General features: G+C 61.8%; 105 protein-coding genes, 2 tRNA genes, 2 pseudogenes and 1 riboswitch (2 of these 110 cut by a window edge). Of the genes and pseudogenes, 40 read left to right on the top strand and 69 right to left on the bottom strand.

What is annotated here, in order from left to right:
- From gatB to C3Y92_RS06540, 3 genes are all read left to right on the top strand, one after another.
- Positions 1-1214 carry the 3' portion of an Asp-tRNA(Asn)/Glu-tRNA(Gln) amidotransferase subunit GatB gene (gatB, locus tag C3Y92_RS06550; RefSeq protein ID WP_129350870.1) on the top strand. 217 nt of this gene lie to the left of the window's left edge, so 1214 of the gene's 1431 nt are visible here — the last part of the coding sequence; its start codon lies off the left edge, out of view; its stop codon occupies positions 1212-1214.
- 285 nt (positions 1215-1499) lie between these two features.
- Positions 1500-2543: an S-methyl-5-thioribose-1-phosphate isomerase gene (gene mtnA / locus C3Y92_RS06545; protein ID WP_129350867.1), complete on the top strand. Its 1044-nt coding sequence runs from the start codon at positions 1500-1502 to the stop codon at positions 2541-2543.
- Between the two features lie 30 nt (positions 2544-2573).
- Positions 2574-3365 (top strand): sulfide-dependent adenosine diphosphate thiazole synthase, encoded by a 792-nt coding sequence (locus tag C3Y92_RS06540; protein WP_129350864.1) that lies wholly within the window; start codon positions 2574-2576, stop codon positions 3363-3365.
- A gap of 188 nt (positions 3366-3553) precedes the next feature.
- Here C3Y92_RS06540 and C3Y92_RS06535 read toward each other — a convergent pair whose 3' ends face one another.
- A complete protein-coding gene (locus C3Y92_RS06535) occupies positions 3554-5314 on the bottom strand; it encodes an ARMT1-like domain-containing protein (RefSeq protein WP_129350861.1) in 1761 nt (586 codons plus the stop codon).
- Positions 5311-6174: an NAD(+)/NADH kinase gene (locus tag C3Y92_RS06530; RefSeq protein WP_129350859.1), complete on the bottom strand. Its 864-nt coding sequence runs from the start codon at positions 6172-6174 to the stop codon at positions 5311-5313. Before C3Y92_RS06530 ends, C3Y92_RS06535 begins: the two co-directional genes overlap by 4 nt.
- Before the next feature lie 184 nt (positions 6175-6358).
- Here C3Y92_RS06530 and C3Y92_RS06525 point away from each other — a divergent pair, with 184 nt between their 5' ends.
- Both C3Y92_RS06525 and flgM read left to right on the top strand, forming a co-directional pair.
- Positions 6359-6775 carry a DVU0524 family FlgM-associated protein gene (locus C3Y92_RS06525; protein WP_129350856.1) on the top strand — a complete coding sequence of 139 codons (417 nt, stop codon included), beginning with the start codon at positions 6359-6361 and terminating at the stop codon, positions 6773-6775.
- A 58-nt stretch (positions 6776-6833) separates the two neighbouring features.
- Complete coding sequence (gene flgM / locus C3Y92_RS06520; protein WP_129350852.1) at positions 6834-7157, top strand: flagellar biosynthesis anti-sigma factor FlgM; 324 nt, start codon at positions 6834-6836, stop codon at positions 7155-7157.
- Positions 7158-7268: 111 nt separating this feature from the next.
- On the opposite strand, the gene fliW is transcribed toward flgM, so the two are convergent.
- The 11 genes from fliW to flgF form a co-directional block, all read right to left on the bottom strand.
- Entirely contained in the window at positions 7269-7727 is a 459-nt protein-coding gene (fliW, locus tag C3Y92_RS06515) for a flagellar assembly protein FliW (RefSeq protein ID WP_015861792.1), read from the bottom strand.
- Positions 7703-7942: a carbon storage regulator CsrA gene (csrA, locus tag C3Y92_RS06510; RefSeq protein ID WP_006918472.1), complete on the bottom strand. Its 240-nt coding sequence runs from the start codon at positions 7940-7942 to the stop codon at positions 7703-7705. The genes fliW and csrA overlap by 25 nt, the downstream gene beginning before the upstream one ends.
- 115 nt (positions 7943-8057) lie before the next feature.
- On the bottom strand, positions 8058-9590 hold the full coding sequence (gene flgL, locus C3Y92_RS06505; RefSeq protein WP_129350849.1) for a flagellar hook-associated protein FlgL: 1533 nt from the start codon (positions 9588-9590) through the stop codon (positions 8058-8060).
- A gap of 17 nt (positions 9591-9607) precedes the next feature.
- Positions 9608-11698 (bottom strand): flagellar hook-associated protein FlgK, encoded by a 2091-nt coding sequence (gene flgK / locus C3Y92_RS06500; RefSeq protein WP_129350846.1) that lies wholly within the window; start codon positions 11696-11698, stop codon positions 9608-9610.
- Complete coding sequence (flgN, locus tag C3Y92_RS06495) at positions 11698-12174, bottom strand: flagellar export chaperone FlgN (protein ID WP_129350843.1); 477 nt, start codon at positions 12172-12174, stop codon at positions 11698-11700. The genes flgK and flgN overlap by 1 nt, the downstream gene beginning before the upstream one ends.
- A 35-nt stretch (positions 12175-12209) precedes the next feature.
- Entirely contained in the window at positions 12210-13247 is a 1038-nt protein-coding gene (locus C3Y92_RS06490; protein ID WP_129350840.1) for a peptidoglycan DD-metalloendopeptidase family protein, read from the bottom strand.
- 431 nt (positions 13248-13678) lie between these two features.
- The gene (locus C3Y92_RS06485; RefSeq protein WP_235669691.1) at positions 13679-14767 is read right to left on the bottom strand and encodes a flagellar basal body P-ring protein FlgI; all 1089 of its coding nucleotides are present in this window, start codon (positions 14765-14767) and stop codon (positions 13679-13681) included.
- Positions 14768-14953: 186 nt separating this feature from the next.
- The gene (locus C3Y92_RS06480; protein WP_015861798.1) at positions 14954-15679 is read right to left on the bottom strand and encodes a flagellar basal body L-ring protein FlgH; all 726 of its coding nucleotides are present in this window, start codon (positions 15677-15679) and stop codon (positions 14954-14956) included.
- A gap of 51 nt (positions 15680-15730) precedes the next feature.
- Complete coding sequence (gene flgA, locus C3Y92_RS06475) at positions 15731-16705, bottom strand: flagellar basal body P-ring formation chaperone FlgA (protein ID WP_129350837.1); 975 nt, start codon at positions 16703-16705, stop codon at positions 15731-15733.
- Positions 16706-16811: 106 nt separating this feature from the next.
- Positions 16812-17594: a flagellar basal-body rod protein FlgG gene (gene flgG, locus C3Y92_RS06470; protein ID WP_129350834.1), complete on the bottom strand. Its 783-nt coding sequence runs from the start codon at positions 17592-17594 to the stop codon at positions 16812-16814.
- 26 nt (positions 17595-17620) lie between these two features.
- Complete coding sequence (gene flgF / locus C3Y92_RS06465; protein WP_129350832.1) at positions 17621-18406, bottom strand: flagellar basal-body rod protein FlgF; 786 nt, start codon at positions 18404-18406, stop codon at positions 17621-17623.
- Between the two features lie 154 nt (positions 18407-18560).
- Here flgF and C3Y92_RS06460 point away from each other — a divergent pair.
- From C3Y92_RS06460 to C3Y92_RS06400, 13 genes are all read left to right on the top strand, one after another.
- Positions 18561-18636: transfer RNA gene (locus C3Y92_RS06460), tRNA-Gly, on the top strand.
- Positions 18637-18719: 83 nt separating this feature from the next.
- The gene (locus C3Y92_RS06455; RefSeq protein WP_129350830.1) at positions 18720-19289 is read left to right on the top strand and encodes a ribosome maturation factor RimP; all 570 of its coding nucleotides are present in this window, start codon (positions 18720-18722) and stop codon (positions 19287-19289) included.
- Complete coding sequence (nusA, locus tag C3Y92_RS06450; RefSeq protein WP_129350827.1) at positions 19286-20701, top strand: transcription termination factor NusA; 1416 nt, start codon at positions 19286-19288, stop codon at positions 20699-20701. Before C3Y92_RS06455 ends, nusA begins: the two co-directional genes overlap by 4 nt.
- Entirely contained in the window at positions 20698-20946 is a 249-nt protein-coding gene (locus C3Y92_RS06445) for a YlxR family protein (protein ID WP_129350824.1), read from the top strand. The genes nusA and C3Y92_RS06445 overlap by 4 nt, the downstream gene beginning before the upstream one ends.
- Positions 20943-23849, top strand: coding sequence for a translation initiation factor IF-2 (infB, locus tag C3Y92_RS06440; protein WP_129350821.1), 2907 nt, complete (start codon positions 20943-20945; stop codon positions 23847-23849). Before C3Y92_RS06445 ends, infB begins: the two co-directional genes overlap by 4 nt.
- A gap of 120 nt (positions 23850-23969) precedes the next feature.
- Positions 23970-24257, top strand: a complete 288-nt coding sequence (locus C3Y92_RS06435; protein WP_129350818.1) for a DUF503 domain-containing protein — start codon at positions 23970-23972, stop codon at positions 24255-24257.
- Positions 24258-24274: 17 nt separating this feature from the next.
- Positions 24275-24610: a 30S ribosome-binding factor RbfA gene (rbfA, locus tag C3Y92_RS06430; RefSeq protein WP_129350815.1), complete on the top strand. Its 336-nt coding sequence runs from the start codon at positions 24275-24277 to the stop codon at positions 24608-24610.
- Complete coding sequence (locus C3Y92_RS06425; RefSeq protein WP_129350812.1) at positions 24591-25562, top strand: DHH family phosphoesterase; 972 nt, start codon at positions 24591-24593, stop codon at positions 25560-25562. The genes rbfA and C3Y92_RS06425 overlap by 20 nt, the downstream gene beginning before the upstream one ends.
- Positions 25555-26523, top strand: a complete 969-nt coding sequence (truB, locus tag C3Y92_RS06420; protein WP_129350809.1) for a tRNA pseudouridine(55) synthase TruB — start codon at positions 25555-25557, stop codon at positions 26521-26523. Before C3Y92_RS06425 ends, truB begins: the two co-directional genes overlap by 8 nt.
- Before the next feature lie 16 nt (positions 26524-26539).
- A complete protein-coding gene (rpsO, locus tag C3Y92_RS06415) occupies positions 26540-26809 on the top strand; it encodes a 30S ribosomal protein S15 (protein WP_015861807.1) in 270 nt (89 codons plus the stop codon).
- A 158-nt stretch (positions 26810-26967) separates the two neighbouring features.
- A complete protein-coding gene (gene pnp, locus C3Y92_RS06410; protein WP_129350806.1) occupies positions 26968-29217 on the top strand; it encodes a polyribonucleotide nucleotidyltransferase in 2250 nt (749 codons plus the stop codon).
- 111 nt (positions 29218-29328) lie between these two features.
- Positions 29329-29649, top strand: coding sequence for a nucleotidyltransferase family protein (locus C3Y92_RS06405; protein ID WP_207214031.1), 321 nt, complete (start codon positions 29329-29331; stop codon positions 29647-29649).
- On the top strand, positions 29636-29971 hold the full coding sequence (locus C3Y92_RS06400) for a HepT-like ribonuclease domain-containing protein (protein ID WP_129350803.1): 336 nt from the start codon (positions 29636-29638) through the stop codon (positions 29969-29971). Before C3Y92_RS06405 ends, C3Y92_RS06400 begins: the two co-directional genes overlap by 14 nt.
- A 201-nt stretch (positions 29972-30172) precedes the next feature.
- Here C3Y92_RS06400 and C3Y92_RS06395 read toward each other — a convergent pair whose 3' ends face one another.
- The 6 genes from C3Y92_RS06395 to C3Y92_RS06370 all read right to left on the bottom strand — a co-directional run bounded on the left by C3Y92_RS06395 (position 30173) and on the right by C3Y92_RS06370 (position 37260).
- The gene (locus tag C3Y92_RS06395) at positions 30173-30919 is read right to left on the bottom strand and encodes a hypothetical protein (protein ID WP_129350801.1); all 747 of its coding nucleotides are present in this window, start codon (positions 30917-30919) and stop codon (positions 30173-30175) included.
- Positions 30920-30983: 64 nt separating this feature from the next.
- Positions 30984-31625 (bottom strand): hypothetical protein, encoded by a 642-nt coding sequence (locus C3Y92_RS06390; protein ID WP_129350798.1) that lies wholly within the window; start codon positions 31623-31625, stop codon positions 30984-30986.
- A 32-nt stretch (positions 31626-31657) separates the two neighbouring features.
- Positions 31658-32497 carry an AmmeMemoRadiSam system protein B gene (gene amrB / locus C3Y92_RS06385; protein ID WP_129350795.1) on the bottom strand — a complete coding sequence of 280 codons (840 nt, stop codon included), beginning with the start codon at positions 32495-32497 and terminating at the stop codon, positions 31658-31660.
- A gap of 87 nt (positions 32498-32584) precedes the next feature.
- Positions 32585-35491, bottom strand: a complete 2907-nt coding sequence (locus C3Y92_RS06380) for a tetratricopeptide repeat protein (protein WP_235669632.1) — start codon at positions 35489-35491, stop codon at positions 32585-32587.
- Positions 35492-35657: 166 nt separating this feature from the next.
- Positions 35658-36671 (bottom strand): sigma-54 interaction domain-containing protein, encoded by a 1014-nt coding sequence (locus C3Y92_RS06375; protein ID WP_129350788.1) that lies wholly within the window; start codon positions 36669-36671, stop codon positions 35658-35660.
- A 202-nt stretch (positions 36672-36873) separates the two neighbouring features.
- The gene (locus C3Y92_RS06370; RefSeq protein ID WP_129350785.1) at positions 36874-37260 is read right to left on the bottom strand and encodes a flagellar basal body rod protein FlgC; all 387 of its coding nucleotides are present in this window, start codon (positions 37258-37260) and stop codon (positions 36874-36876) included.
- Positions 37261-37489: 229 nt separating this feature from the next.
- Between C3Y92_RS06370 and C3Y92_RS06365 the strand changes: the two genes are divergently transcribed.
- Positions 37490-38077, top strand: coding sequence for a hypothetical protein (locus tag C3Y92_RS06365; RefSeq protein WP_235669631.1), 588 nt, complete (start codon positions 37490-37492; stop codon positions 38075-38077).
- Positions 38078-38101: 24 nt separating this feature from the next.
- On the opposite strand, the gene C3Y92_RS06360 is transcribed toward C3Y92_RS06365, so the two are convergent.
- From C3Y92_RS06360 to C3Y92_RS06345, 4 genes are all read right to left on the bottom strand, one after another.
- A complete protein-coding gene (locus C3Y92_RS06360) occupies positions 38102-40084 on the bottom strand; it encodes a PAS domain-containing sensor histidine kinase (RefSeq protein WP_235669630.1) in 1983 nt (660 codons plus the stop codon).
- A 78-nt stretch (positions 40085-40162) separates the two neighbouring features.
- Entirely contained in the window at positions 40163-40939 is a 777-nt protein-coding gene (folE2, locus tag C3Y92_RS06355) for a GTP cyclohydrolase FolE2 (RefSeq protein ID WP_129355806.1), read from the bottom strand.
- Positions 40940-41204: 265 nt separating this feature from the next.
- Positions 41205-41624: a nickel-responsive transcriptional regulator NikR gene (nikR, locus tag C3Y92_RS06350; RefSeq protein WP_015861818.1), complete on the bottom strand. Its 420-nt coding sequence runs from the start codon at positions 41622-41624 to the stop codon at positions 41205-41207.
- Positions 41625-41716: 92 nt separating this feature from the next.
- Entirely contained in the window at positions 41717-42412 is a 696-nt protein-coding gene (locus C3Y92_RS06345; RefSeq protein ID WP_129350781.1) for a class I SAM-dependent methyltransferase, read from the bottom strand.
- A 228-nt stretch (positions 42413-42640) separates the two neighbouring features.
- Between C3Y92_RS06345 and gcvH the strand changes: the two genes are divergently transcribed.
- The 7 genes from gcvH (at position 42641) to C3Y92_RS06310 (ending at position 49551) form a co-directional block, all read left to right on the top strand.
- Entirely contained in the window at positions 42641-43015 is a 375-nt protein-coding gene (gene gcvH / locus C3Y92_RS06340; RefSeq protein ID WP_129350778.1) for a glycine cleavage system protein GcvH, read from the top strand.
- A gap of 14 nt (positions 43016-43029) precedes the next feature.
- The gene (gene gcvPA, locus C3Y92_RS06335; RefSeq protein WP_129350775.1) at positions 43030-44361 is read left to right on the top strand and encodes an aminomethyl-transferring glycine dehydrogenase subunit GcvPA; all 1332 of its coding nucleotides are present in this window, start codon (positions 43030-43032) and stop codon (positions 44359-44361) included.
- Entirely contained in the window at positions 44358-45806 is a 1449-nt protein-coding gene (gene gcvPB, locus C3Y92_RS06330; protein WP_129350772.1) for an aminomethyl-transferring glycine dehydrogenase subunit GcvPB, read from the top strand. Before gcvPA ends, gcvPB begins: the two co-directional genes overlap by 4 nt.
- Positions 45796-47163 (top strand): dihydrolipoyl dehydrogenase family protein, encoded by a 1368-nt coding sequence (locus C3Y92_RS06325; protein WP_129350769.1) that lies wholly within the window; start codon positions 45796-45798, stop codon positions 47161-47163. Before gcvPB ends, C3Y92_RS06325 begins: the two co-directional genes overlap by 11 nt.
- A 131-nt stretch (positions 47164-47294) precedes the next feature.
- Positions 47295-48191 carry an L-2-amino-thiazoline-4-carboxylic acid hydrolase gene (locus C3Y92_RS06320; RefSeq protein ID WP_129350766.1) on the top strand — a complete coding sequence of 299 codons (897 nt, stop codon included), beginning with the start codon at positions 47295-47297 and terminating at the stop codon, positions 48189-48191.
- A gap of 143 nt (positions 48192-48334) precedes the next feature.
- Positions 48335-48937, top strand: coding sequence for a Maf family protein (locus C3Y92_RS06315; RefSeq protein ID WP_129350763.1), 603 nt, complete (start codon positions 48335-48337; stop codon positions 48935-48937).
- Between the two features lie 26 nt (positions 48938-48963).
- Entirely contained in the window at positions 48964-49551 is a 588-nt protein-coding gene (locus C3Y92_RS06310; protein ID WP_129350760.1) for a DJ-1/PfpI family protein, read from the top strand.
- A 95-nt stretch (positions 49552-49646) separates the two neighbouring features.
- Here C3Y92_RS06310 and C3Y92_RS06305 read toward each other — a convergent pair whose 3' ends face one another.
- The 7 genes from C3Y92_RS06305 to C3Y92_RS06275 all read right to left on the bottom strand — a co-directional run bounded on the left by C3Y92_RS06305 (position 49647) and on the right by C3Y92_RS06275 (position 56652).
- On the bottom strand, positions 49647-50906 hold the full coding sequence (locus C3Y92_RS06305) for a serine hydroxymethyltransferase (protein WP_129350757.1): 1260 nt from the start codon (positions 50904-50906) through the stop codon (positions 49647-49649).
- Between the two features lie 34 nt (positions 50907-50940).
- Positions 50941-51023, bottom strand: a riboswitch (ZMP/ZTP riboswitch).
- 53 nt (positions 51024-51076) lie between these two features.
- Complete coding sequence (gene cyoE / locus C3Y92_RS06300; protein ID WP_129350754.1) at positions 51077-51982, bottom strand: heme o synthase; 906 nt, start codon at positions 51980-51982, stop codon at positions 51077-51079.
- 11 nt (positions 51983-51993) lie between these two features.
- The gene (gene cyoD, locus C3Y92_RS06295; RefSeq protein ID WP_129350751.1) at positions 51994-52317 is read right to left on the bottom strand and encodes a cytochrome o ubiquinol oxidase subunit IV; all 324 of its coding nucleotides are present in this window, start codon (positions 52315-52317) and stop codon (positions 51994-51996) included.
- Positions 52314-52955, bottom strand: coding sequence for a cytochrome o ubiquinol oxidase subunit III (gene cyoC / locus C3Y92_RS06290; RefSeq protein ID WP_129350748.1), 642 nt, complete (start codon positions 52953-52955; stop codon positions 52314-52316). Before cyoC ends, cyoD begins: the two co-directional genes overlap by 4 nt.
- A 40-nt stretch (positions 52956-52995) precedes the next feature.
- Positions 52996-54981 (bottom strand): cytochrome o ubiquinol oxidase subunit I, encoded by a 1986-nt coding sequence (gene cyoB / locus C3Y92_RS06285; RefSeq protein WP_129350744.1) that lies wholly within the window; start codon positions 54979-54981, stop codon positions 52996-52998.
- 18 nt (positions 54982-54999) lie between these two features.
- Entirely contained in the window at positions 55000-55959 is a 960-nt protein-coding gene (gene cyoA / locus C3Y92_RS06280) for a ubiquinol oxidase subunit II (protein WP_129350741.1), read from the bottom strand.
- A 63-nt stretch (positions 55960-56022) separates the two neighbouring features.
- Complete coding sequence (locus tag C3Y92_RS06275; RefSeq protein WP_129350738.1) at positions 56023-56652, bottom strand: hypothetical protein; 630 nt, start codon at positions 56650-56652, stop codon at positions 56023-56025.
- Between the two features lie 262 nt (positions 56653-56914).
- Between C3Y92_RS06275 and C3Y92_RS06270 the strand changes: the two genes are divergently transcribed.
- Complete coding sequence (locus C3Y92_RS06270) at positions 56915-57919, top strand: zinc-binding alcohol dehydrogenase family protein (RefSeq protein WP_129350735.1); 1005 nt, start codon at positions 56915-56917, stop codon at positions 57917-57919.
- A 201-nt stretch (positions 57920-58120) separates the two neighbouring features.
- Here the strand turns inward: C3Y92_RS06270 and C3Y92_RS06265 are convergent, their stop codons facing one another.
- Complete coding sequence (locus tag C3Y92_RS06265) at positions 58121-59233, bottom strand: glycosyltransferase family 2 protein (RefSeq protein WP_129350731.1); 1113 nt, start codon at positions 59231-59233, stop codon at positions 58121-58123.
- A gap of 220 nt (positions 59234-59453) precedes the next feature.
- On the opposite strand from C3Y92_RS06265, the gene C3Y92_RS06260 reads away from it, so the two are divergent.
- Positions 59454-60836, top strand: coding sequence for a LysM peptidoglycan-binding domain-containing protein (locus C3Y92_RS06260; RefSeq protein ID WP_129350729.1), 1383 nt, complete (start codon positions 59454-59456; stop codon positions 60834-60836).
- Between the two features lie 72 nt (positions 60837-60908).
- On the opposite strand, the gene C3Y92_RS06255 is transcribed toward C3Y92_RS06260, so the two are convergent.
- The 7 genes from C3Y92_RS06255 to C3Y92_RS06225 all read right to left on the bottom strand — a co-directional run bounded on the left by C3Y92_RS06255 (position 60909) and on the right by C3Y92_RS06225 (position 66146).
- On the bottom strand, positions 60909-61805 hold the full coding sequence (locus tag C3Y92_RS06255; protein WP_129350726.1) for a DMT family transporter: 897 nt from the start codon (positions 61803-61805) through the stop codon (positions 60909-60911).
- Positions 61806-62227: 422 nt separating this feature from the next.
- The gene (locus tag C3Y92_RS06250) at positions 62228-63352 is read right to left on the bottom strand and encodes a Jag family protein (protein ID WP_129350723.1); all 1125 of its coding nucleotides are present in this window, start codon (positions 63350-63352) and stop codon (positions 62228-62230) included.
- 60 nt (positions 63353-63412) lie between these two features.
- Positions 63413-65011, bottom strand: coding sequence for a membrane protein insertase YidC (gene yidC / locus C3Y92_RS06245; protein ID WP_129350720.1), 1599 nt, complete (start codon positions 65009-65011; stop codon positions 63413-63415).
- Between the two features lie 35 nt (positions 65012-65046).
- The gene (gene yidD, locus C3Y92_RS06240; protein ID WP_129350717.1) at positions 65047-65301 is read right to left on the bottom strand and encodes a membrane protein insertion efficiency factor YidD; all 255 of its coding nucleotides are present in this window, start codon (positions 65299-65301) and stop codon (positions 65047-65049) included.
- Entirely contained in the window at positions 65286-65681 is a 396-nt protein-coding gene (gene rnpA, locus C3Y92_RS06235) for a ribonuclease P protein component (protein ID WP_129355804.1), read from the bottom strand. Before rnpA ends, yidD begins: the two co-directional genes overlap by 16 nt.
- Entirely contained in the window at positions 65681-65818 is a 138-nt protein-coding gene (gene rpmH, locus C3Y92_RS06230) for a 50S ribosomal protein L34 (protein WP_006918232.1), read from the bottom strand. The genes rnpA and rpmH overlap by 1 nt, the downstream gene beginning before the upstream one ends.
- 58 nt (positions 65819-65876) lie before the next feature.
- Positions 65877-66146 carry a hypothetical protein gene (locus C3Y92_RS06225; RefSeq protein WP_129350714.1) on the bottom strand — a complete coding sequence of 90 codons (270 nt, stop codon included), beginning with the start codon at positions 66144-66146 and terminating at the stop codon, positions 65877-65879.
- Positions 66147-66265: 119 nt separating this feature from the next.
- Between C3Y92_RS06225 and C3Y92_RS06220 the strand changes: the two genes are divergently transcribed.
- The 3 genes from C3Y92_RS06220 to C3Y92_RS06210 all read left to right on the top strand — a co-directional run bounded on the left by C3Y92_RS06220 (position 66266) and on the right by C3Y92_RS06210 (position 67172).
- Positions 66266-66342: transfer RNA gene (locus C3Y92_RS06220), tRNA-Met, on the top strand.
- A gap of 241 nt (positions 66343-66583) precedes the next feature.
- On the top strand, positions 66584-66871 hold the full coding sequence (locus C3Y92_RS06215; protein ID WP_129350711.1) for a type II toxin-antitoxin system RelE family toxin: 288 nt from the start codon (positions 66584-66586) through the stop codon (positions 66869-66871).
- On the top strand, positions 66840-67172 hold the full coding sequence (locus tag C3Y92_RS06210; RefSeq protein ID WP_129350708.1) for a helix-turn-helix domain-containing protein: 333 nt from the start codon (positions 66840-66842) through the stop codon (positions 67170-67172). Before C3Y92_RS06215 ends, C3Y92_RS06210 begins: the two co-directional genes overlap by 32 nt.
- Positions 67173-67268: 96 nt before the next feature.
- Here the strand turns inward: C3Y92_RS06210 and C3Y92_RS21265 are convergent, their stop codons facing one another.
- On the bottom strand, positions 67269-67580 hold the full coding sequence (locus C3Y92_RS21265) for a hypothetical protein (RefSeq protein WP_207214030.1): 312 nt from the start codon (positions 67578-67580) through the stop codon (positions 67269-67271).
- Between the two features lie 110 nt (positions 67581-67690).
- Here C3Y92_RS21265 and C3Y92_RS21260 point away from each other — a divergent pair, with 110 nt between their 5' ends.
- Together C3Y92_RS21260 and C3Y92_RS06200 are read left to right on the top strand one after the other, a co-directional pair.
- A complete protein-coding gene (locus tag C3Y92_RS21260) occupies positions 67691-67960 on the top strand; it encodes a hypothetical protein (protein ID WP_207214050.1) in 270 nt (89 codons plus the stop codon).
- Positions 67957-68421: a lysozyme gene (locus C3Y92_RS06200; RefSeq protein WP_092193044.1), complete on the top strand. Its 465-nt coding sequence runs from the start codon at positions 67957-67959 to the stop codon at positions 68419-68421. The genes C3Y92_RS21260 and C3Y92_RS06200 overlap by 4 nt, the downstream gene beginning before the upstream one ends.
- An 18-nt stretch (positions 68422-68439) precedes the next feature.
- On the opposite strand, the gene C3Y92_RS06195 is transcribed toward C3Y92_RS06200, so the two are convergent.
- The 15 genes from C3Y92_RS06195 to C3Y92_RS06125 form a co-directional block, all read right to left on the bottom strand.
- On the bottom strand, positions 68440-69591 hold the full coding sequence (locus C3Y92_RS06195; RefSeq protein WP_129350705.1) for a S1C family serine protease: 1152 nt from the start codon (positions 69589-69591) through the stop codon (positions 68440-68442).
- A 23-nt stretch (positions 69592-69614) separates the two neighbouring features.
- Positions 69615-70580, bottom strand: coding sequence for a zinc metalloprotease HtpX (locus C3Y92_RS06190; RefSeq protein WP_129350703.1), 966 nt, complete (start codon positions 70578-70580; stop codon positions 69615-69617).
- Positions 70558-71055 carry a heat resistance protein PsiE-GI gene (gene psiE-GI / locus C3Y92_RS06185; RefSeq protein ID WP_012761374.1) on the bottom strand — a complete coding sequence of 166 codons (498 nt, stop codon included), beginning with the start codon at positions 71053-71055 and terminating at the stop codon, positions 70558-70560. Before psiE-GI ends, C3Y92_RS06190 begins: the two co-directional genes overlap by 23 nt.
- On the bottom strand, positions 71052-72767 hold the full coding sequence (gene kefB-GI, locus C3Y92_RS06180; protein WP_124082454.1) for a heat resistance system K+/H+ antiporter KefB-GI: 1716 nt from the start codon (positions 72765-72767) through the stop codon (positions 71052-71054). The genes psiE-GI and kefB-GI overlap by 4 nt, the downstream gene beginning before the upstream one ends.
- A 3-nt stretch (positions 72768-72770) precedes the next feature.
- A complete protein-coding gene (trx-GI, locus tag C3Y92_RS06175; protein ID WP_000787151.1) occupies positions 72771-73211 on the bottom strand; it encodes a heat resistance system thioredoxin Trx-GI in 441 nt (146 codons plus the stop codon).
- Complete coding sequence (locus tag C3Y92_RS06170) at positions 73201-74346, bottom strand: hypothetical protein (protein ID WP_029611654.1); 1146 nt, start codon at positions 74344-74346, stop codon at positions 73201-73203. The genes trx-GI and C3Y92_RS06170 overlap by 11 nt, the downstream gene beginning before the upstream one ends.
- Positions 74347-74444: 98 nt before the next feature.
- Positions 74445-75056 carry an HdeD family acid-resistance protein gene (locus C3Y92_RS06165; protein ID WP_000993372.1) on the bottom strand — a complete coding sequence of 204 codons (612 nt, stop codon included), beginning with the start codon at positions 75054-75056 and terminating at the stop codon, positions 74445-74447.
- Positions 75057-75141: 85 nt separating this feature from the next.
- Positions 75142-76029: a YfdX family protein gene (locus C3Y92_RS06160; protein WP_129350701.1), complete on the bottom strand. Its 888-nt coding sequence runs from the start codon at positions 76027-76029 to the stop codon at positions 75142-75144.
- Positions 76030-76131: 102 nt separating this feature from the next.
- Positions 76132-77046 (bottom strand): heat resistance protein YfdX1, encoded by a 915-nt coding sequence (gene yfdX1 / locus C3Y92_RS06155; RefSeq protein ID WP_129350698.1) that lies wholly within the window; start codon positions 77044-77046, stop codon positions 76132-76134.
- A 22-nt stretch (positions 77047-77068) separates the two neighbouring features.
- Entirely contained in the window at positions 77069-77527 is a 459-nt protein-coding gene (gene hsp20-GI / locus C3Y92_RS06150) for a small heat shock protein sHSP20-GI (protein WP_032174845.1), read from the bottom strand.
- A gap of 78 nt (positions 77528-77605) precedes the next feature.
- Complete coding sequence (gene ftsH / locus C3Y92_RS06145) at positions 77606-79435, bottom strand: ATP-dependent zinc metalloprotease FtsH (protein ID WP_129350694.1); 1830 nt, start codon at positions 79433-79435, stop codon at positions 77606-77608.
- 27 nt (positions 79436-79462) lie between these two features.
- Positions 79463-80893 carry a cardiolipin synthase gene (gene cls, locus C3Y92_RS06140; protein WP_129350690.1) on the bottom strand — a complete coding sequence of 477 codons (1431 nt, stop codon included), beginning with the start codon at positions 80891-80893 and terminating at the stop codon, positions 79463-79465.
- Between the two features lie 17 nt (positions 80894-80910).
- The gene (clpK, locus tag C3Y92_RS06135; protein ID WP_129350687.1) at positions 80911-83760 is read right to left on the bottom strand and encodes a heat shock survival AAA family ATPase ClpK; all 2850 of its coding nucleotides are present in this window, start codon (positions 83758-83760) and stop codon (positions 80911-80913) included.
- A 93-nt stretch (positions 83761-83853) separates the two neighbouring features.
- Positions 83854-84423 carry an Hsp20/alpha crystallin family protein gene (locus C3Y92_RS06130; protein WP_129323687.1) on the bottom strand — a complete coding sequence of 190 codons (570 nt, stop codon included), beginning with the start codon at positions 84421-84423 and terminating at the stop codon, positions 83854-83856.
- 35 nt (positions 84424-84458) lie between these two features.
- Positions 84459-84740, bottom strand: a complete 282-nt coding sequence (locus C3Y92_RS06125) for a helix-turn-helix domain-containing protein (protein WP_012761384.1) — start codon at positions 84738-84740, stop codon at positions 84459-84461.
- Positions 84741-84898: 158 nt separating this feature from the next.
- On the opposite strand from C3Y92_RS06125, the gene C3Y92_RS06120 reads away from it, so the two are divergent.
- From C3Y92_RS06120 to C3Y92_RS06105, 4 genes and pseudogenes are all read left to right on the top strand, one after another.
- Positions 84899-85105 carry a hypothetical protein gene (locus C3Y92_RS06120; RefSeq protein ID WP_041276954.1) on the top strand — a complete coding sequence of 69 codons (207 nt, stop codon included), beginning with the start codon at positions 84899-84901 and terminating at the stop codon, positions 85103-85105.
- Between the two features lie 36 nt (positions 85106-85141).
- A complete protein-coding gene (locus C3Y92_RS06115; protein WP_011369120.1) occupies positions 85142-85576 on the top strand; it encodes a hypothetical protein in 435 nt (144 codons plus the stop codon).
- Positions 85577-85631: 55 nt separating this feature from the next.
- Positions 85632-85865 carry a DUF2188 domain-containing protein gene (locus C3Y92_RS06110; protein ID WP_129350685.1) on the top strand — a complete coding sequence of 78 codons (234 nt, stop codon included), beginning with the start codon at positions 85632-85634 and terminating at the stop codon, positions 85863-85865.
- 765 nt (positions 85866-86630) lie between these two features.
- Positions 86631-87800, top strand: a pseudogene (locus C3Y92_RS06105) (Fic family protein).
- 517 nt (positions 87801-88317) lie between these two features.
- On the opposite strand, the pseudogene C3Y92_RS06100 reads toward C3Y92_RS06105, so the two are convergent.
- The 14 genes and pseudogenes from C3Y92_RS06100 to C3Y92_RS06035 form a co-directional block, all read right to left on the bottom strand.
- Positions 88318-88887 (bottom strand): annotated as a pseudogene (locus tag C3Y92_RS06100) (transposase); the annotation flags it as partial.
- A gap of 305 nt (positions 88888-89192) precedes the next feature.
- Positions 89193-89948: a hypothetical protein gene (locus tag C3Y92_RS06095; RefSeq protein WP_129350682.1), complete on the bottom strand. Its 756-nt coding sequence runs from the start codon at positions 89946-89948 to the stop codon at positions 89193-89195.
- A complete protein-coding gene (gene pglZ, locus C3Y92_RS06090; RefSeq protein ID WP_129350679.1) occupies positions 89948-91942 on the bottom strand; it encodes a BREX-3 system phosphatase PglZ in 1995 nt (664 codons plus the stop codon). The genes C3Y92_RS06095 and pglZ overlap by 1 nt, the downstream gene beginning before the upstream one ends.
- Positions 91939-94833 carry a DEAD/DEAH box helicase gene (locus C3Y92_RS06085; protein ID WP_129350676.1) on the bottom strand — a complete coding sequence of 965 codons (2895 nt, stop codon included), beginning with the start codon at positions 94831-94833 and terminating at the stop codon, positions 91939-91941. The genes pglZ and C3Y92_RS06085 overlap by 4 nt, the downstream gene beginning before the upstream one ends.
- Positions 94830-95903 carry a hypothetical protein gene (locus tag C3Y92_RS06080; protein WP_129350673.1) on the bottom strand — a complete coding sequence of 358 codons (1074 nt, stop codon included), beginning with the start codon at positions 95901-95903 and terminating at the stop codon, positions 94830-94832. The genes C3Y92_RS06085 and C3Y92_RS06080 overlap by 4 nt, the downstream gene beginning before the upstream one ends.
- A gap of 4 nt (positions 95904-95907) precedes the next feature.
- Positions 95908-97824 carry an AAA family ATPase gene (locus C3Y92_RS06075; protein ID WP_129350670.1) on the bottom strand — a complete coding sequence of 639 codons (1917 nt, stop codon included), beginning with the start codon at positions 97822-97824 and terminating at the stop codon, positions 95908-95910.
- A gap of 3 nt (positions 97825-97827) precedes the next feature.
- Positions 97828-100644, bottom strand: coding sequence for a DNA methyltransferase (locus tag C3Y92_RS06070; RefSeq protein WP_207214029.1), 2817 nt, complete (start codon positions 100642-100644; stop codon positions 97828-97830).
- Positions 100645-100734: 90 nt separating this feature from the next.
- A complete protein-coding gene (locus C3Y92_RS06065; protein WP_129350664.1) occupies positions 100735-104466 on the bottom strand; it encodes a DUF6079 family protein in 3732 nt (1243 codons plus the stop codon).
- Positions 104463-104978 (bottom strand): BREX-3 system P-loop-containing protein BrxF, encoded by a 516-nt coding sequence (gene brxF, locus C3Y92_RS06060; RefSeq protein WP_129350661.1) that lies wholly within the window; start codon positions 104976-104978, stop codon positions 104463-104465. Before brxF ends, C3Y92_RS06065 begins: the two co-directional genes overlap by 4 nt.
- Before the next feature lie 16 nt (positions 104979-104994).
- Positions 104995-105192, bottom strand: coding sequence for a helix-turn-helix domain-containing protein (locus C3Y92_RS06055; RefSeq protein ID WP_129350658.1), 198 nt, complete (start codon positions 105190-105192; stop codon positions 104995-104997).
- Positions 105193-105686: 494 nt separating this feature from the next.
- Positions 105687-106064, bottom strand: coding sequence for a hypothetical protein (locus C3Y92_RS06050; protein WP_129350654.1), 378 nt, complete (start codon positions 106062-106064; stop codon positions 105687-105689).
- On the bottom strand, positions 106048-108021 hold the full coding sequence (locus C3Y92_RS06045; RefSeq protein WP_129350650.1) for a relaxase/mobilization nuclease domain-containing protein: 1974 nt from the start codon (positions 108019-108021) through the stop codon (positions 106048-106050). The genes C3Y92_RS06050 and C3Y92_RS06045 overlap by 17 nt, the downstream gene beginning before the upstream one ends.
- Positions 108002-108298, bottom strand: coding sequence for a plasmid mobilization protein (locus C3Y92_RS06040; RefSeq protein ID WP_129350647.1), 297 nt, complete (start codon positions 108296-108298; stop codon positions 108002-108004). The genes C3Y92_RS06045 and C3Y92_RS06040 overlap by 20 nt, the downstream gene beginning before the upstream one ends.
- Positions 108299-108311: 13 nt before the next feature.
- Positions 108312-108887 (bottom strand): hypothetical protein, encoded by a 576-nt coding sequence (locus C3Y92_RS06035; RefSeq protein ID WP_129350644.1) that lies wholly within the window; start codon positions 108885-108887, stop codon positions 108312-108314.
- 435 nt (positions 108888-109322) lie between these two features.
- On the opposite strand from C3Y92_RS06035, the gene C3Y92_RS06030 reads away from it, so the two are divergent.
- Together C3Y92_RS06030 and C3Y92_RS06020 are read left to right on the top strand one after the other, a co-directional pair.
- Positions 109323-109649 (top strand): hypothetical protein, encoded by a 327-nt coding sequence (locus C3Y92_RS06030; protein WP_129350641.1) that lies wholly within the window; start codon positions 109323-109325, stop codon positions 109647-109649.
- Positions 109650-109876: 227 nt separating this feature from the next.
- Positions 109877-110089, top strand: coding sequence for a hypothetical protein (locus tag C3Y92_RS06020; RefSeq protein ID WP_129350633.1), 213 nt, complete (start codon positions 109877-109879; stop codon positions 110087-110089).
- A 47-nt stretch (positions 110090-110136) separates the two neighbouring features.
- Here the strand turns inward: C3Y92_RS06020 and C3Y92_RS06015 are convergent, their stop codons facing one another.
- Complete coding sequence (locus tag C3Y92_RS06015; protein WP_129350630.1) at positions 110137-110703, bottom strand: restriction endonuclease subunit S; 567 nt, start codon at positions 110701-110703, stop codon at positions 110137-110139.
- 144 nt (positions 110704-110847) lie between these two features.
- Between C3Y92_RS06015 and C3Y92_RS06010 the strand changes: the two genes are divergently transcribed.
- Positions 110848-112145: the 5' portion of a type IV secretory system conjugative DNA transfer family protein gene (locus C3Y92_RS06010; RefSeq protein WP_129350626.1), read on the top strand. 595 nt of this gene lie beyond the right edge of the window; the window shows 1298 of its 1893 coding nt (coding positions 1-1298); it begins with the start codon at positions 110848-110850; its stop codon lies beyond the right edge, outside the window.

The following is a 112145-nucleotide window of genomic DNA, read 5'->3' as shown; positions in this document are numbered from 1 at the left end:
CGGTCTCGGTCTTTGCCCGCAAGAACTATTTCTATCCCGATCTGCCCAAGGGCTACCAGACCTCCCAGTTCGAGCAGCCCATCTGCGAGCACGGCCATGTGGACATCAGCGTGGACGGCGCGGCCAAACGCGTCGGCATCACCCGCATCCACATGGAAGAGGACGCCGGCAAGAACATCCACTCCGCCGCCGACAACTTGAGCTACGTGGACCTCAACCGGGCCTGCGTGCCGCTTATCGAGATCGTCTCCGAACCGGACATGCGCGGCCCCGAGGAAGTCGTGGCCTACTTAAAGGCCCTGCGCGCCATCCTGGTCTACCTCGACGTCTGCGACGGCAACATGGAGGAAGGCTCCTTTCGTTGCGACGCCAACGTGAGCCTGCGCCCCGTGGGCCAAGCCGAGTTCGGCACCCGGGCGGAACTCAAAAACCTCAACAGCTTCCGCCACGTCCAGAAAGCCATCGAATACGAAGTGGAACGCCAGGCCGACATCCTCGACGACGGCGGGAAGGTCATCCAGGAAACCCGCCTCTACGACGCCGCCAAAAACAGCACCGCCTCCATGCGCGGCAAGGAAGAGGCCCACGACTACCGCTATTTCCCGGACCCCGACCTCGTGCCCGTGCGCATTGAGGCCGCCACCCTGGAAACATGGCGCGCCGAGCTGCCTGAGCTGCCCGAAGCCCGCCGCGCCCGCTTTGTCGCCGACTTCGGCCTGTCCGACTACGACGCCGAAGTGCTCACGGCCGAACGCGACATGGCCGAATACTTCGAAGCCGCCGTGGCCGCCGGGGCCGACCCCAAAAAGGCCGCCAACTGGATGCAAAGCGAACTGTTGCGCGAACTCAACCAGGCCGGCCTGACCGCCCGGGAAGCCAAGCTCACCGCCGACAAACTGGCCGCCCTCATCAAGCTCATCGACTCCGGCGAAATCTCCGGCAAGATCGCCAAGCAGATCTTCCCCGACCTCTTTGCCCAGGGCCTTGACCCGGCCGATTACGTGCGTCAAAAGGGCCTGTCGCAGATTTCCGATTCCAGCGCTCTGGAATCTGCCGTGGAGGCCGTGCTGGCCGCCAACCCGGCCGAGGTGGAAGCCTTCCGGGGCGGCAAGACCAAGCTCATGGGCTTTTTCGTGGGGCAGATCATGAAGGCGACCAAGGGCCAGGCCAACCCGGGGCTCGTCAACGAACTGCTGCAAAAAAAGCTCGGCTAGGGCCGCGCGCCGAAGACGAAAGAAATCCCGGCCGCGATGAACGCGGCCTGCTGCTTTTTTTGCTCGGACGCGGCGCAGCCTCATGACGTGGCGAACCGCCCGGAGCGTTGCGCGGAAGGGTTTTGCGCGTGGCTTGCGGCGACGCCTTTTGGGCGGCCGCCCGGGCCAGGGTGAAACGCAACACGCCAAATTTGCGACTGATGCCGCCCTGGCCGCCAGGGCCTGCCCGACCGCCGGACGGCGGCGCGGGGCGCGTTTTGGACACTCTCTATCCCGGAAGCCGCCATGACCGACCATATCGCCTTTTCCGCCGACAAACAGGCCCTGCTCCTCCTTGACCAGCGTTTCCTGCCCGACCGCGAGGAATGCTTTGTGGTGCGCAACACCGCCGACACCGTCTACGCCCTGCAAACCATGGTGGTTCGCGGCGCGCCGGCCATCGGCGTCACCGCCGCCTACGGCTGCTGGTTGGCCGGGCGCGAGGCGGCCGAGGCCGGAGCCGCCTGGAAGGACCGCCTGCGGGAGCTGCTTGTCGAGCTGGAACAGGCCCGGCCCACCGCCGTCAACCTGCGCTGGGCCGTGGAACGGATGCGGGAGAAATGGGCCGCCCTGGGCGACGTCTCCCTGGACACGCTGCTCTCGGCCTGGCTCGGCCTGGCCCAGGACATGCACAGCGAAGACATCAAGATCAACAAGGCCATGGGCAGAAACGGGGCCGAGCTTATCGCCGACGGCGACACCGTGCTCACCCACTGCAACGCCGGCGCCCTGGCCACGGCCGGCTACGGCACGGCCCTGGGCGTCATCCGGGCCGCCTTCGAGCAGGGCAAACGCATCCAGGTCATCGCCGACGAGACCCGGCCGTTTTTGCAGGGCGCGCGCCTGACCGCCTATGAGCTGGCCAAGGAAGGCATCCCGGTGACCGTCGCCTGCGACAACGCCGTGGGGCATCTCATGAAGCGCGGCATGGTGCAAAAGGTCGTGGTCGGCGCGGACCGCATCGCCGCCAACGGCGACGCCGCCAACAAGATCGGCACCTACACCGTGGCCCTGGCCGCCAAGGCCCATGGCGTGCCCTTCTACGTGGCCGCCCCGGCTTCCACCTTCGATCTGCGCATCGCCACCGGCGACGAGATCCCCATCGAGGACCGCACCCCGCGCGAAGTCACCCACGTGGGCGAATACCGCATCACCCCGGAAAACGTCCCGGTCTACAACTATGCCTTCGACGTCACCCCGGCCGAACTCATCACCGGCATCATCACCGAGCGCGGCGTGCTGACCGCGCCCTATGTCGAGTCCATTCGCGCCGTCATCGGCGGGAAGTAGCATCAACCCGAAGCGACAAGGACCCAACACATGTCTCTCGACGAACGCGTTATCACCCAGGCCATCCTGGAGACCTATTTCGAGAAGTTCAAATCGAGCCTTGATCTTGACGTCGCCATCGTCGGCGGCGGCCCCTCGGGCATGACCGCCGCCCGGCTTTTGGCCAAAGACGGCTTCAACGTCGCCCTTTTTGAACGCAAGCTATCCCTTGGCGGCGGCATGTGGGGCGGCGGCATGACGTTTAACATGATCGTCGTCCAGGAAGAGAGCGTGCACCTGCTCACCGACGTGGGCGTGCCCGTCAAACGCTACAAGGACAACTACTTCACCGCCGACGCCGTGGCCGCCACCACCACCCTGGCCTCGGCCGCCTGCCTGGCCGGCGCCAAGATCTTCAACTGCATGAGCGTCGAGGACGTCATGCTGCGCGAGGAAAACGGCGTCAAACGCGTCACCGGCATCGTCATCAACTCCTCGCCCGTGGAGATCGCCGGCCTGCACGTCGATCCCGTGGTGCTGGGTTCCAAATACCTCGTCGAGGCCACTGGCCACGCCGTGGAAGTGCTGCAAACCCTGGTGCGCAAAAACGACGTGCGCCTCAACACGCCCTCGGGCGGCATCGAGGGCGAACAGTCCATGTGGGCCGATACGGCCGAGATCAACACCGTCAAGAACACCCGCGAGATTTTCCCGGGCCTGTACGTGGCCGGCATGGCCGCCAACGCCAGCTACGGCTCCTACCGCATGGGGCCGATCTTCGGCGGCATGCTGCTGTCGGGCGAAAAAGTCGCCGCCGACATCGCGGCCAAGCTCAAAGGCTAGCAGACCAGGGCAGGCGAAAACCGCTCCAGCTCCCGAAACGGGAAAACGCTCCCTCCACCAAAAAGGGCCGCGGCATTGCGCCGCGGCCCTTTTTCCTGAAGTCACGCCTGGCCTTTCCCTTTGCAGGGGTCCGGGGGGATCATCCCCCCGGCCGCCGGGGGCCTCTTTTTTGGCTCTTCCGCTCTCCCCTACCCGCAATCGATGCCCGCGTCGCAGAACCGCCCCACGCCGTATTCGCGGCGGCGGAAGAACTTTTCCGGGTCCGGGCCGATGATCTGCATTTCCCGGTGGCGCTGCTGCATGGACAGGGCGATGCGCATTTCCTTGGTGCAGCCGGTGGAGAAGGTGGCGTCCTTGCCGGCCCAGACCGGCGGCGCCTTGCGGCCGATGAGCTCAAAGCTCTTTTCGATGTCGAAGTGGGTCTGGAACCGCCACACGTCAATAAGGCCGCTGCGCTGCACCTTTTCCCACATGAACATCAAATCGTCGGCGTCCATGCCCTCCTCGAAATGCTCGGCCGGATTGATGATATAGACCCCGGGCGACTTGCGGCGCAGGTAGGCCACAAAGGCCGTGACCAGCTCGATGGCCACCTTGGTCTGGCCCGGCACCGAGCCGATGATAGCGCTGTAGAACATCACCGACCGTCCGGCCGTCTTGGCCTGGCGCATGCCGAGGATGATCTCCTCGGCCTTGGCCGTGATCTCGGCCTCGGTAAAGGACACCGCTCCGGGGGCGCGGGGCTTGAAGTCGAAACGCAGCCCGTCGCCGGGCAGACGGTAGAAGGCGGCCACGTCCCGGGTGAACTGGTGGCTGGTGAGGATGAGCCGGCGGTGGTTGCGCTCGCCCTTGGCCACCACGAGATCGGCCTCTTTCCAGGCCCGGGCGAAGGTCACGGACACGCGGTAGAGATTGAGCCGCTCGCGGGTGCCGTCGGAGATGACGGTGAGCGGGTTTTCACGGATGACCTGCAGCAGATCGTTTTTGGTGATGCGCTGGTCGGTGAGGAAATGGGCGTCGGCCAGGGCCGTGTCCAGGATGGGGTCGCCGTCGGTGTCCCAGATGGTCGGGGCCTCGAAGTAGAACCCCTCCTTGAAGGCCAGCATGACCCGGTGGCCCATGCGCAACAGCGTGCGCACGGCCAGCAGGTCGAACATGACCCCGCCGGCGGTATCGACGAGATAGAGGATCTTGAGCCTGGCCCCGCGCCGGGGGTCGAGCATGGTCTCCAGCCGGGAAAACTCCGGCGGGAAGCTCTCCATGACCGCGTCCAGGGCTTCCGGGCCGGGGCAGGCCCCGTCGCCCTCCCAGACCTCGGGCATGACGGACATGGCGAACAGCCGCTTGAGCTCCAGCAGATCTAGGACATGGCGCAGCTCGGGGATGGAGCCGCAGCCGGGCAGATCGGTCGGGCAGGCGTGGAGCATGCCGCGAAAGGTTTCGCTTTGGATGAAGGCGAAAGCCCGGCGGTTAGCGGCCCGGCGGCGTTCCCGGTAGGGGTCGTCCAGGCCCGACTGGGTGAGAAAAATGGTGTTGAGGCGCTTGCCCAGGCGCGAGGGAATCAGCGTGGGCTTGACCAGGGCCTGACGGTACTTGAGCTGGCACAGGGTGCGAATTTTGCGCCGGGTGTAGTCGTCAGGGACAAACGCGTCGATGAGCCCGTCGATGCGGGCCAGGCGGGCGTCATACTCGGCCACCACCTGCGGATCGGCCTGTTCGGTGAGCAGGTGCCCGAACATGGCGTCGGTGCAGGGCACATAGATCTGGTCCGGGGCCAGGGCCACCATGAAGCGCAGTTGCTCGGGGGAGGCGTTTTTTTCCGGGTCGATGGAGTGTTCGAGGTTGTTCTCGGTCATGAAATGCAAAAGCCAGGCGTCGAGAATGGGATCGACGCCGTAGCGCGGGGCCTGGCCGGGGACGGGCAGAACGGAGGGCACTTCCTGGATCATGGGCGGTTAATAAATCCCTTGAGCCGCAGGCGCTCGAAATAGCTCTCCCCCGGGCGCTTGGCCAGACGCAGGCAGCGGTCGGCCTTGGTGACGAGCACCACGTCGTGGTCGTCCAGGGCAAAGAGTTCCTGACCGTCGCAGGTCAGGTACATGTTGGTTTCCGGGGCCGACAGGGCCAGGCGCACCGGCGCGTCGGCCGGCACGACCACGGGTTTGAAGTCGCTTAAAAACGGGCAGATGGGCACCACGCACAGGACGTCCAGGCCCGGGTAGATGAGCGGCCCGCCGGCCGAGACGCAGTAGGCGGTGGAGCCGGTGGGCGTGGAGATGACCACGCCGTCGGCCCGCAGCGTGCAGACGTCGGTGTCGCCAAGGGTCACGTCAAAGGCGGCCAGCCGGGCCATGGCTCCCCGGCTGATCACGGCGTCGTTGACCGAGATGGTGGAAAAGACCGTCTCGCCCCGACGGATGACGGCCACCTCGATCATGAGGCGGCGGGTCTCGACAAAACCGTTTTGCAGGATGTCGCCGAGCACGTCTTCCCAGTCGGCCAGGCCGGCCGAGGTCATGAACCCCACCCGGCCGAGGTTGATGCCCAGTAGCGGCACGCCATCGACCACGCGCTTGCGGGCAGCCGAGAGCATGGTGCCGTCGCCGCCAAGGACCAGGGCCAGATCCGGCGGCGTGGCCACCACGACCCCGGCCGGCAGGACCGCGTGGGCGGCGTCGGGCAGGTTTTCCCGCACGAGACACACGACGTCCCGGGCGGCAAGCCATTGGGCCACGGTCCAGGCCATGGCCCGGGCCTGGTCGTGGTCGGCTTTGTAGATGACGAGAACGGTGCGTATGGGGCGCGACATGGCGTGTGTCCGGTTGTTGTTGCCCCGGTCAGGCCGGGGGAAGCGTGTTATAAGGCAAAGGGGCAAGCGATACAAGGAAGGCGGCCCGGGGTTTCCGGGCGATTGGGCGTGGATTTTTTTTGCCGACACCTCTAAAGGTTAGGGCGAAGCGTCCGATAAGACCCCTGAGAAGGAGCCATTCGCCGTGACCGCCATCCCTTATCAGGTCAGCGCCATGTTGCGCACCTACGGAAGGCAGGTGACCACGGCCCGGCGGCTGGCCCGGTTCCGCCGGTCGCTGCAGCCTGTCGATGACGAGCAATCCCAGATTTCCCGGGAAGCCAAGCGCCGGGAACTGGTGGGGCGGGTGGCGGCCGAGATCGTGGAGAACTGCATCGTGGCCGGCAGCGACACGCCGGTGGTCGAGGAGCTCAAGGCCGAACTGGAAGAGGAACTCGGTTTCCCCGTGGTGTTCGCCTATCCGCCGGAAGAACAGGAAATGCAGATTTTTCGCAAGGACCCGGGACGAGAAGCCGTGCCCCTCGTCGGCGAGGCCAAGGCGGCCGCCATGCGGCGGCTGTGGGAATTGGCCCTGGAAAAAGTTGACGCAACCATGCTCTAATCATCGGTCCCCCCGCAGCCGATAAGTACAGTGCGGAGAACGCGGGAGGGGGGTCGCCATGGACATCAAGAACATCTTCGGAATCAATCAGCCCTACGGGCAAAATCGTGTCGGGCGCAGCGACTCCGGCGAATCTTCAAGTGTGTCGAGGGGCAAGACGGACAACTCCGGCGGCGCGTCCGGTTCGTCGGCCGACCGGGTGACGCTTTCCGACGGCGGCAGGCTCGTGTCCGTGGCCACGCGCACGGCACAGGAAGCCCCGGAATCGCGGGCCGACAAGGTCGCGTCCCTCAAGGCCCAGGTGGAGGCCGGCACCTACCAGCCGGACTCCAAGAAAATCGCCGAGAAGCTGCTGACCATGGAGTCGGAACTGTTCGGCTAGGCGCGCGCCAAAAAACGCGCCGCGAAGCCCCTAGGGCCACGCGGCGACGCGAACAACGGACAAGTATTTCCTGACGCCTTTTCGGACCGCCTCGCCGGGTCCGGGAAGGCGTCAGCTCTTTTTGGGAGTGGCCATGCCCGGCGTATAATGGGCCGGATAGCGCGAGTCGGTCTGGGGAATTTGCAGGCCGACGCGGGCTTCGTTGTTGACCACGATGGGGCCGCTGAGATTTAAGGTGGTACGCTCGGGCATCCCCTGGGGGATGGTCACGGTGACCAGGACGGTGGCCTGCTCCCGGGAGTCGATGCCTAAAAGCCGCCGGTCCGCCTCGCCGATGACCACTTCGTATTCGGTCATAAACGAGTAGGGATCGGCCACGAGCAGCCCCAGCGACGGGTTGTCGAGGCTTTGCAGCACCAAAAACGGGGAGTCCTCGCGCACCTGGATGAGGGTGAATTCCCGCTGATCCCCGAAGCCGATGAGGCCCCTGGGGAATTGCAGCACCCGTTCTTCCGGCAACGTCAAGCGCCCAAGGCGCGTTTCCACTATTCGTTCGTTTTTTTTGGCCATAACTTCGCCGCCGCCAGGACATCGGAATCCATGGCGCAAAGCGCCTGCCGATTCTGTTCAAGCACCCGCAGATAAACCTCTTCGCGATACACCTGCATGTCGTCGGGCACTTCCAGCCCGATCTTGATCTGCTTGCCCTGGACCCCCAGGACGGTGATCTTGATATGGTCTCCGAGGTGCAGGCTTTCGCCCGGCCTCCGGGTCAAGATGAGCATGAACGCCCACGCCCCCACTTGTGTTTCTGGACGCGAAAAATGCCGTCTTCGCGCCCGGTTATCGACCCTTCTAGCCGTGTGGGCCGGCCTTTGTCAACGCCTGGAGCCACGGCCGCTAAATATAGCTGACCAGGGACAGGTTCATCACCGTGCTCGAGGACTTGAGCACGGCCTGATAGGCCAGCTCCTGCTGGGCCAGCTTGGTGATGAGCTCGGTCAAGTCGGCGTCCTCGGTTTTGCTCAGCGTGTCGTCCGCGTTCTCGGCCAGGGTATCGACCATGACGCCGGCCGCCGTCACCCGATTTTCCCGCGCGCCCACCGAGGCGGCCACGGTGAGCACCTGCTCCTGGGACGCCGTCAGCTGATCCAGGGCTTCCTGGCAACCCTGCTGATTGTTGGTTTCGAGGTAGCCCACGAGCTTGCCCACGGTCTCGAACAGGTTGGCGTCCACCGACCCTTCGAAGGTCACGGCCTGGCCGTTGTAGACCCCGCCGAAGATGTCCTTGCCCACGCCGTTGACCGTGACCGAGTCCGTGGGGGAAATGGCCACGTTGATGTCGGCGGTGCTGGGCTGGATGAAGAACTGGCTGCCGGAAACCACGGTGGCGGCGCTGTCGAGGGTCAGCGAACCGCCGGGCACGGGCAGGCTCACCGTCGTGCCGCTGGGCGTGCCCGAGGTGTTGCCCGACACCCAGGAGCGGCCGCCGTCGGTGCTGTAGGAATAGGCAAAGGGCGCGCTGAAATCGCAGTCCTCGTCCAGACGCACGGCGACGTTGCCGGAAAACACCCCGGCCACCGAGGCCGTGACCGTGGCCACGGAACCGGTCGCGTTGACGACGGTCACGCCGTCGTTGGTGTTGCCGTTGTAGACCGCCGTGGGCCGGATCCACATCCAGGTGCCGTCCGCGTCCTCGTGGTCGGCGCAGGCCGTGACGCTGTCCAGGGCGTCATTGCCCAGGGTCATGGTCACGCCGCCGAGGTTGAGTTCCTGGGGATCGTCGGTGGTGGCGGTATTGTAGGAGCCGGCGGTCCAGGTGGTCCCGCCATCGGCGGAGTAGGAAAACGCCGGCTGGTGTCCGGCGGTGTCGGTGCCCATGAACTGCACCAGCAGTGTGGAATTGCTGGAACCGGTGAGGGTGAAGCCGCCGTTGGAGGCGACCACGGCGTCGAAAGCCGCGTCATTGGAATTCATCCACAGGGACTGCGAAAAGGCCTCGGCATTGGTTTTTTGGCCGGCAAACAACGACTGCCCGCTGTATTCGGTGTTGGCCAGGGAGATGAGCTGCTGGAAATACTGGCGCACGGCCGAGGCGATCTCTCCCCGGTTCTCCTCGGTGACCGAGCCTGTGGCCCCCTGCTCGGCATAGCCCTTGATGGAGGTGATGAGCGTGCTGACCGAGGTCAGCGCGCTGTCGGACTGGGTCAGCCAGCCTTCGGCGCTGGTGATGTTGCGCTTGTATTGGGTGAGCTGGCTGATGTCGCAGCGCGTCTGGAGCACCAAGGCCGCGCCGTTGGGATCGTCGGAGGGCGCGTTGATGCGCTTTTGGGTGGACGACTGGAGATTGGTCTCCATGAGCTTGCTCAAGGCGGCGTTGTTTTGCCGGACGATGGAGCCGTAGATGCTTTGCTGGGCGACGCGCATGACCATGGTGAACCTCCGGGAGCCTAGTTCTTGAGCCCCAGGACTGTCTCGAACATCGAATTGGCGGTGCTGACGAGCTTGGCCGCGGCCTGGTAGGAATGCTGGAACTTGATCATGTTGGTCAGTTCCTCATCAAGATTGACGCCGGAAGTCGAGAGCTGCTGCTCGTTGAGCTCGGCGGCCAGGGCCGCTTGGTAGGTGGCCTGGTACGAGGCGGCGGCGGTGTCCGAACCGACCTTGGAAACCAGGGAGGCGTAATAGTCGGTAAGCGTCTGGTTCACCGTGGTCTTGCCCGCGACATAAAAAGCGATTTTTGTGTTTTCCAGTTCGGTCATGGCCTTGGCCGTGAGGTTGTCGCCCACGGCCACCAGCCCGTCCGCCCCCACGTGGCCGGCGTTGATCCGGTTGAGGTCGGTGCCGACGACATCGTTGACGGCCACGTCCGAAGCCTGTGAGCCGGTGAGAAACGTGTTGACGCCAAGGGCGGCCAAAACACCCGAAGAATCGTCGCCGAATTGGAAAGTCGCCCCGCCTGTTCCCACGATGGACAGCCGACTGTTGACCACCGAAGCGGTGACGGCGCCGCCAAAGGCGCCGTTGATCGCGGTGATGACGTCGTCAAGGGAGTCGCCGGGGGTGAAGCTGATGGCGGCGCTGGCCGTGAGCGCGCCGTTCGCGTCGTAGACGTACATCATGGACGCGCCGGACTGGAGGCGGTTGCCGTAGTCAAGACCGGAAGTCGGCGAATCCAGGGCAAAAGTCGAATCGACCACGGCGTTTGTTCCTAGGACCGAACTGAAATTCTTCAGGCCCGCGCCCTGGGAATGGATGCGGTTGACCTCCCAGACCATGCTCTTGGCAAAGGCGTCGAGGGTGTCCTGAAACTCGCCAAGCTCCTCGTCGCGGAACAGGAACGCGCCGGCCAGCGCCCCCCCGGTGAGACGCCGGGTGTTGTCCGTGCCGTCGGCGTACTGCTGGGGGGTGATGTTCTCGGCCGTGCCGGCCGTGGTGTACCAGTACAGGGCCTTTTTCGGGACCAGGGTAAAGGTGTCGCCGACATTGAGGTTGTCGGCGGCCGGCGTGGTCGGATCGTCAACGTTGGCGAACCAGATGTCGAGGTCGCCGACCCGGACCTTGGAACCTGCGGCCTCGGCCTGATAGACCGCCGTCGTGCCGTCGTCGTTGGTCAGCCAGGTGCGGCCGCCGTCCAGGGACACCTGAAAGGCCGCGCCGCCGCCCACGGCGCCGCCCGACACCACCTTGAGGGTGTATTCGTCGTTGTCGGCGCCGTCGTAGTAGGCTTGGACGTCGCTGACGGGAGGGCCAAGGGACGTGGGCGAAAGCTGGCGCACGGTCTGGCCCTGCTCGAACTTGAAATCAAAGGCCACCACCCCGTCCACCACGGTCTGGCCGGCCGTGGTGTAGACCGTGATGTTGCCCTTGCCATTGTCAACGACGCTGATGTCGACAAGGCCCGCCATCTCGCGCAGCTTGACGTCACGCAGGTCGTAGAGATTATTGGGATTGCTCTTGCCGTCGATCTGGGTCTGGTTGATCTGGTTGTTGAGGTCGGCGATGTCCTTGGCCAGTTCGTTGAGCTGATCGACGCCGGCGGCGATGCTCTGGTTGGCCTGGTCTTCGAGTTGCCGCATGGAATCGGCCTGGGAGCGCAGGGTGCTGAGCAGGGTCTCGGTGTCGTCCACCAGGGTCTGGCGCACGGCGGCGCTTTCCGGACTGGTGGTCAGGTCGCCCCAGTCGTCGAAAAATTTGTTCAGCGAGGTGTTGAGCCCGTCGGTGTTGGACTCGTTGACGAGGTTCTGCACGCTTTGCAGGCCGTTGTAGAGGGTCTGGTAGCGGTCCCGGGCCGACACCTTGGTCAGGTATTGGGCCTCGACGAACTTGTCATGGGCGCGCACCACTTCCTGGGCCACCACGCCGGTGCCGACCTGGCCGGTGAACGTGTTGACGTACTGGCCGTCTTTGAGCACCACCGACTGGCGGCTGTAGCCCTCGGTGTCAACATTGGAAATGTTGTTGCCGGTGACCTGCAAGGCCGCCTGGTTGGCGCGAAGGGCCCCTGCCCCCATGGAAAGCAGGGAAGTGATGCCGGACATCAGAGCCTCCCGCTGATCATGCCCGGAGGCGGCGTGGCCGAGGCCATGCGGCCCCTGGCCCCGTAGACGCCCTTTTTCGGGGTCATGAGCTTTTGCAGGTTGTCCAGGCTCGACTTGGTCACGTCATACAGCCCAAGAGCCATGGCATAGTTGCGCGAGGCCTGCTTGGCCGAGCGCTGCTCGGTCTTTTCGATGGCCTCATAAAGGCCCTGGGCCGCCTCCCGGGTCTGGGGGTCGAGCTGTCCGGCCAGATCGGCCAGCCGCTTGGCCTGGGGGTCCAGGGCGGCGTACAGGGCGTGGAGGCTGTGGCGCTCCGCCGTGATCTGGCGCAGCAACTCCTGGATGGAAAATTCCACCGAGGCTACCGCCGCTGGCTGGCGCGTGGAAAGATGGGAAAATTCTTCCGCCAGAAGGCTTTCCAGGAGAGTGACGGCCCCAAGCTGCCGGCGCAGGTTCGAAAGTATCAGACCCTTCATGGCGTTCCTCGATTTTTGCTCGTAATTCCATTATATTACAGAGGACCCTGCAGGACTCCCGAAGCGGCCAGCAGGCCATGCGGGTCCACCGTTTCGCTGCCCCGGCGCAGTTCGAAGTGCAAATGCGGCCCGGTGGAGCGTCCGGTGCTTCCTACCTCTGCAATTTTTCCGCCAGCCTGGACGCTGTCGCCCGGCCGCACGGCGTAACCGCGCAAATGGCCGTACACGCTCTTCCAGCCGCCGGGATGCTCCACCTCCACCACGTTGCCGTAGCCGCCCTTGGTTCCGGCATAGGTGACCACCCCGTCCCAGCAGGCGGCCACCGGATCGCCCTCGGCCGCAGCGATGTCCATGCCGGCGTGCCAGGCCTTGCCGCCCTTGAAGGGATCGGTGCGCCAGCCGTAATCGGAGGTGATGTCGCCCCTGGTCGGCGCGGCCATGGGCCGGGCCGCCTGGGCCTCGGCCAGCCCGTCATCGTTTTGACGGCTGCCCTCTGCCGGATCATGGGCCGGACTGAGCGCCGGCCTGGCCGACTGGCCATGGGCCGCCGCCCCGGGCCGGGCCAGGGCCGCCGCCACGGCCGGCGAAAGCTGCTGCGCCTGGATCGGCCGGCCGCCGCGCGGCAGGGTCGCGTCCGTGACGGTCAGATTGGACGAAGCCACGCCCAGGCCATGGGTTCCGGTCGGCCGGTTGGCCGGCAACACGTCGCCGATGCCCGCCTTCTCGCCGCCGCCCAGCACCTTGCCCTTGAGCTGGCGGTACATCATGTCGGCCAGCCCAATGCCGCCGGCCTCGGCCATCTTGTCGCACATGGCCTTGTCGAACATGGAATAATACTGGTCCTCGTACTGGCCGCGCAAAAGCCCGTCCTTGGGGACCGTGGCCCGCATCTGGGAAAAGAGCTTGGAGATGAACACCGATTCGAAGCCCTGGCAGGCCTCGCGCAGCTTGGCTTCCTTGTCCTTGCCGCCGGAAAGCGTCTGGCGCAGGGCGTCGATCTCGAGCTTCTGCGCGACGTCGCTGTGCAAAGAGGCGGTGGCGGCCACATCGGCCATGCCCTCGGGAACGCTCATGGCAATCATCCTCGCTGGTCCGGCGTCGGTTTTTTGGCCAATCGGCCCCGACACCCCAGGTAAGGCAAATTGCGGGCCAGTTTGGCTGGGAGAGGGAGAGAAGAGCCTCCGGCGGCTGGGGGCCTGAGGCCCCCAGACCCCCCACATGGAGAAGTGTTTAAGGGGTTTCGGCGAGGATAGGCCCATACGGAGGCGAACGGCCCTTGACGGAAACCACCGATACTACGACGGGCAGGAGAGACGCTGCCTCTGCCTTGCCCTCCCCGCTGAGGGCCTGAGGCTCCCGGCCCTTGTATGGGTGAAGGGCCCGCCTCCCTCCCCTGCCCCGCCGGTTGCGCAACAAAACGCCCCGGCGGTCCGTGACGGACGCCGGGGCGGCGATGCCTTTTCTGGCGAACGGCGCGGCGCGCGCCGGCCCGGCAGCGGCCGGACTAGTTGACTTCGAGGTCGGCCGAGAGCGCCCCCGAGGCTTCCAAGGTGCGCAGGACGCTGATGAGGTCGCGCGGCGTGGCCCCCAGGGCGTTTAACCCCTCGACCAGCTCTTGCAGGGTCGCGCCTTCGATCATCTTGAGCTTCCTGTTCTCCTCGTTGACCGCGATGTTGGTCTCGGGCGTGACCACGGTGCGGCCGTCGGAGAAGGGCAACGGCTGGGACACGTCGGCCGATTCCTGTATCTGGATCTGGAGGTTGCCGTGGGTGACGGCCACCGGCGAAATCTGGACGTTTTGGCCCAGCACCACCGTGCCGGTCTTTTCGTCCACCACCACCCTGGCCCGGTGGTCCGGGGTGACGTCGAGATTTTCGATGGAGGCCATGAGCATGGCCAGGTTGCCCTGGTTCTCGGGCGGCACGGCCAGCCGTATGGTGCCGGCGTCAATGGCCGTGGCCATGGCCTGGCCCAGGGATTCGTTGACCCGTTTGGCCAATCGCGTGGCCGTGGAAAAATCGGGACTGCGCAGGGACAGCGTCAGATCGGGCTGGTCGTTGAAGGCAAAGGGCACGCTGCGTTCGATGTTGCCGCCGCCGGGCACGATGCCCACGGTGGTGATGTTTTTGGACACCGACGCCCCGGCCCCCTGGGCCGACACGCCGCCGACAAGGACTGAACCCTGGGCGATGGCGTAGATGTTGCCGTCAATGCCCTTTAAGGGCGTCACCAGCAGCACGCCGCCAAGTAAGCTCGTGGAGTCGCCAATAGACGACACCGTGACGTCGAGCCGGCTGCCGGCCTTGGACGACACCGGCATCTGGGCCGTGACCATGACCGCGGCCACGTTTTTGGGCTTGAGCGTCGCCTTGTCCACCCGCACGCCCATCTTGTCGAGCATGTTGTAGATGGACTGGACCGTGAAATCCGAGCCGCGCTGGTCGCCGGTGCCGGAAAGCCCGACCACCAGGCCGTAGCCCACCAGCTGGTTCTTGCGCATGCCCGACACCGTGGCAATGTCCTTGATGCGGGCGCTGTGGGCCGTGTGGACCACGCCGAGCACCAGGGCGGCCAGGATGAGCACGGCCACCATGGCCGGCAGGCTGTCCGGCATTGCCGCCGTCATGACGGCCAGGGCCGGACGCCGTGTCTTCGCCCTCCGGGCGTTTGCATTGGGTTGCATGTCCATACGCTCCCCTTGGTAATCCTTCTTGTCGTGTCCGTGCGGCCTGAGTCAGGCGGCAGGGACGGCCGAAGCAGTGTTTTGTGTCGCGCCGGGTTAGAACGGCCAGACGTTGTCCAGGATGCGGGTAAGCCAGCCGCTCTTCTGGCGGTCGGCCAGGTCGCCCTCGCCGTAGTATTCGATCTGGCAGTCGGCCAGCATGGTCGACAGCACGGTGTTGTTGGGGCCGATGTCGATGGGCCGCACCAACCCCTTGATGACGATGATCTGGTTTTCGTCGTTGACCCGCGTCTGACGCGCCCCTTCGACCTGCATCACCCCGCCGGGCAGGATGTTGACGATGCGCGCGCCGATGGAGGCGGTGACGGCCGATTCGCGCTTGGTCTCGCCCTTGCTCTGGAACTTCTGGGCCGTGTTGGTCTTGACGATGGGATCGCTGCCGATAAGCCCGTTCATGCCGAAGTTGGGACCGCCGAGCTGGCCGGACAGGTTGCCGGCCACGTTTTTGTTGCTGAAATAGTTTTGCACCCCGAGTTCGTTGCTGGCCGTGCGGTCGTTTTTGGTCTCGGCCTTGAGGTCGGACTTGGAGGTGTCCACGATGTTGACGGTGAGGATGTCGCCGATGCGCCGGGCCCGGGTGTCGTCGAAAAGGAAGGTGGGCTGGCTTTGGCTGTAGATGGAGCCGGGGTTGTCGGCCGGCGGCGGGGCCTTGGCCACGGGCGGCGTCATCTGGGGAGCCGGGGCGGCCTGCTTGGTGGCCGGCGCGCAGCCGACGACGGCGGCGGCGATAAGGGCCAGGGGGATAAGCGGTGTGCGTCTCATGGCGCGTGTTCCTTTGCGTTTCGCGGTCCGTGCGAAGGGACTCTAAGCTTCCTACTGCACCACCACCGTCGTCTTGTCCTTGACGAGGCCAGTGATTTCCTTGGCAAACTTGTTATTCTTGACGGTGATCTTGCCGCCGGGCGCGCCGTCGGTCATGGCCTCGGCCAGCATGGTCAGGCGCACGGCCCGGCCCTGGTAGATGAGCTTGACCTGATCGCCCCGGACGATAAGCGGCATGGGTTCCATGTCGTCGGCCATGAGGACCTGTCCCGTGCCCACGCCCTTTCTGGCCCGCCACTGCCCGTCGCCCGGCTCGAACACCCGGCCCTTGATCCCGGCCAGGTTGCGGCGTTCGTAGACGTAGGCGATCTGTTCCATGGCGGCGCCGTCCTTGGGCAGAATGTTCTTGATGGCCACCGGCACCCGGCCGAAATGTTCGACCACGGCCTCTGCCGGGGCTTGTTGCAAGATTCTTGCCCCGGGTCCGGTCACCACGTAGCGAAAGGTCGTGCGGCCGGGCTGGACTTCGGCGACTTCAATGCCGACGCTGGCATTGTCGTCGGCGAAAAGATGGTCCGGAGCGGAAACCGACAAGAGCTTGGCCTCGGCCCCAAGGGCCTCGATCTTGGGCGTCAAGGTTTCGACGGCCATGGCCCGCAGCTCCTGGCCGGAAACCACCCTGCCCCCGCGCCGCATGGTCAACTGGTTTGGCAGGGCGTATTCCACCGGCGCGTCGCGCAGATAATAGCGCAGCCCTTCCATGACCTTGGCCGAGGGAATGACGGCCACGCGGCCCACGGCCTCAGGGGCGTACCACAGGGGCGTGGCCCCGAGCACGGCCCAGGCGTCGGCCGGAAATTCGCCGGAAGGTTCGGCGATTTCGGACAACAGCACCCGCTCGCCGGCGGCCGTGGCCGCCTCGCGCACGGTGATCCGCCACAGTCCGGCCCCGGCCGGCAGGGCGGCCAGGAGCCAGGCGGCGGCCAGGACGGCGACGGTGAGAATGGTGATGGCGCGGCGTTTCATGGCGACCTCCTTGGCTGTCGGGCTCTCCCCGCGCCGCCGCCCGCCGGTTGCGGGCGGCGGCGGCGGGACGAGCCCCAAATGACGAAACCGGACGACGGACGCCCGTTTAACGCTTGAGGTTGACAGCGGCCTGCAACATGCCGTCGGCCGTGGTGATGGACTTGGAGTTGGCCTCGTAGGCCCGCTGGCCGACGATAAGCCCGACCATTTCGTCCACGAGCTCCACGTTGGACATTTCCAGGAACCCCTGAGCCAGGGTGCCGGCGTTCTGGTTGCCGGGGGTGACCTCGTTGGCCGCGCCCGAGGCCTGGCTGGTGGAATAGAGATTGCGGCCTTCGGCGGTCAGGCCGGCATTGTTGATAAACGTGTAGAGCGGGATGTCAGTGGCGGCCAGCTCGGCGCTGTTGGCGTCCAGGCAGGACAGGTGGCCGTTTTCGGTGATGGTGATGGTCTTGGTTTCGGTGGGCACGGAAAAGGCCGGCTGGAGCGGATAGCCGTTGGCCGTGACGATGGTGCCGTCCTGGTTGAGCTTGAAGGAACCGGCCCGGGTGTAGAGCTCGCGGCCGTTGACGTCGACCTTGAAAAAGCCCTCGCCTTGAATGGCGATGTCGAGCTGGTTGCCGGTGTTTTGCATGTCGCCTTGGGTGAAGAACTTGTGCACCGTCGTCGGCTTGACGCCAAGGCCGACCTGCAGGCCCGTCGGCAGGCGGTTGCCGCCCACGGTCTCGGTGCCGGCCACCTGCAAGGTCTGGTACATGAGGTCCTCGAACTCGGCCCGGCTCTTTTTAAAGCCCACGGTGTTCACGTTGGCCAGGTTGTTGGACATGGTGTCGATTTGCATCTGCATGGCCACCATGCCGGTGGAGGCCGTCCACAGTGATCGCATCATAGCAGTATCCCTCCGGATCCTTGGCCTTACATCTTGTCGGTGCCGACGCGGATGGCCTTGGTGTCAAGTTCGTTGGCGCTGGTCATGACCTTCTGATAGGCTTCAAAGGTGCGCTGGGTTTCGATCATGGAGACCATCTCCTCCACCACCTCGACGTTGGGCTTTTCAAGAAAGCCCTGAGCCACTTCGGTGGTTCCGGCCCGCATGACCCCTTCCTGGATGGTGGCTCCGGTCTGGGGCATGTAGAGGTTTGCCCCATATTTCATCAGGGCGTCGGAATTTTGCACGGTGACCACGTCCACCTGGCCGACCTGGGCCCCATCGACATAAACCGCGCCGTCGCCGCCCACGGAAATGCGGCCCTCTGGCAGTTGGATGGGGCCGCCGCCGCCCAGGACGGGCATATCCTGGTCGTTGACGAGCATCCCTTCGGCCGAGCGGTGAAACGCCCCGTTTCGGGTGTAGTAGGCATTGCCCTGGCCGGCCGAGACCTTGAAAAAGCCCGGTCCCTGGATGGCCAGGTCCAGCGGGTTGCCGGTGGCCGTCAGCGCCCCCTGGGCGAAGTCGATCTGCTGCATGGCCAGGCGGGGCTTGGCAATGAGGTCGGCCCGGGGCAAGAGCTGCTTCTGGCGGATGTCGCCCCGGGGGTCCATATGGTAGTCGTGGGCGTAGCGGTAAAAGGTGTCCTCAAAGGAGACCCGGTCGCGCTTGTAGCCCGTGGTGTTGACGTTCGCCAAATTATTGGCGGAAATATTGAGACGCGTTTCCGTTGAGAGTGCGCCGAAAACCGCGCTGTACATGCTCATTTCCATGGAAGCGGCCCTCCTCGGCCCAGCGCATGCAACATGCGGGCCAGCCTCGACCGCCCCGGCCGGGCGAAACCCGGCCGGGGCGGTCGTCTTTTTTCGCGGGCCGGCCTCGCACAGCTTGACAAACCTCGGCGAAGTGGTATTTCCTCCCATTCGAGCGGGCGTAGCTCAGCTGGTAGAGTACAAGCTTCCCAAGCTTGGTGTCGCGAGTTCGATCCTCGTCGCCCGCTCCAAACCTGAGTCTCCCAACCGAATGGTTGACGTGACGAGGTGGGCCTGACGATCGGTCCACTTTTTTTTTGCTGACAAGGAAATCATGCTTCAGAAAAACGCCGTGGCCGATGCCGTCCGGGATCTTATCGCCCCTTACGTCGCCACCCTGGGCCTTGCGGTCTGGGGGGTGGAGCTGGCTTCGGCCGGCCATCGCCAGCTTGTGCGCCTCTATCTCGACCTGGCCGCCGACACGCCGCGCACGCCCGAACGCCTGGGCGTGACCATCGACGAATGCGCCAGGGTCAGCCGCCATCTCGGCGCCCTTCTTGAGGTCGATGAAATTTTCCACAACCCCTATGTGCTGGAAGTCTCCTCGCCGGGGTTGTCGCGCCGGTTTTTCGAAGCCGGCCAACTGCCCGCCTACGTCGGCCGGGAGATCGAGGCCAAGCTGGCCGCGCCCCGCGAGGGACGCAAGCGTTTCAAAGGCATCCTGTCCGGCGTCTCGGACCAGACCGTGTCCATGACCGTGGACCCCGGGGCCAAGGAATTTTCGATTTCGTTTGATTTTGCCGAGGCGGACAAAATCCGCCTCATCCACGCTTTTGACGCCACACCCGAAGGAGAGGCCGACGGCGACGGCGGGCCGTACGGCAACTCGGAGGCAACCTCATGACCGAACTGAAAAAAGCCATCGATCAGATCAGCAAGGATCGCGGCATCGACCGCGACCTGCTGGTGGACACCCTGGAAGAAGCCGTCCGTTCGTCGGTGATCCGCAAGTACGGCGAGAACCTCGACGTGGAGGTCAGCTACAACGACGAGCAGGGGGAGATCGAGGTCTACCAGTTCAAGGTCGTGGTGGAAGACGACGACGTGGCCGACCCGGCCGCCGAGATCTGCCTGTCCGACGCCAAGGCCATCGACCCCAACGTGGCCCTGGAAGACGAGATGGGCTTCAAGCTCGCCGTCGAGGACCTCGGCCGCATCGCCGCCCAGTCCGCCAAGCAGGTGATCATCCAGCGCATGCGCGACGCCGAGCAGGAGATCATCTACGAGGAATACAAGGACCGTAAGGGCGAAATCATTTCCGGCATCATCCAGCGCCGCGACCGGGCCGGTTGGATCATCAACCTCGGCCGCACCGAGGCGCTTTTGCCCAAGGAAGAGCAGATCCCCCGCGAGCGCTACAAGCGCGGCGACCGGGTCCAGGCCTTTATCATCGAAGTCCTGCCTTCCGGGCGCGGACCCCAGATCATCGTGTCGCGCACCCACGGCGACTACATGAAAGCCCTTTTCGCCCGCGAAGTGCCGGAAGTTTCCGACGGCACGGTCAAGATCGTGGCCGTGGCGCGCGATCCCGGCTCCCGGGCCAAGGTGGCCGTCATCTCCAAGGACCGCGACGTCGATCCGGTCGGCGCCTGCGTCGGCATCCGCGGCTCGCGCATCCAGAACATCGTGCAGGAACTGCGCGGCGAACGCATCGACATCGTGGTCTGGAACCCCGAGATCGCCACCTACGCCGCCAACGCCCTGTCGCCCTCACGGGTCACCCGCATTTCCGTGGATGAGGACGAAAAATCCCTGGAAGTGGTGGTCACCGACGACCAGCTCAACCTGGCCATCGGCCGCAAGGGACAAAACGTCAAGCTGGCCGCCAAGCTGCTTGGCTGGAAGATCGACATCGTCACCGAATCCCGGTTCCGCGAGGCCAACGCCTCCAAGAAGTTCCTGGAGCAGCTGGCCAGCGTGGCCGAGATCCACGTGGACAACATCATCGCCGCCGGATTTGTCTCCATGGAGCAGCTGGCCGAGGCCGACGACGAGGCCATCGACGCCATCGCCGGCATGACGCCGTCCAAGCGCGACGATCTGCGCGCCGCCCTCAAACTGATGGGCGCCTTTGACAAGCCCGCGCCGGTTGACGACGAGGATGCCCCGATCGATGAGGACGCCCCGTCCGAGGGCGAGGCTCCGGCCGACGGGGAGACGCCGGTTGACGACGCGGCCCCGTCCGAAGGCGAAGCCCCGGCCGGCGACGACGCCGCGACCGGCACGGAAGAAACCAACGCGGACGAGGCCAAATGACGCGCGGCAAGTCCCAGGCCCGGCCGCCGTGGCCGGTGCGGATGTGCGTGATCTGCCGGGAGCGCTTCCCGAAAAGCGAGCTGGTCAGACACGTCGCGGCGGCCGAGGGCGAAGCGGGCCTTGCGCCCGATCCCCGGGCCGTCCTGCCCGGACGCGGGCACTATCTCTGCGCCAACCCCGCATGCGCCGAGAAATTTTTGAAATACTCCGGTCGGCCCAGGCGACGGAGGGGGGGGTCAAGGTGAACAAGATTAAAATGAAGGACATTGCCAAGGAGCTTGCCCTGTCCAGCAAGGACATGCTGCATCTCCTGCGCGAACTCGGTATCCAGGTCAAAAGCCAGATGGCCACGCTGACCGACGAGGAAGCCGCCCAATTGCGCGCCCGTGTGCGCCAGGGCAGCTCCGGCCGCACCCAGGTCATCGACACCGAGGTTTCGCCCGGCGTCATCGTCCGCCGCCGCAAGGCCGCCCCCACCCCCCCGGCCGACGCCGCGCCAGCCCCCCGGGATCTCGAACCCGAATCGCCGGCGACCGCCGTCGATCCCGTGGTTGCGACAGCCCCGGCCGAGCCGGAACACGAGGAGCCCGTCGAGGTGCAGTACCAGCCCCAGGCCGAAGATTTCGAGGCCTTTGCCGAACCAGTCGACGAGGAGCCCACTCCCCCCGCGCCGGCTCCCCGCACGGGCGGCGCGCGCATCGTGCGCCCGGCCCCCACGGCCCGCATCATTGAGCGGCCCGAACCCGAAAAGGCCGAGGAGCCCGCTGCCCCCGCCGTGGCCGCCGAACCCGTGGCCGAAGCCCCGGCCCCGGTTCAGACGCCGGCCGCGCCCGTGGTCGAGGATACGTCCCTGACTCCCGAGGCGACCGTCCAGGCGCCGCCAGCGGCTCCCGAGGCCGGCCCGGCGGCCGCCGACGCGGGCCAGCCGGCCAAGCAGCCGCCCCGCCGTCCCGAGCCGGCCTCCACCGCGCCCAAGGTGCGCATCATTTCCATGCCCGATCCCAAGCGGCCGCCGGCCCCCGAACGCCGGCCGGCCTCTTCCGATGGCCCCCGTCCCGGTGGTCCCGGCCGTCCTGGCGGCCCCGGCCGTCCCGGCGCTCCGGGCGGCTTTGCCCCGGGCGCGCCGCGTCCGGCCGGCCGGCCCGTGCCCGGCATGCCGCCGGCAGCCGGCGATGACGCGTCCAAGAAGCGCAAGAAAGATCGCCGCGTGGTGGAATTTACCGGTCCGGGCGCCGACGGCGACCGCCGCAAGGCCGCCGGTCCCGGCGGCAAGAAGAAAGTCTCCGAGGTCCAGGATCGCACCGGCGGTCGCGGCTCGAAGTTCAAGCGCAAAAAGACCCGCGACGACTTCCTGTCCTCCAAGTCCGACGCCGGGGCCCAGCCCATGAAGGCCGCCAAGCGCAAGATCCGCATGGAAGAAACCATCCGGGTCTCGGATCTGGCCCGCCAGATGGGAGCCAAGGCCCAGGATCTCATCAAGGTCCTGCTCGGCCTTGGAGCGCTGGTGACCATCAACCAGTCCCTGGACATCGAAACCGCCACCCTGGCCGCGGCCGAGTTCGGGTTCGAAGTTGAACGTTCGGGCTTTTCCGAGGACGACTACATCATCAACGCTGAAGCCGATAAGCCCGAGGACATGCGTCCGCGTCCGCCCGTGGTCACCATCATGGGCCACGTCGACCACGGCAAAACCTCGCTGCTCGACGCCATCCGGGCCTCCAACGTCGTGTCCGGCGAGGCCGGCGGCATCACCCAGCACATCGGCGCCTATCACGTGACCACCAGCCGGGGCGACATCGTCTTCCTCGACACCCCGGGCCACGAAGCCTTCACCGCCATGCGCGCCCGCGGCGCCCAGGTCACTGATATCGTGGTCCTGGTCGTGGCCGCCGACGACGGCGTCATGGACCAGACCCGCGAGGCGGTCAACCACTCCCGGGCCGCCGGCGTGCCCATTGTCGTGGCCGTCAACAAGATCGACAAGCCCGACGCCAACCCCGACCGGGTCAAGCGCGAACTGGGCGATCTGGGCCTTGTGCCCGAAGAATGGGGCGGCGACACCATCTTCGCCAACGTTTCGGCCAAGCAGAAGCTCGGTCTCGACGAACTGCTGGAAATGATTCTCCTGCAGGCCGAAGTGCTGCAGCTCCACGCCAATCCGGGCAAGCGCGCCCGGGGGCATATCGTCGAAGCCCGCCTGGACAAGGGCCGGGGCCCCGTGGCCACGGTGCTCATCCAGGAAGGCACCCTGCACCAGGGCGACGCCTTTGTCTGCGGCGTGTTCTCCGGCCGGGTGCGAGCCTGTTTCGACGACCAGGGCCGCAAGATCAAGGAAGCCGGACCGGCCATGCCCATCGAGGTCCAGGGCTTTGAGGGCGTGCCCGAGGCCGGCGACGAATTCGTCGGCGTCGAGGACGAAAAGGTCGCCCGCCGCATCGCCGAGACCCGGGCCACCAAGCAGCGCGAACGCGAACTGGGCAAGGCCTCCAAGGTCACCCTGGAAACCTTCCTGGCCAGCCGCCCCGAAGCCGAAGCCCAGACGCTTAATCTGGTGCTCAAGGCCGACGTGCAGGGCTCCCTGGAAGCCATTGCCGACGCGCTTAAAAAGCTCTCCACCGACAAGGTCAAGGTCAACATCATCCACGCCGGGGCCGGGGCCATCACCGAATCCGACGTGCTCTTGGCCTCCGCCTCCTCAGCCATCATCATCGGGTTCAACGTGCGCCCGACCATCAAGGTCAAGGAAATGGCCGAGCGCGAGAGCGTGGACGTGCGCTTCTACGACATCATCTACAAGGTCGTCAGCGAAATCAAAGACGCCATGTCCGGCATGCTCGCCCCGGTGATCCGCGAACAGTACCTCGGCCAGGCCGAGGTGCGCGACACCTTCAGCGTGCCCCGGGTCGGCACCGTGGCCGGCTGCGGCGTCATGGACGGCAAGCTCACCCGCAACGCCGGCGTGCGCCTGGTGCGCGACGGCGTGGTGGTCTACACCGGCAAGCTCGCTTCGCTGCGCCGCTTCAAGGACGACGTCAAGGAAGTCACCAAAGGCTACGAATGTGGCGTCGGTCTGGAAAACTTCAACGACATCAAGGTCGGCGACGTCATCGAGGCCTTCGAGTCCGTGGAAGAAAAGGCCACCCTGTAACGACGTTACACGGCGGGCTTGCCCTGCCGACGGGCGTTCCGGCCGCCGCCTCGGCGGCGGTCGGAACGCCCCTATGACAACCGATTTTCCAACCGCTCCCCGGCTTGCGGGGAAGGATTCATGGTCGTAGGCGTCCTCACCCTCCAGTTCGCCCTCCACGGCAACGATTCCCTCAAGGGCAAGCGCCGCGTGGCCCAAAGCCTCAAGCAGAAGCTGCGCAACAAATTCAACGTGGCCGTCGCCGAAGTGGCCATGCAGGAATCCTGGGACACGCTGGTCCTGGCCGCCGTGGCCGTGTCCGGCGAAGCCACCCACGTCCGGGGCCTCCTGCAAAAGGCCGTCAACATGGTCGAAGCCGCCGCCCTGGCCGAACTGGTCTACGACGACATCGAAATCCTCACGCTCTAGCCCCCAGAAAGACTCCTATGAAACGCACCGCCTCGCGCCGCTCGCACCGGCTTGCCGATCAGATCGCCCGGGAAATGGCCACCGCCCTTCTGGAAGACGTCCGCGATCCCCGCCTGGAACTCGTGACCATAACCGGCGTGACCTTAAACGCCGACCTGTCCGTGGCCCAGGTCTTCTACACGCTCAGCGGCGACGACGCCCGTCTGGCCGGCGCGGCCAAGGCCCTGGACCAGGGGCGCGGCTTCCTGCGCACGCTGCTTGGCCAGCGCCTGCACATGAAATTCGTGCCCGAACTGCGTTTTTCCCGCGATACCTACCTGGAGGACATGGTCTATGCCCGACCCCAGGAGTGAGATCGTCCGCCGCATCCGGGCCGGCAGGTCCTTCCTGGTGGCCGCCCATGCCTCGCCTGACGGCGACGCCCTGGGGTCCACCGCCGCCATGGGCTTCATTCTTGAGGCCCTGGGCAAGACCTTCTGGCTCATTAACGATTCCCCGGCCCCGCCCCAGTACGGCTGGCTGGAGCTGCCCGCGCCGCTGCTCGACCGGCCGCCCCATGGCGACTACGATCTGGCCATCGTGCTCGACTGCGGCGACGCGCCGCGCCTGGGTGGCCTGGAAGGCCACCTCGACCCGGCCCGCACGGCCGTTATCGACCATCACCTGGGCAATCCCGGCTTCGGGGTCGTCAACTGGATCGACCCGGGCAGCGGAGCCACCGGCGAGATGGTCGCGCTTTTGGCCAAGGATCTCGGCGTGCCCCTTGTCGGCCCCATGGCCCAGGCGCTCTACACGGCCATGGCCACGGACACCGGCTTTTTCAGCTTCAGCGGCACCACCGCCGTATGCCTGGAGCTGGTGGCCGAGATGATCCGGGGGGGCCTTGACGTCGGCGAGGTCGGGGCGCGCATCAAGAACCAGTGGAGCATGAACCGCATCCGCTTGTGGAGCGAGGTGCTCGGCAGCCTGTCCCTGCACGGCCATGGACAGGTGGGCGCAATCAGGGTATCGCAGGAGATGTTCTCCCGCACGGGGACCGGCCCCGAGGATTGCGAGGGGCTGATCAACAACGCCCTGCGCATCAAGGGCGTGCAGGCGGCGGTGCTCGTGCGCGAGCTGCCCGAGGGCGGCGTCAAATTTTCCCTGCGCTCGGTGGGACCGGTCAACATTCAGCAGGTCGCGGCCGCTTTTGGCGGCGGCGGTCACAAGAACGCCTCGGGCGGCAAGCTGGAGACAGGCCTTGACGAGGCCGAGGCCACGCTTATCGGGGCCCTGAGCAAGGTCGTGGAGCCGGCGCGTGGCTGATAAGCAGTACCCGCTGCCCCAGCTTCACGGCGTGCTGGTGCTGGACAAGCCCTCCGGCCCCACCTCCACCCGGTGCCTGACGGCGATTAAGCGCCTGGGCCAGAAAAAGATCGGCCATGCCGGCACCCTGGACCCGTTGGCGGCCGGCGTGCTGGTGGTCCTTCTCGGCGAGGCCACCAAGATCGCCCCTTACGTCATGGAGGGCGAGAAGACCTATCTGGGCGCGCTTCGCCTGGGCGTTACGACGGACACCTACGACAGCGAAGGGACCGTGACGAGTCAAGCGCCCTGGGATCATGTTTCCGCCTCGGCCCTGGCCGAGGCCATCGCTTCCTGGACGGAACTGACCAGCCAGGAAGTGCCGCCCTACTCGGCAGCCAAACACCAGGGACGGCCCCTGTACGAACTGGCCCGCAAGGGTCTGGCCGCCCCGGTGAAAGTCAAGGATATTTCCGTTTTCGACGCGCGGGCCGAATCGGTCGACCTGCCGTCGGCAACCTTCCGGGTACGGGTATCCGCCGGCGTCTACATACGCTCCCTGGTCCACAGCCTGGGGATGCGACTGGGATGCGGCGCGATCATGACAGCCCTGACCCGGGAGGAGAGCCGCCCCTTCGCCTTGACGCAGGCGCACAGCCTCGACGCTGTCCTGGCCGACCCGCAGTCGCTGCCCGAGCGGATCATTCCCCTCGACAAAGCCCTGCCCCATTGGCCCACGACAACGCTTGGCCCTGCCGCGGCGGATGACGTCCGCCGGGGCATCCGTGTCCCGGTCACGGGGGATTTCGCCCCCGGGACCCACGCCCTGCTCGTAGACGAAACGCGCCTGCCCCTGGCTCTGGCCAGGGCCGAGGCGATGGGCGGCCGGCTCAGGTGGGCCATCGTGCGCGGTCTTTTCGGAGACCCGCAACCGGCCCGGCGCGGCGGCAATGACGCCCCCGCCACCAACAACACCCCCTAACCAGGAGGATATCGCTGTGGTCATGACTGCCGAAGACAAGGCGCAGGTTATTGGCGAACACAAAAAGCACGACGGCGACACCGGCTCTCCCGAGGTCCAGGTCGCCCTGCTGACGTCCCGCATCGTCTACCTGACGGGTCACTTCAAGAGCCACCCCAAGGACTTCCACTCCCGCACGGGCCTTTTGAAGCTGGTCGGCCAGCGCCGCAAGCTTCTCAACTACTTGAAGAAAACAGACGTCCAGCGCTATCGCGACCTTATCGCGAAGCTCGGACTGCGCAAGTAGTCGGCAACAACGGGGCCCGGTTCGCCGGGCCCCGCCTTCCCGCGCATGCATTATGCGCGCCCGCTCCCGGGACTCCAGCCCGTCCCGGCTGCCGCCGCGCCTGCTGCATGGCGGGAGGGCAACCGCTTCCGTCCTTCCCACCATCCAACGAGGTCCTCATGACAATGACGTTTTCCCCCATCCGGCTTGAAGCCGCCATCGGCGACAAGACCGTGACCATCGAAACCGGCCGCCTGGCCAACCAGGCCGACGGCGCCGTCTGGATCCAGTCCGGCGGCACGGTGGTGCTCGTCACCGCCTGCACCCAGGCCCTGGCCGAGGAAAAAGGCTTTTTCCCCCTGGTCGTCGACTACCAGGAAATGGCCTACGCCGCCGGCCGCATCCCGGGCTCCTACTTCCGCCGCGAAATCGGCCGCCCCTCCGAGCGCGAGGTGCTGGTGTGCCGGCTCATCGACCGCCCCTGCCGGCCGCTTTTCCCGAAGGGCTTCCGTGACGAAGTCCAGATCATCGCCACGGTGCTGTCCGCCGACGGCGAGGTCGAACCCGACGTTCTGGCCCTGACCGGCGCGTCCGCCGCTTTGCACCTCTCCAAGATCCCCTTCCAGGGTCCCATCGCCGGCGGCCGGGTGGGCTACATCGACGGCCAGTTTGTCCTCAACCCCACCGTGGCCCAGATCGCGGCCGGCACGGACCTGAACCTGGTCTTCGCCGCCTCCCGTGACGCCGTGGTCATGGTCGAAGGCGCGGGACGCTTCGTCTCCGAAGACCTCCTGGCCGACGCCCTGGAATTCGGCCACAAGGCCGTGATGCCGCTGCTCGACCTTCAGGAGCAGCTGCGCGAAAAGGCCGGCAAGGCCAAGATCGCCTTCACCCCGCCGGCCCCCCTGGTCGAGCTGGAAGCCGTGGTGCGCGAAGCCGGCGAAGCCAAGCTCAAGGAAGCTTTCACCATCAAGGAAAAGATGGCCCGCCGCGACGCCCGCCGCGCCGTCAAGGCCGCCGTCCTCGAAGCCGTGGTCGCCGCCTTCCCGGACACCCCCATCTACAAGATGAAGGCCGGCGAAGTCCTTGAGGCCATGGAAAAGAAACTGCTGCGCGCCCTGATCAAGGACACCGGCATCCGCCTCGACGGCCGCAACGTCACCACGGTGCGCCCCATCGGCATCGAAGTGGGCGTGCTGCCGCGCACCCATGGCTCGGCCCTGTTTGCCCGTGGCGAGACCAAGGCCCTGTGCGTGGCCACCCTGGGTTCCACCGGCGACGAGCAGAAGATCGAGACGCTTAACGGCGAGACGTACAAGCGTTTCATGCTCCACTACAACTTCCCGCCTTACTGCGTGGGCGAAGTCAAAATGCTGCGCGGCCCGTCGCGTCGGGACATCGGCCACGGCGCCCTGGCCGAGCGGTCCATCCTGCCCGTGCTGCCCGGCCCCGAAGACTTCCCCTTCACCATGCGCGTGGTCTCCCAGGTCCTGGAGTCCAACGGCTCCTCGTCCATGGCCTCGGTGGCCGGCGCGTCGTTGGCGCTCATGGACGCCGGCGTGCCCATCAAGGCCCCGGTGGCCGGCATCGCCATGGGACTCATCAAGGAAGGCGACGACTTCCTGGTCCTGACCGACATCCTCGGCGACGAGGACGCCATGGGCGACATGGACTTCAAGGTGGCCGGCACCGCCGACGGCGTCACCGGCATCCAGATGGACATCAAGATCACCGGCATCCCCCAGGACGTCATGCGCCAGGCGCTCTATCAGGCCAAGGAAGCCCGCGTCCACATCCTGGGCCGCATGGCCGCCGTGTTGGCCGAGCCGCGCCCCGAACTGTCGGCCCTGGCCCCGCAGCTGGCCGTGGTGCACATCAACCCGGAAAAGATCCGCGAAGTGATCGGACCTGGCGGCAAGAACATCAAGGCCATGACCGCCGAGACCGGCGCATCCATCGACATCGAGGACACGGGCAAGATCTCCATCTTCGCCCCGACCTTGGAGTCCCTGGAAAAGGCCAAGGCCCGGGTGCTCTACTATGACCAGCACGCCGACGTCGGCGCCAACTACAAGGGCCGGGTCATCAAGATCATCGAGTGCGGCGTCATCGTCGAGATCCTGCCGGGCCTCGAAGGCCTGGTCCACGTGTCCCAGCTCGACGTGGAGCGGGTGGCCAGCCCGGCCGACGTGGTCAAGATGGGCCAGGAGCTTGAGGTCAAGGTGCTTGACGTCGAACCCACTGGCCGCGTGCGCCTGTCGCGCAAGGCCGTCATGAACGAAGAGCGCGGCATCCCCTACGATCCGGCCGACTACGCCAAGACCGCCGGCCCGCGCCGTGACGGCGGCGACCGGCGCGGCCCGCGTCGCGATGATCGCGGCCCGCGTCGCGACGACCGCGGCGGACGCGAACGCGGCCCCCGCGACTAGTCGCGCTTTCCCTGCCACTGCCAAGGGGAGCCTCCGTATGGGGGCTCCCCTTTTTTTGCGGCCTGGGAGAACAGGCGGCGATGATTTACGCCCAGGGCGGGATGCGTTACCATGACGGCCAGCGAGGACCCCATGGCGCTTCCCCTTGCCCTGCCCGAGGCCGCCCTGGCCGAGTGTTGCCGCCGCTGGCGCATCCGCCGGCTGTCGGTCTTCGGCTCGGCCCTTCGCGACGATTTCGGTCCGGATAGCGACCTCGACGTTCTGGTGGAATTCGAGTCCGGACGTACGCCCGGACTGGCCTTTTTCGCCCTGGAGCGCGAACTTTCGACCCTGCTCGGCCGGCGGGTCGATCTCAACACTCCGGCCTGCCTGCCCCCGGAATTTCGCAACGCCGTCCTGGCCGAAGCCGCTGTCCGCTATGTCGCGGCATGACCCTTCCGTTGCCCTGGGCCACATGGCCCGCCATGCCCGGGAGGCCGTGGCCCTGGCCGGTTCGCGCACGCGCCGGGATCTTGATGCCGACCGGGTTTTCGAACTGGCCCTGACCCGTCTGCTTGAAATCATCGGCGAGGCCGCCTCCCGCGTGCCCCTCGACGTCCGGGACCGCTATCCGGCCGTGCCCTGGCGCGACGTCATCGACTGCCGCAACCGGCTCATTCACGGCTACGATACCCTGGACCTGGACATCATCTGGGCCATTGTCGCCAACGACCTGCCGCAGCTGCTCGAAGCCCTGCCGCCGTCCGGGGATTGATCTTTGCCTCCGGCGGCCGGGGGCCTGAGGCCCCCGGCCCCCCCAACGGGGGAAAAGGGTTACGGGGGGATCGGCGAGGATTGACGTTTTGACGGACGGGGCGACAGCCGGCCAGTGGGCAGTGACGCGGGCGCGGCGTAAAAAAAGCCCGGCCCGGAATCGCTTCCGGGCCGGGCTTGGCGTTGCAGCGGGAGGGAAAAACTACCAGACCGGGTTGTTGATGGGCACGATAAACGTCTGGGCGTGCTGGTCGTAGCGCAGCACCACCCGCAGGGAATGGATGCCGAGGTTGGCCGGAAAGTAGAGGTAGCCGGGCATCAGTCCGCCGGGGGCGATGGGCGCGGCCCGCCAGGCGTAGGTGGCGATGTCCTGATAGACCGTGGCCCGGTACTGCTCCATGCTCGGCTGCTGGGTAAGCGCCGCGCCGCCCACCGCGCCGATGCCCGCGCCAATAAGCGCGCCCGGGCCGGCTCCCCAGCCGTAGTTGAAGCCCGAGCCGATAAGCGCGCCCAGGCCCGCGCCCACGGCCGCGCCGGTAAGTCCCCCCACCACCGCCGCCTCGGCGCTTTTCTTGTAGGCCGTGGAGGCAAAGACCACCTCGGCCGCCTGGGCCACCGGATACGGCGGATATTCCACGCCGCCCGGGCCGATGCCCCGGCATTCCTCGGCATAGACGATGGGGCTGGCCCCGGATTTGTTGCGCACCAGCAGCAGCGCCGGGGTCAGGCCTGCCTCGTAGTAGTTGATGCCCTTGCCGCCCCAGGCGTAGCGCACCGCGCCGATGTCCCACTGGGGCGTGCGCACGGCGCTGGGCAACATGGCCGGATCAACCACGCCGTTTATTTGCGGATTGGGCGGCGTGTAGGTGGCGCAGGCGAAAAGGGACAGGGACAGGGCCAGCGCGAGAAACACTCGCAGCAGACCGGCAAATCGAACGGTTGCGTTCATAGATCCTCTTCCATGGCGTTTAATGGCCTGGGGCGCCGCCGGCCGCCCCGCCTGGACGACCCTCTTACTGGCAGAACCTGATGGAGTCCATAATCCGGCGCAGGGTCTGGCGCGCCGCTTCAAAATCGTTGTTCTCGCTGTGGGCCATGAAGTTCATGTAGTAGTTGTCGCCGTCGTAGGCCTGCCAGATGATTCGCTGGTAGTCGTTTTTCTGCGGCGCTTCAACGATTTCCCAGCCGATCACGCCGCATTTCTTCTTGGCGTCGCCGTCGTCGCGGCGCTTGGCTTCCAAGTATTTCTTGATGCCCACCATCTCCTTGGCCTGCTTGAGCGAAGCGTCCACCGAAGCCTTGCGCGGAAAACTCGGCGTCATCTGCTCCAGATGGAACTGAAACCCCCAACTCGTGCCCGGCTTCATGAAAAGGGCTGATTCGCTGGCCGGATCGCCGCTTTCAAGTTTCCAGCCGGCCGGGATAGTGAAGGAAAACCCTCTGGCCGCATTTTTATAGGTGGTGTCGGCGGCCAAGGTTCCGGCACCGCCAGGCGCAGCCTTGGCCGCATTGCCGGACGGCCCCGCAGGTTCCGCTGGTTTATTGCCCCCGGACACGGCGTCAAGCCCCTGCTGCAACAAACCAAACTGGGCCAGGGCCGAACCGGGCAGACAGGCGACGCAGGCGAACAGACAAAAGGCGGCCAATCGTTTCATGGACTTTCTCCTTACGCTGTTGTCGGTTGCGCTCAATTCTCCACGATCACCCCGGCGTAGCCCACCACCTGGTCGAAATCGCCGCTGACCTCCCCGGAGGTGGCGTAGGCGGCCAGCCGGGCCGAGGTGGCCCCAAGGGCCCGGGCGATCAGAAGGCCCAGTGTCATGGGCAGCACGCCGCACATGCTGATGTCCTCGCGCCGCACCACGTCCAATAGCCCTTGCGGGTCCAGGGCCAGAACCCGGGCCAGGGCCAGGCAGTCGCGCTTTTTGGCCGCCGCTTCGGGCAGGTAGTGGCTCATGTCGGAACTGACGATGATGGAGACCGGCCTAGACCAGGCGGCCAACACCTCGGCCATGGCCTGGGCCGTTTCGGCCAGGACGCCCGGACGCGACTCGGCCACGGCCACCGGCACGACGCGGCAGCCCGGCCGCACGGCTGTCAGAAACGGCAGCAGCACTTCCAGGGAATGTTCACCCAGATGGGCCGCCCGGTCCGGCGAAAGCCCGGGCGCGGCGGCGAGCAGGGCCTCGGCCAGGGCGGCCTCCACGGGCACGTCCCAGCCGGGGATACGCCAAGCCCCGTCCGGCCACACGGCCAGTCGCGCCCCCCGGCCGGTGTGGTTGGGGCCAAGCAGCAGCAGGGTGTCGGCGAGGTTGGCCGCGCCCAGGGTCTTGCCGGCCACCGGGCCGCTGTAGACGGCCCCGGCGTGGGGAGCCATGACCAGCAGGGTCGGCTTGTCCGAAGGTGCGCCGGACTCGGCCAGATAGGCGGCCGTCTCCCGGGCCAGGGCGGCGGGATCGGCCGGATAGAACCGCCCGGCCACCACGGGCTGGCGAATGGATGCGGCGGAAGTTGCGGATGCGGGCATGACCGGCTCCTTGCCGCCGGCAGCAACACGGAACAGCGGCATCCTCTCTCTAGCTCCAGGCGCAGCGAATGACAAGGGCGCGGGCGGCTATTGGGGACGAGTCAGGGCGTCGAGGCGGTTTTGCAGGCCGCTGGCGGCCAGATCCGAGGCGGCCATGCGGCCGTAGAGGGATTCGGGCGCGGCGTCGCGCATGGCCGTCAACGTGGCCCGCCAGCCCTCGACGTCGCCCATGGCCCGCTGGATGGCGGCGATGCGCATCCGGTTGCCGGCGTAGTCGTCGTCGCCTTCCTTGCACAGCTTGGCGTAGGCCTCGGCCAGCTTGAGGGCCTTGGAAAAGTCGCCAAGGGCCCGGGCGGCTTCGATCTGGATGTTGACGGCGGCCTTGCGCTTGTCCGGGTCGCGGCCGGTTTCCTTGAACATGAAATCGGCCTCGCCGGCATAAAGCTGGGCCTTTTCCCACTCCTTCTTGGCCATGGCCTCCTTGGCCACGAAATACAGGGCATAGCAGCGCTTTTCAGCTTCCAGATCGCGGTCGCCGGCCATCTTGGTCCACAGGGGCAAGGCCCGGGAGGCTTCGCCGAGATTTTCCAGGGCCTCGGCCACCAGATATTCCAGGCCCCGGCGCTGGCTGGGGGAAAACCGCCAGCCCTGGACCTTGCGGGCCAGCTCCACGATCTCGCGCCAGTTGCGGTCGTTTTGGTAGACCGACATGGCCATGGTCAGCGCCCAGTTGCCGTTGTCGGTCTCCTTGGGGCCGATGTAGGGCGAGGCTTCCTTGATGGCGTTTGCCGTATCGCCGGTGCGCAGGTAGGCCAGGGCCAGCCCCAGGCGGGTGGTATCCGACAGCAGCCCCCGGTTGGTGTTGATCAGCCGGTATTCCTTGTAGGCCGCCACCAGCCGGTCGTAGTCCTTATGGGCCAGCATGTCGGCAGCCATGCGCTCGAAAGCGGTGATGGCCGTCTCCTCGGCCTTGGGGGCCAGCTCGCTTTGGGGATAGCGCTCCAGATAGGCGGCGGATTCCTTGAGGCTGCCGGGATAGTTCTGCTGGTGCAGCAGCCACATGGCCAGCTTGAGTTGGGCCAGGGGCGCCAGCGGGCTTTGGGGATGGTCGCGGATGATGCTGCGGTAGATTTCCTCGGGGCTGCCGTACTGCGGCTTGTCGAAAAGCGGGAACATCTCGGAGATGGTGGGCTGGTCGTGAACGCCCTGCTCGGCCAGGCGCATCTTGGCCACAAGCCCCCCTTCGCTGTCCGGGTAGTCCTTGATGGCCAGATTGTAGAAATCCACGGCTCCGGGCTTGTTTCCCAAGCGGGCGTAGATGTCGCCGAGCTTGGCCAGGACCAGATCGGCGTCCTTGGCATCCGGCTCCATGTTGTAAAACAGCATGTAGCAGTCACGAGCTTTCTTGAAATCGCCGTTCTTGTAGGCGATGTCGCCGGTGATGCGAAGAATTTGCGGAAACTCCGTATAATAGCGCGGCCAACGTTTATCGATGTAGTCGGCTATCTGGGCGGCTTCCTTGTAGCGACCCAGGCGAACCAGGGTCTTGGCCATGCCCATGGCCCCTTCGCGCACGAACTTGCTCTCCGGGAACTTTTCGACGACGTTTTTGTACTCTTCCTCGGCCTTCTTGAACTCGCCGCGATCAAAATAGTATTCGCCCCAGGCGAAATTGACCATGGGGACGCTGGCGTCGGTGGGGTACTTGCGCGTCAGCACGTTGAAGTAGCCCTTGGCTTCGGGGATGTTGCCCACGCGAAGGTTGAGCATCCCCAGCTGCAGCAGGGTCTCGGGCACCCGGTAGGAGTTGGGGTTGACGTTGATGGCTTCGTTTAAGGCCTTTTGCACCTCGTCATAGTGGCCGGCCAGATCGTCCTTGTGCAGGTCCATCTGGACGCCGGCCAGGGTATGCATGGCCTCTTCGCGCACGTCGGGCTTGAGTTTGGGATTCAGCACCAGGCTGCGCAGCATGTTGTTGGCCCCAAAAAAGTTGCCGGCCAGCCGTTCGGCCTGGGCGGCCACCAGGGTATTGGCGTCGTGGTCTTCTTCCTGGGCCGGGGGCGTGGCCTCGGCGCTGGCCGGGGCGTGGTCGGCGGCCGGAGGCTGCGGCGCGGCCTCGGCCTTGGCGGCCGGTGCCGGCTTTTGGTCCTTGCCGGGCGGCGTCACCGGGGCGCGGGTCTCGTCGCCGGCCAGAGCCGGGGGAATCGGCGGCAATTTGACGGCCTGACGCAGTTCGCCGCCACCGCCCGGGACTTGTCCCTTGCCGCCGGCCGGCTGTTCGGTCAGGGCCGGGGACGGCGCGCGGGCCATGCCATCGGGGCGCAGCACCGGGGCCTTGTCCGGGCTGACGCGAAGGGCCGTGGCCCGCATGGACGAGGGCACGGCGTAAAAGGCCTCCTTGGCCGCCTCGGGCTGGCCGGCCTTGGCCGGCTCGGCGGCCGACGGAGTCAGCGACGGCGGCAGGGGCGGCAGATCCAAGGGACCGGGCTTGGGATTGGGCGGCGTGACGGGCAGGGTCAGGGCCGAGGACGGCTTGACGACGGGATCGACCGGCGGCCAGGTGGTGCTGGGCGTAGCCGAAGGCGCGCCTGGGGACCAGTTGGCGCCGGCCGGGTCGCGGTAGACTTGCAGCTTGAGCCCCTGGTCGCCCTCGGGCCAGCCCACGAAACCGAAAGCGTCGGATTTCAGGCGCACAATGACGGTGTCGCCTTCCAGACGCACGCCTTCCAAAAGCCGCGAGGAATTGAAATCGGCCGGCCCGGGCGGCGTTTCGCCGGCCAGGGTTCCGGCCGGAAAGGCCAGGCTGATCTCCACCGGGCCGGTGCGGCTGATGGCCGGATAGCCGCCGCGCTTGGAAAACTGGAGCAAAAGCGAGTCCGTGTCGGCCTTGGTGACCGTGGACACGGACAAGGCCGCCGCCGATCCGGCGGACAGCGCGGCCACGACGACCGCCAGAAGAAGCCGCCAGAGGGCGGCGCGAAGGGAGAGGCTCACGCCGGGTTTTCTTGCAAGGACCATGCTCATTTTGCCCTCGCCGTCACCCTGGCCGCGGTGGTGGCAAGCGAAACGCGCCCCTCGGTGGAACCCCGCGCCATCCCTGATGGTTTGGGAATGCGTCCGGGGCAGCCGGAAGCGACGCCGGCAAGACGCGGGCCGGGCCTCAATCGCCGGCCATGTTGCGCTTTTTGAGCTTTTCAATCAGCGTCGTGCGTTTGATGCCGAGCAGTTCCGCCGCCTGGTTTTTCACCCCCGAGGCCTTGGCCAGGGCCTCGATGAGGAGCTTTTCCTCCAGGGTGTCCATGAAGTCCTTGAGTCCCATGGATTTTTCGGCCAGATCGGCCAGGGTCGGCCAGCGAAAGCCGGCCTCGGCCAGAGCGACCGGCGGCGGCGGCGGGGCCACGCCGGCATGGTCGAGAATCTTGCGCGGCAGCTCCTCAATGCCCACCACCTCGCTGTCGCACAGGATGGACAGGCGCTCCATGAAGTTTTCCAGTTCGCGCACGTTGCCCGGCCAGGGATAGCTCAAGACCAGCCCCCGGGCCTCGGGCGAAAACGTGAGGGTGGCCCGGCTTTTCTGGCGGCAAAAGCGCCCCAGGAAATAGTCGGCCAAAAGCAGGATGTCCTGGCCGCGCTCGCGCAGCGGCGGCAGATGGAGCGGGATGACGTTTAAGCGGTAGTAGAGGTCTTCGCGAAACCGCCCCGCCGCCACCTCGGTTTCCAGGTCGCGGTTGGTGGCGGCCACGATGCGCACGTCGGCCTTGAGGGTCTTGTCGCCGCCGACGCGCTCATACTCTTTTTCCTGGAGCGCCCGCAGGATTTTCACCTGCAGGCTCAGGTCCATCTCGCCAATTTCATCAAGAAAAATCGTGCCGCCTTCGGCCAGCTCGAACCGGCCCTGGCGCGTGCGCACGGCCGAGGTAAACGCCCCTTTTTCGTGGCCGAAAAGCTCGGATTCGAGAAGTTCGCGCGGGATGGCCCCGCAATTGACCGGCACGAAAGGCTTGCCGGCCCGGCGGCTGTTGGCGTGCAGCGCCCGCACGAGCAGTTCCTTGCCCGTGCCGGATTCGCCGGTGACCAGCACCGTGGAATCGGTGGGGGCCACCTTGCCCAGCACGCGCAGGACCTCGGCAAGGCAAGCACTCTGCCCGACCATGCCGGAAAGGTTCAGTTCCATCTGGCCTCCGGAAGAAAGCGCCGCCAATCCAGGCGGTTTCCCTTGCTCTATAGCTTCGTTCCGGGGCTGTCAATTTACTGACAGGAAAAAGACCGTCTCGTCCGGCGAACCAGGCAAAAGACGGGAGTCCTTGTTCACGAAAAGCGCATGGTTCTGGTCTGTTGCCGGTGAAACGTCCTCTGCGCTGTTCTCAGGATGCAACCTAGACCCGCATGTCCAGCAGCGTACCGAGCATCTGGTCCTGGCTGCGGATGGTCACGACATTGGCCTCGAAGGCCCGGGAAGTCTGGATCATGTCCACGGTCTGCCGGGCCAGATCCACGTTGCTCGTCTCCACCAGCCCGGCCGAAGGCTCGTACACCCCGGCCTGATTATAGGCGCTGACGGATTCCGGCTGATAGCCGCCGGGCGAAGCGTCGCGCACGATGTCGGACACGCGCACGCCCTGTCCGTCAGGGCCGGTCTCCAGGCGGGCATCCTTGGACTTGTAGCCGTCGGTGTTGATGTTGGCCACGTTGTTGGCCGTGACCGCCATGGAAGTGGAAAAAGCGCTGAGCGCCGACTGGGCGGCGGAGATGGCGTCGGTCATGGGCTGCCCTCCCGTCCTTGGGATTGGGGTCCGTCGCTCCACAGATAATGCAGGTCGGCCCAACGGGCAAGCCGGGTTTTGCCCAGCCGCGCCATTGAAGCAGCTGCCTGAATTTTACGTGGCAACAGACGGCGGGCCACCACCAGGCCAATAAAACAGACCAACCACTTCTGGAAGCCGGCCGCCGCCTGACCATTGAAGCCGTGTCCCAGCCATGGTAGAGCCAGCCATGCGTTTTTTCTTGCGCCTCGCCGCGCCGCTTCTGGGCGCACTTCTCTGCGCCTGCCTCACGGCCTGTTACAATCCGCCAGAGTCGCCCGTGCGCTACGTCAACAAGCCCTATCTCTTCAGCTTCATCCCGCCCAAGGGCTGGACCGTCACCGAAGACAAAACCGAGGCCTGCCAGGTCTCCGTGGAAGCCCGCCACGGCGACTGCCAATTCTACGTCTGCGTCAGCGAGCGGCCCACGGAATTTCTGCCCACCACCTCGGATTTCGCCAACTGCGAACTCGTCAAGGCCTACGTCGCCGACACCCTCAAAGGCTTTAACGTCAGCTGCCGCCCTACCACCGTCCAAGGCCGGCGCAGCTACGACGCCATCTATCTGCGCCGGGTGGACAACGGCAACGGCGGCATAAAACTCCAGCTCGTGCGCCAGACATTCCTCTCGCGCGGCAAGATGCTCTACACGCTCACCTCCTACGTCTTCGGCCGCGACGAAGCCGAACTGCGCGCCCTGGCCCCGCCCTGCGACAACGACATCACCCGCGCCGAGGCGACGTTTTTCTTGCACCAGCCCGGGTCATTTGAGCGGTGAATGCCTCCGGCGGCCAGCCCGCGCTTACAGCCTCGGCCCCAGGGGCGAGGCCCGGCCCGCCTGCTTGAGGTTGGCTTCCAGCACCTCGGCCAGTTGGTCAATGGAATGCGGCTTGGCCAGATAATCGTTCATGCCCAGGCGCAAGAACCGCTCCCGGTCCTTTTCGCTGGCATAGGCCGTCAGGGCCACCACCGGGATGCGCTTGGAAAGCCCCGGCACCTCGCCATGGCGGATGTGGTGGGTGCACTCGATGCCGTCCATCACCGGCATCTGGATATCCATAAGGATGATGTCGGCCTGCTCCCGGGACAACGTCTGCAAGGCCTCCTGGCCGTTTATCGCCTCCAGCACGTTGTAGCCGAGCCGCGAAAGCGCCCGGCCCGTGGTCAGGCGGTTGATGCGCTCGTCCTCGACCAGCAGCACCGTATACTCTTCGGGCGAAAACACCGGGTCCTCGCTGACGTAGACCACGGACTGGTCCCGACACTCGAAATCCGGCAGGGAAAACGGGGCCGCGAAATAAAAGGTGCTGCCCTTGCCCGGCGCGCTTTTCACCCAGATGCGCCCGCCAAGCAGCTGCACCAGATGCTTGGCGATGGACAGCCCCAGCCCGGCGCCGCTGACCCGCTTGGTCAGGTAGTGCTCGGCCAGCTCGAAATCCTCGAAAATCTTGCCGTGCAGTTCCTTGGCGATGCCGATGCCGGTGTCGCGCACCTGGAAAAGCAGCGTACGGTACTGGGCCGAAAATTTGAGCCGCTCCGAACGGATGAGCTTGGCCCGGACCTCGATGGTCCCGCTTTTGGTGCATTTGAGCGCATTATCGACCAGATTGGACAAAATCTGGCGCAGCCGGAACACGTCGCCCACCAGCCGTTCGGGAATGCGCGGATCAAGCCGCGTGAGAAACTGCACGTCGCGCACCTTGGCCCGCACGCCGTAGCTGCGGCTAAGCGACCCCAGCACCTCGGCCACGGAGAAGGTGGCCAGCACCGGTTCGATGGCCGCCGCGTCGATGTCGGCCAGCTCCAGCACGTTGTTGACGATGGACAAAAGCCGCTTGCCCGAGTCCTCGACGATCTCCCACAGCTCCCGCTCCTCGCCCCCGGCCGCTTCCTGCAGTGCCAACTGGGCGGCCCCCATGATGCCGTTTAAGGGCGTGCGCAGCTCGTGGGTGATGTTGCCGAGAAACTGCGACTTGGCCTGGCTGGCCGAAAAGGCCAGCTCCCGTTCCCGGCGAAGCTGGTGTTCGGTTTCCTTAAGCGTTGTGATGTCCCGGGAATAGCTGGCCACGTAAAGCACCTGGCCGGATGCGTCGGCGATGGGGCAAATGCTCACCTGATAGCAGGTTTCGCCGTAGCGCTCCTCATACCCGACGATGGCGTTGCGGGCCACGGCCTCGCGCAGCTTGTCACGCCGCGTCGCGGCCTGTTTCAAGGGCATGTGGCGGTACAGGCTCGCGCCCATGAGCGCGTCCACGGTCTGGCCCCGACGCCTTGCCGCCTCCTCGTTGAGCACCAGAATGTAGCCGTCCACGTCGGACAGGATGATGGAATCAAGGGTGGCGTCGAGCAGGGCCTTGAAGATGGCCTGGTTTTCCGCAAGCAGCTGTTGGGCCAAAACGATTTTGGTCACGTCCTCGCGGATGATGATGCCGCCGGTGACCCGGCCGCTTTCCATGACCGGAATGCCCCGGATGTTCTGGTAGGCGGACTGGCCGCCGCTGCAGGCGTCAACGTAGACGGCCTCAAGATGGACGGTTTCGCCGGACAGGATGCGGTCGATCTCCCCGCCCATGGAGGAGCTGGTGATCCCGGGCAAATCCTTGAGCTTTCGGCCAAGAAAAAAATCGCGGTCGCGCTTGCCCCGGGCAAAATTGACCAAGTGCCAGTCGTTGACGAACGTAATGACGCCCTCGGCGTCGATGTGCATGATCGAAACCGGAGCGAGTTGTATGATCTGCTCGCAGTTGGCCGCAAGCGCTTCCTGACCGCCCATAGAGAATTGCATATCCTGTCGCCCGGCCGGCCGGCAAGCGCCATTACGCGCCTCGCGCCAATTGTCCGGATATTTCCTATCCGATAACAACTACCGGGCGTTGCGCCCCTCAATCCCGGCAAAGGCGCTGTGGTTGTGGATGGACTCGAAGCTCTCCACTTCCACCCGAAACCACGTCACCTTGGGATGCTCCCGCAAGGAACGGGCCACCTGGCGGGCCACGTCCTCGACAAAGGTCGGGTTGGCGAAGGCCTGTTCGGTGACGTGCTTTTCGTCCTCGCGTTTTAACAGGGCGTAGACCGGCGACGAGCCGGCCGCCTCGGCCGTCTCGATAAGCTCCTCCAGCCACAGCAGGCCGGAAAACCGGCAGCGGATGGAGATGACCGCCCGCTGGCTGTGCGCCCCCTGATCGGAAATGGCCAGGGAACATGGGCACACGGTCATGACCGGCACGTCCACGCCCAGCGTCAGGCGAAACTTGTCGCCCTCGAACTCCCCGGAGACCAGGCAGGCGTAGTCCACCAGCGCGCTGGCCCCGGTGGCCGGCGAGGCCTTGGACAGGAAATAGGGAAAACGCAAGGTCATGTGGGCGTTTTGGGCTTCCAGGCGGGCGCGCACGTCTTCGAGCAGGGCCTTGAAGGTGACGAGGTCGAGCTCGCCGGCAAAACCGGACAGGGCCTCGACGAACCGGCTCATGTGGGTGCCCTTGAACTGGGCCGGCAGGTCCACGGACAGCTCCACGTCGGCCACGGTATGCTGGCGGCCGCGCGTGCGGTCGCGCACCAGAAGCGGCAGACGGAAATTCTTGATGCCGACTCTGTCGAGGTCGATGGGGACCTCGGGGGGTCCGCTTTGCACGTCTTGCATGGCCATGATGGCGTAACTCCGGGATGGATGTCCCCTGCCTGGGCGCGGCGGCGGCGGGCGAGGGGAGGCGTTTCCTACGCCGGGCGGACGCCCCTGTAAAGCCGGAGGCGGGCTGCCCGGCCCCGCAGGGCAGCGGCCGGGGAACAAAGCCGGCAGGGAACGCCATGATGTTGCGTCGCTGTAAAATACGACGGCATTGCCAAGGGCAACAATGGCGTCAGCCTGTTTCCCACGATACGCCGCAAGCGGTTATGCGAACGCGGCGCTAGACGATCTCCTGGCCGGTGGTGGCCAGGGTCAGCTTGCCGTACTTAACGCCGCGCGTGGAGATGAGCTTTTGCGACAGCCGCTGCACGGCCTCGCCCGGCCCCTTGAGCACCAGCGCTTCCAGACAGTTGTGGTGGTCGAGATGCACGTGCATGGACGACAGGATCACGTCGTGCTGCTCGTGCTGGGTCTCGATGAGCCGTTGGGCCAGATCGGAAGTGTGGTGGTCGTAGACCAGCGTCAGCACGCCGGCCACTTCCTTGTCCGATTGCTCCCATTCCTTTTGCACCAAAACGCCCCGGATGAGGTCGCGGATGGCTTCGGAACGGGTTTGATAGCTCTTTTCGTCGCACAGTGCGTCGAACTTCTCCAGAAGTTCGGAATTGAGCGACACGCCGAAGCGGATGGTCTGTCCCATGCGCCCTCTCCTGGTGCCGTGTCTTCGAGGACACCATCGTTGAAGAATTATGTGTTCTTAAAAAAAGCTGGCGTTTTTGTAAGGCCCCAACATTAGGGTCTGATCTCGTAGAGGCTGATGGTGCTGCGGCAAGAGGCCACGGCCACCGATTCCTCATGCAGCCGGGCGACGGCAAAGCCGTCGGCGGCAAGCCTGTCCCACACGCCCCGCGACACCTCGCGCCAGGGTTCGGCCAGCACGACGCGGCCGCCCGGAGCCAAGCAGGAGCGAAAAATCGCGGTCAGCGGCTCGTAAAACCGCGTCTCGTATAAAATGTCGCTGCCCCACAGCAGATCGAACATGCCCTCGGCCAGGGCCGGGGCGCGCCAATCCATGACGGCAAAGGCCGCCGGCAGGCCATTTTCCCGGGCATTTCGCAAGCCATGGGCCACGGCCGCCGGCTGGTGGTCCACGCCCAGCACCCGTGCCCCGGCCGCCGCCCCGGCCATGGCCGAAAGCCCCATGCCGCAGCCAAGGTCCAGGCAGCGCCGGCCGGCCAATTCCTCCGGCCGGGCCTCCAGCCAGGCGGCCAAAAGCAGGCTGGCCGGCCACAGCTCGGCCCAGTAGGGCATGCGCTCGTCGGCTCCAAAGCCGTCCTGGCCCAGGCCTTCCCACAGCGACTCCATGTCCGCCTCGCGCCGCAGCACGTATTCGCGGCCGGCAAGCGGCAGACGCATGCGGCCGTCCACCCATTGGGGCGCGGCGGCCCATTGGGGCAAAATCGGTCCTGGGACGGCAATTCGGTTCACGAATGAGCTTCCTTACAAGTCAAAAACGCGCCATGACGCATCTTCCGTGTTACCGTGATTCACGAAAATGCGCAACCCGGGGCACGACCGACGATTCTTCGGCAGCAAACCGAAGCATTCGCCCGACGCCGCTTGCCCCAGGCCTGTCAACGCGCTATTTGACGGCCAGCCCGTCGCGGCCTGTCGCGGGCGGGCCTAAGACCGATCATCACGCCAGGGAGAAGCGCCATGCAAAAGGATCTACTCTATTCCAAGTCCCATGAATGGGCTCGCGTCGAGGACGAAATCGCGGTGGTCGGCATCACCGACTTCGCCCAGGAACAACTCGGCGACATCACCTTCGTGGAGCTGCCGGCCGTGGGCGACACCGTCGAAGCCGGCCGGGAAATGGGTTCCGTGGAATCCGTCAAGGCGGCCAGCGAACTCTACAGCCCGGTCAGCGGCGAGGTCATCGAGGTCAACGAGGAGCTGGAAAGCGCTCCCGAAAAGGTCAATTCCGATCCTTACGGCGAAGGCTGGCTGATCCGTGTGCGCCTCACCGACGAGCCCGCCGGCCTGCTGTCGCCCGAGGAGTACGAGGAACTGGCCAAGGCCGACCACTAACACCGGAGCGCCCCATGCCCTATATCCCCCACACCCCGGCGGAAATCCGGGAAATGCTCGACGCCGTCGGCGCGCCCGACGTCGAGGCCCTGTTTGCCGAAATCCCGGCCGCGCTGCGTCCCCGGAGCTTCGATCTGCCCAAGGGAGCCACGGAAATGGCCGTGCGCGCCGCCATGGAAAAGCTCTCGGCCAAAAACCGTATCGATCTGACGAGCTTTCTCGGCGGCGGCTTCTATGACCACTACGTCCCGGCCGCCTCGGACCTGCTGCTGTCGCGCGGGGAATTCTACACCGCCTACACGCCCTACCAGCCCGAGGCCTCCCAGGGGACGCTGCAAGCCATCTTCGAGTACCAGACCGCGGTGTGCCGGCTCATGGACATGGAGTGCTCCAACGCCGGCGTCTACGACGGCGGCACCGCCCTCTACGAGGCCCTGATGATGGCCGTGCGCCATACCCGGCGCAAAAAGGCCGTGGTCAGCGAAACGATCAGCCCCATCTACCGCATCGTGCTGGCCACTTACACCAAAAATCTCCACCTCGATCTGGTCGTCGTGCCCCATAAAAACGGCCTGGACGACTTCGAGGCCCTGACCGCCGCCGTGGACGGCGACACCGCCGCCATCGTCGTGCAAAATCCCAACTTCTTCGGCAGCGTCCAGGACTTCACCGCCCTGTTCGACCACGCCCGGGAAAAGGGCGCGGTGTCGGTCATCTCCTGCTACCCGGTGCTCCAGACGGTGCTCAAAACCCCCGGAGCCATGGGCGCGGACATCGCCACGGCCGAAGGCCAGAGCCTGGGCCTGCCGCTGTCCTTTGGCGGCCCCTACCTCGGCATCATGACCTGCAAGAAAAGCCTCGTGCGCCAGATGCCCGGCCGCATCGCCGGCCGCACCAAGGACGCCGCCGGCCGTACCGGCTACGTGCTGACCCTGCAGGCCCGCGAGCAGCACATCCGCCGCCAGAAGGCCACGTCCAACATCTGCTCCAACCAGGCCCTGTGCGCCCTGCGCGCGCTTATTAACCTGTGCCTCACCGGCAACGAGGGCCTCACCCGCCAGGCCGCCCGGTCCATCGAAAACGCCAACTACGCCGCCTGGAAGCTCAGTTCCATCCCCGGCGTCCAGCTTTTAAACGAAGCGCCCTTTGGCAACGAATTCGTGGTCGTGCTGCCCATTAACGCCAAACAGGCGGTGCGAAGCCTCATGGACGGCGGCATCGTGCCGGGCTTCCCCCTGGGCCGCTACTACCCGGGGCTTTCCAACGCGCTGCTTATCTGCTGCACCGAAAAGCACGACCGCGCCGACATCGACCGCCTGGCCCGGCGGCTGGAGAACGCCTTATGAGCACCGTCTTTTCCAAATCCGTGCCCGGCCGCGAAGGCGTTTGGCCCGACGAACCCAAGACCGCGCCCATCGACTTCATCCCCCAACATCTGCTGCGCGAGGGCGACGCCGGCCTGCCGTCCCTGTCCGAACTCGACGTGGTGCGCCACTTCACCGCCTTGTCGCGCAAGAACTACGGCGTGGACTCCAACTTCTATCCGCTGGGGTCGTGCACCATGAAGTACAACCCCAAGTTCACCGAAGAAGTGGCCGCCCTGCCCGGCTTTGCCCGCCTGCATCCGCTCACGCCCCAGCTCCCGGGCGGCGGCGACATGTCGGCCGGCTGCCTGGAGGTCATGCACGAGACCGAGCGCTGCCTGTGCGAGATCACCGGCATGGCCGCCTTCACCCTGCACCCCATGGCCGGGGCCCACGGCGAACTGACCGGCGCGCTCATGATGGCCGCCTACCACGCCGACAAGGGCCACAAGAAGACCAAGATCATCTGCCCGGATTCGGCCCACGGCACCAACCCGGCTTCGGCCGCCATCGCCGGCTTCGAGGTCGTCACCATCGAATCGAAAGACGGCATCATCGACCCGGCCGCCCTGGCCGCCGTCATCGACGACGAGACCGCCGGGGTCATGATGACCGTGCCCAACACCCTGGGGCTTTTCGAGCGCCATCTGCCCGAGATCGTGGCCCTTTGCCGCAAGGTGGACGCGCTTTTGTACTACGACGGAGCCAACCTCAACGCCATCCTCGGCAAACTGCGCGTGGGCGACGCCGGCTTCGACGTGGTCCACCTCAACCTGCACAAGACCTTTGCCACGCCCCACGGCGGCGGCGGCCCGGGTTCCGGTCCGGTGGGCGTGTCCGAACGCCTGATTCCGTACCTCCCCATCTCGCGGGTGCAAAAGGACGAGGCCGGCCGGTTCTCCCTCAGCTACGACCATCCCAAGTCCATCGGCTACGTGGCCCCGTTTTACGGCAACTTCGGAGTGGTGCTCAAAGCCTACGCCTACATCCTGCGCCTGGGTCGCGAGGGGCTGATTCGCGTGTCCGAGTCGGCGGTGCTGGCCGCCAACTACCTGCGCGCCCGGCTGGCCGAGGCCATCGAGGTGCCGTACAACCGCATCTGCATGCACGAATTCGTGGCCTCGGCCGCGAAGCTGGCGGCCGAGAAAAACGTGCGCGCCCTGGACATCGCCAAGGCGCTCCTGGACAAGGGCTACCACGCGCCCACCATCTACTTCCCGCTCATCGTCAAGGAAGCGCTCATGTTTGAGCCCACCGAAACCGAGAGCAAGGACACCCTGGACCAGTTCGTGGCCGATCTGCTGGACATCCTGGCCCAGGCCGAGACCGATCCCGAGGCCGTGCGCGCCTGCCCGACCAGCCTGCCCGTGGGCCGGCTGGACGAGACCTACGCCGCCCGGGCCATGGAGATCACCGATGACCTCTAGCAAGCGGCTGGTGGTGGTCGGGGCCGGCCCCGGCGGCTACGAGGCCGCCCTGGCCGGCGCGGCCGCCGGGCTTGACGTGACGCTTATTGAGCGCGGCAAGCTCGGCGGGGCCTGCCTCAACTGGGGCTGCATCCCCACCAAGCATCTGCTGGCCGCCACCCTGGCCGTGGAGTGCCTGACCGCCCAGGCCAAGCAGAAGCTGGCCTCGGGCACGGTCACGCCCGATCTGGCCGCTGTCCAGGCCAAGAAGAAAAAGCTCCTGGCAGCCACCCACAACGCCATGGCCGCGCACCTTAAAAAGCTCGGCGTGCGGCTGGTGACGGGCAACCTCACCGCCGTGGCCACCGGTTCGGCCGAGGTGTCGAGCGGCGGGAGCGTGGAACACATCCCGTTTGACAGCCTGATCCTGGCCCTGGGATCGCGGCCGGCCGCCTTCCCCGGGGTCAAGCCCGACGGCAAGGCCGTGCTCGGCGTCGCGCCGGTGCTGGACTTCGAGGCCGCCCCGGCGAGCTTCGTCATTGTCGGGGCCGGGGCCATCGGCCTGGAAATCGCCACCATCTACCACCGCCTGGGAACCAAGGTGACCCTGGTCGACGCCGCGCCGCGCCTGGCCCCGGCCGAGGACCCGGACGTGTCCAAGGTCGTGGCCCAGGTGATGCGCCGCGCCGGCATCGACGCCCGGCCCGGGGTCAAGGTGGAAAGCCTGGTCACCGACGAGAACGGCCGGGCCAGACTGACCCTGGCCGGCGGCGAGACCGTCGTGGCCGACAAGGCGCTTATCGCCATCGGCCGCTTCGCCGCCACCATCGTGCCGGGGCTGGCCGAATGCGGGGCCATGTTCGCCGACGACAATCCCAACCGGGCCTGGTTGCGCACCGACGACACCTTGCAAACCGCGCCCGGCATCTATGCCGTGGGCGACTGCAACGGCCGGGTGCTGCTGGCCCATGCCGCCGAAAGCCAGGGCGTCTACGCCGCCCGCCACGCCGCCGGCCTGGAGTCCGGCCCCTATGCGCCGGGTCCCATCCCCGGCTGCTATTACGGGTCGCCCGAGATCATGCGGGTGGGGGCCATCGCCGCGCCCGGGGACACGATCTCCGAGGCGGCCTTCGTGGCCAACCCCATCGCTCAGGCCCACGCCGACACGGCCGGCTTTGCCCGGGTGGTCTGGAAGGACGGCAAGGTGGCCGGCATCACGGCCGTGGGCCACGGCGCGTCCACCATGGGCACCCTGGCCACGGTCATGGTGGCCCAGGCCTGGACGCGCGAGCAGGCGCAGGCCCTGGTCTTCCCCCATCCGGGCCTGGACGAGACCCTCAAGGCCGCGCTGCTCGGCGAGATGAAGGTCAAGGCGTAACATCCGGGGAACATTCCTTCATAAAGGGTGTTCCCCGGAACCCTTTCCCACAATTTTTCAGAGACAACACCAGCGCCCTGCCCTTCTTCGGTCCTTGGACCTTCACCCAACCGGCAACAGGAATCGGGACCATGCTGCACCATCCTTTCGCCTCCCATACCCAGGAAGCGGCCGGCCTCTCCCGCCGCGCCGTGCTCAAGGCCGGCCTTGTCGGGGCTTGTACCCTGCTGACCCCGTGCGCCGCCTGGGCCGCCGCCAAGAAAGAACACCCGGCCGACCCCAAAGCCGCGCCCAAAACACCCCCAGGCCCGGCCCCGGCCACGCCCGAACCCGGCTACTACATGGCCAACAAGGCGAAATTTATCGCCGACTTCAAGGGCGTGTGCGGCGGCGCGGAAAAATGGATGGCCGCCCGCATCCCCGCCCCAACGGCCAAGGCCGCCGCCGACGACGCCCTGCGACGCTTCGAACTGCTGCTGCCCACCCTGCCCGACCTGGGCGGCACGGCCAACCGCAACCAGCCGTTTATCACCATGGCCGGCTGGCTCGCCGCCCTGTGCCAGGCCATGCGCGAAAAAGGCATGACCGCCAAGGATTCCGGCCGGCTGCTCTACGACCTCTACGCCGCCGACTGGGCCAGCGTGCCGCCGGCCAAGGCCCAAGCCATGGGCGCGGCCCTTTTTACCCCGGCCGCGCAGGAATCCATCAAGCTGTGGGCCGAAACCACCCAGAAACGCCTGCTGCCCGGCGACTGGGTCGTGCGCTACGTCGCCCCGGACAAAACCTTCGACGTCGGCTATGACTACCTCGAATGCGGCGCCTGCAAATACTTCAAGGCCCAAGGCGTGGCCGAAGTCGCGCCCTACTACTGCTTAAACGACTTCCTGGCCTCCCGCGCCCAGGGCACGGGACTGTCGCGCCAACACACCATCGCCCAGGGCGATCCGCTGTGCGACTTCCGCTACAAACGCGGCCGGCCCGTCACCCAGGACTGGAACACCGAAACGCCAAAGTTTAAAGTGGGTTGAGAGAGGAAGTAAGGGGAAGAGGCCTCCGGCGGCCAAAGGGGCTGAGCCCCTTTGGAAACCCCACCTGGGGAAAGGGGAATGTTCCTGTTGTTGCCGGGGGTTCGTTGGGTGTTCGTTTAAAAATTATGGGATTCTAGAGGGATATGAGCGTTACGCACACAAGACTGATTCTGGCCTCGGCCTCGCCGCGCCGCCGCGAACTGCTGGCCCTGGCCGGTGTTCCCTTTGACATCGTCGTCAGCCCGGCCCAGGAGCCGGACCCGGACGTGAACGAACATCCCGCCGCCTACGCCGCCCGCATGGCCCGGCTCAAGGCCGCCGCCGTGGCCCAGATGCACCCCACGGCCGTGGTCCTTGGCGCGGATTCCGTGGTGGCCGTGGGCGAGACCATCCTCGGCAAACCGGCCGACGCCGCCGACGCCCTGCGCATGTTGCGGCTGCTCTCCGGTCGCAGCCATCAGGTGGTGACCGGCTGTGCCCTCTTCGCCCCCGGCCGGGAACCCGTGATTTTCACGGTCGCCACCGAGGTGACCATGGGCGTGGTGGCGGAAGACCGGCTCGCGGCCTACGTCGCCACCGGCGAACCCATGGACAAGGCCGGCTCTTACGCCATCCAGGGCGGCGCGGCGGCCTTTGTCACCGCCATTTGCGGTTCGTATACCAATGTCGTCGGCTTGCCGTTGGCCGAAGTGGTGGCGGCGCTTTCGAACCTGGGCGTCCTGGCCAAGCCGCGCCAAGCATCGTAGCGCGGCGCGCCAACAGGAAACAGACCATGCAAAAGGCCCATGTCCTGCTTTTCGACGGCTACGCCGATTGGGAAATCGGCTATGTGCTGGCCGAACTGCGCCGTATCGGCAACCTGCCGGTGGCGACCGTCGGGTTCACCGACGCCCCGGTCGTTTCCATGGGCGGGTTGACGGTCACCCCGGACACGACCTTGGCCGCCGTCGTCCCCGACGATGTGCGGCTTTTTATCCTTCCGGGCGGTACGCTGTGGGAGCAGGCCTACCCGGCCGAGGCCCTCCACGCCCTGCTCCAGGCTCTTGACCGCCAGGCCGTGCCCCTGGCCGCGATCTGCGCGGCCACGACCGTTTTCGCCAAGGCCGGCGTGCTGCAGGGCAAAAAACACACGTCCAATGCCTTGAAATATCTTCGGGAACACGTTCCCGGTTATCAAGGGGACAAGGACTACGTGGACGAGATGGCCGTCACCGACGGCCATGTGACCACGGCCAGCGGCCTGGGCAGCGTCGAATTCGCCAGGAACATCCTGGGAGCCTTGGCAATCGTCACCCCGCAGCTCCGGGATCTCTGGTACCGCGCCTTCAAGTACGGGGAATACCCCGAGGACTTCGGCTAACACCCGCGCCCGACGACACGGCTTCGGACACGGCCGCGCAGCCGTCAGCGGGCGAGACTCCGGCCTCGCCCGCTGCCATTATTTCGCTCTCTCCCCTACTCCAGCCCCGGCACCGGGAACCGCCCGCACATTTCCGCCACTTCCGCCCGTACGGCGGCGCGCTTGGCCGCGTCGGACGGACTGGCCAGCACCTCGGCGATCCAGCCGGCGAGCTTGACCATCTCCGCCTCGCCCATGCCACGGGTGGTGGCCGCCGGCGTGCCCAGGCGGATGCCCGAGGGCCGCAGCGGCGGGTTGGGATCGTCGGGGATGATCTGCTTGTTGGTGGTCAGCCCGGCCTCGTCGAGCAATTCCTCGGCCGTGCGGCCGTCCAGGCCAAAGCTCGCCTGGGTGTTGGCCACCAGCATGTGGTTGTCCGTGCCGCCGGTAACAAGCGACACGCCGCGCCCGGCCAGCTCCGTGCCCAGACGGCGGGCGTTGGCCAGCACCTGGGAGGCGTAAACCTTGAACTCCGGGGCCAGCGCCTTGCCGAGCGTAATGGCGATGCCGGCGATGACGTTCATGTGCGGTCCGCCCTGCAAGCCCGGGAAGACCGATTTGTCGATGGCCGGAGCGAGGGCCTTGCGGCACAGGATCATGCCGCCGCGTGGGCCGCGCAGGGATTTATGGGAGGTGGTGGTCACCACGTCGAATCCGGCGTCAAAGGGATTGCGCATGACGCCGCCGGCCACCAGTCCGGCATAGTGCGAGGCGTCGCACATGGTGTAGGCCCCGACCTCGTCGGCGATGGCTTTAAACGCCGCGTAGTCGAGGTCGCGGGGGTAGGAAGTGTAGCCGCACAGCACCAGCCTGGGCTTATGCTCCCGGGCCAGGGCGCGCACCACGTCGAAGTCGATGGCCCCGTCGCCGGGATTGGTCTTGTAGCGCACGAAGTTGAAAAGCCGCCCCATGTGAGAGACCGGCGCGCCGTGGGTGAGATGGCCGCCGTGGGACAGGTCCATGGCGAGAATCGTGTCGCCCGGCTCCAGCAGCCCGAGGTACACGGCCTGGTTCATGGGCGAGCCGGACAGGGGCTGGACGTTGGCGTGTTCGCAGCCAAAGACCGCGCAAGCCCGCTGCCGGGCCAGATTCTCGATCTGGTCCGTGAATTCCTGGCCGCCGTAGTAGCGCCGGCCGGGGTAGCCTTCGGAATACTTGTTGGTGAACACGCTGCCCAGGGCGGCCAGCACTTCGGGATAGGTGTAGTTCTCGGACGGAATGAGTTCGATGCCTGAGCGTTGGCGGTTTTCCTCGCCGGCTAAGGTGGCGAACACTTCGGGATCGGTGGCGGCAAGCAGATCGAAGAACGCGCGCATGGGCTCCTCCTGGTCGGGAAGGTTGGCGTCGGTACGACGCAGCCCAGGCGAGCGGCTATGGCAGGTTTCGCGCTTCCTCGTGGTGACCCACTGTTCTCGCCAGTCACGCGAAACGGATGATTGCGGCGATTTCTCTCTAGCGCCGGGACGGGCGGACCGTCAAGAGGCGATCAGCTTTGGGCGGTCGGGGCCTCGGCCGGAGCGTCGAGCGCCCCGCCGCGCTTGGCCGGGTCCAGGGCCAGGGCCAGGGCCAGCAGGCAGACCACCACGATGGACGCCAGATAGACCCGCCGGCCCCAGCCCCGGGCCCGGGCGGCGCTGTAGCCGTGCAGGGCCACGGCCAGCCAGCAGGCGCCCGAGACCGTAGCCACGGCCAAATAGGCCTGGCCGGCGTAGCCGAACACGCCCAGCAGCACGGCGGCCAGCACAAAGGCGGCGATGTGCCAGACGATGTGGCGGCGCGTGGCGTCAAAGCCTTGTTTGACCGGCAGCACCGGCAGGCCGGCGGCGGCGTAGTCGTCGAAGCGGTGCAGGGTCACGGCGTAGGAATGGGGAACCTGCCACAGGCAAAAAAGGGTCAGCACCATGGCCGCGCCAAGGTCCAAGTCTCCCCCGGCAGCGCAGTAGGCGGCGAGCGGCGGGGCCGCGCCGGCCAGACTGCCGACCACGGTGCTGGCCGGCGAGCGGCGCTTGAGCCAGGCGCTGTAGACCCCGACATAGACCACGAAGCCGCCCAGGGTGACGGCCACCGTTGTCGGCGTCGTCCAGACGGCCAACACGGCCGTGCCGAAAAGGCCAAGGACGGCGGCGTAGGCCAGGCCGACCCAAAGGGGCATCCGGCCGGCGGCCATGGCCCGGCCGCGCGTGCGGGCCATGGCCCGGTCCAGGCGGCTGTCGATGCCGTTGTTGGCGACGCAACCCGAGGCCACCACCAGCCCGATGCCGGCCAGGGCCGCGAAAAACGTTCCCCAAACCACGGCCCCGCCGCAGCCCAGGAAAAACCCGGCCCCGGCCGTGACCAGATTGGCCGCCGCCAGCCACGGCTTGGCCACGCCGACAAAATCCCGAAAACCCACCCCGCCTCCGCTTACATCCGCTCGTGCAGGCCGTACATGATCCAGATGGAACCGCCGATGAACAGGAACATGAGGAAGAAGGTAAAAAGCAGCGCCATCAGGTTCCAGTACATGGCCGACGACCGGTCCACGTGCAGGAAATAGCGCAGCTGCACGAAAAGCTGGATCACGGCCAGGGCGAAAAGGGCCAGGATCAACGGCAGGCGCGGCAAGGCCCCGCCCATGACCAAGCCAAAGGCAACCAGGGTAAGGACGACGGAAGCGGCGAAACCCACGGCGTAGGACTTGACCGTGCCCACGGCCGCGCCGGCGTTGTCGGTTGGCGAACGGCTCATTGCACGACCCCCAGCAGGTAGACGACGGTGAAAACCCCGATCCAGACGATGTCGAGAAAATGCCAGAACATGCCCAGGCGGGTAAGCCGCCCCTTGACCGGGGCGGTGAGGCCCTTGGACGAAAGCTGGGCCAGCATGACCACAATCCACAGCAGGCCAAAGGTCACGTGCAGGCCGTGGGTGCCGACCAGGGTGAAAAAGGCCGAGAGAAAACCGCTGCGGTCCGGCCCGGCCCCGATGCTGATAAGATGATGGAACTCGGCCAGCTCCATGCCCAGGAACCCCAGGCCCAGGGCGAAGGCGGCCACAAGCCCCAGGCGCAGGGAGCGCAGGTCGCCCTTGTGCATGGCGACCATGGCCAGACCGTAGGCCGCGCTGCTGGTCAAAAGCAGCATGGTTTCCACGAGCACGGCCGGCAGCTCGAAGAGGTCCTTGGGCGTGGGCCCGCCGGCGTAGTTGTGGGCCATGACCACGTAGGTGGCGAAAAGCGCCGAGAAGACGATGAGGTCGCTCATCAGGTAGAGCCAGAACCCGAAGGCCTGGATCTCGCCCATGTCATGGCTGCCGTGGCTTCCGGGGCCGCCGTGGACCTCGTGGCCGGGCGCGCCGGAGAGATGGGCCATTTGCGCTGTCGTCATGCGTTCCTCCAACAAGGCTTGGGGCCGTTGGCTTGGGTCTTTATGAGCCGGCCGTTCCCGGCAGCGCCGGCCGCACACGCGCGTCCTCGATGCGGGCCACTTCCGCGGCCGGGATGACCATGAACAGGTCGTCGGCGCAGCCCCGGGCCGTGACCACGGCGATCATGCCCAGGGTCGTCACCACCGCCAGCCACCAGATATGCCAGATGACGGCGAAGCCGAAGACAAAGGCGACCACGCCCAGGACAAAGCCGTGCCAGGAGTTTTTGGGCATGACGATGTCCTCGTAATGATCGGGGCGGGCATAGGCCACCCCGCGCTCCTTCATGTCCCAGAAGGCGTCGATGTCATGCACCTCGGGGATGACGGCGAAGTTGTACACGGCCGGGGGCGAGGCCGTGGCCCATTCCAGGGTGCGGCCGTCCCAGGGGTCGCCGGTGGTGTCGGCGTTGGCCTTGCGGTTCATGAAGCTCACGAACAGCTGCATGAGCATGCAGCCGACGCCGGCGGCGATAATCAGCGTGCCCACGGCGGCGATAATCAGCGGCAGTTGCCAGGCCGGGTTGTCATAGTGCTGCATCCGCCTGGGCATGCCCATGAAGCCCAACACGTAGAGCGGCACGAAGGACATGTAGAAGCCGATGAGCCAGCACCAAAACGACCGCTTGCCCCAGGTTTCGTCCAATTTGAAGCCCGTGGCCTTGGGGAACCAGTAGGCAAAGCCGGCCAGGAAGCCGAAAAGCGTCCCGGGAATCAGCATGTTGTGGAAGTGGGCGATGAGAAACAGGCTGTTGTGGAGCACGTAGTCGGCCGGCGGGATGGACATGAGCACGCCAGTCAGCCCGCCCAGCACAAAGGTGGTCAGAAAACCGATGGTCCAGAGCATGGGCGTGGTCATGCGCACCCGGCCCTTGTACATGGTGAAAAGCCAGTTAAAGACTTTCACGCCCGTGGGGATGGCGATGACCATGGTGGAGATGCCGAAGAAGATGTTGACGTTGGCGCTGGTGCCCATGGTGAAGAAATGGTGGGCCCAGACGGCGAACGACAGGAACATGATGACGGCCGTGGCGTAGACCAGGGAGGTGTAGCCGAAGATGCGCTTTCTGGAGAAGGTGGCCACCACTTCGGAGTAGATGCCAAAGGCCGGCAGGATGACGATGTAGACTTCCGGATGGCCCCAGGTCCAGAAGAGGTTGATGTACATCATCGTGTTGCCGCCAAAATCGTTGGTGAAAAAGTGCATGCCGAGATACCGGTCCAGGGACAGCATGAGGAGCGCGGCGGTGAGCATGGGGAAGGCGAAGATAATCAGGATGTTGGTGAGAAGCGCTGTCCAGGTGAAAAGCGGCATGCGCATGAGCGTCATGCCCGGAGCGCGCATCTTGATGATGGTCACCAGGAAGTTGATGCCGGTTAAAAGCGTGCCGACGCCCGATATCTGGATCGACCACAGCCAGTAGTCCACGCCAGTGTCCGGGCTGTAGGCCAGTTCGGTTAAGGGCGTATAGCCCGACCAGCCGGCCTTGGAGAATTCGCCCACGCCCAGGGAGACCATGACCAAAAGCGCCCCGGCCACGGACAGCCACAGGCTGACGGCGTTGAGAAATGGAAAGGCCACGTCGCGCGCGCCGATCTGCTGGGGGATGATGATGTTCATGAGGCCCGAGAGAAACGGCATGGCCATGAAAAGGATCATGATGGTGCCGTGGGCCGAAAACACCTGATTGAAATGGTCGGGCGGCAAAAAGCCCGGGGACGCGCCCACGGCCATGGCCTGCTGGGCCCGCATCATGATGGCGTCGGAAAAGCCGCGCAGCAGCATGATGAGCGAGAGGATGATGTACATGATGCCGATTTTCTTGTGGTCCACGCTGGTGAGCCACTCGCACCAGAGGTACGGCCATTTCTTCAGGTAGGTGATGAGCCCCAGGACGGCCAGCGCGCCTAAAAGCGAACCGACCACCGCGCCCATGACGATGGGATCATGGTAGGGGACGGCGGCGAGGGTGAGTTTTCCGAACATGTGACTGGTCCTCCTGGCCTATTGGCCGTGTCCCTGATGGCCGGTTTGGCTGCCGTGCCCGCCTTGTCCGCCATGGCCGCCGGAGCCGCCGTGGCCGCCATGGCTTGCCGGCTGGGGCGAACCCTGCTTGGTCATGGGGTCGTATTTGCCAAGGATGGCCTCGAAGATGCCCGGCTCGACCTTGGAGAAATAGACCGGGCCGGCCGCGACGCCGGGTTTGCGCAGTTCGTCGAACCGGGCCATGTCCAGGGTCTCGGGCGAGGCTTTGACCTTTTGCAGCCAGGCGTCGAACGCCGTCTGGGAGACGGCCCGGGCCGGGAAAAACATGTCCGGGTAGCCCGCGCCACTGAATTGCTGGTTCTGGCCGACGTAGTCCCCTTCCGTATCGGCCAGCAGATGGAGCTTCGTGCGCATGCCGCCCATGGCGTAGATCTGGCTGCCCAGGCGCGGGATGAAAAACGAGGTCATGACCGTGTCGGAGGTGATGTCAAAGGCCAGGGGCATCCCGGCCGGAAAGACCAGCTCGTTGACCACGGCCACGCCCTGCCGCGGATAGATGAACAGCCATTTCCAATCGAGGCTCACCACCTCGACAGGCAGTTGCTTGTCCGGTGCGGCCAGGGGCTTGTAGGGGTCCAGGCGGTGGGTCTCGATCCACAGCAACGTGGAGAGCAGGATGACGATGACCAGGGGGATCAGCCACATGACCAGCTCGATCTTGCCCGAATGACTCCACTTGGGCGCGTACTCGGCTGCGGTGTTGGATTCCCGGTACTTGTAGGGAAACCACACGGCCATGACGATGACCGGGATGACCACGATGAGCATGAGCCCGAAGGCGATAAAGATAAGCCGTCGCTCGGCCTCGCCGATAGGCCCCTTGGGATCAAGCAGCGCCAGTTCGCTGCATCCCGAAAGGGCGGCCAGGGCCAGCAGCCCAAGGACGGCGGCGAAGGCGGAAGCGGTGTTGCGTTTCATGGTCTCTCCCACGTTGCGCGGTGCAAGAGGATCAGGGCTACAGGGACAGCGGCAAGGACATGGTCATCCCGCCTTTCGGCCAAGCACGCACAAATCGCCGGTCTCCACGCCGCAGCGCCCGCCTAGGGCTCCGGCGGACATGGCCTCTGTCATGTAGATGACGAGATTGACGAAGCGGCAGCCGGTGAAGGTCGAGCGCTGAAAATAGGCCGCCGTGTTCACCCGCTCGTCGGCGGCCACCACCACGATGTCGCACAGGTGGAAGGAACACTCTTCCAGCGTGCTCGAATCCTGAAGAAAGATGGAGCCCGGGCCGGTGAGCTCGCATTTGACGAAGGTTTTCCCCTCATGGACCCGGAAATAGGGCGAATAGAGCTCGGCCGCGCCGATTTTTTCCAGTTCAAAGCGCTCCCGCAGGGCCAGGCTTTGCTTGTCCTGGTAGGTGATGAGCTTCAGGTGGCGCGCCTTGTCCACGGCGGCCATGGCCAGCACCACCACCAGGGCCACGCCGGAAAACAGCAGCGAGGTGAGGATGCCGACAAGCAGCCACGCCCCGACCACATGGGGCTTCAGCACGCTCGTCAGCGAAGCGACCAGCAGCAAACAGACCAGGGTGGCGACCAGGAAAATCGCCAGCGCGTGCTTGATGAAAAAATTGGCCACAGCCCCGAGCCGTCCGTCGCTTGTGCCCATGCGCGCCTCCAGACAGGGAGATATGCTTGAGCTTATTGCGGTTTCCCGGGAACAAGTCAATGCGCCATCAGCGAAAATGTCGCGACGGCAACCGGGCATGACCAGGAACCGGCCTGCAAGAACGGAGCGGACATGCGCCCGCAGGTTCGGGCCCTCCCCCCCAAATCCGTTCCTCCGCCCGGCCATTTGTGGCATGCTGGCGTCAAATCCGGGACCGGCCGCCATGACGGCCCTCCCTGTTCCCGAAGCCCAAGGAGCACCCATGAAAGCCATCATCGCCACGGGCGGCCTCGATCCCGACGCGCCCCAGGCCTTTACGGAAAAGGAACTGCCCGAGCCAGAACCCCGAGAGCACGACATTGTCGTGCGCCTGCAAGCCGTGGGCGTAAACCCCGTGGACACCAAGGTCTTTGATCGGCTGGCCCCTGGCCAGGAACGGATTCTGGGCTGGGACGCCCAGGGCTTGGTGGAGGCCGTGGGCGCCAAGGCCGGCCGTTTTGCGCCGGGCCAGGCCGTCTACTACGCCGGCTCCATCACCCGCGACGGCTGCAACGCCGCCTATCAGGCCGTGGACGCCCGTCTCGTCGCCCCGGCCCCGGCAAGCCTGTCCCCGGCCCAAGCCGCCGCCCTGCCGCTGACCGGCCTCACGGCCTGGGAAGGGTTGTTCGACCGGCTGGGGTTCACCCCGGCACAGGGGGCCAACGCCGGCCGCAGCCTGCTGGTCGTCGGCGGGGCCGGCGGGGTCGGGTCCATGGTCGTCCAACTGGCCGCCTGGGCCGGCCTTGACGTCACGGCCACGGCCGGCCGGCCGGAGTCAGCCGCCTGGTGCCTGGAGATCGGGGCAAAAAACGTCCTTGGCCGGGGCGATCTGGCAGCCGAGGCCGAGGCGGCCGGGCTGGGCGATTTCGACGCGATCTACTGCAGCACCCACATGGAGGAGCATTGGACGGCCATGGCCCGGGTCGTCGCGCCCCAAGGCTCGGTCTGCCTCATCGACGACCCGTCCGGGCCGCTGGACATCACGGTGTTCAAGCAGAAAGCCGTGCGCCTGTGCTGGGAGTTCATGTTCGCCCGTTCGATGTTCGCCACCCCGGACATGGCCCGCCAGGGGGAAATTTTGGAGCAGATAGCCGGACTCCTCGACGCCGGACGCCTGCGCCCCACCCTGGCCCTGACCATCGAGGGCCTTACGGCCGAGTCCGTGCGCCAGGCCCATATCCGCCAGCGCAGCGGAACCATGGTCGGCAAGCAGGTCATCACGGTCTAGCGGAGCGTCCCTTAAAAATACGATCGTATTTTTAAGAAAAAAAAGCTTTTTCAATACATTATCAACGAAACGCTTTATGCGCTTTTCGTGGACCCGACACGAGGTCGCGTCGGTGTCCTTGGCCTGTACGCACGGTCCGGGCCGGGCCGGGGCGTTCCCGTAACACTCCGGCCCGGCATCGCCCCATGCTGCGGCCGGGCCTTATTTCGCCGCAGACGGCAGGGCGTCGTAGAAGGAAAAATCCCAATCCTCCCGGACGTCCTCGGCGGCCAGCTCGGGCACGGCGGCGGCCAGGGCCGCCGGGGCGTCGGGCGGCAGCAAGGAAGCCAGCGCCTGGGCCAGGGCGGCCACCAGGGGGGCAGCCTGTCCGGCCCCTGCGAACGAGGCCGTCTCGTGCCCCAGGCGAGCCAGATCGGCCAGCAAATACGCCCCGGCCAGGGGTTCGGGCAACGCCCCGGCCAGGGCCGCCGGCAGGGCCGCCGCCGCGTTGCTATAACCGGCCCGGGCCAGGATTTCGACCAGGGCGTGGGCCAGATACAGGCAGTCGTAATAGAGGAAGGCGGGATTGACGGCCCGGTGGCGCTCCATGCGCCGGCCCACGGCCACAAGCAGGGCGTTGGCCGGATCAATGGGATTGGCCTTGGCCGCCTCCAGGAATTCCGGCCCCTGCCAGGTCCAGCCGCGCCGGGCCATGGTGGTGCGGGACAGCCGCCGTATCTGCCGGGCCGGCGGCCCGGGCAGGATGCGCAGGGACAGGCCGGCGGCGCGCAGGGTGCGGCTGAAATGCACGTCTTCATGGAGCCGGCCGGCATAGTCGTGGAAGCCGTGGCGCTGCCAGACCTCGCGGCGCATGAGCCACACCCCGGCCGGCGCGACCTGGGCCTCGCCGGAAAAGCCGTTGGCCAGGCTGTAGCGCAGTTTCTGGTAGTCGGCCAAAAGGCCCTCTCCGGCGTCGTTGACGATGGGCGTGGCCACGATGCCGACCTCGGGCCGGGCCGCCTCGGGCAGGCAGCGGACCAGCCAGTCCGACGGCAGGCGGATGTCGGCGTCCAGGGACAGCACGAACCGGCTCCCGCACGCGCCCATGCCGGCGGCCTTGGCCCTGGCCGGCCCCTGGTTCGGCGACAGGCGCAACACCCGTGGAGCCGGGACCGTGTCCGGCGCGGCAAAGGGCACGGCCGAGCCGTCGTCCACCACCACGCATTCCCGGGGCAGGCCCCGCCAGGACCCGGCCTCGGCCAGAAGTCCGGCCGCCAAGGCGTGGTCGTTGTAAGTGTAGGTGACGAGCGACACGGCCAGACTCGGGCGTTTCATGCCCATATCCCCTCCCAAGGGCGGCAGTCTGCAGCGGTGGGCAGCGCGTGCGGCCGGCCATGGACCGGCCCGGCAAACATGAACAATATTTTCATTTTCCTGTAATCTTTCGTATTTGGAAAAACGTTGCCCCTTGGGCCGAGGTAGTCTAGAACGAACACTTCAAACTTGTTCACCTTCGATGACTCCATGACCCATTAGATCGTACCAAGGTGGTGCCATGCCTCGAATTCCAGCCTTCCTTTCCGCCTTCTTCTGCCTGGGCCTGGCCGTGGCAAGCCTCCCCTTCCAGGCGGACGCCTATACCGTCCAGGCCGGGGACACGCCGCAGTCCATCGCCAAAAAGCATAACATTTCCGTGGACGAGCTGCTCAAGGCCAACAAGAACCTCAAGCCCAACAAAATGCTCATCGGCGACAGCCTGACCATCCCCGGCGGCTCCGCTCCGGCCAAGGCCGACAAGAAAGCCCCGGAAAAAGAGCCTGCCCACAAGGACAAGGCGAAAGCCGAGCCGACCTCGCCCAAGGAACGCGCCGCCGAAGCCCGGGATCGGGAAAGAGAAAAAAAATCCGCCACCACAAGTTCCAGCGCAAGCGCCCCAGCTCCTGCCGCATCGGGCCACGGCGGCAGCTACACCGTCAAGAAAGGCGACAGCTTGGGGAGCATCGCCGCCAAGCATGGCGTCAGCGTGGACGAGCTTTTAAAGGCCAACAAGAATCTCAAGCCCACCAAAATGATGATCGGCGACGTGCTGACCCTGCCGGGCGGCGCGCCGGCCAAGGCCGATCACGCCAAGCCCGAACCGGCCGAAAAACCTGCTGCCAAATCGGCCAAGGCCACTGAACCCCACGACGCCACCATCAGCCACACCGTGCGCAAAAACGAGACGCCCGATTCCGTGGCCAAAAGCTACCGCATCAGCGTCAAGGAATTGGCCCGGCTCAACCCCGACATGGGCAAGAAGCTCCACGCCGGCCAGAAGCTGACCATTCCGGCGGCGGCGGCGGCCAAGGCGGCCGAAGCCGAATTGCCCGGGCGGGGCCTGCCCGAAGCCGAACCCGAAGCCGCGCCCGAACGGGTTCCGGCCAAAACGGCCCGCGCGCCCGAACCAGCCGATCCGACCCCATCTCTGCCCGAAAGCCGGGACTCCGCCGACGCCGAAGCGGCCTTTGAAAAAGGTATCGAATTCGGCAAGCAAAACAAGTTCCAAAAGGCCATCGAATTCTTTGACAAGGCCATCAAGCTCAATCCCAACCGGGCCGATTTCTTCGCCAGCCGGGGCCACGCCCACTACTATCTGGCCCAGTATCCCAAGGCCATCGACGACTATACCAAGGCCATCGAGAAAAACCCCAGCTTCGCCCTGGCCTATTCCATGCGGGGATTGAGCCGCGCCCGGTCCGATAAGTACCAGCAGGCCGTGGAGGATTTCAACAAGGCCATCAGCCTTGGCCCCACCGAAGCCGATTACTACAAGGGCCGGGGGTTCACCTACCTGCGGCTCAAACAGTACGGCCCCATGTGCCAGGACTACCAGAAGGCCTGTTCGCTGGGCGACTGCGAACTCCTCGAAAGCGTCAAAAAGGAAAAGCTCTGCCAGTAGGCGGACGCTGCTCGCCCACGAAAAAAGCCCGGTTTCGGCCGGGCTTTTTTTATGGAAAGAGTATCCTTTATCCTACGTCGAAGCCGGCTTGCGCGGCCACAGCTGAGCGGCCAACATGCCGGCGAACATCAGGCAGCAGCCAAAAAGCCCGCGTCCGCCCAGGCTCTCGTCCAGAAACAGCGCCCCGCCCACGGCCGCGAACACGGTCTCGAAGCTGAGCAGTACGGCGGCATGGGTCGGGTTGGCGTCGCGCTGGGCCACCACCTGCAGGGTATAGGCCACGCCCACGGACAGCACGCCGCCATAGAGGATGGCCCAGCCCGCGCCGGCCACGCCGGCCCAGGTGGTGTCCTCGAAGATCACCGCCGCCGTCAGGCTGAGGATTGAGCACACGGCATACTGGGCCAAGGCCAGGGGCAGCGCCCGGGTGCGCGGAGAAAGCCAGCCGATGACCAGCACATGGGCGGCCCAGAACACCGCGCCGACAAGTTCCAGGCCGTCGCCCGGGGCCAGGGTGAAATCCTCGGTGACGGACAGGAAATACAGGCCCACGGCGGCGGCCACCGCCCCGAGGACGTCGCCCCGGGCCGCCTTCTGGCCAAAAAAGAGGCCCAAAAGCGGCACCAGCACCACATACAGCCCGGTAATGAAGCCGGCTTTACCGGCGGTGGTGTAGAGCATCCCCACCTGCTGCAGGGTCGCGCCGGCAAAGAGCACCCCGCCGGCCACCAACCCGCCGAGCCAGGGAAAGCCGTCCTTGGCCCCGGGCAAAAACGGGGCCGGCGGCGGATAGCGCAGGGAGCGGATGGCCAAGGGGGCAAGCACCATGGCTCCCAGGGCAAAGCGGATGCCGTTGAAGGCCATGGGGCCGATATGGTCCATGCCCATCCGCTGGGCCACGAAGGCAAAGCCCCAGATAAGCGCGGTGACAAGACACAGGATGTCGGCCCGAAGCGAAGCCTGGCGCATGGTTCCTCCTTGCCGCCCTGCCCTCGGCCGGCCTGAAGCTTAGGTGGCCGTACCGGACGGCCGCCGCAGACGGCGCGGCCTGTGCCCGGGGCCGACGACCTCGGCGCATCCAGGCAACGTCCCGATCATGGGCGTGGCGGAAACGGGCTTGTATAGGAAATACGCTGCAAGGTCGAGGGGAAGGCGGCTGTGTTCGCGACTGGAAGCCTCTCGCTGCAAGATGGTTCCCGAGAATGCCGAAGCCATTGCTGCCCGCCGCACTGTCCACAACCACGCTTCGCGCTGTTGCGTGGCGGGCGGCCGACAAAGTCCCGCCCCCCGCCGAACAGTTGCGCAGCCGCCGCTCGACTGCCGCCGCAAACAACAACGGCGGGGCATGACGCCCCGCCGTTCGCGAACATGATTGGTGCGCCGAGGCGCGCTTAGGAACGCGGGCTGGACTGGGCCTCGCCCCGGCCGCCGCGCGGCAGGATGAGCACGCGCTTGAGCGGCCCTTCACCCTTGGAACGGGTGGAGATGCCCTCGTCTTCCTGCAAAGCCAAGTGTACGACCCGGCGATGGTAGGAAGACAGCGGCTTGGTGGACTGGGGGCGACCCAGGGTCTTGGCCTTGTCGGCCAGGAAAATGGCCATCTTGCGCAAATTGTCGTCCTGGCGCTCGCGGTATTCGCCGGTGTTGATCTGGACCTTGACCGGGCTGCCGTGGCGGCGGATGACGATGCGGTTGACGATATACTGGATGGCGGCCAGGGTCTGGCCCTCGCGGCCGATGAGCAGGCCGGAATTTTCCTCGTCAAAGATCAGCACGGACACGCGTTCGCTGTGGCCGGAGATCTCGAATTCAGGACGCTGGCCGAGGATGCCGTCGAGCATGTGCTCCATGGCCTCGCGCACGATGGCGGACAGTTCAGGGGTCAGCGGCTGCGGCTCGGCAGCCGGCGCGGCCCGGCGGGGTTCGCGGTTGGAGCGGCCGGAATCGCCTTCGCCCTGGTCGCGGACGTCGTCGAAGTCATCCTCAAAAGGTTCGTCGTCGCCGGAAAGGTCCGACACGACAGGCGCGGCCTGTCGGGGGAGCGGCGGCGTTTCGGCCTTGGGGGCCGGAGCGCTCGGCGCGGCCGGTGCGGCCGGCGCGGCGCTCTGGACAGGGGCCGGCCGGTCTTCGACCGGCGCGGGGGCGGGCTTGGGAGCCGGCTTGGATTCGGCCTTGGGCGCGGCCTTGGCCTGGCCTTCATTGCGTTGGGCATCGCCCTGACGCTGGTTGCCGCGACGGCCGCCGTCGCGTCGGTCTGCGTTGTCGCGGCGGTCGCTTTCCCGGCGGTCATTGTCCCGGCGCTCGCCCTTGCCGCCCATGTCGGAGAGGAGATTGACCTCCTCGCGCAGCCGGGCCCGGACCTGGGCTTTTTTCTTGCCGACGAGGCCAAAGATGCCCGACGAGCCGCCGGAGAGGATCTCGACCTCAAGCTTTTCCCGGGGCGCGCCCAGACTGCGGCAGGCTTCTTCCATGGCCTCGTCCACGGATTTGCCGCTGTAGGTCTTCCATTCGCTCATAGTTGCTCCTTGGGTTGCGCTTCCATCTGTTCGCGGCCGTGGATGCTCGCTGACGAGGCGTCAGGACTTCTTGTTGAGCATCCATCCCTGCTGGGCGATGGAAATGACGTTGTTGACCAGCCAGTAGATGACCAGTCCGGAGGGGAAGTTGAGGAACATGAAGGTGAAGATGACAGGCATAAAGAGCATGACCTTGGCCTGGGTGGGATCGCCCGGGGCCGGGGTCATCTTCTGCTGGATGAACATGGTACCGCCCATGATCAGCGGCGTGATGTAAAACGGGTCCTTAGCCGAAAGGTCGGCCAGCCAGATCATGTTGGTGAAAGGCAGATGTGTGATGAACGAGGCATGGCGAAGTTCAATGGAATGCAGCAGAGCCTGGTACAACCCGAAAAAGACGGGAATCTGCACGATCATGGGCAGACAGCCGCCAGCCGGATTGACCTTGTAGGTCTTATACAGCTGCATCATCTCTTCATTCATCTTCTGGCGGTCGTCCTTGTACTTCTCACGCAACTGGGTGAGCAGCGGCTGGAGCTTTTTCATCTGCTCCATGGACTTGTAGGATTTCTGGGACAGGGGCCAGAAAATGAGCTTGATGAGGATGGTCAGCAAAATAATGGCCACGCCGTAGTTGCCGACGTAATCATAGAAGAAGTGCAGGAGCTTTATAAGCGGCTTGGCCACGAAGTCGAACCAGCCGTAGTCGATGGAGGCGACCAGCTTGTGCGGGGCCATCTCCAGGTACTTGGGCACCTTGGGGCCAAGGAAATAGGCAATGGAGAGATCGGAACGGCCGCCGGCCGGGACCTCCAGACCGTCCTTGTCCAGGGCGACGCGGAACACGCCGTCCTCAAGCTTGGCCTTGCCGCGCAGATCGGCGGCCTCGGGCACGATGCCGACCAGGAAGTAGTTGCTCATGACCGCGCCCCACTCCATGGGCTTTTCCGGAGCCACGCCTTCGGCCAGCGTCTTCTCGCCGCTTTCGAGGTCAAGGCCCGACGCGCCGTAGAAGGCGGCCTGGGTGGGGTTGTAGGAGTCGTCCGCAGCCGAAAGGCGGTCCACGGCCACGGTCAGGGACAGGCGGTTGCGCAGGGGCGCGCCGCCGTTGTTGGACAGGGAGAACTTTTCATCAATAATATAGGAGTCGCCGGAAAAGGTCAGTTCGCGCTTGACGACCACGTCGCCCATGCGGCCGGCCAGGACCACGGTTCCGGCCGCGCCGGCTTCAAGCTTCAGGTCGCCGCCTTCGGCCGACCATTCGACGTTCTGCCAGGTGGGGGAGCCATTTAAGATGATGCCCAGCGGAGCCTTGGCCTTGGCCTTGTCGTCGATGAGATTGACCAGGGGCGAATCAGGCTTGATGGTCTCGCGGTAGTTCTTGAGGGCGAACTGTTCCAGGACGCCGCCGACGGAATTGATGACGGCGGTATACAGCGGCGTGTCGATGGTGATTTTCTTGCCCGGGGTGGGGGCGAAAGCGGCCAGGGTTTCAGCCTTGGCGGCGGGCGCGGTCGGGCTGGACTGGGCCGGGGCGTCCTGCTGGCTGACGGCGGCGTCAGGCTTGGGCGCCTGTTGTGCGGGGGGGAAGAGGAAATTCCAGCCGACCAGGACGGCAAGAGAAAGGGCCACGGCCAAAATTACGCGTTTGTTTTCCATTGTCCTTTATATCCCGTCGAAGTGTGGATGCGCCGTCATGGCGAAGCGCGCCAGGGAGCGCGCAGGAGGTGCGGCAATACGGCAGGCACAGGATCGTACCCGCCACGGGCCAGGGGGTGGCAGCGCAGAAGCCGCCAGAGGGCAAGCAGGCCGCCGCGAGCCACGCCGAAGCGCTCCACGGCTTCGACGGCGTAGGCGGAACAGGAGGGCGCAAACCGGCAACACGCGGGCTTAAGCGGCGAGATGGCCAGCTGATAGCATTTGAGAGCCCAGATCACGGCGCGTCGCATGGGTCCACGCTTCCCGGCCAAGCCGGGCGGTCGAGGTCCTTGGCCATCCTGATAAGGAGCGGGCGCAAATCGCTTATGGCCTGATGCAGGTCCAACCGGCGCGGGTCGAGGCATTTCTTGGCAACGACGACGACGTCCAGGCCGGCCACGGCCTGGGGGGCGCACAAACGAAAACATTCGCGCACCACCCGCTTGACGCGGTTACGCGCGACGGCGTTGCCGACTTTTTTGCTGATGGCCATGCCAAGCCGCCAGGGCGCGTTCGCCTCCGCTCGCGGCAGGACAAAGAGCAGGAAAGCCTTGCCATGGTAACGGCGGCCTGCTTCGAAGCAGGCCGCGAATTCCCTACCCGTCCGGAGCCTGTGCGCCGGAGGAAAGATTAGACGGCCAGGCGCTTGCGGCCCTTGGCCCGACGACGGCGCAGGATGGCCTGTCCGTTTTTGGTCCGGGAACGCACCAGAAAGCCGTGGCTGCGGTTTCTGCGAATCTTGCTCGGCTGGTATGTCTTCTTGCTCATGCATAATCTCCAAAGAATTGTGGTGAACGTTTTTCAATAGCCGTCTTCCCCCCGCTCGTCAAGGAAGTTTGCGGACCGTCTCCGCCAAAGGGGTATCGGGGCGCGGCTCCAGGCCCCGGGCTCCCCGACGCGGGCCGGCACGTTGGCCGAACCAGACGGTCAGCGCGGCAGCCAGCCCGCCGAGGCCCAAAACGGGATCGGCCTCGGCCCAGGCGGCCAGGGTGACAAAACCACCCCCGCCCAGGGCCAGCCACCTTGCCCGTTTTTGGCCAAACAGGGAAGCCCCGAAGCAGGCCAAGCCCGCGCCAACGAGGACTTGCGTTTCCATCAAAGCGTCAACCTACTGTTATTTAAAGGTATCAACCAATGACATCCGAATAAATGCGATTTTTTCATAATTTCCGCTTGACGGGAAGGGCCGATTTGCCTAGATACATTTCTCCACGACGCGGGGTGGAGCAGACCGGTAGCTCATCGGGCTCATAACCCGAAGACCGTGGGTTCAAATCCCACCCCCGCAACCAGGAAGTCCAAGGGCTTACAGCAAAAACGCTGTAGGCCCTTTTTCTTTTCCCAGGCTATTTTTTGGCATTAAATGGCTTTTAGTGGTGGCAAATTGGTGGCAATCGCCCCGAGGAAAGGGGCTGGCGGCCCTCCCCTCCTCCCCGGGGCCGGCGGGCGTGGTGGCAATCTGGCGGGCCGGGACGGGACGGTGGTGGCAATTCTCTATCTTGACTTGTTGTCAAAAAATGACAATATACCTCTATGAATTGGACGGTGACATTTTCGCCCAAGGCGAAAAAGCAGAAAACAAAGCTCCCGGCCCGGATTGCTGAACGCCTGGATGCTCTGCGGATCAAAATCGAGGCTGCCGGCCCCGTCCAACCCAGCGTCCCGCATTTCGGGAGGCTCCAAGGATGGCCCGGCGAAACCTACCACTGCCATCTCAACAAGGGCCGCCCAACCTATGTCGTCATCTGGCAAGTTGAAGAAGATTCCGTACAAGTGGTGGAGGTAATTTATGTTGGAACTCACGAAAAAGCCCCGTACTGACGGGCTTTGGGAAATCTGCGCCGTTGTCCCGGAGAATCACGTCAACCGGGTGACTCTGGCTATCAAAGAAGCTACGGAACCGAGCATTCCCGCATCCGAAGTTTTCCCCGAATCTACGCCCGGTTCCCGGCTGCGCGGCGCGCGAGGGCTTATGGGTCTGACCCAAGCCGAACTGGCGGCCAAGATCGGCGTGGGCGTGCCGAATATTTCGGCCATGGAGCACAACCGCCGGCCCATCGGCAAGGCCATGGCAAAGAAGATCGGAGAAGCGTTGGATTTTCCGTGGACGGCGCTTTTGTAAGCCCAGGACTGCTCGCCAGCCCTGCCGAAGACAATGTAAAGAAAAAGGCCCCAGGATCACCCCCGGGGCCTTTTTCTTTGACGTTTCCTCGTCGCCTTATCCTGTCCCACCGCTTTGGCCTTGTGCACTTAAAACTTTATGCGCTCGATATAGCTCATATCGACAGAATGCAGCGGCTCTATTTCCCTCGGCGCGCAAAGACACGCGACCTTTATTACCCGATTTGAATTGGCCGCCTCCCGAATGGAGGATCACTATCCGGAAATCGAGCAGATCTGCAATGAGATCGCCCAACTCATTATGCCGTTGCATCGGACTATGGTGGACGGCGTCGAACGGGATGTTCTTCATCATTTCTGGGTCCAGGTGAAGCAGTGCTCGAATTGCCAGAACGATGTAGAGCTCCATCCCCATTTCCAACTGGCCTACTCCAAAGAGAAGGGCCTGCAGTGGGTATTCTGCAAGGACTGTCATGCAGTCCACGAATTGCCGATTGAACGCAAGCTGCTGCACTGCTTTTGCGGCAAGCGCACCACTATCAGCGCGGGCACGCACGGCAACGGGATCATGACCTGCCCGAACTCAAGCACACACAGAAGATCGCAGCGGATGACCTTGACGGTGCCGAAAGCCCCACTTGGAGGCTCTTTGCCCAGGAGTATCTGGTCGGAACCGGCAAGAACTGCACAAGGCATTTCAAGCGCGTCGAAGAGGCCGACCAGGCGCTGTGGGCCGGGGTGCTGAACTTCTGGTTTTTGGGTCGCGTGTTCGACCGGGTGCGGCCGTGATCGAGGTGCCGCAATCGGCCATCGATCTGGCCAAGCGCTTCGAGGTCTTCCGCCGCGTTCCGAAAACCGATCCGGGCCGCGCGTATCCGTACATCTGCCCGGCAGGCTTCTGGACGATTGGCTTCGGCCACCTCTGCGATGCCCAGCACCCGCCGATCACCGAGGACGAAGCGGAAGCCTATCTCGCCCGCGACCTGAGCACGGCGCTGGCCGCCACACTGCGCTACTGCCCGGTGTTGGCCTCCGAACCCGAAGGGCGGCTGGCGGCCATCGTGGACTTCACATTCAATCTCGGCGGCGGTCGCTTGCAGACCTCGACGCTGCGGCGGCGGGTGAACCAGCGGGACTGGGCCGCTGCCGCGACTGAGCTGCGGCGCTGGGTCTATGGCGGCGGCAGGGTGCTGCCGGGGCTTGTCACGCGGCGGGAGGCTGAGGCCACTTGCCTGCTCCGCGCCGCCTGATAGACCGGGTCGATTCAATCAAATCCCCGGTTGCAGCTCCACACGCACTTCGCGCGTTTTGCCGGCCCGTTCCACTGACAAGACCACCACATCGCTGACCTTCCTGTCGTCTAGCCGCGCGAGCAGCTTAGCCACATCGTCCGTCGCCTTGCCATCAACACCGATGATGCGGTCGCCGGGCACGATGCCTTGCGGCGTGACTTCGACACCCGCGAGGCCGGCCTTGTGCGCTGCCGAACCAGGGGTAACACGCAGCACGAACACGCCCTTGCTTCCAGTCAGCGCCAGCAGGCGCTGATTGAGCTGTTCGTCCACCTCAATGCCCAGCGCCGGACGGATGTACTTACCGGTCTTGATGAGTTGCGGGACTACGCGCATGACGGTGTCCACCGGCACGGCGAAACCAATCCCGGCCGAGGCGCCGGAGGGGCTATAGATCGCCGTGTTGATGCCGATGAGCCTTCCTGCCGAATCGAGCAGCGGCCCACCGGAGTTGCCAGGGTTGATGGCGGCGTCGGTCTGGATCAGGTGATCGATGGCCGGGCCGCCCGCTTCTCCGGGTAACGAGCGGTCGAGCGCGGAGACGATACCGGTGGTGAGCGTCCAGTCCAGGCCGAAGGGGTTGCCGATGGCAAAGACCTTTTGACCCACCTTGAGGTCGGCGCTGGTGCCGATCGGCACGGCAGGCGGGCGCTTGAAACCGACGCCGATCTTGAGCACAGCGATGTCGTGCGCGGGGCTTGCCCCCACCAGCGCGGCTTGGTAGTCGCGGCCGTCGGCGAGTTTGACGGTGGCTTCGGACGCACCCTGGATGACGTGGAAGTTGGTGACAACGTGGCCGGCGTCGTCCCAGATGAAGCCCGAGCCGGTGCCGCGCGGCACGGAGAAGACATTGCGCGTCCAGACGTCGCGCACCAGCTGCGCGGTGGTGATGTAGACCACCGAAGCGCGCGATTCTTCGAACAGTTCGATGGTGACTTTCTCGTCCGCCGCCAGATCGCCACGCGCCGTCACGGTGCGTTCTGCCGCCTCGCGCGGACTGAACCAGGCCTCGATGGCGGGCAGAAACTGCCACAGCAGCATGAGCGCGGCAATGCAGGCGGTGATGAAGAGCCAGCGACGGATAAAGTGGTCCTGTGGCGGGCGCGCGTACGGGTGGGGGTAGCCCATGAAAAGTCTCCTGTTGAAGGCAATCAGCGCCACAGTCCACTCGGGCGCCAGCGCGGGGGGCGCGGCGTCACAGCGGATTCCGGCAAGAAATGGGGCGCGTGAAACGGCAAGGCTGTTGCTGGTCCAGGCGCCAACGTCAGCAGGCGTGAGATGCGATCTTGCGTTGCCGGATGCGTGCGCAACCAGGATGGCTCGGGATTGCCCCATCCCGGCCACAGCCAGGCACGCCAGGAGCGACTGACCCGCTCGATCTTCGCCAGCGCGGACGCTAGCCCTTGCGGGTCGCCGGTCAGTTCCGCCGCGAGGCGGTCAGCGTCGAACTCACGCACGCGAGACAAGCCGAGCTGTGCGAGCAGGGCCAGCTGGGGCGATGCGGCCAATAACAATAGACCAGGCCAATAGACCTCCGCCGCGCCAACCAGCAGTGCGGGCAAGCTGAGCAGGATCGCGATCTGTCCCATGAGGGCTAGCAGGCTCGTGAGTCGACTGACGGAATCCGCCAGCCCCATGACACGCAGATCCTCATTAGCGATGTGCGCGACCTCGTGCGCGAGCACACCCGCCAGTTCGCGCGAACTCAGGTTGCGCAGCAGGCCATCGGTAAGGGCGATCGATGCCTCCTGCTTCGAGCCGGTGGCGAAGGCGTTGACGACGGCACTGGGCACGTAGTGCGGCACCGGCGTGGCGGGCAAACCGGCACGGGCGGGCAGCTCGCGCAACAGGGCCCACATCTCGTGGGCTTCTTGCGGGTGCAAGGCCCGTACGCGGTACAGGCGCAAGCTCAGCGCCGACGCGGCTACCGGTTCCAGCAGCAACGCACCTGCAACGGCAAACAGCGCGAGCCACAGGCCGCCTTCCCCAAACGGCAGTCTCCCTGCTGCGGCTGCGATCCCGACCAGGGTCAGGACCAACAGCCCGGTCTGCAGGCGGTTGAGCCAGCGGTGTTGCAACAGCGCCGTGCGCGGATCACTGGGATGATGACGGGTCATGCTCAGAGGTCTCGGCGGCGCGGTCGCCGCGCTTGCGCAGCAGCCAGTAGGTCGCACCCAGAGCCAGCGTGGCGCCTGCCAGCGCGGCTATCTTTGCGGGGCTCGCCTCGGGGTCAAGGATCACGAACTTGCGCGCCAGCGCGATCAGACCGATGAGGATCACGGTCTTGACCTGGATGATGCTGTCCCGACGCAGCGCCACGCGCACGATGGAATGCTTGAACTCCATCGCGATCAAGAGCGTCATGATCATGCCGAACACACTCTGGAATACCTTGTGATCCAGGGGATTGAAGGCATCGAGGACCAGCAGCGTGAAGACGATGGCGATGAGCTGGAACAGTGACACCACGATGATGACGGCAATTACCGCCGACAGAACGAGGGCGACGACCTGCTCGAAGCGCTCGTATAAACTCATGATGGCCCATTGGTCACGGAAGACCTGAAATGGATTGCGGCCTGTTGACTTCATGCAGATGGACTCCCTGCGACATTGCCGCTGTCGAGACGGCGGCGCATCGCACTGATGTTTCGTTCGACGAGCTCGGCCGACATGCCAAGCGACGACATCACTTGTTCCGCCAGCCCAAGGCCTGCGGCAAAGGATTGCTGGTACACACGCACGTTGGGCATGGCGCGAAATGCATCGGCCGCGGTCGTACTTCTGCATGACACCCACAAGGTCAGCGCCGGACGGCGCTCGGCAATCGCCTGGGCGATGCGCAGCACTTGCTGGGCATGGGCGAACGTGAGCACCACCAGACGCGCTTGCGCCAACCCGGCAGCCAGCAGGGTATCGGGCCGACTCGCATCGCCATGGAACACCGGCACGCCGGCGGCACGCTCGGCCTCTACCTTCTGCTCGTCTGCTTCCAGCAGCAGATGCGCCACGCCGGCGTGGCGAAGAATCTCACTGACGGTCAGGCCAAGCTCGCCCGCGCCGCAGATGATGACGTGGTCTCGAAATCGCGCTGTCTGCGCGGTGATCTCAACTTCTTCAGCCTGGGGTGGCTGAATGACGCCGCCGGTGCGGCTCAAGAACCGGGCAAGTACATCGTGATGGCGGATCAGCAGCGGTGCCAAGGCCATGCTGAGCACCAGCGCGACCAGCATGGGTTGTACGACGGTCGCGGGAATCAGATGCTGCTGCAAGACCATGCCCAACAACAGCAGGGCGAACTCGCCGCCATGCCCCAACGCTATGCCCGTGCGCCAGGCATCGAGGGCGGATAGGCGCGTCGCCCGCAAGGCCAGGGTGTTGAGCCCGATCTTGACCGGTACCAGCACTGCCAGCCACGCGAACACCGCCAGTGGTGCCGAAAGAATCTGCGCTCCGTCCAACTGCAGGCCGATGGTCACGAAGAACACCCCCGACAACACATCGCGAAACGGTTTGAGGTGGCTTTCCATGTGGTGACGGAAGTCGCTCTCGCCCAGCACCATGCCGGCCAAAAACGCACCCAGGGCGGCGGATACGCCGACCGCGTGTGCAGCAGCGGCGGCAGCCACCACCACGCACAAGGAAACCAGCACGAAGGATTCTTCGTGGCCCTGCCGCGCCACCCAGCCCAGCAGGCCATGCAACAGACGACGGGAGGCGAGGGCCGCTGCCGCGAACAACATCAGCACGCCCAACACTTCGAGCAGCACGCTCTCGATCTTCGGCGACTCGCCGCGCGCCCAGATCGCCAGCAGGGCCAGCAGGGGCACGCTGGCCAGGTCCTGAAAGACCAGCACGGCGATGGCGCTGCGGCCGTGGCGGGTGGTGAGCTCGCCTTGGTCGGCCAGCTGTCGGCTGACCAGCGCCGTGGACGACATGGCCGCCGCAGCGCCGAGCAGCGCAGCGCTCTGAGCTGGCTGCCCCAACCCCATCAGCATCAGGGTCAGAGGTGCGGCCACAACGACCATCTGCAAACTGCCAGCCACCAGTACGGTCTTGCGAGTGAGCCAAAAGTGCCCGAGGGAGAATTCCAGTCCGACCATGAACAGCAGCAGCGCCACGCCCAGCTCGGACAGAAAATCAAGCGCTTCTCCCGGCGCGACTACACCGCCGACCGACGGGCCCAGCAAGGCGCCGACGGCGAGGTAACCCAGCAAGGCGGGTACTCTGAACGCCGCCGTCGCCACCGCCGCGAGGCTGCATGCCGCCAGCAGGATCAGGGTGGCGCCGAGCAAGTCCTGCATCGGTCAGCGCCCCACCTGTGCAGATGCCCAGCGCACGATGTCCTGCGAGCCCATGGCGCCTGCCTGGCGGGCGATCTCACGTCCGCCCTGGAACAGGGCGAGCGTCGGAATGCTGCGGATACCGAACTGCGCGGCCAGGTGGGGCTCAGCCTCGGTGTTCACCTTTGCCAGCCTGATCCCGGGTTCGAGCTGGCGCGCGGCTTGTTGAAACTGCGGCGCCATCATCTTGCACGGCCCGCACCAGGGCGCCCAGAAATCGACCAGCAGCGGCAGATCGCTGCGCTCCACGTGGCGCGAGAACGTCGCCGTCGTCAACTCGATGGGCTCGCCGGTGAACAAGGGCTGCTGGCAGCGGCCGCAGTTGGGACGATCCGCGAGCTTGGCGGCCGGCACGCTGTTGATGGACTGGCAATGTGGGCAGACGATGTGGAGTTCATTTTTCATGGTTCGCTTCCTTGGACTGCGGTGAGGTTGCCTCGCTTCGGATCACCGACATCGCCGACCAATTTACGCCTTTGATCCAATCGTTCCCGTCTTCGCTCACGCCGGCATCTTCCACGTGAGCCGCAATGAAGGCTTCGGCTTGAATGAGCCCCGCTCTGACAGCATCTATCTTATTAGGCATCCGCAGGATTTCAGCAGCGCAGCCTGCATCCAGCCCATCCACCCGGATAAGCAGAAAAATGCGGCGCCACAAGTGCGGCATACCCTTCATCAGGTCGAATGCAAATGCGAATTCGCTCGATCTGTCACCAATTTCCTCCTGTTCGGCGATTGCTGCTGGGTCGGGAAGCCGACTATCAGCCATGACGTCGGCCAGGCTGAGTGCGTCATCAGGCTGATAAAACTCGTAGAACTCTTCCTCTACCATGGCCTCCGCCATGTCCTGCGCATCCGCTTCGACCGGCGCATCCAGCGAAACGGCCTCGCCATATTGCCGGCTGTTTGCCACTTCGCGATCAATGACGGCAAAAAGATGCTTCAAAAGATCGAGGTAAGCGGCATTTTCTTCTGGAACGGATGTCCATACCGATTCAGCCAGAGCAATCGCTTCGTCCACCACGTCGTGCAGCGTCGGATAATCGCGAGGCAAATCACCGGCGGCATGCAGATAAGCCAACTCGCGTTGCGCAACGGCCTCAACCTTCGGCAGCAGCGTCTCGATTATCCCGCGTGCTTGCTGGACGACAGAGGCAGGTTGAGTGTCGATCCGCGCCTTGAGCTCGCGCAAGCGTTCACGACGCGCCTTACGCTTGATTTGATCCTGAGCGCTCAGCCGATCAAAGTGCTTCTTGGCCTGCCGGAACAACGCCTGCGCTAGCATGTGCGCGAGAGGCGTCAGATCGTTATGCGATGCAGTGACGCTGACGATTTTTTTGCCCGGCAAGTGCATGTGGCCACTGGCCGTTAAGCGAGATCCTTTTTTCGCGCGTTCGAGGACGATTTGAAGACGTACCGAATCTTCGGAGCGCTTTTCGATCAGCGGCTTGAGAGCGGGTTCAACCGCTTTTTCTACAGACATTCGCCAAGGTTCATGAAATTCTTTTTCGACGAGTCGATAGCTATATTGTATACGCATGCTCAAGCCCTTTAGGGTTGTCCGCCCAGGTGAGTGGACCCGGGTGATTGGATATGTTGATTTTCAAAGATGATCTTACGGTTTGGTTTTTCACGCCCTTACCTCTGACGCGCTTTGCGCAAACGCCAACTAAGAAGCAAAAGAGTCATACCGAAGATCGCAGCATGGAAACCCAATACCCAGCCCGCGGCCAGAAATGATTCGATCGGGCGGGTAAAAAACATCCATAGGATGATCGCACCGAGGAGCACGGAAAGCAGGCCGCTGAGGGCAAGCCAGATCTCGCCCTTGATTTCCCGGCGTAGACGAACGGCGGCGGATATCTCCAGCATACCGGTGAAAATTGCCCAGAATGCCACGCTTACCCACAAGAAATAGGCCAACGCCAAAGTGGCAGCCAGAGGGGCAACTACCACAACGACACCGGTGAGTATGCCGACGATGCCGCTGAACAACAGCCAGCCCCAGCGCTGCTTTTGCCGCATTTGCCGCACCGCTGCAACCAGGTTGAACGCACCATTGACCAAAGAAAATGCGCCGAACACTATCGTCATGGCGAACAAAGCCGAGTGTGGCATCCAGAATGCGAGGACTGCAAAAATCAACGCGAATATGCCGCGCAGCGCAAACAACCACCAATTTTGGGTCAGTGAACACACGGCATCGGCAGGGTTATCCGCATTCGAATCGGCGATGGTATTTGCATTCATGCGATATCTCCTTGATGGATCATGAGATCAGGAAAATCAAGCCTTCATCGCGAAGAGAGGGGCTATTCGCCCCTCTCTTGCGGTTTTAGAACAGCTTTGACAGCTTTGCCTTGATTTCATCGAGCCAGCCTTTTCCGCTCCCGCCTCCGGCCGTCTTTTCCTTGACTTTCTTGAGTTCAGAGTACAGGGGCTCAAAGTCCTTCTTTTTGCCATAGCCCAGCAGTTCTGCCATTTCCAACTGCTGCCGGGCTTCGTTTAACAAGTCCTGCAGGCGTTCACCGGACGCCTCGCTGCGCTGGCCATCTTCTGTCAAGGTCTCGGCGCGCTTGACGAGCAGTTTGGCGCGCAGGATGGGCAGCGGGATGACGCTGAGTGTCTCGACGAGCGTGCCGAGCGCCAACTGCAGCGCGGCCTTGGCCTCTTCGATCTTGCCCTGATCGATCAGCGGCACGACGGATTTCACGGCTGCCGGGTAAGTCGCCAGAGGGATGTTGGTGACCGCAATCACGATTTCGCTGGCCAGCAATGCCAACACGCGACGAGCGCGTTGCACCTCGCCATGTTTGAGGGCATCCAGCGCCTCGTCAGTCATCGCCTCAACGGTTTCCGTGTTGGCGAACAAGTCGTGCACGATGGTGCGCACATCAACGGGGGCCAGGGCGAGCGTGGGTTCGCGTGCAACGATCAGCTCCAGCTTTCCCGTCACTTCGGCCAGCGTTGCCAGTGCTCGCGCGGATTCTTTTTCGTCCAGGGCCGCCAGCGCTGATTTGGTCAGCGCCAAGGCCGAGACGGCCTCATCGAGGACTTGTTTACGTTTGTCTGCCGCTTGCGAGTCCGTTTCCTTCTGAACCTCAGGCTGTACCTCCGTGACGACTTCGGGCTTGGGCTCTGGTCTGGCAGGAAGGCTGCTTACCGCGGCCTGTTCGTTCGTGCCTTCGTTGATCGCGTTGGGATTCGATGTTTGCTCATTCATGGTGATATGCCTCGTATGAGATAGTGAAAATAGGGGAATCTATTGGGGCCGACTGCGAATATCGCGAGACTGACCGATGGAGCAGTCGGCCCCTTCATCACCTCAAAACAGCTTTTGGATGCGCGTCTTCAACTCGTCGAACCATCCATTGCCGCTTTTGCCACCAGCCGACTTTTGCTCAATGGACTTCACCTGATCGAAGATGGGTTTGAAGTCCTCCTTCTTGCCATAACCCAGGATTTGCGCCAGCTCGATCTCCGTGCGCACGGACGACAGCAAGGTGCTGAGCTCCTCGTTCTGCTTGGCATCGCGCTTGTCAGTCTCGGCCAGCTTTTCAGCTTTTGCCATCGCGGCTTCAGCCCGTAGCACGGGCAGAGGAAAGGCGACCGAGGTCACCACCAGCGTGTTCAGTGCTCGGGCGAGTTCCGCCTTGGCGTCGTCGATCTTGCCGCTGTCGATGAGCCGTGCGGCCGACTTGATCGCTGCCGGGTACGTTGCCATCGGCAGGTTGTCGGTTTCGATCACGATTTCGCTGGCCAGATTGGCAACGATGGGCCGGGCCTTTTGCACCTCGCCATCACCCAACAACTCCTGAGACAACTTGACCGCTTTCTTTACCGATTCCACGTTGGCGTGGATATCGTGGGTGATGACGCGTACATCGACGGGCGCCAAAGCAAGTTTTGGGTCACGCGCCAATACCAGTTCCAGCTTTCCGCTGGCCAGTTCCAGCGCAGCGAGCGCCTCCTTGGTCTTCTTTGCATCAAGGAGGATCAATGCCTCATGGGTCTTGGCCAGCGCAGTGATTGCATCTTGGGCGAGTTCGGCGCGCTTTTCCGCGGCTTCCCGGGCGACCTTGTCATCTACCTGTGGCTGTGCCGCCTTGGATGCGGCAGAGGGTGCTGCAGCACCTGGGCTAGAACCTGCCGCCGATTGGGCCAGAGCCGGTCCGCTCAGTCCGACGACGACCGCCAGGGCAAGTGCGGAGAAGATGTATTGTGGCTGTTTGATATTCATGATCTTGGGCTCCTAATTAAAGTTAGTTGACTGAGATTTCAATCTGTTTCGGTTTGGCTTGCTCGGCCTTGACAAGCCGCACTTCCAGCACGCCGTCTTTCATGGAAGCCGTCACCTTGGTCGGATCAACGTTGTCAGGCAAGACAAAGCTGCGCACAAAGCGGCCATACGCACGTTCGATGCGGTGGAACTTCTTGCCCTGCTCCTCTTTTTCCAGTTTGCGCTCGCCGCTGATGGTGAGCACACCGTTTTCCGCGCTGACGCGCACGGCATCCTTGGGGACCTCCGGCAGATCCAGCTTGAGGAGGAATGCGTTCTCATCCTCGCTGATATCCACCATTGGTGCCCAGTCCGCCGTGGTCATGGCTTCGTTGCCGGTACGGGCGCCCTGTCGCTGGGGTGTCCGTCCGAACATCGTCGCCAGGCGGTTTTGCAATTCATCCAGTTCCCGGAAGGGGTCCCACGGAGTCAATGCAGACATATCGGTTCTCCTTGAACAATGCCGGCGAATTGGATGACGCACCGAACAGAGCCGCCGGTTCACTCTGAACAGCGCCTACTACTTTTCGTTTCTATCAAGAACAAGTCCTTGGGTCAATTGAAGGATGTCGTTCTCGTCGAGCGTTTCCCGCGCCAGCAGTTCGCGCGCACAACGCTCCAGCACCGCGCGGTTGGTGTCGAGGATCCGGTAGGCGCGCTCGAACACGCCCATCACGATGTCGCGGATGGCCTGATCGATGCGCGCCTGGGTCGATTCGGCCACCCGGCAGCCGCCGTGGGCCAGTTCCGGTGTATCGAGAAAGCGTGGCCGCTGCGCCTCGAAGGCGATGTAGCCCAGTCCTTCGTCCATGCCAAAGCGGGTGATCATGTCGCGGGCGATGTCGGTGGCTCGCGCCAGATCGTCCGCCGCCCCGGTAGACAACTCGCCGAACACCAGCTTTTCGGCGGCACGCCCGCCCAGCAGTACGGCGATCTTGTGCTCGAGATCGGTACGCGTCATCAGGAAGCGGTCTTCGGTGGGGCGCTGCAAGGTGTAGCCCAGCGCGCCGATGCCGCGCGGGATGATCGAGATCTTGTGCACGGGGTCGGTGCCGGGCAGCGCCAGCGCCACCAGCGCATGGCCCATCTCGTGATAGGCCACGGTTTCCCGCTCCTTGGGATTGAGTAATCGGTTCTTCTTCTCCAGGCCCGCCACGATGCGCTCGATGGCGGCGGTGAAATCCTGCAACTCCACGGCGGACGCTTTGCGCCGGGTCGCGGCCAGCGCGGCCTCGTTGACCAGGTTCGCGAGGTCTGCACCCGAAAAGCCCGTGGTCAGCGCAGCCACCTGTTCGAGATCGATATCCTGAGCCAGCGTCACCTTCTTGACGTGGACTTTCAGGATGTCCAGCCGTCCCTTCTTGTCGGGCCGGTCCACCAGCACCTGGCGGTCGAAGCGGCCGGCGCGCAGCAGCGCCTGGTCGAGGATTTCGGGGCGGTTGGTGGCGGCGAGGATGATCAGCCCCACCGAGCTGTCGAAGCCGTCCATCTCGGTGAGCAGCTGGTTGAGCGTCTGCTCACGCTCGTCGTGGCCGCCGATGGGCCCGCCGACGCCGCGTGCACGGCCCAGCGCGTCGAGTTCATCGATGAAGATGATGGCCGGCGCCTGCCCGCGCGCCTGCTCGAACAGGTCGCGCACCCGCGCCGCGCCCACGCCGACAAACATCTCGACGAACTCCGAGCCGGAGATAGAGAAGAACGGTACCCCGGCCTCGCCCGCCACGGCCTTGGCCAGCAGGGTCTTGCCCGTGCCGGGCGGGCCAACCAGCAACACACCTTTCGGGATGCGCGCGCCGAGGCGGCCGTAATCCTGCGGGTTCTTCAGGAAGTCGACGATTTCGACCAGCTCGGCCTTGGCCTCATCGACACCCGCGACATCGGCAAAGGTGACGCCGGTGTTCTTCTCCATGAACACCTTGGCGCGACTCTTGCCGATGCTCAGGAAACCACCCATGCCCTGCTTCTCGGCGAAGCGGCGGAACAGGAAGAACCAGACGCCGAAGAAGGCCACGGCCGGCAGAATCCAGGAGAGCACATCACGCAGCCAGGTGCTTTCCACCACTCGCGCGTAGGACACATCGTATTTCGACAGCTGCTCGGCCAGGTCGGGTTCGACGCGGGTGGCCACGATGGTGGTCTTGCCCCGGCTGTCCGGCGACTTCAGGCGCCCGGTGACCGTGCGGTCCGACACCAGCACTTCGGCGACGCGCCCCTCGGCCAGCGCCTTCTCGAATTCGCTGTAGGGCACGGGCTCGACGGTCTTGGCCGCCTGCCAGTAGTTCTGCAGCGTCAGCAGCAACAGGCCGGCGACGATCCAGTAGCCAATGTTCCATTGATCTTTCTTTTCCATGGGCAATGTTCCTCGCAAGTCGTGTCGCTAGAGAATGGGAGTGAACAGACGGGCCACCCCGTCGCGCAAGCGGATGGCCAGCGGGCGGGCGCGCAACGCCATCGCCGATATCTCGTCCGCCGCATCACGGGCGGCATCAAAAAGGGATGACAGCCGCGTAGACAACGCGGTGTCGTACACCTCCACATTGAACTCGAAGTTCAGGCGCAGGCTGCGTGCATCCCAATTGGCCGAACCCAGGCAGCACCACTGGCCGTCTATCAGCATCAGCTTGCTGTGGTCGAACGGGCCCGGCCGTTCGAAGATGCGCACACCGTGCTCAAGCACCTGCCAGTAGTGGGCGCGCGCCGCCCATTGCACCGTGGGATGGTCTCCGTTCGCAGGCGTCAGCACCTCGACGCGCACGCCGCGCAACGCGGCCGTGCTCAGCGCCGCGATCATCGGCTGATCGGGCACGAAGTAAGGTGTCCAGATGCGCACCGAATGCTTCGCCGCGCTCAAAGCGCCCATGAAGGTCCAGCGCATCCTGTCCAGGGCCTCATCGGGACCGGCCTCGATGCCGCGCGCCCAAGAGGTTCCTTGCTCATCAGCCGTTGCGGGCGGTTCGCCCCAGAAACCCTCGTTGAGCCGCTCGCCCGTGGTATCGCACCAATCGTCGGTGAAGCACCGAATCAGATGCGCAACCACCGGCCCGCGCAGACGAAAGTGCAAATCGTGACAGGCCTGCTCCGGCGCATCGGGCCGCCAATACGGGCTGAAGATGTTCATGCCGCCGGTGAAACCCGTCTCGCCATCGATCACCAGCAGCTTGCGGTGATTGCGCAGATGCGCGCCATGCAGGCGCGCGGGAATCAACGTCGGGTTGAACGTCGCCGCCGGAACGCCGGCGCGTTGCAAGGCGCGGTAGGCGCTGCGGGGCCTCCAGCGGGCATAGACGTCGTCGATCAGCACCCGCACTTGCACGCCGCGCTCATGAGCCCGGCGCAGCGCATCGACGAACTGCGCCCCGATGCCTTGGCCGTCGAAGATGTACGAAGCCAGCGCGACGCTGTGCCGCGCCGATTCGATGGCGGCGAGCATGGCCGGGTAGGCCTGCTCGCCATCGATGAGCGGCTCGATGCGGTTGCCGCTGGTCAGCGACTGGCCGGTGGCGCGTCCCACCAGGTACGCCAGGCCGGCAAGCGGCGGCGATACGGGCTCGGGCATCGTGGGCGAGAGGTCCTGCCGAACAGCAGGATCTGCCCCCGGGAAGAGCCGCCGCGCCCGCCGCTGGTAACGGTTGATGCCGAACAGCCCATACAGCAGCGAACCGCCCAGCGGCAACAAGGCGATCAGCAGTACCCACAGCGTGGCCGATCGAGGGTCACGCTTGTAGATGACCGCGTGCCCCGCTATGGGGATAGCGACCGCCAGCGACACGAGGGTGGCTGCCCATGTCAGCCCGTTGGGGTCGGACACGACAGCCTCCTCATGACTCAAGATTCGCCGCCCGCCGGCTTCTTCTTGCGCGCAGGCTTGCTCTCGTCGCTAGGCGGTGCCTCGGCCACGTTCGCGGCATCGGGCTTTTCAGGCTCGACCGGCTTCGCGGGCGGCTCCTGGCGCTCGAAGACCACCCGTTCGGCCTTGTCATCCCAGCGGGCGTTGGCGTGATCGCCCTTGCCGATGCCACCACCGAGCATCTCGCGCGCCAGTGCCGTCTCCAGCTCGCTGCGGATCAGCCGCTTGAGCTCACGCGCGCCGAACTCGGGCTTGTAGCCTTCCTCCGCGAAGTGATCGATCAAGGTCTGGTCGAAGGTCAACGTCACGCCCTGGCTGGCGGCGTTGCGGGCCACACGATCGAGCTGCAGGCCGACGATATGGCGGATCTCCTCCTTGCCCAGCGCATGGAAGACGATGATCTCGTCGATGCGGTTGAGGAACTCGGGGCGGAAGTGTCCGCGCAGCACGTCCATCACCTCGGACTTGGTCTTCTCGTATTCCTCGCCGGCGGCGCCACGGGCCTTCAGCCGACGCTGGATGATGTCCGAGCCCAAGTTCGAGGTGGCGATGATGATGGTATTGGTGAAATCCACCACCCGGCCCTTGCCGTCGGTGAGCCGCCCGTCGTCGAACACCTGCAGCAGGATGTTGTAGACGTCGGGGTGAGCCTTCTCGATCTCGTCCAGCAGCAACACGCTGTAGGGTTTGCGCCGCACTTTCTCGGTGAGCTGGCCGCCCTCGTCATAGCCCACATAGCCCGGAGGCGCGCCCACCAGGCGTGCCACGGTATGGCGTTCCCCGTACTCGGACATGTCGATGCGCAGCAGCGCACCTTCATCGCCATAGATGGACTCGGCCAGCGCCTTGGCGAGCTCGGTCTTGCCCACGCCGGTCGGTCCGAGGAACAGGAAAGTAGCAACCGGCTTGCTGCCCTCGCGCAGCCCCGCCCGCGACAACCGCACGGCATCGGCCACCGCGCGCACCGCTTCGTCCTGGCCCACCAGGCGCTCGTGCAGCCGCTGCTCCAGATGCAGCAGCTTCTCGCGCTCTTCCACCGTCAGCTCGTTGACCGGAATGCCGGTCAGGCGTGAGACGATCTGCGCGACATGCTCGGCCTTGACTTCGGCGCTGCCCGAGGCGCGCTCGCGTTCCCATTCCTCGACGAGCTTCTTGAGTTCAGTCTCCTTGGCCTCAATGCGCTTGCCCAGCTCGGCGGCCTTGTCGTACTGCTTGCGCGAGGCCACATAGTCCTGCTCACGCCGCAGCTGGTGCAGTTCGGACTCCAACTCTTGCACCGCCACCGGGCGGGCCGTAGCCGACAGCTTCACGCGTGCGGCCGCCTGGTCGAGCAGGTCGATGGCCTTGTCAGGCAAAAAGCGCGCGGTGATGTAGCGGTCCGACAACTCGGCGGCGGCGATGATCGCATCCTCGGTGATGCTGACCTTGTGGTGCGCCTCGAAGGTATCGCGCAGGCCGCGCAGGATCATCATGGTCTGCGCCACGGTCGGCTCGGGCACCATCACCGGCTGGAAGCGACGCTCCAGCGCGGCATCCTTTTCGATGTACTTCTGATACTCGTTGAGCGTGGTGGCGCCGATCAGGTTCAGTTCGCCGCGCGCCATCATCGGCTTAAACACGTTGGCCACGTCCAGCCCGCCTTCGCCGCCACCCTGGCCTGCACCGACGATGGCGTGCACCTCGTCGATGAAGAGAATCAGCTCGCCCTGGTGCTCGGTCACTTCCTTGAGCACCTTCTGCACGCGCTCCTCGAACTCGCCGCGGTACTTGGCGCCTGCCACCATGGCGTTGATGTTGAGTTCGACCAGACGCTTGTCGCGCAGCGTCTCGGGCACTTCGCCGGCGACCATCCGCTGCGCCAGTCCTTCGACAATGGCGGTCTTGCCGACGCCGGGCTCACCGATCAGCACCGGGTTGTTCTTCTTGCGCCGGGCCAGCACTTCGATGGTCGTCTCGATCTCCTGCGCGCGGCCGATGACCGGATCGAGCTTGCCCTCGCGCGCCATCTTGGTGAGGTCGCGCGAATACTTGTCGAGTTCCGGCGTGTTGGTCGGCGTCTCGGCGCGGCCATCCTCGGCCCCTTTGCCGACCACCTTGCTTACCTGCTGGCGCAGCGCTTGCGGCGTGAGGCCGTAACGGCGCAGCAGGTTGGCCGCCAAACCTTCGCCTTCCTCGGCGAGCCCGATCAGGAAATGCTCCGGCCCGACATAAGAGTGGCCGAGTTCGTTGGAGGCCACGAAAGCACGGCTGAGCGCGTCCTTGACCCGGGGCGACACGCCGATCTCGCCCTCGAACGGCTTATCGCCGCGCTTGGCTTCGGATTCGATCTGGCGCTTGAGGTCATCGACCTTGATCTTGAACTGCCCCAGGATGGTCTTGACCACGTCGCTGTCGGATAGCGCCAGCAGCAGGTGTTCGGTATCGACTTCGGCGCGCCCGAACTCTGCAGCGTGTCGGGCGGCCTCCTGCAATAGGGCCTCGGACTGTTCGCTGATACGGCTGGCGAGCCCACTGCCGCGACGGCGCGCGGTGCCCGTACCGGCCGGGGCGGGTTCGCCGAACGAGGCATCGACGACCTCGTCGGTATCGGCCGCCATGGACGGTGCGTCGTCACCGATGCGGAAGAAGTCGCTGCCAAGGAAGTCTTCGAATAGCCCGCTGCGCGAGCCGAACAAGGCTTCCAGCGGTGAGACGGTGCGCTTTTGCTGGCGCACCAGTTGGAGATAGTGATCGTCACACAACAGCATGGTGCTGTGGCGACCATTGAGATTGGCTTCCACCCGCACCGTGGCGGGCTGGCCGCAGACTTGGCATTGTTTTCTGGCCATGCTGATGCTCCTGTAAAGATTGATCTGACGAGGCACCGCCGATCACGGTGCCTCATCTCTTTGTGGTTTTTGAGAAAAACGCGCTGCCCCGCGTCAGCCGTTGATCGGGATCGAGCGGCCCTGCTTGGGCGCGCTGGCCTCGCGCTTTTCCATCGTGATCGTGAGTACGCCGTTCTTGAAAGCGGCCTTGATCGTGTCCTGGTTGGCATCGGCCGGCAGGTTCAGAGCGCGCTGAAAGCTGCCGTAGGAGCGCTCCACACGGTGGAAACCGCCGTCTTTCGTTTCCTGCTCCTGACGCTTTTCACCGCGAACCAGCAGCACGTCGTTGTCGAGCGTGATCTGGATGTCTTTTTCCTCGACGCCGGGCACTTCCAGGGCGATCTTGTACTGCTTGTCGGTCTCCTGGATGTCCAGCGCCGGCTTCAGCAGGCCCGGCCAGTCCGACGGCCAGCGTGGCATGGCCAGCGCCGGAAAGCCGAAGCCTCGAAACGTGTCGTCGAAGAGGCGGTCGATCTCGCGGTGCAATTGCAGGATGGGACTGACGGGCCCACCCGCCACCGGCAGGTCATTGCGCTGCACCGGCAGCGAGGCAGTGCTCTGTTGTTCTTCCTGCTCCTTCTTGAACCAGTTCCAGGGAGCCAATTTCTTGAAATCAATGTCCATGTCACACCTCCAGAAGAAAAATTGAAGACTCTCGCTCACTCCGTTTGCCTGCGGCGACGGACAGCGCGCCCAGACGACACGGAGTGTTCCGCTGACTTTGGCTGCTCATCTGTGCGTATCACCTCCTTCTTTCTGCCTGCTTGGATCTGATCATTGATCCATCGATCGATTTCACTTTGACGAAACCGCCACGTCCCGCCGACCTTGAAGGCCGGAATCTCCCCGTGCGAGGCGAGCCGGTAAAGCGTCCGCTTGCCGACTTTCAAGTAGGCAGCCAACTCGTCGAGTGTGAAGATCGCCTGCTGGCGCGCTGTCATACCACCCCCACAAGTTCCGACGTCACGCGGCCTCGCTCGAGGAAATTCTTACAAGACTTTAAATAATATTACGCCTAACATGCCGACAGTCAAGAATCAACATCCAGCGACCTGCTGGCCGATGGATGTGACTCCAATCTTCAAGGGTGATGGCCGGGATGGCCCGATCCGGTGACGACGGCAGCGGGTTGATCGGGACTTTTGTTATTGCATCGTCATCGGGCGTGGCCGTTCGGTTCTACCGGGATGTTGTTTCCACCTGCGCCCGGGCTTGCCGCGAACCTGCCGCCAACATCCGGGAGATGAAAGACTTTGTGAAACGCTACGAAGCGCACTGGGCAGATTGCGCCTGGCAGCCGGAGTGAACCTGTCTGGTTGAGTCAAAGCGCGAGGATTGATCAATGGTAACGGCAGATACACCATTCGAGCAGAAAAAATTGGGCCGCAAGCATATCAAGAGCTTCGCCAGCGGCATCGCTCATATGTTTGCCTGTTCGGCCCAGCATTATGCCTGGCTGGCGTATCAGCACCAGTTGCTGACGGTGGCAATTGACCTCCTGGAACTGCGAATCGAACCATCGGAATTCGACATTGAGAGGAACCGGACTCTTGCCAGTATGTGTCAGAGAACACTCCTCCGAAACGCCGGGCAACTGGCACCACCTGGCGCTGTGGTTACGGCGTCTCTCTCTGCCCACTTCGGGATTGATGACTATTCTGAAGACGGCCGTTCTGCTTCGATTGGTAGGTCCGTTTTCACCGTGATCCTGACCGATGACCGAAGCAAGGAGTGGCGCGTTGACCATGCTGAGGAGCGGATGCTGATGCAATCGTAGCGGAGAACGGTTGGTGCAACTCATATCAACAGAAACCATGAAATAGGAGGCGACCATGCCAAAGAAACCAGGATCACATCATGTCGTACCCAACGCCGACGGCGGCTGGGACGTCAAGAAAGACGGCGCGACCCGCAGCAGCGGCCACTTCGACAAGAAGCAGGATGCCGTCGATGCCAAGCGCAAGATCAGCCAGAACCAAGGCACCGAGTTCTACATCCACGGCAAGGACGGGAAGATCCAGAACAAGGACAGCCACGGGAACGATCCGTATCCGCCGAAGGGATGATGTCAGGATCAATTCGATTCCCGTTTTGGGAACTGAACCGGCGTCCGAAAACCGGATTCGAAGTTGTTGATGAAAAGCACCAGTTATCCGTTTTTACTGCAACCCGCCACCCTCGTCCGGTGCAGGGAAATCAGGGGAGAAAATCGTTTCTCTGGTCGGATTGTCGGGAAATGGTTGTGCGAGATGACTTCGGAGTTTATTATCAAGGAGTTACGAGGAACGCGGGCTTTGAGACTGTTTTGTGGTAGGTCATCGTTCCCTCCGATTTTGCCGGTCTGAGAGCTAACGCAAATCGGACTCACCTCAAAACCGCAAAAATTATTCACCCGGATTTCCCGCGTTCCCGATCTTCCGCCGACACAGCCTCACACCGAAATCCTGACTTTACAATGGGTTGAGCGTCAAGGACGGTTCAAGACGAGTTTGCGAGATTTTCCGGTGGAACGGAGAAAACGCACGTCCGAAAGCGACCCCGAAAAGGAAACGGGGTTGAAACGGTACTTCCCGACCCCGGAGAATGCCCGTTCCGGGCAGCGGCCCGAAACCCTTTGATGGCAGGGGCTTTCCGGCGACCGAAAAATCGGAGCCGTGGTTGTAACTTTTTTCCGCTTTAGCAAGTGCGTTGCGACGTCGAACGCTCGTCTGAGGAAATCGAAACGGCCAATCGGGAAATCCGCTTGATTTTTCCTTCTCGATTCTTTATTTTAGGATGTGCAGTGAAAATAAAATAAAGACGAACCTTATTTTAGGTTCGAGGCAGGCAAGATGAAGCGAGAACTCCAAGGCAGATACGTGACCATATCGACGGTGGGTGAGAAGGCCCAGGCCTTCGTTCCCGCGCCACTGCCGCCGCGTCCGCCCATCGACTGAACTCCGGAGTTGCGCAGCAAGTTCGACCAGGCGCTGCTGGCGCTCGGGCGTCTGGACAGTGTCTCGACCTTGCTGCCGGACACCTCGCTGTTCCTCTACATGTACGTCCGCAAAGAGGCGGTACTCTCCTCCATGATCGAGGGGGCGCAATCGTCGCTTTCCGACCTGCTGCTGTTCGAGCTGGATCAGGAACCCGGCGTGCCACTGGATGACGTGCGGGAGGTCAGCAACTATGTTGCGGCCCTCGACCATGGCCTGCGTCTGCTGGAGGAAGGGCTACCGCTGTCGCTGCGCCTGTTCCGCGAAATCCACGGTGTGCTGCTGACCAAGGGCCGGGGCAGCAATCAGACCCCGGGCGAGTTTCGGCGCAGCCAGAACTGGATCGGCGGCACCCGGCCGGGCAACGCGGCCTTCGTTCCGCCTCCGGCCGAAGAGGTACTGGAGTGCATGAGCAAGTTGGAGCTCTTCCTCCATGACCAGCCGGAGCCGACCCCGGTGCTGCTCAAGGCGGCTCTGGCCCATGTGCAGTTCGAAACGATCCACCCGTTCCTCGACGGTTATGGCCGTTTGGGACGTCTGCTGATCGCTTTGCTCCTGTGCGAGCAGAAGGTGCTGCGGGAGCCGATGCTCTACCTCAGCCTCTATTTCAAGACGCATCGTCAGTATTATTACGAGCTGCTCAACAACGTGCGGATGACCGGCGATTGGGAAGCTTGGCTCGATTTCTTCGCCGAGGCGGTCATTGTCACCGCCACCCAGGCGGTGGAAACGGCGCAGCAGCTCCTGGACCTGTCGAACCAGGACCGCGACAAGATCAGCGGCCTCGGACGGGCGGCGGCATCGACCCTGCAGGTCCACCGGGCGCTCATGGAGCATCCCATCGCCACCTCGGGCTCGCTGGTGGAGAGGACCGGCATGACCCCGGCCACGGTCAACAAGGCGCTCGGCCACCTGGAGCAGCTCGACATCGTCAAGGAGCTGACCGCCCAGAAACGCAACCGCCTGTTCAGCTACGCGGGCTATATCGAGATCATGAGTCGCGGCACGGAACTGCCGGGCAGGTAGGTCAATTCGATTCCCGTTTTCGAAATCGAACCGGATGTGCGGAGAAACAGGACTATGGGTTGTGGTGAGGTCGTTGGTATCCGCTTTCGCTGCAAACCCAGCATCCTCGTCCGGAGCATGGAAATTGATATGAAAAAAGCACTTCCCTGATTGGAACTTGGGGTGTGAATCGGCTTCCTATGTGAAGCCCTTTGTTTTCAATGTTTTACGGGGGAGATCGGGGGCGGAGACTGAGTTGCGGTCGAGAGCTGTTTGCTCCACCAACTGACTATTCGATACCGTCCGATGCGGTTCAAAAAGTCAGAAATTTCAGCCAAGAAGCCGGCCCACAGGGGCCGGCTTCTTCCGTTTTGGTTCGTTGACATCCGCACTTTGCCCGTATAGCTCCTCGTAAAACTGGCGAGGTCATACGACACCCGCTCGTATAACTCGCTCAGAGCGCGCCACATCTAGCGTGGGGAGGTTATACGGAGATGCCGCTGACCGACGTTGCCATTAAAAACGCCAAGCCTGACGCCCGGCGGCCTTCCGTGTTCGCCGCCACGGCGATTATGGCGGCAACGCTGACCACCCGGCCGCCTTCACGCTGCTTGAGGTAGGTCGCATCCAGCCACAAATAGGGCCATTCCCCGGCCAGCGGCCTGGAAAGGAAGGCATGGACGCGTTCATCAATGTCCTTGCACAGCTTGGACACTTGGGATTTCGAGATGCCGGAAAGCCCCATGGCCTGGACGAGATCGTCCACGCGCCGCGTCGATATGCCGCCGATCCAGGCCTCCTGGATGACGGCCACCAAGGCGCGCTCGCTGGTCTTGCGCGGCTCCAGGAAGGGCGGAAAGTAGCTGCCCTGACGCAGCTTGGGGATGCGCAGTTGCAGGGAGCCGACGCGGGTATCAAGGCTGCGGTCACGGTAGCCGTTGCGGTAGCTGACTCGTTCGGCGCTTCGTTCGTGGCGGCTGGCTCCGATTAAGCCGTCCACATCAGCCTCCATGAGAAGCTGCAAGACCGCTTCCGCCAGGGAGCGGAGAAAATCGCCGCCATCGGCCTTTTGCATCAGCTCGATTAATGCCATGCTGTCCTCGGCCATCGTGGTCTCCTTTGGTTGCAGGTGCGGCTTCGCAACTTCACCTTACAGCCAATTGACCTGATGGCCACCTCGCCCATCCCGTCCAGGCTGGAGGCTCCCCCCGGCCTGGACGACTCCAGAATTTACACCACCTTCGTGGACTCTACCCGCATTTCCGGATTAGGTGGCCGGAATCCCCGAAACGGGTGGCCGAATTGATCGTATTGCCTGTTAAAACATTGGGATGAGTAGAGATAGCGCTGGATAAACCCTAGGCAGAGCTTCTTGAAGGAGGAAGCCATGCCGAGAAAGGGACCTGCCCTGATTTAGTCGCCCTTCAATTTCAACAGTTCATCGTCCAGACCATAGCGAACTATGTCGATGCGCTCGCTACGTTGGGATATAAAGTCTCCAGTCATCACAGGAAGCTGGAATGGGAAGAATGCCGGATTGTTCAGGAGCAGTCCCAATGCACACTTTGACTCTGGTATGGCCAAGAGTGCTGACTCGGACATCAGGATGGCTAAATTTGGCTCAGCAACGCTTATAGGAGAAGCTCTCTCATAGCAGCCTTTGGCATCAGAATCCTTCAGAACTGCCCAGGCGACAAAGGAACGGATGACGAACCGAGCATAGCGGCTCACGGTTTGCCGGTCGCCATACTGTTCTTTGAGGCGATTGATAATCTGTGTCTGGGTCACTTGATCCTGTAAGGCCAGCAGGCGGCCAGTCTGGCGGGCCACATTGAACCAGAACGGATAAACCGCCGAGATCATCCCCCAGTGGATTGCCAAGGCCATGGACGGGGTTTCACGCAGACACGCCAGCGAGGCGTCCCGGAATGGGATCAACTCGGGGTCAGGAGAGACCCAGATCTTCATCAGGTTGTTGACGGCAAAAGTTCGGGTCTGGTCGCTTCGTTCGCTTTCGGAGCTGTTGCCTTTTCTGTTCGAAAGGAACTCATGCAACTCCTGGCGGATGCCTTTGGCATCGAGTCCAACCTGCAACAGATTAGCTGCTTTCTGCATCCAATCGAAATGAATTGTCTGTTTGATGCCAATGGCTCCGTGCCTTTTGCCCATCACCGTGTCCTCCTTTCAAACTTCACCAGGGGCACGATGACTTCTTCGATGGCTATACCGCCATGACCTACGATGGCTTCTCCTGGGCTGACAAACGCGTCGTGGCCACCGACGACCAGAGGAAAGTAATCTGCTGGCAATCCGACCGGCTGCCATTCGTGGGCAAACGGGAATGTCCCAGCCACCTGAGCACGGAGCTCCGGCGTGGGATAGACACGAACCCGCTCGCCACGAGTTTCGGCAATAACACCTTCAGACGGGCGGCCTTTGCCGTCGCATTGGATGTTGCCGTGATCGGCCGTCAGCCAGACCTCATAACCGTAATCCAACAGTTCGCCGACCATCGCGGAAAGAAATCCTGCATGGCACCACTGCTTGATCTGGTTGTGCATCCCGGCCGAGCCGAGTTGCATGCCGTGCATGATCTTATCAACTTTATCCACGACCAGCCCCACCACCTTGGTTTTCCCGGGGTGGATTGCGGAGTCGAGGACGCTCGCAGCATCACCGTCGCCAAGGCCTCGCTGGTAGGCAACATCCAGCCGGGACAGGCCATGGCCTTCCCAAAACTGCTTCCAGAGTTTCTCTTCGCTGTTAGTCGAGTTGATGGATGACGGGAAATAGAGCGGAGGCTTGCCCGAGAAAATCGATTGCCGCGATACCGAGGTCAGTGTCGGAATCCAGGCGAAGGTCGCGGATTCGCGCATGACCAGATTGGCATCTTGCTTTTGCAGAAGCTGGCGAATGGTCACCCACTGGTCCAGGGCCAGGCCATCAACCACAATCAACGCCGCACGGCTGCTACCGGAGTCCTCAATGTTCCGAGCCAGGCGGCGCGGCACATGGTGGAGCATGGCCGGATTGGTCGGCGGCAAATTGATCAGACTGGAGTAGTGGTCCGCCAGCCAAACGGCAAAGCTCGTGTTCAGTTCCTCACCGATTTCCCTGAGCCGGGTTTGATGCTCGAAGCTGTTGCCGCAATGAACCAGCGAAGACAGTTCGGCCCATTTCAGTGCGAAGGTGATCCAGTCCGAGTAGCGGGCTTCCGCAGTGGGCAACTCCTTCTCGACAAGGCCAAACAGGCGGGAAATCCGCAGCTCATCATCGTCCACGCCGGAGGTGGCTATACCGCTTCGCACCCAAGACCCGGCGTCCACTTCAATGTCCTTGGCCTCGACCGGGGTGAGCTTCCCCTCCAGGAACAGGTTGTCGATGTAGACCTTGATGTCCTGATGGTCGAACGACAGGTGGTCAGGGCCGGGATACTTGAGGCCGTATTCCGGTGAATCTTCCCGCACCTGATTGGCGCTACCCAGTCGGGAAAGAAAGGGCGGCCAGCGTTCCTGCAAAAAGGCAAAGAAGGCTTCATCGTCCGAAACGATTTCAGAGAGGGGCCAGGCCTTGAACCCATCATGACTTTTGAGAACCTGGATGAGTCGCTCGGCCAGCATCAACGGGATTTGGAGCTTTCCGTAGTGTAGGCGCAGCAAGGCGCGTAGCAGCTCCACTTCGCCTCCAATCAGTTCAGCCGCAATGCCGAACACATGGCGGAGAATGAAATCCTTGGTGGCGTTGTCGCCCATGCGATCCGGCGGCGACTTGCGTTGGGCCTCAAAAAGTGAATCCAGCAAGCTCCGGTCGAGCTTCTCGATGACCGGGTAGCTCAGATTGGGAAAGAGATCCCCCAGGTTGAACGATAGCTTCCGCCCAGCCTGGAGCAGGTCGTAAGGCAGAGATTCCAGCTCCGCATCCTGCAAGCGGAGGACCACCACCAGATCGGTATGCTCACCCCGGTCCCAGACAGAACGGTACTTGGACTCATAAGCGTACCTGAATTCGACCGGGTCACTGAACTCGATCAGGTCGAACCCGCGCCCGCGAAGTTCCAAGACCAGCTTTTCCTCGGTCAGCAGGCAATCCGGGTCCGCGACCAGGGTCAGCTTGCTGACGTTGGGTACAAAGTCGTTCAGGATGGCGTCTCGCCAACTATTCATTGAACGCCTCCCTTGATGATCCGCAACATCAACAGCGGTCGGATTTCCGGCACGCTCTGCCTTGCCGATTGCAGCTCATGTCGCCACTCGGATTCGTCCGCATCGCAACGAGACAGTCTGAATTGCCGCACCTCCGGCAGCCCAACCCGCTCTATGGCCTTGCGACGCGAGGCAAAGGAGACGATTCCGCGTTCCTCCTCGCGAGCCACAGAGGCGAGATGTGCCTGCTGCAAGGCGTCGAACATCTCCTGTCCGGCCTGCTCGGCCGCTTCCTGCAAACGATCATGGGCGGTGATGGATTCATCCTGCCCGAGGGTGGCTTGCATTTCTGCTTCCGCTGTCTGCAACGCATCCCAGATATGCCTGGCCGTGGGTAGAAACAGTTTGCCTTCCTCGCTCAAGAACACGCTGATATAGCCACGCCGCACCATTGGGATGCGCAGAAGTTGTGTCTTCTGGTGTATTCCGGCCTGAAGGCGGATCTCAAAGAGCCCCCAGAGCCCGGAGATGCTGGCTGGCAGCCCGCTTACAGTTACACAAGGCAATGGCTGACCTGCCGCGACCTGGGGCAGGTTCAGGGCAAGACCACGGACGTGACTGTTTTCAAGACTGAGCAGGGTTGCGTCGGTTAGACGATCCGCTTCCCGGGCGCTGAATACGGCTTTGCGGTGTTCCTGGCCATCCGGCCAATTCAGATCCCACCAGGAGCGCTTGCGGCTGGCCGCACCGCCGTGCGAATTGAGATAGCCGACCGTCATCCGTTCCACCCAGTGAGGCAGCGGATGGGAGCGCAGACGCTCAGCCGCCTGCACATCAGGTTCTTCGGAGATCCCATAGATGGCGGAGGCCTCGCGCACCTGCTGAATTTCATCCCGAATCCTGGCCACAGTGTGATCGACGGAGGTTTCGATGCCATCAGGATTAAGGATGGCCGAGGCGTACACATCCTCGAACAACTCACCGGCCTGGGCCGAGTCGAGCACGTCGCCGGTCTTGTCGATGCCGAACTCGTCGAAGATCACTGAGAGCTTCTGCTCCAGCACTTCGCGGACGCGGAACTCGACTGAATCCTCAAATACGAAATTGATCGCTTGTACGGTTTTTGGCTGGCCGATACGGTCCACGCGGCCGATTCGCTGTTCCAACCGCATCGGGTTCCAGGGGATGTCGTAGTTGATGATGACATGGGCGAACTGCAGATTCAGACCCTCGCCCCCTGCATCCGTGGAAACCAATACGCGGTGCGATTTGCGGAAGGCATCCTGGGCTGCCCGACGTTCCTCCATGGTCATGGAGCCGTTCAAGCTGACCACAGAGATTCCCCGGGCTTCCAGAAACTCCTTTAGCATCTGCTGGGTCGGCACGAACTCAGTGAAGATCAGCACCTTCAGATCCGGTTCGTTTTCCTCGGCTTGCAGCTTGTAGATCCACTCGATCAGCGCCTCGGCTTTGGCATCCGGACCTGCCTGCTCACAACGGACCGCCGCGTCAAGCAAGGTCTCCACATGGCTGCCTTCGCTCTGCAGAGCCGACACGTGGGATTTCAGCAGCTTATCGAGCAGCTCCTGGCCGTCCATGTCATACAGCTCGGCTATTTCATCGTCTGGGGTTTCCGATCCCTCCGTGCCGGTTTCCAGTTCCGCCAGGCGCAGGCTGGCTTGCTCTTCGCCTTCCTTGAGTGCCGCGAGCCGCCGTTCCAGCGTGGTGCGGATCGCCCGGGTGCTGGAAACCACCAGGCGCTGCATCAGGATCATCAAAAAGCCAATATGCCGCTTCTTCTCGCGCAGGGCCAGGTTGTAGCCCTCGCGCACATAGTCGGTCACCGCCTCGTAGAGAAGCTGCTGCAGTTGGTGACGGCTCTCCCAGGCTACCGGGGCCATCTGCGTTCGCCTGGGTTTGAAGAGCGGCTTGCCGTCGGCATCGATGGCCTTGCGCTTTTCGGTGCGGATGACATACGGAGCCACCCGGTCGCGGGAGACGCTGTCCATATCCGGAAAGGCGTCATCATCCAACAGGCTCATCAGGCGATGGAAGGCATCGGTCTTCCCTTGATGGGGAGTCGCCGAAAGGAGCAGCACATAGGGCGCGGCTTCCGCCAGCCCCTTGCCGAGCTTGTAGCGGGCGACCTGGTCGGTACTGCCGCCCAGGCGGTGCGCTTCGTCCACCACCACCAGATCCCAACCGGCGGTGATCAGATCCTCGAACCGGCTGCGGTTGTATTCGGCGACGCGATCGGCGGTCCAGCCGCGCCGCTTGTCCATGGGCTTGACCGAATCCAAGGAGACGATAACCTGATCAAACATCGACCAAGATGATTTCCGGTGGTCCGTCCCTGAGGCCAGACGTTGCAAAGTGCCGATGTCGTCGCCCAGCACGAGCTTGAACTGCTCGTTGAAATGGGTCTGCATTTCGGCCACCCACTGGGTAGCGATGCCTTTGGGAGAGACGACTAGGATTCGCCGAACCAGCCCGCGCAGTTTGAGCTCGCGCATGACCAGCCCGGCCTCGATGGTCTTGCCGAGACCCACCTCATCGGCCAGCAGATAGCGCACTCGGTCGCCGGAGATGGCCCGGGACAAGGCGTGGATCTGGTGCGGCAGCGGAATGACATTGGACTCCATGGGAGCCAGCAATACATGACCCACGGTGGCGCTGGCGGAGCCTTCGAGCACCTCAGCCACCTTGGCTGCGGCGGCCACGTAGGCTATACGCCCGGCTTCAATCTCCGGCTGCAGGTCAGCACTCAGCGGCCGCAAGGTGGAGCGGGGTACGCGCACCACCGCGTCCTGGTTCGGCAACCAGACACGGCACACCGTCTGCCCCCACAAAGTCTGTTCCTCGATGACCTTACAGGCGCTGTTATGAACGGTGCTATATTGCCAAAGACTCATAAAATCTCCAAATCCCCCTTGGCACCGATATTGGCGAACTCGATCGTTCCGCCTGCCAGCCGCCAGAACATCAACCTCAGCCCCACACCTTTCTTTGTCAAATGCGTCCGGAATGCCAAAGCACCATCATCGACCCTTATACGTTGCTTTGCCGTTGCCTTTGCGCTCTCTCTAAATTCATTGATACTATTTTTCGGCATGCCAAGAACAATACGCGCACACGACTCAATGATTACCATCGCGTAATCATGTCGAGAATTAGCGCCCCATGTATGGAGTGAATGGACAAATCCGCTGCCTATCTCGAAATCCATTGCTCCGTCTCTCGACGTCCCACTTGAAATAAGATTTTTGATACATGTCTCGATGCTCAAACGAACAGCACTTTCACTCGAAGCTCCGTCCCAGATTGACCAGAGATCAAGTGATTTGATCAACTGCTCATGGCTAAACGCAACAGGAATATTTTGGAGAAGCGAGAAAGGAGGAACAGTCTTTAAGCTAACGTCTGTTGTAAGCAGGCCAACGTCGTAAACATTTGCTTTAACAGCAATATCTTCAGGAATAGGATTGCCCCTCCACCCCCCAGAAGCCACCAAAACACTAGCTATAGTCCTGGCAGAAATACCCTCATCAATTTTCAATCCAGTAATTAGCAAATCATCCCTAAATGCTGATCTGCACTTCGGCTTCAGTCGATCCAGCATGAGCGCCGGAACAATCTCATGCGAGTTTTCATCAAAAAGAATAGCGTCTATTCCGTAATGCTCTTCAAGCGCAGGCGTCCGATCCAATATCGAATTTGCAACTTTTGAAATCGTATTTGCATCAGCAAACGTACATTCAAATTTATCGATAAGCTCTAGCAATCTGTGCCGATGTGGGTATTCACCATCGTCATTCAGTGCCACTCGCGCCGCATCCGACATCAGAACACATGTATCAGGTCGATCAATAAAGCCTCGCCAGCCAACCAAAGCCGCGATGAAGTCTTCCAGTCGATCAAGTGAATCGCAGGGATTTGGAAGGCACAGCAAAAATGGATCAATGACAACATCTTTGGCCAACATATGTTCAATCCTTGTTTTTCTTGGCCCGCTTCTTGGCCAGCGCTGCCGTTAGAATCGCTTCGGCCTGCTGTTGTGACTGATCAAAGAACCCTTCTGGCCAATCTGAGATGGCTCCATACTCGTTGATCACCACCTCTCGGAAAGATGAATCCAGTGCCGGTTTTTCCACGAAGTAAATCTTGGCTTGGCTGTTTAGCGCTTTTTCGGGTGGTGCCGCTGCAATCCGGAATCGTAGGCGATCAATTAAGTATTCGCTGTGAGTCTCAACAATGCACTGCTTGCTGCACAGTGCCATTGAAAGAAAGAAATCCCCCAGTAATGTCTGAACTTTTGGGTGTAGATGCAGCTCTGGTTGCTCGAAAACTAGCGTTGAGTCCGTGTCGGCTAGAAGACACATAACGAGTATCGGTAAAACTTGACTAACGCCTACACCAACATGCGTGAGGTCGTGCGTGCTATCTGAATTGGCAAGCCCCACCTTAAGCTCGTGCCCCAATTTGCCCTGGTCTCGGCTTTTGACTGAGCTTGCGACTCCCAAATATTGGAGCCAATCGATAACCGCTGCTTCAAGTGTTCGGGTAACTGTTTTGTGTTCAACTACTGGCTCTTTGAAATTTACCGACGGGATGTAGTGGATCTTCTTGTTTTTATGCAGTTCTAGAATGGAAGCAGTGTGTTCTCCGCGTAAGCCTACGTCATGTGGGTCGGCTGCTGGTGCGAGCGGATACAGCGGTTTGGGAGCATCCCTCAGCGGGCCGAGGTACTTCAAGGACGAGGCGAAGAAATTATCCAGATACCAGGTAGCCTCCATTATCAAGCGAGGGGGACTGGCTTGGACAAAGGCATGGGTCTCGGGTTTCTCTGCCGTTGACGCCTTCATGGATTGGTGGATGCGGTCAAAAAGATCCTCGCGCTCACGCAGGACCTGCTGAACCTTCAGGCGCTCGTCGCGTGGGAGGCTGCGCAACCTTTCATACCAAGACCTGAATGAAAGTGTATCGACTTCAAAATCGAAAAGTGATTTTTGCCGATATTTATCATTAAAAATCTGGTCGAAATCGATTGTGCCTTCGAGGACTTTGCGCAACACCGCAATGATCTCTTCGGAAAGAAGGATATCTCTTCCCATGTTGCGCCGTAAGCCAATGGCACGGCGGCCATAATCCTGAAGAGCCATGGCGATGGCGTTTGCGTCCTCTTCGATGGTATCGATAGCGTAAACAATTCTCTCGGGAAGAAAGTGTCGAAGCATGCAGCCGATTGGCTTGGCCGAGCGAAAGTCATCCTTCACCTCAGCCATGGAGCCATTGTCCAGCTCAACAGCGTAAGCCAAGCTGGCGCGTAACTGATCGTCTATTTCACTAAAGCTGTCAGCACCTTCAATTTCGGAGATGGCCTTGGTGGAATGATGGATCGATATGTCGGCTTTCTGATCCACATTGTCCTCATCTCTGAATATGCAGGACAACTGAGCTGCAAAAAGCCGAGGTTGAATTTGGAACAGATCTCGCTGGGAGCTCGAAGCATCAGCATCAAAGGAAATCTCACAAGCGATTTCCTGAAGCTGATTGAAGTGTGGTCCATAGTAAATAGCTCCACGGGGCGCGAACTGAGACCGCCTGCCTATTGCAGTATCCTGATCCGGAAGTGGCCGACAGGTACATTTGATGGTGATCTGGTCCGAAGCACCACCATTGGATTTCAGGTCGTCAAACTGGCCCAGGCTCGTGAGAGCACCATTCAATACGACAGATCGCGATCCGACCTTATGGGCCAAAGTCTGTGCTACGAGAAGGACGGATTGGATGAATGTGCTTTTCCCGCTGCTGTTTGCGCCAGCGAAGATCGTAAGAGGGCCGAGATCCAGCTCAGTCTCCTCACGAATCGATTTAAAGTTGAAGACCTTCCATTTAGTGATCATAGGCTATTCCCCTCCCATCCGTGTTACTGCCTGATCGTACCACATGAGCAGTTTGGGGTCTTCTTCCAGGACGTTGTTGGGGATCTTATCGGCAACGGCGACGATGACGGCGTAGTCGCGTTCCTGCCAGGCCTTCTTAAATCCGGCGCGGACAGCTTCCAGACGGAAAACCTTGAGCTTTTTCTTGGCGTCCTTGTATTCTTCGAACTCTTTGAGCAATGCCTTCTCGCGCAGTTTTTCAAGGTCGCCAGCCTTGGTGGGATCAGGCAGGTACCAGCGGTCACGCGCCTTGGCGACTAGGGTCGGGTCATCCTTGGGCAGGTTACGCAGCTCTTTCCAATTGGAGGAAAGATAGGAGTGGATCTGCCCGGGCACGGGGCCTTTGCCGTCGTAGCGCAAGAAGTTCTGCTCCAACAAAATCAAAAGCTCCAAAGGCGTTTCATTCTTATTCCATCCACCAAGTTGCTTCATGAAATGAGGGTGAATTTCTTGAAAAGTCTGCGGCTTGTCTTTCAGTTCTTCTATAAGCCACTGTCGTGCGGATGCTTCGTCAGAGACAAAGAGCTGAAGTTGAGTGACTTGAGTAACTGTCAAGCGTCTTTTGTCGTATTCCGCAACCTGTTCTGCTAAAAAATACATTCCATCTCGCTCTGAAAAACGTTGTGTGAGGCCAGAGTAAAATTCAGAAGCAGACAAAGGAATAGACACACCTCGTTGCACGTGAAAAGCAACCATTCGATCAAAAAGCAAGTAATGCTGTCGTTCTGAAATAGCTTCTATTTGACCATGTTTTATAACAAAAACAGGAAGATTCTTCAGATGCGTACTAACAAAATCCCAGACACCATCCTCAGTGCCGGCCTCGAGTTTAAATCTATCTTCAAGCCCTCCATTAGGCTTATAAGCAGTGAGAACTAAATCTTGTTTCACCGCGCCACTCATATAAGATAGCTGTTTGGTAGTCCCTTTCTTCTTGTCTAACGTTCGAACATCGGAGATCACAAATCCTGCATGCCCCATCGCCCCCTGTATGGCATTCCATATAGAATTTTTGGAATTATGAAATTCAACAGTAATCCATCGTCCTGCCTTGAGCACTCTATAATATTCTCTGAAACATTGCTCCATGAGATGCATATATTCCAGGGTACTTTTTCGTTGAATTTTACTCACTATTGCCTCATCGGTGTTCTGCGTATAAACGCGTAGCCATGATTCCCACAAAAAGTTAAGCTCTGAATACGGTAGGTTGTCGCCAAAAGGAGGGTCTGTGAAAATATAATCAACACAAGCATCGGGAACTTGTAATCTTGTTGTTGAATTTGTGGATATAGCGACCGCATGTGAAGCGGGCACGCCTATTTGAGAAAAATCAGAAATTTTTGAAGCAAAGAAATAAAAAGGAGAAATCTCTGTAGGCAGAGAGCTCATGTAATAAGTACCGGACAATGGACCCACATGACGGCCATGATCAGGCATATAGCGATTCAGTCTTGTCAATCTTGATTGTGAGCCTGTAAACCATGCGGTAAGAAGACCCCTAATTGGCTTAGGGCATTCATTTATCCGAGCGAAAATCGAAGAAAGTATCCAGCGATTACGTTTCGTGTAAAAATGGTGAACATGCGTTGTGCCAATATGATAGCCTCTAAAAAGGTCCCCCCATTCCGTTCCCTTAAACATCATGAGTTCCGTCGGAAGTGAATAGGGAACTGCCCTGTTTTCTAAATTTCTCACTAGTTCAATGTCAAAATCATCTGGTGATTTTTCAAAGCGCTTTTTTCCTACAGAATAATTAATTAGAACGGGAACCTGCTTTGGTCGAGTTATACCTTTGCCAATCTCGACATCAAATATTGTTTCCACTTTACGCTCAAGTTCACGTCTGGTTAATTCAAAGGAGCAATGTGGGCACACGTATTGTTTGTTGACGTGATTATTTTCGTGTTGAACTGCTTCATTCCAGTAGACAAACTCCTCACCGCATTCAGTACAAAGCAGCACATCAGACCAAATCACATAGTTAATATTGCCTTTCTGTTTACTCCCGCCGTGGGCTGTCTCAAACATCCAACCGCATTCGTTCCTTACATCTTCAAGTATTTTTCGTGAATACTGGATAAATACTTTGGTATTTTCTGTTCTATTCAGACTTGCAGTTATGAAAGTCGCGGCAGGAGAAAGATCATTCAAAATGCCATTGCGAGCACCCAGCCTAGAAAATGGAGTCCAAGCCTTCTTGGTACCTTCACCAGTCTCTTCCTGCAAAATGGTCCCGTCCGGCTTCACCTGATACCCGAGCGACCTTACCACTTCGCTTTCACCACACATCTGGGCGGCCACACCCGTCATGCCGGTGCCGCAGAATCCATCCAGAACGATATGCCCTGGTTCTGTGTAGTGGAGGATGTAACGCATGATGGCCTTGTGCGGCACTTTGGTATGGTAGGAGTGCGCGTTATAAACTGGGTCGTTCTTGCCCTCACTCACATCGGCCGCAAAAGGCTCACGGTGGTAGTGATATCCTTCAGGCTGTATCGGCTTCTGCGCCTCCCATTCAGCTATGAAATCGGCAATCCACGGGTTCGGGCAGGCGGTGTAATACGGCGGATCGCTCAGGTTCAGAATGTCCTCGTCGCTGCCGATGGGAAAGCCTTCGATCTTGCGGAAATCTGGGTCTCTCAGCTTCTCGCGCAACTCCTGGGTAAAATGGGCGCGGCGGGCTTCGTCGTTCTCGAACGTCATGCCAAGACAAGCCACCGGGCCGGAGGGCTGCTGCGGCTCTTCAAGCAGCGAATCGAACAAACTGGTTTCTTTCATTTTCATAATCCTTGATGGCGTCTTGTTTCTCAGCTTGGTCACTTCGTTGGTGACCAAGCTCGTCGGAGTTGGTCACTCGCTTAGTCACTCTTATTCCATGACGATCCGCACCTTGGCCGGGTCCTTGCCCTTGGTGAGTTGATCAATGTACACCTCAAAGCGTTTCTTCATCTCCGCTGGGGTGGCCGGGCCGTCGGTGACCTGCAGAGCATGTTGTAGCTCATGGGCCTTGACCGTGACCTTGACCAGACCGGAGAGCACCTCTTTCAGAGCGTGGACAAAGTTGCTGCCAAGCGGCACCGGCAGTTCCTTCGACTTGATGAAGGCTTCCAGCGGTTCGCGGTCATCGATCTTCAGCAGGTTCATGTTGGCCTGGGTGATCGGGTCCTCCAAGTTACTGAGGATGGTGGAAGTCCAGGCCGTCACCATGGCGTCGAGCTGGGCGTCCATCTGGTTGATCATCTGCGAGCCTGCTGCCGCACGGGGTTCCACCGACGGCCGGAACCCACAATGTGGGCAGATCGGCGAGGCTTCGAGGTTTTGCTCGGTCAGGGTGAAGCAGCTTTTCAGCCCTGCCAGACGATTCTGGTAATCGGTGAGCTGCTGCCGAGGCATCAGATCGATACCGGCCAGCTTGAGCAGGGTTTGCAGGCGCTGGTCGTTGAGCAGGCCCGCTTTGCGCTTGTCGTCGTTCACGCCCAGCCGGGCCTTGGTGTGCAGGCCGATGTAGGCGACGGTGTAATCCTTCTTCAGCTTTTGCAGTTTGGCCCCGATGGACTGGGACTGGCTGGCCAGCTCGGTCAGGTCGACCTGCTTGAGGGCATCGAGCACGTCCTGCCGGGTGGTCTTCATGCGATCCACCCAGTCATGGTCGGCAGGCAGTACCGCCTCGGCGGTGGAGAGCCAGGACGCCGTCGGGCTGTGGTCCATGATGAACTCGCGCAGGGCGTCCAGCTCATCCAGGGCCTTCACGGCCTTTTCGTGGGCCAGCACTTCGGGAGCGCTGTAGCGGAAGTTCTTCAGCTTCCCCGGCGAGGAATAGGCCTGGAGCGATTCAAAGAAGCCCTTGGCCTCGTCCAGTCCGCTGGTCTGGCTGGCCAGGTCGGTTCCCGCGAGCAGGTCCAGGCCCCAGAAGGAGAGCCCTTCGCGCAGGGTCTGCTGGGTCATAACAATGCGCTTGACGATCTTGCCCACGCAATCAAGCATCTGAATAACAGGGGTGTCGTCCCCTTTTGTGATGAGTTGTGGGTATCCAGAGGGTAGGCCAAGGATTTCGAACAGCGCCTTGAGCGCGGGCAGGTTCCATTCCTTGGGCTGCTCCAGGTGCTTGAAGCGGACCAGCTCGTCCATGCTGGTTGCGGCAAGTAGCTGCAGCCCGGTGGCGTCAATTTTCTTGCCCAGGATGGAGAGCACGATGTCGCCAGAATAGACCAGCGCCGCCAACAGGACGCTCACCCATTCAGGTTCCAGACGCGAACCGCCCGGGTTCATGTATTCAAGCCCGTGGTCGTCCTGGATTATCTCGCTGCGGTTCACTACCTGGCCTTGGCCCTTGGCTTTGACGGCATCAAGGATGAACTTGGTGTACTTCGACTTGTGGGGGGCGATCTTCTCGCCGTCGAGCAGTTCCAGGGCGTCCAGCACGGCGGTGGCCTGCTTGGTGCGGTTCTGCCCGGCGATGGCCCGCAGGGCGTCTTGCGCAGCCTGGGCGCGGTTGTTGCCGGTGATCAGGACCGAGAAGAACGGGTAGTCCGGGGCTTGGTTCTCGAAATTCGGAGCCAGGCAGACACCGGCGATGGTGTTAACGAGGTCGCGAAAGTTGATGGTCTCGTGGGGCGACAGGCCGGACAGGTCCCGGATGGATTTGCCCTTCGCCCATTCAGTCATGGATTTGGCGCGCCCCTGATAGGTGACCTCGAAGGCATCGCTCATGTGCTTCTGTAGCCACTGGACCAGCCTCTTCAGGAAACCGTTGGCTTTCGATTCATAGGTGGCCTTGGCGTGCCCCGATGCGGTGCCTGCAAGGTCCAGAGCGGCCGCATAACTCTTCAGTGCAGTCTGGAACTCCTCATCGGTGCCTTTCAGGCGGAAGAAAACCTCGTCGTTGACTTTGTTGTCCTTGAAGCGTGGCGGATCATTGGGCTGAATGAAGTATAGGTAGAAGTCCCGCTGTGGCACGACGGTAGATCGCTCATTCGGAGCGCCGAAAAAGAGGTAGCCGGTTCGGGCAGCCTTATGTTCATGCCATAACAATTCATGCTGCCAGATTTTGTAGCCGGTAACGTAAGTGGCGTCCTGGCATTCCATCGCCCGCTTGAGCGCCTCGTAATAGATGCGGTCGAGTTGAGGCTGGCCCAGACTTTCGGCCCGCTTATCAATCAGAGCATCGAAGTCGTCGGTCTTCTTCAGGTCGAGATAGAATTGGCGGTTGTCGGCATTGAAGGAGATGAACTGGCCACTAACGGTTTTGTGGATCTCGCGCAGAACCGTTTCCACATGGGTCTGGAGATCCTTGTCGGGCTCGTCGCTGCCCAGCTCGGCGATCAGAGGATCGAACAGGCAGAGGCGGTCGCGCAGCTCCTCGGCGGATGCGCCCATGGGGGCATAGATGTCGCCGGTTGTGAGGCGGTGGACGGACAGCGCATGGATTAGTCGTAGCGCCATCGGCTTGTATTGCTTGCGGGTGATGGCGTTTTCGATGCGAGATTCCAGCACCTGGCTGCAATCGATGACTGCCCGGATTTCGGGAATGGCCCGGAACGAGGCGTTTTGTTTGAGTGTGTTCCAGTAGCTGTCGAAAGCTATCAGGCCAGGCTCATCCTGTGGCACGACCTTGCCAAGGATACCTTTCATGCCCATGGAAAGGGTCTTGAGCACTTCGCGCTTTTCCACAACGGTGACGCGTTCGAAGGTGTCGATGTAATCAGGATGCACCGGAAAAAGCCGGACGAACTCGTCCATGCGCTCGTTGAGTCCGCCGTAGTATTTGGCAAATGGCATCAAGTAGTCGCGGATCTTGGCCTGCTGTTCGGCGGTCTTTTTGAGCAGACGCTCGGCCACGACGAATTTCACGTCGCTGCGGGCGATAAGGATCTGCTCGAAGCGGTCCTTCACCCGGCGGATGCTGTCGGCGACAAAGGCGAAGCGAGGGCTGTCGAAAATGGCTTCTTGAACACCGGCCATGAAGCGGAAGCGTAGGTCCTTGCAGATCTCGCCGATCTCACGGAGGAAGTTGAGGTCGAGGATCAGTTCCTGGTCCTTGCGGGTGCGCAGGTAGTCGAGCAGCTCATCGACCACCAGCAGCAGGCCGTGCTCGGGGAAAACCTCGCCAAACTTAGCCATCATGTCTTCGAAGGCCCGTTTGTGGCTGGTGATGGTCCCGGCTTCGGGGAACACATATTCTACGCCGAGTTTTTCGAGATGCTCTTCCAGTTCCGCCACCAGGATGTCACGCAGGGACATGGTGGTGGCTCCTATCTCGGTACGGATGACCTTGAAACGCCCGGCGATTTGAGCAGCCGCATCACGGACACCAACGTTATTTAGCCCTTCCAGCAGGGAGACGTCTGCGGCAAGGCTGGAAACCACCGACATCAAGTGAGATTTACCGGTGCCGTAATTACCGACGACCAGCAAGCCCTTGTTGTCGACCGGCTGGTCGAACTGCATCTGAGGAATGACAAGCTGGGTGAGCCGTTCTGCCATTTCCTCGGAGATGACATAGGTGTTCACGAGGGTGTGCGCGGCGCTCGATCTATCCGCGTCACGTAACTGAACGACCGTCTCAATCGGATCGAATTGGATAAGATCTCCGTATTTCACGCTTGTCCTGCCCCTCTATTGTCTGTTGCCCAATCGACCGTTGCTGCGCCATCCATACTCACAATCAGCGCATCGACCGAGTCATAGCTGCGGTACTCGGGATGGCCGGTTTCGGCGTACAAAAGTCTCCCGGAATCTATGGTTCCGTGCCAAGAAACTACCACAACCCGGTTTCTCGAAATGCCCTGCAGCAAGCGCAAGGGGTCCTGCTGCAGGTCCTTGTCGAAGAGAATCTCGAGGTTATCCAGCACTACGGGTGACTGAGCCTGGTCCACGATCTGGTCGAGGATGCTTGGCAACCGAAGTGACCGCTGCCTCGCCGTCAGCTCAAGCAGTTCGCTTGAAAGCGACAGATTAACGTTGACGACGGATGAGCCGAAATCCTCAGCAACTTCCCGAAGAACGCCGGTCTTTCCGGAACCGGCTTCTCCCACCAGGAGTACCAGGCGATGATAGAGTCCTTCGGCTGACAGGAGGGATCGTTTTATTTTGTCGCGTATCGGTTCGACCACGGTCGCTCCTTAATTACTAAGTTTCCGGCCTGTCGATTTTGTCAGCCGCACCGCCGGAGCGGACCCATACATCAACCTCATCTTGCTTGAACATCCAACGACGGCCGACACGATGCCCGGGCATGGCCCGTTGTTCGATCCATTTATAGACCGTCTCGTTGCTTACATTCAAATATTTGCAAATGTCATCAACTGTCAGCCATCGCTCGTCCATAGCTTACGCCTTTCGTTTATCATGTTTTCGGTAGATACCCGGAAGCCACCGGGAAGCCCGAAACCATGATTCAGTTTCGCAGATTCATTAGCGGAACTATCTTGATGAATTGCCAAAATCAATCGGTTTGTGCCGATTAGTGCCGACTTTGTGCGGAGAGATCGAGAAAAGGAGCACAAGCCGCTCAGCCACCACGTGGAAACACTATGTGCTGGCGCTGGTCTGCCGTGTCTGGGAGTTCTCTCTCGTTCCACAGTCTAGTGGCGACGGCGGCGCTCGCCCGAGGCTGTCCCATGGCGCAGGACGGAACGATCAAGACCCAGCGCGTGGCGAGATGTGCGGCTTGGACATGACCGCAATGTTCACAGTCGCGGAAGGCAACTCAGCAATATTCTTCGCTAACGTCCATTGTTCGTTGAAATTTTTTGGTCGCAAAGGCAGCATGACTTGCACAGGGCGAAACAGTCCAAGAAGCTCTAGATCGATACAGATACTTAAGCGCTTTTTGAACTGAAATGAACGCAACCAGCTTTATGAACAACGCTTGTGGGGTAGCGTTCTTTATCCCCTGGATTAATTGTTTTTCCATTTTTATCGTAATACAACTGGCATGACGTGTATTCTTTACACGTCATGGCGCATCTACACGAAATATTAATCAAATACCACCAAGGCTCCTCCATTGAATTGTCGACAATATCTATGTTTGGCTCGGCATTTTCACAACGAGAGCAAACCGGACCCAATATATCCTCCCTGCCTTCAATGTGTTCAAAAATGGTTTCAACATGATCTGTTGGCAAATCGTAGTTATCAAGATAATCAACAAGAGCAGACTTGGCACGTTCCATGAATTTATTGTCGAATTCCATGACGGTCTCCTGAATCGGGTTTTTGAGTGCATTGAAGACGAAGAGCGTTAAAGGTGGCTTGTTGAGAGTCAATCACTGACCTTGTTTGAGCAACGCTTAAAATGTTCAAAGTCTCGAGATTGAAAACTGTTTTTGGTTTTGAAGTTATTTCAAAATAAACTATTTTTGTAATGGCTTGCTTCAAAGCTGTGAAAATCTTTTTAATCAGCGAAATATCAGATGTTGCACTTTTGCCATTATAATGAAGAGGAATCGGTTTAGTGTATTTTTCACTAAAAGCTTCTCCAATTTTTGACAGCTTGTTGCAATCATTGGAAAGGCTGCTCAAAGAAATTGAAGTCTCATTTTTTTGAATATTGAAGCCATAAACGTATTTGCAATCATGATCCCCATCGAACGTTTTCAATTCAACAGCAAACCCGGCTTCAGAAAGCCGATCTAAAGTATCTTCTATTGATTTATCACGATTCATACTTTTTATAATGATGCCTTGAGCTTCAAAAGTAATTTTAGGTTTTAGAGATATTTCACCTTGTATTCCATTTTCTTGAGTTTTCTTGTCTTGTTTTGAACGAGGCAAATTCAACTCTTTATGAACAACTGCAGTCTCATTATAAACAACTTCCGATTCAATATTGAAAACTTCTTTGATTTCTGTTTTTGGCGAAATTGCTTCATGATAATGAATAATACTCAAAAGATCATCAGAAAGTCCAGCTTCTTCAATTGTCTGTCCAAATTTGGAGCAAAGTTTAGAATAGCTATTTTTTCCAGGAATTTGCGAAAATTTGATTCGGTGTTCGCCCGCAAATATCAAAGCGCCACCCCCAGCCCGTTCAACACTCCAATTTTCACGTTTCAAATCATTTAGAAAATCTTTCCACGAAAGTGCATCTGAAACACTTTTTTTAAGAACATTTTTGATCTGCTGAAGTGAATATTTTTCTAAAATCGGTTTTTCAGCGACAATATGTAACGCAAGTTCGCCTGCAAATGAAGGTTCCGGCTTTTCTTGATCTGGAACTGGTTTTCCAAAGCGAATATCGAGATTTTTCAGTGAAAATTCAGACGGCAATGCAGATAATCTTAAAGATGTGCGTCCGGATTGCAAAAAAGCGCCTTCGCGCTGTTCCTTGCCTTTTTTGACTCGCTCAAGAGAAATACCCTTCTGTGCAAGAAGTTCATGCACTTGTTGCCAAGAACTGGCGTCTTTAAGAACATCTATTGCGGTATTGGCTAGAATTCGCGCAGGGTGGGGCTTATTATGCAAAGCTTCGTAAGTTAGAATACGTGGACGTAATTTTAATTCGTTTTTATTGTGTTCACGTACAATCGGCTCTAAATCAAAGCCAAAAAGAGCATTTGGTGTCGGTTCCCATCCTTGCTCTCTACAAATTTCCGCTTCGGCTTTAGCTAAACTCAATTCTTCATTGTCACGCAAACGGATTTGACCATTTCGCATTGATTTTGATCGAATAGAAGCGCCAGTTCCACCGATTTGTGGTTTCGGGGAATTTGTATCGATTCGAGACACAACAAGATGAATATGTAGATGCGGTTTGTCGCCGTGTTCAACCCATAATGTCGGATGATCTGAAAAACCTAAATTTTTGAGAGTGAGTTGGATTGCTTCCATCTTTTGCTCAAAAGTCGGAATCTCGCCCGGTCGCCAAGCAAGCATATAATGACCAATGGAATCCCCATCCCCCCTGTATTTTTTATCAATTTCTTTGATTTCTTTGTGTCCGCCCTCAAAATCGCCGTCCCACGTATTTACCGACCCGATTGCAACAACACGTTTGCCAGAAACTTCCGAAACAGGACTATTGCCAAAATCCTCGCTAAAATCCTCTTCTTCAAGTGGTTCGCTAGAATCACTTGAAGAAAGCAAATATTGGACGGTAGCTCGCAGATTACGAGGCTTTCCATCTGAAGTTTTAATCTTTTTGATTTTCATGGCTTGAACCGGACTTCATGAAATCTTTTAACTCTCGAAGCTCCGCAACGACAATTTCGGCGAGTGGACCATGGAATTGAAGATTTTTAAGCATTCTGCCAAATTTATCGATTGAAAGAGCCGTGGATGCGTCTGTGAGAGATTGAACAGGATTTCCGACTGCACGTTCGCGAAGATATGCGCAAACAGAAAGACCGGATTTTTCAGCATTTTTAGTGATTATTTGAAGCTCGCGATCAGAAACTTTTGTGCGAAGCTGGTTTGGGTATTTTGGCATACTAGTGGCCTCTCTATCTTTTACTTAATGAAAAACGCTTGGGATGAATTTTATCATAAAGCTCAGAACCTTCGCTCTTTCCAGTATTTTCTATTTGTTCAACGGAAACAGCTTGAGATGACGATGCTGTGTCAGATTTAAGTCCTAAAATTGGGCGCTGTGGTCTACTCATGTAAAATTTTAAGCCTGGATTCATATTGTCATCTTCTTTTGAAGCTTCATGCTGTTTAACGGCAACAGTTTCTTCCTTCGCTGAAACAACAATGACATTTTTAACGCTCGGATTTGAGCCAATTCCAGCTTTGTTCTGATTGCTAACAATCGAAACAATTTCTTTTTCAAAAGCATAGGAGTCAATTTCTTCGTTAGATTCAGTTGCTAAACGAAGGAATTTTGTCATTGTCCATTTTCCCTTGATTTTGTGTTCCATTAGTATTTTGTCGATTGATTCGAGCGAATAGCCGCCTTCATCTTTCAGTCTCATAATAACGCCATAAAGGACCAAAGATTTTCTTTTAGAAGACATCCCTGAAAAAACAATGCTTTTTAGGGCTTCTTTAAAATCATTGATTCGATTGATCGGCTTCATGACATTCCTCTCCTAGTCTTTCTTCTTGCTCATCAAAAGTGCGTCATTTTCTCATCATGGGCTCATCAAAAGCTCGTCATTTCTTCGTTACAGACTCGTCATAAACACATTATGAACTTGTTATTTCCTCATCACAAGCTCATCATGCGGTATTTTCATCCATAAATTCAAGCAGGTAGTTCGCGGGTCCAGGGGTGCAACCCCGGCCAGGATGCCCCAGGAACACAAGCGACAGCGCAGTGGGACTGAGGGCAGACTGGCCTCTTCGATATTGCATGGGTTTGTTGTATCATGACTCAATTTACCGTCAAGATTTACTCATGCAACATTCCTAAGTAATTTTTTTCACAAACTATAATTTTGTATAATAATGTTGCAAAGGATGAAGTTACTGTTATTATGCAGACAAGCCATTGCATCAAAGAGGAGAACCTCATGAATACCAAAACCAAAATGCTAGTCGATTCAGTTGCAAATTTGCTAAAACTGCACAGTAAAGATGAAATTAGACAAATTGAATCCAAAATTGGAATAGCAGACAAAGCGTTAAAAAATTTAGAAACAAATTACGAAATACCAGACAGAATTATTGTAAAAAGCATGTTTGACAAGATCGTTTCTTTAAAAGCCCAGGGAGTGCCGTATTCAGCAATTTATGACTCCTTGAACCTAAAAATTAGCCTGTCTACATTTTTGAATTGCATTAGAAGGATCAAAATTGAAATTGAAGTTGAAGAAAAGTGGAGAGCCAAAAATGACTAGCATGAGGAAGCAACAGAAGATTTTTGGACTTTGGTCAGAGCCGAAACCAAATTTCGGGAAAATTCCCAAGGCCATAAAAATTCTGGGTTATCACAGCAGGGAGTTTCAGAACGGGGATATTATTGGAATTGCTTATTACAACGAAGCCTCTGAACAAAATGCGCCCCCGGTCTTTGTAAACACTGGCTCGTACATCGCATTTTCCGGGAAACCGACATCAGAAGATCATGCTTGCCACTCTTGAGCTGGTTTCAAGAAGTCATCCAGGAAAACCCCTGCAAATCCAAGGCGATTCCGACTTTTGCGAAGAAAGCGCAAAAATTGCGGTCGGCCTGGGGATTAACGTCGCTAATCCGGAGCTTCAAGAGTTTGTAGCGGAACTGAAGGAAGAGGCGAAGAAAGGTGAAGAAGAGAATTGCTCGCCCGCCCCGGGCATGTAACTTTGATGTTTAAGCAACGGAAAAGGCTGGCGCTTGCCAGCCTTTTTTTATTGCATCAACTCAATTAACTCTTTCCTTAAAATATTCATTTGTTCATGCATTTCCAAAATTCTTGTGTGTTTTTCATAAACCTCCAAAATATCTCTATCCGTGGGCATTTCTACCAAAAAATCTCTTAAATTGCTCAAGTTGATAGTCATAAGACGATCACCAGAAGCCATTGACAATATTTTGTCTCGAATCTCCTTCTTTCTCATAAAATGATAGAACCAAATAACATCAACATTTTTCGGCCGCAAAATGCACAAACTCTGCCCACAAACCACATTATCATCTTTTTGGCCGATATATAGCCCAACTTGTCCTAAAGTGCCTCCCGTGCCCCTAAACGAAAAAAGGACGTCCCCGCTCTGAATCAAATATTTCCTCTGTTTTCCATCAGGATCAAGCTCAATCCACACATTTTCACTACCACCCTCGACAAGGCCTGAAATCGCCTCAAAATTGGCCTGGGCCACTTCCTGGCACAGCAACCAGCCTTTTCCCCCGCCAGTCCGCTGGCGGGGCAATTGGCAGCGGATTACGTCCACAATCTCACCAAGCGTCATTTGCATACCCCATCTCTAAAATTTGTCCCCAAAAAAATCAATGCAGGTGTGCTCTATTTTTTTCTTGCTTTTAAGTCAGGTGTGCTCTAAAAAAAATTCCAGGGCACAGTTGCTCTAAAAATGACCTTCCCTCAAAACATCGAGGTTCCCATGGCTCCCATCGGATTTTGCGCCAAGGCTCCTGTTCAAGTCAAAATCGAGCCTGCAGAAGATGCTATTGTCAGATTTGACAGCGGGATTTCAATTTCCGAGCCGGAAGCCTGTTATAATACACTTATTCTAGGAAGTACGGGCACTGGAAAAACCACGAGCGTCATTCTACCGGCTGTTGGAAATTTGATTGAAAGAGGCCATGGCGGTATTATTATCGATATTAAAGGCAACTTAACGGACCAAGTTCGTGTTTTAGCGAAAAAACGTGGCCGTATTGATGATATTATCGAACTTGGGTCAGGCGCGAACGCATTAAGAGTTGATTTGCTAAATAATTTGACAATTACACAAGTTCGAGAATTGCTGACAATTATCGCGACATTCCAGTTTGGCACGTCATCGATGAATTTAGACTGGCACGCCAAAGGAATTAATATTGCAACTGAGATTATTGTTCTGTTGCGATATATTCATGAAAAGCACGATGAAATTAAGCCAAATTTAAGAGCATTGGTTGATTTGCTGAACAATTGGCCCCTAGCGGCAAGAATGTTTGAATTTTACAAGAAAAATTCTTTTAATAAAGACAATAAAGAGGAAAAAGACTTTGTGAATCGCGTGACATCAGATAATTTTAATCCGATGGTTTATGACACGAAAAGAAGCGGGAACAACACTTACAATGAACAAACGACGTGGCGGTTGACGGCAATTCGAAATGGATTGACTGAATTCCTGCAAAATGATTCCATTGTTCAAAATTTTGCAACAAACGGCTTTGGCCTTGATATTGTCGATTGGATTTATGGACAAAAGAAAATTCTAGTGCTAAAATTTGATGGAACTTCGGGGCAAGTCGGGCCTTGGTTGTCAAGATATGTTTTGAGTGCATATTATAAAGCGGTTTTTGAAAATGGCTTGAAACTAGGGGAAGGTGAATACACTTTTTTCATCGGAGACGAGTTTCAGGAACTTTGTGATTTTTATCCTGGAAATAGATATAATGATAATGCGTTTGCTGCAAAATCAAGAGAGTATCGAAATATTTCAATTGTAAGCACGCAATCAGTTTCTTCTTTGCAAAGCCGAGGGGCGAGTGGTGCGGCCGTGATGGAATTTCTTAATAACATCAACAATAGACTGTTTTTTTATTGCGACGATCCAGTTTCGCATGAAATTGTTCGTAGATACAATCAAGCCATTTTTTTGAATGAACTTGATCCTGGGAAAACTTTTGTCGTTAAATTTGATGATAAAACGCGACGTCATTTGCAATATGTTGAGACTATGCAAGA

The sequence above is a fragment of the Solidesulfovibrio carbinolicus genome, assembly GCF_004135975.1.
GTDB lineage: Bacteria > Desulfobacterota > Desulfovibrionia > Desulfovibrionales > Desulfovibrionaceae > Solidesulfovibrio > Solidesulfovibrio carbinolicus.
Note: the sequence above shows the minus strand (reverse complement) of the source record. Positions and strands in the feature narration are given on the sequence as shown.

Excerpts from the sequence above, each read along its gene's own strand:
- mtnA (WP_129350867.1), top strand. The coding sequence starts at position 1,500 with ATGACCGACCATATCGCCTTTTCCGCCGACAAACAGGCCCTGCTCCTC.
- C3Y92_RS06540 (WP_129350864.1), top strand. The coding sequence starts at position 2,574 with ATGTCTCTCGACGAACGCGTTATCACCCAGGCCATCCTGGAGACCTAT.
- C3Y92_RS06535 (WP_129350861.1), bottom strand. The coding sequence starts at position 5,314 with ATGATCCAGGAAGTGCCCTCCGTTCTGCCCGTCCCCGGCCAGGCCCCG.
- C3Y92_RS06530 (WP_129350859.1), bottom strand. The coding sequence starts at position 6,174 with ATGTCGCGCCCCATACGCACCGTTCTCGTCATCTACAAAGCCGACCAC.
- flgM (WP_129350852.1), top strand. The coding sequence starts at position 6,834 with ATGGACATCAAGAACATCTTCGGAATCAATCAGCCCTACGGGCAAAAT.
- fliW (WP_015861792.1), bottom strand. The coding sequence starts at position 7,727 with ATGGCCAAAAAAAACGAACGAATAGTGGAAACGCGCCTTGGGCGCTTG.
- csrA (WP_006918472.1), bottom strand. The coding sequence starts at position 7,942 with ATGCTCATCTTGACCCGGAGGCCGGGCGAAAGCCTGCACCTCGGAGAC.
- flgL (WP_129350849.1), bottom strand. The coding sequence starts at position 9,590 with ATGGTCATGCGCGTCGCCCAGCAAAGCATCTACGGCTCCATCGTCCGG.
- flgK (WP_129350846.1), bottom strand. The coding sequence starts at position 11,698 with ATGTCCGGCATCACTTCCCTGCTTTCCATGGGGGCAGGGGCCCTTCGC.
- flgN (WP_129350843.1), bottom strand. The coding sequence starts at position 12,174 with ATGAAGGGTCTGATACTTTCGAACCTGCGCCGGCAGCTTGGGGCCGTC.
- C3Y92_RS06490 (WP_129350840.1), bottom strand. The coding sequence starts at position 13,247 with ATGAGCGTTCCCGAGGGCATGGCCGATGTGGCCGCCACCGCCTCTTTG.
- C3Y92_RS06485 (WP_235669691.1), bottom strand. The coding sequence starts at position 14,767 with ATGGTGGCCGTGCTCATCCTGGCCGCCCTGGTGCTCGGCGTGGTCCAC.
- C3Y92_RS06480 (WP_015861798.1), bottom strand. The coding sequence starts at position 15,679 with ATGAGACGCACACCGCTTATCCCCCTGGCCCTTATCGCCGCCGCCGTC.
- flgA (WP_129350837.1), bottom strand. The coding sequence starts at position 16,705 with ATGAAACGCCGCGCCATCACCATTCTCACCGTCGCCGTCCTGGCCGCC.
- flgG (WP_129350834.1), bottom strand. The coding sequence starts at position 17,594 with ATGATGCGATCACTGTGGACGGCCTCCACCGGCATGGTGGCCATGCAG.
- flgF (WP_129350832.1), bottom strand. The coding sequence starts at position 18,406 with ATGGAAATGAGCATGTACAGCGCGGTTTTCGGCGCACTCTCAACGGAA.
- C3Y92_RS06455 (WP_129350830.1), top strand. The coding sequence starts at position 18,720 with ATGCTTCAGAAAAACGCCGTGGCCGATGCCGTCCGGGATCTTATCGCC.
- nusA (WP_129350827.1), top strand. The coding sequence starts at position 19,286 with ATGACCGAACTGAAAAAAGCCATCGATCAGATCAGCAAGGATCGCGGC.
- C3Y92_RS06445 (WP_129350824.1), top strand. The coding sequence starts at position 20,698 with ATGACGCGCGGCAAGTCCCAGGCCCGGCCGCCGTGGCCGGTGCGGATG.
- C3Y92_RS06435 (WP_129350818.1), top strand. The coding sequence starts at position 23,970 with ATGGTCGTAGGCGTCCTCACCCTCCAGTTCGCCCTCCACGGCAACGAT.
- rbfA (WP_129350815.1), top strand. The coding sequence starts at position 24,275 with ATGAAACGCACCGCCTCGCGCCGCTCGCACCGGCTTGCCGATCAGATC.
- C3Y92_RS06425 (WP_129350812.1), top strand. The coding sequence starts at position 24,591 with ATGCCCGACCCCAGGAGTGAGATCGTCCGCCGCATCCGGGCCGGCAGG.
- pnp (WP_129350806.1), top strand. The coding sequence starts at position 26,968 with ATGACAATGACGTTTTCCCCCATCCGGCTTGAAGCCGCCATCGGCGAC.
- C3Y92_RS06405 (WP_207214031.1), top strand. The coding sequence starts at position 29,329 with ATGACGGCCAGCGAGGACCCCATGGCGCTTCCCCTTGCCCTGCCCGAG.
- C3Y92_RS06400 (WP_129350803.1), top strand. The coding sequence starts at position 29,636 with ATGTCGCGGCATGACCCTTCCGTTGCCCTGGGCCACATGGCCCGCCAT.
- C3Y92_RS06395 (WP_129350801.1), bottom strand. The coding sequence starts at position 30,919 with ATGAACGCAACCGTTCGATTTGCCGGTCTGCTGCGAGTGTTTCTCGCG.
- C3Y92_RS06390 (WP_129350798.1), bottom strand. The coding sequence starts at position 31,625 with ATGAAACGATTGGCCGCCTTTTGTCTGTTCGCCTGCGTCGCCTGTCTG.
- amrB (WP_129350795.1), bottom strand. The coding sequence starts at position 32,497 with ATGCCCGCATCCGCAACTTCCGCCGCATCCATTCGCCAGCCCGTGGTG.
- C3Y92_RS06375 (WP_129350788.1), bottom strand. The coding sequence starts at position 36,671 with ATGGAACTGAACCTTTCCGGCATGGTCGGGCAGAGTGCTTGCCTTGCC.
- C3Y92_RS06370 (WP_129350785.1), bottom strand. The coding sequence starts at position 37,260 with ATGACCGACGCCATCTCCGCCGCCCAGTCGGCGCTCAGCGCTTTTTCC.
- C3Y92_RS06365 (WP_235669631.1), top strand. The coding sequence starts at position 37,490 with ATGCGTTTTTTCTTGCGCCTCGCCGCGCCGCTTCTGGGCGCACTTCTC.
- C3Y92_RS06360 (WP_235669630.1), bottom strand. The coding sequence starts at position 40,084 with ATGCAATTCTCTATGGGCGGTCAGGAAGCGCTTGCGGCCAACTGCGAG.
- folE2 (WP_129355806.1), bottom strand. The coding sequence starts at position 40,939 with ATGCAAGACGTGCAAAGCGGACCCCCCGAGGTCCCCATCGACCTCGAC.
- nikR (WP_015861818.1), bottom strand. The coding sequence starts at position 41,624 with ATGGGACAGACCATCCGCTTCGGCGTGTCGCTCAATTCCGAACTTCTG.
- gcvH (WP_129350778.1), top strand. The coding sequence starts at position 42,641 with ATGCAAAAGGATCTACTCTATTCCAAGTCCCATGAATGGGCTCGCGTC.
- gcvPA (WP_129350775.1), top strand. The coding sequence starts at position 43,030 with ATGCCCTATATCCCCCACACCCCGGCGGAAATCCGGGAAATGCTCGAC.
- gcvPB (WP_129350772.1), top strand. The coding sequence starts at position 44,358 with ATGAGCACCGTCTTTTCCAAATCCGTGCCCGGCCGCGAAGGCGTTTGG.
- C3Y92_RS06325 (WP_129350769.1), top strand. The coding sequence starts at position 45,796 with ATGACCTCTAGCAAGCGGCTGGTGGTGGTCGGGGCCGGCCCCGGCGGC.
- C3Y92_RS06320 (WP_129350766.1), top strand. The coding sequence starts at position 47,295 with ATGCTGCACCATCCTTTCGCCTCCCATACCCAGGAAGCGGCCGGCCTC.
- C3Y92_RS06315 (WP_129350763.1), top strand. The coding sequence starts at position 48,335 with ATGAGCGTTACGCACACAAGACTGATTCTGGCCTCGGCCTCGCCGCGC.
- C3Y92_RS06310 (WP_129350760.1), top strand. The coding sequence starts at position 48,964 with ATGCAAAAGGCCCATGTCCTGCTTTTCGACGGCTACGCCGATTGGGAA.
- C3Y92_RS06305 (WP_129350757.1), bottom strand. The coding sequence starts at position 50,906 with ATGCGCGCGTTCTTCGATCTGCTTGCCGCCACCGATCCCGAAGTGTTC.
- cyoD (WP_129350751.1), bottom strand. The coding sequence starts at position 52,317 with ATGAGCCGTTCGCCAACCGACAACGCCGGCGCGGCCGTGGGCACGGTC.
- cyoC (WP_129350748.1), bottom strand. The coding sequence starts at position 52,955 with ATGACGACAGCGCAAATGGCCCATCTCTCCGGCGCGCCCGGCCACGAG.
- cyoB (WP_129350744.1), bottom strand. The coding sequence starts at position 54,981 with ATGTTCGGAAAACTCACCCTCGCCGCCGTCCCCTACCATGATCCCATC.
- cyoA (WP_129350741.1), bottom strand. The coding sequence starts at position 55,959 with ATGAAACGCAACACCGCTTCCGCCTTCGCCGCCGTCCTTGGGCTGCTG.
- C3Y92_RS06275 (WP_129350738.1), bottom strand. The coding sequence starts at position 56,652 with ATGGGCACAAGCGACGGACGGCTCGGGGCTGTGGCCAATTTTTTCATC.
- C3Y92_RS06270 (WP_129350735.1), top strand. The coding sequence starts at position 56,915 with ATGAAAGCCATCATCGCCACGGGCGGCCTCGATCCCGACGCGCCCCAG.
- C3Y92_RS06265 (WP_129350731.1), bottom strand. The coding sequence starts at position 59,233 with ATGAAACGCCCGAGTCTGGCCGTGTCGCTCGTCACCTACACTTACAAC.
- C3Y92_RS06260 (WP_129350729.1), top strand. The coding sequence starts at position 59,454 with ATGCCTCGAATTCCAGCCTTCCTTTCCGCCTTCTTCTGCCTGGGCCTG.
- C3Y92_RS06255 (WP_129350726.1), bottom strand. The coding sequence starts at position 61,805 with ATGCGCCAGGCTTCGCTTCGGGCCGACATCCTGTGTCTTGTCACCGCG.
- C3Y92_RS06250 (WP_129350723.1), bottom strand. The coding sequence starts at position 63,352 with ATGAGCGAATGGAAGACCTACAGCGGCAAATCCGTGGACGAGGCCATG.
- yidC (WP_129350720.1), bottom strand. The coding sequence starts at position 65,011 with ATGGAAAACAAACGCGTAATTTTGGCCGTGGCCCTTTCTCTTGCCGTC.
- yidD (WP_129350717.1), bottom strand. The coding sequence starts at position 65,301 with ATGCGACGCGCCGTGATCTGGGCTCTCAAATGCTATCAGCTGGCCATC.
- rpmH (WP_006918232.1), bottom strand. The coding sequence starts at position 65,818 with ATGAGCAAGAAGACATACCAGCCGAGCAAGATTCGCAGAAACCGCAGC.
- C3Y92_RS06225 (WP_129350714.1), bottom strand. The coding sequence starts at position 66,146 with ATGGAAACGCAAGTCCTCGTTGGCGCGGGCTTGGCCTGCTTCGGGGCT.
- C3Y92_RS06215 (WP_129350711.1), top strand. The coding sequence starts at position 66,584 with ATGAATTGGACGGTGACATTTTCGCCCAAGGCGAAAAAGCAGAAAACA.
- C3Y92_RS06210 (WP_129350708.1), top strand. The coding sequence starts at position 66,840 with ATGTTGGAACTCACGAAAAAGCCCCGTACTGACGGGCTTTGGGAAATC.
- C3Y92_RS21265 (WP_207214030.1), bottom strand. The coding sequence starts at position 67,580 with ATGGAGCTCTACATCGTTCTGGCAATTCGAGCACTGCTTCACCTGGAC.
- C3Y92_RS06195 (WP_129350705.1), bottom strand. The coding sequence starts at position 69,591 with ATGGGCTACCCCCACCCGTACGCGCGCCCGCCACAGGACCACTTTATC.
- C3Y92_RS06190 (WP_129350703.1), bottom strand. The coding sequence starts at position 70,580 with ATGACCCGTCATCATCCCAGTGATCCGCGCACGGCGCTGTTGCAACAC.
- psiE-GI (WP_012761374.1), bottom strand. The coding sequence starts at position 71,055 with ATGAAGTCAACAGGCCGCAATCCATTTCAGGTCTTCCGTGACCAATGG.
- kefB-GI (WP_124082454.1), bottom strand. The coding sequence starts at position 72,767 with ATGCAGGACTTGCTCGGCGCCACCCTGATCCTGCTGGCGGCATGCAGC.
- trx-GI (WP_000787151.1), bottom strand. The coding sequence starts at position 73,211 with ATGAAAAATGAACTCCACATCGTCTGCCCACATTGCCAGTCCATCAAC.
- C3Y92_RS06170 (WP_029611654.1), bottom strand. The coding sequence starts at position 74,346 with ATGCGTATACAATATAGCTATCGACTCGTCGAAAAAGAATTTCATGAA.
- C3Y92_RS06165 (WP_000993372.1), bottom strand. The coding sequence starts at position 75,056 with ATGAATGCAAATACCATCGCCGATTCGAATGCGGATAACCCTGCCGAT.
- C3Y92_RS06160 (WP_129350701.1), bottom strand. The coding sequence starts at position 76,029 with ATGAATGAGCAAACATCGAATCCCAACGCGATCAACGAAGGCACGAAC.
- yfdX1 (WP_129350698.1), bottom strand. The coding sequence starts at position 77,046 with ATGAATATCAAACAGCCACAATACATCTTCTCCGCACTTGCCCTGGCG.
- hsp20-GI (WP_032174845.1), bottom strand. The coding sequence starts at position 77,527 with ATGTCTGCATTGACTCCGTGGGACCCCTTCCGGGAACTGGATGAATTG.
- ftsH (WP_129350694.1), bottom strand. The coding sequence starts at position 79,435 with ATGGAAAAGAAAGATCAATGGAACATTGGCTACTGGATCGTCGCCGGC.
- clpK (WP_129350687.1), bottom strand. The coding sequence starts at position 83,760 with ATGGCCAGAAAACAATGCCAAGTCTGCGGCCAGCCCGCCACGGTGCGG.
- C3Y92_RS06130 (WP_129323687.1), bottom strand. The coding sequence starts at position 84,423 with ATGGACATTGATTTCAAGAAATTGGCTCCCTGGAACTGGTTCAAGAAG.
- C3Y92_RS06125 (WP_012761384.1), bottom strand. The coding sequence starts at position 84,740 with ATGACAGCGCGCCAGCAGGCGATCTTCACACTCGACGAGTTGGCTGCC.
- C3Y92_RS06120 (WP_041276954.1), top strand. The coding sequence starts at position 84,899 with ATGGCCCGATCCGGTGACGACGGCAGCGGGTTGATCGGGACTTTTGTT.
- C3Y92_RS06115 (WP_011369120.1), top strand. The coding sequence starts at position 85,142 with ATGGTAACGGCAGATACACCATTCGAGCAGAAAAAATTGGGCCGCAAG.
- C3Y92_RS06110 (WP_129350685.1), top strand. The coding sequence starts at position 85,632 with ATGCCAAAGAAACCAGGATCACATCATGTCGTACCCAACGCCGACGGC.
- C3Y92_RS06095 (WP_129350682.1), bottom strand. The coding sequence starts at position 89,948 with ATGGGCAAAAGGCACGGAGCCATTGGCATCAAACAGACAATTCATTTC.
- pglZ (WP_129350679.1), bottom strand. The coding sequence starts at position 91,942 with ATGAATAGTTGGCGAGACGCCATCCTGAACGACTTTGTACCCAACGTC.
- C3Y92_RS06085 (WP_129350676.1), bottom strand. The coding sequence starts at position 94,833 with ATGAGTCTTTGGCAATATAGCACCGTTCATAACAGCGCCTGTAAGGTC.
- C3Y92_RS06080 (WP_129350673.1), bottom strand. The coding sequence starts at position 95,903 with ATGTTGGCCAAAGATGTTGTCATTGATCCATTTTTGCTGTGCCTTCCA.
- C3Y92_RS06075 (WP_129350670.1), bottom strand. The coding sequence starts at position 97,824 with ATGATCACTAAATGGAAGGTCTTCAACTTTAAATCGATTCGTGAGGAG.
- C3Y92_RS06070 (WP_207214029.1), bottom strand. The coding sequence starts at position 100,644 with ATGAAAGAAACCAGTTTGTTCGATTCGCTGCTTGAAGAGCCGCAGCAG.
- C3Y92_RS06055 (WP_129350658.1), bottom strand. The coding sequence starts at position 105,192 with ATGGACGAGCGATGGCTGACAGTTGATGACATTTGCAAATATTTGAAT.
- C3Y92_RS06050 (WP_129350654.1), bottom strand. The coding sequence starts at position 106,064 with ATGGAATTCGACAATAAATTCATGGAACGTGCCAAGTCTGCTCTTGTT.
- C3Y92_RS06045 (WP_129350650.1), bottom strand. The coding sequence starts at position 108,021 with ATGAAAATCAAAAAGATTAAAACTTCAGATGGAAAGCCTCGTAATCTG.
- C3Y92_RS06040 (WP_129350647.1), bottom strand. The coding sequence starts at position 108,298 with ATGCCAAAATACCCAAACCAGCTTCGCACAAAAGTTTCTGATCGCGAG.
- C3Y92_RS06035 (WP_129350644.1), bottom strand. The coding sequence starts at position 108,887 with ATGAAGCCGATCAATCGAATCAATGATTTTAAAGAAGCCCTAAAAAGC.
- C3Y92_RS06030 (WP_129350641.1), top strand. The coding sequence starts at position 109,323 with ATGAATACCAAAACCAAAATGCTAGTCGATTCAGTTGCAAATTTGCTA.
- C3Y92_RS06020 (WP_129350633.1), top strand. The coding sequence starts at position 109,877 with ATGCTTGCCACTCTTGAGCTGGTTTCAAGAAGTCATCCAGGAAAACCC.
- C3Y92_RS06015 (WP_129350630.1), bottom strand. The coding sequence starts at position 110,703 with ATGCAAATGACGCTTGGTGAGATTGTGGACGTAATCCGCTGCCAATTG.